Consider the following 112,303-nt stretch of genomic DNA (forward strand, 5'->3'; position numbering starts at 1 on the left):
GACAACACCGCGCGGATCCTCGACGTGAAATACCACCTGCTGCTGCCGTCGGTGTCGCACGTGGGCACGATCCTCGATACCAACCACTGGGAATCGATCCTGCGGTCGGTCGAGGCAAACAACTCGTACCGCTGGGTGTACGGTGTGCAGTACAAGCCGCTGAACATCGCGGACTACCTGGTCCTGAACGGCCGCATGCCGCGCTCGCTGCGCTATTGCTACGGACGCGTCATGTCGAGTCTCAACTTGCTCGTGAAAGAACATGGCATCGCTCACGCGTGCCACGGCACCGCCGCACAGACGCTCACGATGCTTTCCGACAGTACGATCGAACGAGTCTTCAAGAACGGCCTGCACGAGTTCCTGACCGGCTTCATTCGGCGCAACCAGCGACTGGGGCTCGAAATCGCCCAGGCCTACAACTTCGATTGAGCACTGCAATGCATATCGGGATCACCCATACCCTGCGTTATGCCCTCGACGAGCCGTTGCAGCAGGTATTGCAGCGCCTTCGACTGCGACCGTCGTCGAATCCCGGTCAGACGGTCGGGCACTGGGAATTGCTTGCAAACGACATGCAGCCGGCATTGTCGTACATCGACGGATTCGGCAACCATGTCGACCTTGTGTGTCACTCAAACGACCACAAGGAGATCGTCATCGTTTCACGCGGCGAAGTGACGACGCACAACAAGGATGGGGTGCTCGGTTCTGCAGACGATCGTACGAATCCGTGGCTGTTCCTGCGCGAGTCGCCTCTCACGCGTCCCGGAGACTCGCTGATGGAGCTTGCCTCTGCCCTGAAGAGCACGCAAAACCGTCTTCTGCAACTACACGAGTTGATGGACATCGTGCACGATCGCCTTGCATCCGGGGCGGAGAATTGCGACGACGCCACCGATGCAGAAGCTGCGTGGATCAGTTCCCACGGGACCTGTCGCGATCATGCTCATGTATTCATCGCCGTGGCGCGTCGGCTCGGCATTCCCGCGCGCTTCGCTTCGGGCTATCTGATAGGCGACGACGGAATCCAGGCAATCGATCATGCGTGGGCTGAAGTCTATGTCGACCATCTCGGTTGGATCGGCTTCGATCCGGCGAACAATCTCTGTCCCGACGAACACTACGTGAAACTGGCGACTGGCATCGACGCTTGCGGCGCCGCGCCGGTCACCTGCATCCAGTCGAACTCGGGCGCTGAAACGCTGACCGCGGAGATTGCGGTCACACTGTCGGCTCGCTGAGTCGATCTTCGCTATTCAGCGAGTGAGCGACGAAGCAAATGACGTCAGAACAAGAGCCCCAGCATTGCCGCCTTGACCGCGGCCTCGGTCTTGTTGGCCGAATTCAATTTGCGCATTGCATTGACGAGGTGAAATTTCACGGTCCGCTCGTCGACAGACATGATCTTGCCAATCTCGGAGTAGGTTTTCCCCGCGGCGGACCATTGCAACGCTTCGCGCTCGCGTGCCGTCAACTCGACGGCATATTCGGGCGCAAGCTGCGCAAGCAGATGCATGCTCATCGCGCAGTTGGCGGTGTTCGCGAGCCATGACATCTGGTATCCCTTTTCCGCGAGTTCACGCTCCTCGATCGGCTCGTCCGATCGCACCATGGTCACGAGTCCGATCGCCCCGGTGCGGCTGATGGATGGCATGCACCAGCCGTGGCGCAAGCCGAAGTGCTCCGCTTCGTCCCAGAATTCGACATTTTGTGTCTGGCTGTCGGCGCGCCAGATCAGGGGTGTCAGCCGACTGAGCCCATGCCGGACCGTCGGATCGACGGCAAAATAGTTTTGGCTCACATAGCGCTCGACCCAGGTCTCCGGATAGTTGGACTGCAGCATGAACCGCGGATGACTGACCGGCAACGGAACGCGCAGACCGAACGAACAGTACTCGAATCCAAGTGCTCGCACGTCTGCCGTGAACTCCAGAAACACGTCAGCCACGGATTTTGCCCCAGCGTATCCATTCAGATACTTCTCTGTCCAGGCCTGCATATCATTACCTTTTTGGTCAATCTTGTCCCTAAAGGGGCTGTATTTCGTGGTTGGTGCGCTGATCGATTTTTTATAAATTATTCAAGGATCGTCGTCAATATTTGAAATATCGATCGGCAAACATGGTGTCGGATACTGAATTGTTATCTGGCGGCGGGTGTTGAAGTGGCGTCCAGACGCCTGCCACCTGCCCATTCGGGCAGCTTTCTTGTCTTTTCAATTTCGGGTCCAATCGCGCCTAACAATTCTGAAGATAAGAGAGAGGGCATTCGCGATGCTGACTTTATTGTCGGGAAACAGCGCTGATTTGAGTCACGAGACGATGTATCGACTTGCGAAGTTTCGGCATAAGGTCTTCATACAGGAACTCGGCTGGTCATTGCCTACGGACGATGGCATCGAATTTGACGACTTCGATCACGCGGCCCCCCTTTATGTCGTCGCTTTCGACCGCAGCGGCGAAATCGTCGGTTGCGGCCGGTTGTTGCCGACCGACGAGCCTTATCTGCTGGGTGAAGTTTTTCCGGATTTGATGGGCGGTGCTTCCCTTCCCAGTACGCGCAATGTGTGGGAACTGTCCCGCTTCGCGATGAGCATGCGGAGCGGCGAGTCGTTGACGGCGGAAGAATCGTGGCAAAACACGCGCTCCCTGATGTCCGAAATCGTCCGTGTCGCGCACGCGCATGGCGCCGACCGTCTCATTGCATTCTCCGTGCTCGGCAACGAACGGCTTCTGAAGCGCATGGGGGTCAATGTGCATCGCGCTGCGCCGCCGCAAATGATCGAAGGCAAGCCGACCTTGCCGTTCTGGATCGAGATAGATCAACAAACGCGCGCAGCGCTGAACCTCGACGCGTTGGAGTACGGCGTGCCGCTCAACATGTCGCGCAGTGCGCATGTGTCGCACGCGTTCTGACGAGCGCAGCGAATTCGCGACGCGCATCGGGAAGGTCCAGGGTCCGCCGCGAGTCGGGCGGCTCCGGCTCTCTCCTGAAGTGGCTCGGCGCAATACAGCACTACTAAAGGTGTGCCTGAAGATGAACGGCTTTAACGATGTGGGTCAGCTGGTCCTGGTCCGTGAGGGGAAGGTGAAATGACGCTTCGAGTGGTGGTAACCGGTATTGGCATTGTGTCCCCGCTGGGTTGCGGTAAGGAATTGGTGTGGCAGCGCCTGATCGGAGGCGGCTCCGGGCTTCGCCGGCTCGGTGACGACATCGTCGGTGAACTGTCCGCCAAGGTCGGCGGGACCGTACAGGGGAAGGCCGACGATCCCGACGGCGGTTTCGATCCGGAACTCTCGGTGCCGAACAAGGAACTGAGGAAGATGGACCGCTTCATCCAGATGGCGATGGTTGCGGCAGACGAGGCGCTGACGGAAGCCGGATGGGCTCCGCAAGCCGAGCATCAACGCGAGCGGACAGCGACGGTCGTGGCGTCGGGCATCGGTGGGTTTCCCGGGCTGGCGGAGGCGGTCAGGATCGGCGAGACGCGTGGCGTGCGGCGGTTGTCGCCATTCACCATTCCGTTCTTTCTCTCGAATCTGGCGGCCGGCCAGATTTCGATCAAGCATCAGTTCCGTGGGCCCCTCGGCTGTCCGGTGACGGCCTGTGCGGCGAGCGTGCAGGCGATCGGCGACGCAATGCGCATGATCCGGACCGGTGAGGCCGATGTCGTGCTGGCGGGCGGCGCAGAAGCGGCATTCGACAAGGTCAGCCTGGGCGGATTCGCGGCGGCGCGAGCGTTGTCGACCGGCTTCGGCGATCAGCCGATTCGCGCTTCGCGCCCGTTCGACCGCGATCGTGACGGATTTGTCATGGGCGAGGGAGCGGCCATGCTCGTGGTCGAGTCTCTGGACCATGCCCTCGCACGCGGCGCCCGACCGATCGCGGAAATCATCGGGTACGGAACCACGGCGGACGCCTATCACATGACCGCCGGTCCCGACGACGGATCCGGCGCCATGCGGGCGATGAAGCTGGCCCTGGCGATGGGCGAAATCGCCCCGGAGCAAGTCGACTACGTCAATGCGCATGCGACATCGACGCCGGTCGGCGACGCTGGCGAAATCGAGGCGCTGAAGGCTGTCTTCGGCGTGGGCGCCGGCCCGGCGATTTCCTCGACCAAGTCGGCAACCGGGCATTTGCTCGGCGCGGCGGGCGCCATCGAAGCGGCGTTTTCCATTCTCGCACTCCGGGATGGCGTGCTGCCCGGAACGCTGAATCTCGAGAACCCCGACGAAGCCGCTGCCGGACTTGACCTGATCGGGCCTTCCGCACGGCGCGTTCCCGTCGAGATCGCACTGTCCAACGGGTTCGGGTTTGGCGGCGTCAATGCATCGGTGCTGTTTAAACGCTACCCGCCGGATAGATCGGCAGGGTCGCATTGACTGCACACCAACAGGGTTTGCGCACGCTTCTGATTTCGTAAGTATTGCGAATAGTTGGCGTTCGACGCCATGCCATGGCGCCGCCAGCGCTCCATCGGTTCGATGGTGAGTCGCGGGCCGATCCAGCCGTGCGCCAGACGTGCTGTCCGCCCCCTCAGCCTCGCGCACCACGCCTGGATCCGCCGCAGGCGCAAATGTCGGCACGCGCTCGTGCCGATCCGGTTGGCCTTGCGCAACGTCGTTGCCAAGTGGACAGGCTCCCGGCACGCCTGGAGAAGCGTGATGCCGCAGCTTGCATTGCTTTGCCCGGAACGACTCAGCATCGGAGTCTGAGTTTTAACCCGCCTCACACACGAAATTCCGGATACCTCCCATACCAAATCACCCCGGCCGCCGTGCTGGCCGTGGCCGAGCGCTCATCTGTTCGCCGTCCTGCTGGAACGGACGCCATTGGGGCAATTGGAGCGGCCCTGAAACACCGGGAATATGGCCGGCATGTGTGCAGCGAGTGTGCACACCAGCCGTCTCGCCGTCGCGCGTCGCGACAGCCGATCGCAGGTCGGCATGGCCGCGTCGGCGAGCGAATGGGACAGGAACTGAAATCAAAAAAGGCCCCGACAATGGCCGTGAAACTTGCCGGGGCTAACGAACCATGCAAATTGCATGGGACGAGGAAGTATCGCGTCCATCGTATAGCCGCCAATGATTGAGCAGCACCACCGAGTTCCGACGAATTCTCATCGGGTTCAGCCAAGATCCTGCTCAAGGAACGCGTACGTCCTCCACCGACAAGCTAAAAAAATGCCAAAGCGTTTTGACCGCTGCCCCGCTCGCCGTTTCGACGTATCAATTCGTGCGCTTGTGTTGCGGTAGGACCCACAGCATCCGACCGACCGCTTCAGCCTGATTCCGCGAGTGGGTCTTTTCATAGATCGCACGCAACTGGCTGCGAACCGTCGCAAGCGACACGCCGGCGCTCGCCGCACATTCGTCGGGCGTCTTGCCGCTGATCAACGCTTCCGCGACCGCGGCTTCGGCGCTCGACAAGCCGAACGATTGCCGCAGCTGTTGTGCGACGACGAGCGGGGCGCCGCTGCGTCGCCTGACCGTGATCAGTATCGTCGCATCGCCGAACGTGGCATGGAGCGCCTGTCCGGACAATGCCGCGATGCCGAGAAAAATCTCGTGCGCCGCGGCCAACGTGCCGGAAAGGGCAAGACTCTCGCTCTTGCGGGTCTTCGCGACGCGCGCCAGCGCCGCCTTGAGTGCCTCGTTCTGGGGCGCGCTCGTCGCGCTCAGGTGCCCGTTCTCGAGCTTGAGGCAGGTGGTGGCGCGCAGCATCGACTCGGCCGCCTGGTTGACGAACTGGACGCGCGCGTGCCGGTCGAGCGCAAAGACGGCAAGGCCCAGCTCCTCCATCAGTTCGGCGCCGAGCGTGGCGTCGCGATGCAGCACTCGTGCGTCTTGCCACAGGTTGATCGAGCGCTGCAGATGCCCGGCCATACCGGTCAGGGTCGCGCGTTCTTCTGAAGAATAGGGTGTGCGGCCGTGCGCGCGCAGTAACCCGAGCAGAATGTTGTCGCTGCCGGGGCGCGCGAAGCGAATCCCCATCAGGTAGCGAAATCCCGACGGAATCTGATAGTCCTGGAAGAACTCGCTGCGTTCGACGTCGCGCTCGGTCAGGTGATCCTGACAACAAACGAATTCGCCGAGCGGTGCGTTCTCGACGAAGCCGCGGCGCGGATCGAGCGCGCCGTAATACTGATCGTAGAGCGCGATGATCTCGTCGAATTCCGCGCGCGGCGAATAGATCGAGAATTTCGGGGCATTGCGCGCGACGTCCCAACTGAACATGTGAAATACGTCTGCGCCGAGCGATTCGGATACCCGGTGAAAAACTTCCAGAAAACCGTCCGGATGCAGCGCGGCCTCATAGAGGTCCCCGATGAGTTGGTCTCGTTGCATGTGTTCACCCCGTCGCTTCGCGATCTTCGTATTCTGATTTTGTCTGACGATATTGCTTCGAATACCGAATTTTTTTCAGGCTAACACAGGTTATTTGCATTTCATGCCCTGTTATTTCCCGATTTTCATCCACCTGAATGATGATCGAGAAAATCGTCTTTGCGAGAATCCTCGCCATTCAGCGTGCACGCGCAATGTATGTGACACGCATCAACCAGAAGGGGCTCGGGGGAAACGCAATGAAACTCACACCTGTCGTATCCGGTATTGCAGTGCTTGTCCTGTCGGCTTGTGGCGGCGGCAGCGATTCCTCCTCGCCACCCGCACCGCCCGCCGCGCAGACGGTCAGCGGGGTCGCGGCCGCCGGCGCCGCGATGCAGGCCGCCACCGTGAAACTGGTCGATGCGACCGGCAAAGCGGTCGACTGCCCGGCCGATGCGTCGACCGGCGCGTTTCAATGCACGGTGACCGGCCTGACCGCGCCTTTCGCGTTGTCCGCATACGGCAACGTCGCCGACTCGCAGGCCACGCTGATCGCACTCAGCGCCACGGCCGGCACGCAGACGATCAACATCACGCCGATCACGAACGCGATTGCCGCCACGATCGTCGGCGACAACCCGACCAAGCTGCTGGCCGACACCGGTTTGCTGCAAAGCAAGGTCACGGCCCAGGCCGTCGCCAGCACGGTGCAAGCCTATTCGTCGGCGCTGGCCGACCTGCTGGCCGCCACCGGCAATGCGGGCGTCGACCTGATTTCCGGCCCGTTGACGGCGGGCGCGCCGGGTCTCGACCGGCTGCTCGACCAGATCAAGATCAACGTCCTGCCGGATGGCGGCGTCCAGATCAGCTCGGTGGCGGGCGCGTCCAGCGATACGCCGGTGCAGCTTCAGCTCGCGCCCGGCGTCGCGCCGCAGGCGAGCGACAAGGCCAGCCTGCCGGCCGCCGCGACCATCAATGGCGCGGTGGTGTCGAACCTGCCGAGCGCCAGCGATCTGGCGGCATTGCAGAGCGCGCTCAACCAGTGCTTCGCCGGTTCGACCGGCGCTGCGCGCACGGGCGGCAGCGTATCGGCATGCGGCCGGATCTTCGTCGACGACGTCGCGTCCGGCGCGCTGAATGCAGGCGTGCCTTCCGCGTACCTCAACAACGGGATGTCGGTCGACCAGGAGTTCGGCGCGCCGGCAGGCGGCACGCCGGGCATCGTGGCCGACGATGCGATGAACAACGCGAGCTTCAGCTTGCCGGAAGTCATCCGCGTCGTTGCCAGCGACACGATGTGGGTCAAGCTCGCGTGGACGCGCAGCGACGGGATTCGCGACGGCATGCAGCAGCATGTACAGCTCGCGGTGCGGGCGGGCAGTCTCGCGAACGGCGATACCGGCTGGCGCGTGGTCGGCAATCAGCGCGCGGTGCTGAGCAAGGTCAATGCGAACGCACAGAAGTGGGACTGGCTGAATCCGGCCAATCCGTCGACGGGGACCAACGCGTTCGTCGATTCGCTCAACCTGCAGGTGGGTGCCGTCGACGCGGCCGGCACCGCGGTGGACTTCGCGATCGTCAACGGCCCCGGCTTGCGCAACGGCGTGTTTCTCCAGCCGTCGAGCGGGACCTGCGACACGCTGAACATCCGCGCGCAGATCGCAAGCGGGCAGACGCCGGCGCAACTCGCCGCACTGGCGAAGAACCCGCAGTGCCGCAACAACTTCCGTCTGGCCGGCGTCGCGCAGGATCCGGCCAACCAGGGCCTGTTCACGTGGCCCGGCGACGCGCCGCGCAACAATACCGCATGGGCGAAGCCGCAACTGAGCACCGCGGAGCTGGCCGACATCAAGCCGTTCAGCGCCTATACGATCGACATCTACCAGAACGGCAACACGTCGACGCCGGCCCGGCACTACACGGTCCGGCTGCGTACGCCGTCGCCGTCGCCCGACGCGCTGCGCCAGTACGCGTGGCACGATCTGGCGCAGTCCACGCGCGACAAGCTGACGCCGGGCTCCGCCAACACGTTCGCGGGCGGCGCGACCTTCCCGCTGGGCTGGACGTCGAAATCGGGTCTGCCGTTCGTCAAACGCGGCAACGTGCAGATTCGCGCAACCGCGGCCGGGCAGCCGGCGGCGACGTTCGTCAACGGTTCGGCATCGGCGTCGCCGGTCCAGCCGGGCGCCTCGGTCACGCTCAACGTGCCGGGCGACCAGGGCGTCGCGTTCCCGTCGGTGGCCGGCTGGACGGGCAGCGCGGACTTCTCGTTCGTGAACTTGAGCTGGTCCGATCCGGTCGACACGCTCTTCACCGAGGCCTTCGAGTACGACCGGTAACAGGCAGCCGGGTGAATGCGTCCGGCGAGCGCATGGCCGGCGGGGCGATTCGTCGTCCCGTCGGCGGGCAACGATCGACCTGGCCGAGCGCGACGTGTTTTCGTTCGACGGAGAACGCCGCGACCGGATCGTGGGCGGCGTGCCGGCGAGAATCGGTTCGGCCTGACGCGCGGCGGCGGCGCCGACAACCGACAGGCTGCCGATCGTGTCAAATCGAACCGGACGAGATACTGCGTGACGACGGATGCCGCCGATCATGCTCGCCCGTTACGTTCCTGCACCGGGCGGCACCGGGCCGGCCGGCTTTGCAGCGCTCGCGGCTTCCATCACGCGCAGCACCGGCCGGCCGCCGACATCCTTCAGCGGGAAATACGAGCGATGCGTGCCCGGATCGACAGCGACGACGTGCGCGTTCGGCCCGAGCCGGCCTTCGCCGATCTTGGCAACGCTCCGGCCCCGGACGCTGAACATCGAAACGATGCCGGCTTCACCCGCAACATAGAGCACGTCCGACGCCGAATCGAACGCCAGCACATCCGGGCCGCCGCCGAGGTCGAACGTGCGGACGATGCGCCGTGCGCGCATATCGAAGACGAGGAGCGCGTCGTTGTCCTCGCACGCGATGAAGGCGAGGCCGGCGCGCGGCTCGATCAGCAACCCGTGATTGCCTTTCGCACCCGGCAAGTCGAACCGGTCGACGACACGGTCCGTCGCCGGATCGATTTCGACGAGCTGGCGCCGCGTCTGAACGTTCACGAAGATGTGTCGGGAAACCGGGTCGTACTGCGTGTTGCCGGCCTCGCCGTCGAGCGGGATCGTCGCGACGCGCCGGTTGCTGCGGACATCGATGACCGTCTCCGTTTTTCCGTATTCGTCGGATACGTACAGCTTGTGCAGGTCGGCCGCATAGGCCATGCCGTCGGGATAATGCCCGCCCGGCATGCGTGCGACGATTTTCAGCGTCGCGGCGTCGATCGCGACGATCTCGTCGGAGCCGGTCGCAGACGCGTAGATGCGCGACAGCGCCGGCACGGCAAGCACGCCATGTACCGACGATACGTCCGCGATCCGGGCGGTCACGCGCGATGCATGCGTATCGAAAGCGATCACTTCGCCGTCGCCGAGGTGAGCGATGAAGAGCAGGTTGCGGCTCGGGTCCAGGCTTGCGTAGTCGAGTCGTGTCGCGCGGCCCGGCAACGCGATGTCCGCGACATGCTTCAGCGGCAGGGCGCCGGTCGAGGCGCCTTCGCCCGCGGCGAAGACCCGGTGAATCGGCAGGCCCGACGTGCCGAGCCCGCCTAATAGCGCGACGAGCAGCGGCAGGCCGTAGCGCCAGCGTCCAGGATCCTTCATGATTGCCTCCCGCGACGGCCGCCACCGCATTGGCACGGCGGCGGCATCGCTTTGCATGGTTCCCCCGCTCGTCTGCTGTTCGACCGTGGCCGCGATTACCGTGCCCGGCCGTCGTCCGGTTCGACGTGGCGAAACGCTGCCAGCAGCGAAAGGTCGTACGCGATCTTCAGCGCGCCGCATGCGACCAGCGGCGCACCGAGCCAGCCGAGGCCGAACAGGCCGCCGGCCAAGGTCGGCGCGACAGCGGCCGCGAGGCTGCGCGGGACGGATGTAAAGCTGGCCGCTGCCGGTCGCTCCGCTGGCGTGACGACCGCCATCACATAGGCGGTTCGGGTCGGGACATCCATTTGCGACAGCGCGCTTCGCATCAGCAACAGTGTCAACGTCAGCGGCAACGACGGCGCGAGCGCGGCGCCGATCAGGCAGACGCTCGACGGAATATGCGTGAACACCATCGTGTTCAGCAGGCCGATCCTGCGCGACAGCGGCGCGGCCGCGAGCTGCGAGCCGGCCGAGAGCAGGCCCGCCCAGAAGAAGAACTGGCCGGCCGCGGCGATCGAGAGCCCGAAGCGCTGCATCAACCACAGCGACAGCAGCGAGTTGACGACGAGACCGCCCGCGAATGCGTCGACGCTGAACAGCATCGCCAGCCGCACGACGATCGGGCGTGACGGGCCGAGCGGCGGCGCTGCCTGCGCCGCGCGAACTGCCTGGCGCGGCAGCCGCCGATACAGCATGCAGACGACGACACCGGTGGCCGCATAGACCAGAAACATGCCGCGCATCGCGCCCAGCGTCGAGATTCCGGTATGTGACGCAACCGCGATCGGCAGGCCGGCCGCGAGGGATCCGAGCGCTGCCGATACGGCGCCGACGAGGCTGTAGCGGGCGAACAGCGCCGTGCGAGCGTCGCCGTCGGCGGCTTGCGCCAGGCGCGACTGTTCGAGCGGCAGAAACAGGCTGACGTCGCCGGAACTCGGATTGAGCGTGCCGGCGAAGGCGATGACGAACAGCGGCCACAATGTGGAGACGCTCGCGAAGCCGATGCCCGTCGCCGCCATCAATGCCGCCGCGAGCGTCAGCATGCGGCGCTGCGTGAAGCGGCTCGCGAGCATGCCGACCGCGATCGTCGCGATGGCGGAACCCGTCAACGTCGTGGTACCGATCAGGCCGACATCCAGTTGCGACAGCCCGAGCGACAGCAGATACGCGGGCAGGAGCACGGCAATGAATCCATCGCAGAAACCGCGCATGCCGCGGCTGGCGAGGATGAGCCATGCGGCCTTGTCCGCGCCCGCCGGCAGCATCCGGCTGGCGAGCGTCGACGCGCGGCGGCTGCTAGGGACGTGCATCACGCCGGCACCACGCGTAGAGCGCGTCGTACATCACCATGCCGTGCCGCAGTTGCTCGTGATCGTCGGCGAAGTGTCCGGACAGGCCGATCGAGATCGCGTACAGCCCGGCCGATTCCGGCGCGAGATCGAGCCGTCCGGTATCGGCGCCGCGCACGATCGCGGCGAGCTTGAGCAGCGCCGGGGCGTCGAGCCGGTAGCGGTCGAGAAACGCATCGAAGCTGCAGCGTTCACCATGGTGGCCAAGCTCGACGCCCGGCACGTCGTAGGGCACCGCGCCCGTTTCGTCCGCCAGTCGCAGGACGTCCGGACCCGGGACGTAGAGAAATTCCGGCGCATCGTCGATGAACCGCGCAATCAGCCACGGACATGCGATGCGGTCGACCTTCGGCCGTTCGCGCGTAATCCATTTCACGGCACGCCTCCTGTATGGCGGACGAACGTCGTCCGATGCGTCACGGCCGCCTCCCGGCAATGCGGCTCAATGATGGAGCAGCGGGTAGGCCACGAGCCCGACGAGCGCGGCAGCCGTGACGACGACCGGCTCCTGCAACTTCTTGAAACGCCACAACAGCAGCACGGTCGCGACCGCGAGCAGCGCGGTCGGCAGGTCGACGATCGAGCGTTTCGCGATGACGAGGACGGAGCCGGTGATCGCCCCGACGGCTGCGGCGGTGATGCCGTCGACGAACGCCTTGACGCCCGGACGGTGCCCGTACTTCTTCACGTAAGGTGCGGGGATGACCGTGAACAGATAGCAAGGCAGGAACGTGCCGAGTGCGGCGACGAGTGCGCCCGGGAAGCCCGCCACGAGATACCCGATGAAGCCGACCGTGATCACGACCGGGCCGGGCGTGATCATCGCGACCGCCACGGCATCCACGAACTGCTTGTCGTTCAGCCAGTGATGTTCGGTGACGACGCCGCCATAAAGGAACGGCACGATCGCCAGCCCGGAGCCGAACACGAACGCGCCGGCCTTCATGAAGAACGCGCCGATCTGAACGAGCTGCGGCAGGTCGATGCCGCTCAATATTCCGCTGGCTGCCGGCAGGTTGGCGGCAGCAACCGCGTTCAGCCCGCCGCGCTGCAGCCACTTGGGCGGGGCACGCCACAGCCAGCCGACCAGGCCCGCGACCACGAACAGCCACGCGATTTCCGATTCCGTGATGAAGGTCACGGCGGCAAGCGTGACGAAGATCGCCCAGAGCAGCTTGTCGTGGCCGACGGTTTTCGTCGTGAGCTTGTAGGCGCTCATCGCGATGATGCCGACCACCGCGGCGCCGACGCCGTAGAAGACGGCCTGCATCCAGGACAGCCCGCCGAAATGTGAGTACGCGAAGCCGAGCGCGACCACCATCAGGAACGACGGCAGCACGAACGCGAAGCCGACGAGCGTCGCGCCGAGCAGGCGGTAGTGCACGAAGCCCAGATAGATCGCGAGCTGGGCCGCCATCGGCCCCGGTGCGAGCTGGGCCAGCGTGAGCCCTTCCTTGTAGTCGGCTTCCGTGATCCAGCCGCGACGTTCGACCAGGTCGCGACGCATGTAGCCTGCGAGCGCGACCGGCCCGCCGAAGCCGAACGTGCCGAGACGCAGCATGTAGGCGACCAGCTGGCCAAGTGAGTAGGTCGGTTCGGTGGTGGCGATGGAGGTGGTCATGATCTGGCCGCGGTTTGGTTTTTGCCGTTCGACGTGAAGTGTGCGTACAGGGCGTCGAGCACGGCGCCCATCTGCTCGAGCAACCGGTCGTCGTTCTCTGCCTGCTGGCGCGTGCCGGCCATCACGGCCTCGAAGCCGATCGCTTCGGGCGCCGTGGGGCCGCCCACGTCGAGCGCATGCACGATGTCGCCGAGCCGCATCAGCGCGGGGTCGTTGTCGAGCCCGAAACTCGCCAGCAGCACCTCGAACGTCACGCGCTCGCCGACATGCGTAAACGTCGCGCCGTCGAAATCGAAGCCCAGCGCGTCGGCCGGGCAATCCGCCGGCGACGCGAGCCAGACGAAGCGGGCGCGTGCGTCGATGAAGCGGCGGATCAGCCAGGCACTGGCGACGCGATCGATCCACATTCGCTGCCGCGTCGCCCAGGTGCGGCCCTGAAATTCGCCGATCGCCAGCGGCCGGATCGCGCGGTCCGCGGCGTGCGGTTCGCCCGGCGACAGCACGGTGTCGACCAGCGCGACGAAATCCTGCAGCGCGACTTCGGCGCGGGTGGCCGAGTCGCCCGGGAAATAGTCGATCGCACGGATGGCGTCGAAATCCTTGCGCATGCGGCGCAGCAAGCGCGTCAGTTCCGAGGCCGACTGTCCGGCGAGGGTCTTGCGGGCGTCCGCAAGGGCCTGGATAAAGGCGGCGTCGTCTTCCCCGCGATCGAAGAGCGCGCGGAATTCCCGCTCCTGCGACGCATCGAGACTCGGCGCGCGCAACAGGTGAGCGCTGCCGCCGCTGTCGGCAATCGCGTCCGCGAGCTCGCGCAGCATCCGTTCATGCGCTTCCGAGTGGGGCAGCAGGTAGACGCCGTCGCGCAGCACCGCGCAGCCTTTTGCCTTGAGCGCGCGCCAGAACCGCATGCGAGCCGTCGCGTTCTGCGTGGGAAGGGTCAGCACGAGGAGCGACCATGTCGTGAGTGAATTCATGTAGCAAATGCTACTCATACGTTACGAGTTCTACAAGTTAACTTTGGCGGCGGCTGCGGTGACTGGCGGCCGGGCGGCCTGCGAGGCGCGCGTCATTCGTCTGGTTTTTCCGGAAAATACCCCTCCCCCTATATGGAAACGCGATTTGATATATAGTCCCCCCCGGTATATGAAGGGACCACCATGAGCCACACCATCCAGGAAAAGCAGAAGCTGCTGAACCGTGTCCGCCGGATCAAAGGACAGGTCGAAGCGATCGAACGCGCGCTCGAGGACGAGCGCGGTTGCAACGAAATCCTCCGCCTCATCACGAGCGGTCGCGGCGCAATGAACGGCCTGCTCGCGGTCGTGCTCGAGGATCACATCCGCAGCCATCTGGTCGACGCCGAAGGTCACGACGACGAAGGCAGCGCGACCGAACAGCTGATCGAAGTCGTGCACAGCTACTTCAAGTAACCGGAGGCGGAATGAACAGCTTCAGCAACGACGCATTCGGCGCAGGGCACGACCACATCTTTCTCGGCGCCGCGCACGAGCAGAACGAACGCCGGACCTGGATGGTCATCGCGCTGTGCGCGGCGATGATGGTGGCGGAGATCGTCGGCGGGTCACTGTTCGGTTCGCTGGCACTGATCGCGGACGGCCTGCACATGTCGACGCACGCGGGCGCGATGCTGATCGCCGCGCTCGCCTATACCTATGCGCGCAAGCATGCGCGCGACCCGCGCTTCGTGTTCGGCACGGGCAAGCTCGGCGATCTCGCGGGTTTCACGAGCGCGATCGTGCTCGCGATGATCGCGCTGCTGATCGGGTACGAGGCGGTCGCACGCCTGCTCGCACCGGTCCCGATTCATTTCGGCGAGGCGATTCCGATCGCGGTTGCCGGCTTGCTCGTCAACATCGCGAGCGTGTGGCTGCTGAGCGGCGACCATCATGGCCACGGTCATGGTCATCATCACGGGCATCATCACGGGCATGGTCATGACGATCACGACGATCACGCGCACGACCACGAAGCGGAAGCGCGCCAGATCTTCGATCGGCAGGGCGTATTCGTCGTGTCGGTGTTCGAGGAAGGCGTCCCGCCGGTGTTCCGCGTCGCGCCTGCGACGCACGAGACGAAGCTCGTCGATGCGAGCGCGGTGTCGGTGACGACGATCCGCCCGGACGGCAGCCGTCAGGCGTTCGCGATGCAAAGTCGCGGCGGCTATCTGGAGTCGACCGAAGCCATTCCCGAGCCGCATGAATTCAACGCGATCGTCCGGCTGAACGGCCGCGAGCACGAACTGGCGTTCGAGGAGCACGACCACGGCACGTCCGCGGCGGCGGCGCGCGATCACAACATCCGCTCCGCGTACATCCACGTGATCGCCGACGCGGCCGTGTCCGTCCTGACGATCGTCGGGCTGCTGCTCGCGCGGGCGTTCGGCTGGGTCTGGATGGATCCGCTGGCCGGCATCATCGGCGCGCTGGTGATCGCGAACTGGTCGTACGGCCTGATGCGCGATACGGGCGGGATCCTGCTCGACATGAATTCGGATCGCCGCCTGACGGACAACGTGCGCGGTGCGATCGAAGGCACGGGCGACCGGGTCGGCGACCTGCATGTGTGGCGGCTCGGGCCGGGACACATGAGCGCGGTCGTGTCGGTGGTGACGGACGATCCGAAGCGCGATGCGCGCTTCTATCACGGCGTGCTGCAGCGGTTCAGGAACCTGTCGCACGTGACCGTCGAAGTCGTGCCCGCGACGCGAGGGCGATGAGCATGGCGGTCAAGTCCCCTTGCGTCGACGTGTGTTCGTTCGACGGTCGCACCGGCTATTGCGTGGCATGCCTGCGAACGCGCGACGAAGCGCGCGACTGGAAGAAGATGACGGATCACCGGCGCCATCAGATCGTGAACGACCGCGCGCGGCGGCATGCGAAGCTGACGCGGGCTTGAGGTCGAGGTATGCGCGAAGTCGCGCGTACGGCTGCAGCAGATCGAACGCGCGGCGGACGGGACGAAGGATCGGGGCGATGCGCGTGCCGACCGCGTCGCTTGCATCAACCGGTCCCGCCACGCCGGTGCATGCCCGACGAACACGTTCACCGGACGATGTGCGTCGTCCGCGTGCCGTCACGCGGATCAGGACGCTCGTGATCCGGTATTGCCGAGGCGGCGGTCGGTGACGGTCGTCGATCCGCCCGGCACGCCTCGTCGGGACTGCGCCGCTTCTACATCTCGTATCGCAACGTCGCCATGACGCTGCGCGGCGCCCCCGGCATGTTGAGGTTCGGGTTCGAGCCGTGGGCCGACACGATGTAGCCCTTGTTGAACAGGTTGTAGAGGTTCAACTGGAGCGACATCGGCCCGTGCGCATACCAGGCCATCATGTCGGCCGTCACGTAACCCGGCAGCGTCACCGTGTTCTGCGGATCGGCCATGCGCGCGCCGACGAGGTTCAGGCCGCCGCCAACGCCGAAGCCGCTGCCGAGATTCTTGGTGAGCCACAGGTTGCCGGAGTGGCGCGGGGTCAGGGTGGCGCGCTTGCCCTGCAACGCGGCCGTCGACTGGGTGACGGTGGCATCGAGGTAGGCATAGCCCGCGAGCACGCGCCAGCCGTGGCCGAGTTCCGCAGCCCCGCTGAGTTCCACGCCGTCGGTCCGCTGCTCGCCGATCGGAATCAGCGCCGTGTTGCTTGCATTGGCGACCTTGATGTTGCTGCGGTCGAGCCGGAACACCGAGATCGTCGTGGTGGCCTTGCCGCCGAGCCAGTCGTACTTCGCGCCGATCTCGGTGTTGGTCGTGGTTTCCGGAGCGAGTTCGGCATTGTTGGCCGCCAGCGAGAACGCTTCGCCGGAAGGCTGGAACGAGCGGCTCCACGACACGTAGTACGACTGCGTTCGGGTGGGCTGCCAGACGAGACCCACGCGCGGGCTCCACGCCGTATCGGTGCGCGACAGGCCCGGCTGCTTCGGACGGCGGTCGAGCGTCTCCTGCTCGAAGCGATCGTAGCGGATGCCGAGCAGCGCCTTCCACTGCTCGTTCAAGCTGATCAGGTCCTGCGTGTAGAACCCGAGGGTCTTGAAGATGCCGAGGTTGTTGGCCGTCGGCGTGGTCGACGTGTGCAGCGGCAGCGTCGGAAGGGCGGGCGCGAACAGGTCGAAATTCATCGGCTTGCCGTTCGCGCCGGTGACGGGCGCCGAGTAGCTGACGAGATCCTTGTTCTGCTGGCCGAATTCCATCCCGTACAGCAACTCGTGCTTCATGCCGAACAGCGTGGCCTTCTGCGTGAGATCGGTCTGGTTGAACCAGCCGTGTTCCTCGCGATAGACGTTGCCGTGATTCAGCGTGAACGTCCGGGCCGCCTCGTTGACGCTGCCGACCAGCGTGTTGTTCCGGTCGAGCGAGTAGTGATAGTAGCGGGTGGCGTTCCGGATCGACCATTGGTCGTTGAACTCGTGCTTGATCGTCGCGGTACTCGAATAGACCCGCGATCGCGTATAGTCCACGTCGCCGGCGTTCGCCGCGCCGTAATACGCGGATGCCGGCACGTCGACCGGTCGTCCGTGATAGGCCGGAATGCCGAAGTCCGTCACGCGACGATCTTCGAGGTAGTCCGCCTGCAGCAGGACCGTCGTCTTCGGCGCGATGCGAAACTCGAACGACGGCGCGACCGCCGTGCGATTCAGGAACTGTTGCGAGCGATAGCTCTTCGCTTCCTCGTGTGCCCCGGTGATCCGGAAGGCGGCCGCGCCGTTCGCGAGGACGCGCCCGACGTCGGCTTCAACTCGGCGATCGGCCCACGAACCGTAGCTGATCCCGAAGTTGGTCACGTCGACCCCGGGTTTTTTCGTCACGCGATTGATCAGTCCACCTGACGATCCGCGGCCGTAAAGAACGGCAGCCGGGCCCTTGACCACTTCCACCCGGTCGACGTTCGAGAGATCCCGGAAATACAGGGCATCGTCGCGAATGCCGTCGACGAACTGGTCGGCAATCGCGGAGAAGCCGCGAATGGTGACCTGGTCGCGCTGGCCGTCGCCGGTCGAGAACCCGACGCCCGCGACGTTCTTCAGCACGTCCTGCAGCGAGTTCGCATGCTGGTCGCGCATCACTTCGGCCGTGACCACGTTCACCGTCTGCGGGATATCGCGCAGCGGCGCGTCGATCCTGGTGGCGCTGACCGCGTTCGTCGGGTTGTAGCCTTCCCCCGGATCGCGGAGCGCGCTGGCGCTCACCGATACGGCCGGCAACACGTCGGTGGCCGTGCCGGTCGGCGCACTTGCGTTTTCCTGTGCGAAGGCCGCGCCGACCATGATCGGCTGGCACGCGATGGCGGCCAGAATGGCCCGTCGCGCCGGGTGCAACATGTGTTTCATTTCCCAACCTGCCATGTGTAATGATTCGTAATCTCGAAACGCGACGCATTATCATTTGAAAGGAAGTAAGGGTCAACAAGTGTTGCGCGATAACCGGGATTCTTGTTTTTGTCTGATGTTTGCTGACGCCGAAGGATGCGTTCGTGCCGGATCCGGACGAGCACGGCGTGCGGCCAGGCAATGACGGCGAGTGAAGCGCCAGCGGGGCGCGTCGCGCGGGGAGGTTCGTCGGGATTGATCCGGCACGGTCATTGAACCGTTCGGTGTTGCGAGTCTGTCGATCCGACTACGAGGTGGTGACCGGCGGGGCGGCGCGCGTGCCGGTCTGGCATGGCGCGCTGTATCCTGAAATCTTCCGGCGGCCGTGGCATCTCGTCACGGTCGGTGTCACGAAGCGGTCGGATACTGCCGGCGTGCGCGGCCTGACGGAACGGGCAGCGGCCGCGCCGCGTGTCGAGGTGGCGGACGGCCGGGCAATCGGCACAGTCACGCGAGTCCTGCCGCGCGGTGTGCCGATTACCGGCGCTGACGTGTTCCCGCGCCGCGGCGCGCCTGTCCTGTCGGGACAGGGAACCCCGTGGCAAGTCGCACCGCCCGCAACCTCGATGCAGGTCGATCATGAGCGCTCCAACCCCGATTGCCGGCAAGCCTGCGATTCCACGGACCGTGTGGGCCCTGGGCCTCGTGAGCCTCTTCATGGACCTGTCGTCCGAGCTGATCCATGCGCTGTTGCCGATCTATCTGGTGTCGACGATGGGCATGAGCGTCGCCGCGCTCGGCGTGCTCGAAGGGGCGGCCGAAGCGACGGCGATGATCGTCAAGGTGTTCTCCGGCGCGATCAGCGACTGGCTCGGGCGCCGCAAGGGGCTGCTGCTGATCGGCTATGGCCTCGCGGCGCTGACCAAGCCGTTGTTTCCGCTGGCGTCCACGCCGGCCGTGGTCGTGACGGCCCGTCTGCTCGACCGCGTCGGCAAGGGAATTCGCGGCGCGCCGCGCGACGCGCTGGTGGCCGACGTCGCGCCGCCCGAAATCCGCGGCGCCTGCTTCGGCCTGCGTCAGTCGATGGATACCGTGGGCGCGTTTCTCGGGCCGATGCTCGCGATCGTGCTGATGCTCTGGTTCGAGGACCGCATCCGGACCGTGCTGTGGTTCGCCGTGGTGCCGGCGTTCGTCGCGATCGCATTGATCGTCTTCGGCGTACGTGAGCCGGAGCAGTCGAAACCGGACCGGCGCTTTCGCTCGCCGTTGCGCTGGAACGCGCTGCGCGAGTTTCCCCGCGGTTACTGGTTCGTCGTCGCGGCCGGCGCGACGTTTACGCTCGCGCGCTTCAGCGAGGCATTCCTGGTGCTGCGTGCGCAGCAGACGGGGCTCGATGCGGCGTGGATTCCGGGCGTGATGGTCGCGATGAGCGTCGCTTATTCGGCGTCCGCCTGGCCGGTCGGCATCCTGTCGGACCGGCTCGATCGCCGCGTGCTGCTCGCGGCCGGCATGGTGCTGCTGATCGCGGCCGACCTGCTGCTCGGCATCGGCACGTCGACGCTCTCGATGTTCGCCGGCGTGGCCGTGTGGGGGCTGCACATGGGCTTCACGCAGGGCATCCTCGCCGCGATGGTGTCGGAAACCTCGCCGGCCACGCTGCGCGGGACCGCGTTCGGCGTGTTCAACCTGGTGAGCGGCATCTGCATGCTGCTCGCGAGCAGCATCGCCGGCGCGCTGTGGGCGCGTTTCGGCGCGTCGGCCACGTTTCTCGCCGGCGCGGCGCTGGTCGTGGTGCCGCTGTGCCTGTGCCGGTTCATGCCGCGACCCGGTACGTCGCCGGCGTGATGCGTCACGCCGCGGGCTCGCCGACGCCCCGCTCAAGGCCGAACGGGCGCGCAGGTGCCCGAAGCCTGACGCCCGAGGCTCGAGGCCCGAAGCCTGAAGCCTGAAGTCTGAAGCCTGAAGCCCGAGGCCCGAGGCCCGAGGCCCGAGGCCCGAGGCCCGAGGCCCGAGGCCCGAGGCCCGAAGCCCGAAGCCCGAAGCCCGAAGCCCGAAGCCCAAAGCCCGAAGCCCGAAGCCCAAAGCTCCAGACCGGCGAAGGCCCACTCCGCCTAGTTCCGCGCGTCGCATTCCGCCCTTAGCTTTCAGATTTGAAAGATTGTCCGGCGTTTGCGATAGAATGCCTCCCCTGTTCGCCGTGGCCATGCCCACGGACGGGCTCCGGCATTCGAAAACGGCGCGCCGCGCTCGCGGAATTCCATCCCCGTTTCAATGCCGGCGATCGACCTGCCGTTGGAAACACCCATTCTGTAATTTGGATTGCTAATGAAGAAGAAGCACAACATCACCAAGTACATCGTCATCGCGATGGTGCTTGGCATTGCCGTGGGCTACGCCTGTCATAGCGCGTTTCCCGACCCGAAAATGGCCAGGGAAGTCGCCGGCTATGTGTCGCTGCTGTCCGACGTGTTCCTGCGCCTGATCAAGATGATCATCGCGCCGCTGGTGTTCGCGACGCTGACCGTCGGCATCGCGCAGATGGGCGACAGCGGGTCGGTCGGCCGCGTCGGCGTGAAGGCGTTCGGCTGGTTCTTCATCGCGTCGTTCACGTCGCTGCTGCTCGGCCTGATCACCGCGACGATCCTGAAGCCGGGCAGTCACCTGAGCCTGCCGCTGCCGGCCGCCGATGCGGCGCTCAACCTGAAGACGGGCGCATTCACGCTGAAGGATTTCGTCGTCCACCTGGTGCCGAAATCGATCGCCGAGGCGATGGCGAACAACGAGATCCTGCAGATCGTCGTGTTCTCGATCTTCTTCGGCACCGCGCTGTCCGCGCTCGGCGACGCCGGCAAGCGCCTGACCGGCGTGATCGACGATCTCGCGCAGGTCATGCTCAAGGTGACGGGCGCGGTGATGTGGTTCGCGCCGGTCGCGGTGTTCGCGGCGCTGGCGTCGACGATCACGACGGAGGGGCTCGGCATCCTGCTCACGTTCGCGAAGTTCATGGCGAGCTTCTACCTGGCGCTGGCGCTGCTGTGGGGCGTGCTGACGCTCGCCGGCGTGGCGTTCCTCGGCAAGCGCGCGTTCACGCTGATCCGCCTGATCCGCGAGCCGTTCCTGCTGTCGTTCGCGACGGCGAGCTCCGAGGCCGCGTATCCGAAGCTGCTCGACGCGCTCGACCGGTTCGGCGTGAATCGCAGGATCTCGAGCTTCGTGCTGCCGATCGGGTACTCGTTCAACCTCGACGGCTCGATGATGTACTGCACGTTCGCGGTGCTGTTCATCTCGCAGGTGTACGGGATCGACCTGCCGCTCGGCACGCAGATCACGATGCTGTTGATGCTGATGGTGACGTCGAAGGGGATGGCGGGCGTGCCGCGCGCATCGCTGGTCGTGATCGCGGCGACGCTCGGCCAGTTCCATCTGCCGGAAGCCGGACTGCTGCTGATCATGGGCGTCGACATGTTCCTCGACATGGGGCGCTCGGCGACCAACGCGGTCGGCAACTCGATCGCGGCTGCGGTGGTCGCGAAGTGGGAAGGCCAGCTCGGCGATTCGCGCGACGACACGGATCCGGACGGCGGCGGCGAGATCAGGCAGGCGGAAGTGCGGGAGACGGCAACGTCCGCGTGATTTCCCCGTTTCAAATGAAATGATCTGCACCGGCCTGGATTCGACCTGGATACAGGCCGGTGCAATGTCTGCCGGCAATACCCGCCGGCAGTTGTTCCTTTACCTGCCTCCGGCGATTTTCCCGATCCGCCGAAAAACCTTCCCATTCCCGATACGCCGCATTCCGACCCGTGGTGATATTCCCGTCGGTGAACGCCGGATTTCCTCGATATCAAGGTACGCGCGTAAGTGGTCATTCACTCTCGCGCAATCGCGCGCGCCGTCTGCGCCAGCGGTCCACAATTTTTTTCGATTTATATAACGCTATTCTCGCTGCAGCCGATTATCGAATGCGCGCGCGATGTAATACCGACTGCACCGGATGATTTAGGCGGCAGTATTTACGCACTGCCGATTTCAAACCATCCGGCCGTCCCCCTCATGTGAATGACTCCACCATTCAGGAGAGCATCAGCCATGGTCGCCGGAAAACCGATTCAGGCCGTGCTGCTCGCCGCCGCGATCGCCACGATTGCGCCGGCCGGATACGCGGCCAACACCACCGACTGGCTGGCGAACACCTACGGCACGCTCGCCGCGCACGTCGGCAACGTCGCGCGTTCGATGTGGGTCGCGCCCGAAGGCGTGATCTACACCGCGTCGATGTGGGACGAGGACGAGGGCGGCGTCGCGATCTACCAGAACGGCAAGAGCGTCGGCTCGATCGGCACGCACTCGGAATTCCAGGGCAGCGCGATCACGGGCAACGCGACGTCGCTGTTCGTCGCGCTGCAGCCCGGCAACGGGTACGGCAGCGGCGCGGTCGGGCGCTACAACCGCGCGACGCGGTTCCGCGACAAGCTGATTCAGGTCACGGCGGCGACCGACCAGCCGCGCATCGACGTCGTCACCGGGCTCGCCACGGCCGGCTCGCTGCTCTATGCGAGCGACTTCTATGGCAATCGCGTGCGGGTGTTTACGACCGACGGCGTGTGGCAGCGCGACATCGGCGTATCGGCGCCGGGCGCGCTCGCCGTCGACGGTGCGGGCAACATCTGGGTCGCGCAGAAGAGCGCGGGCGCGGTCGTCGAATTCAGCCCGGCCGGTGCGCTGCTGAACACGATCCGGCTGGCCGCCGGGTCGCAGCCGTCTGCGCTCTGTTTCGATGCGGCGACGGGGCAGCTGATGGTCGGCGACGAAGGCCCCGACATGAACATCAAGCGCTATACCGTCGCGGGCCGGCCCGCGCTGGCCGGCACGTTCGGCGTGCGCGGCGGCTATCTCGACACGACGACGGGCACCAAGGGGCAAGTCGGCGCGCAGCGCTTCACCCGCGTGGCCGGCATCGGCAAGGACACGGCCGGCAACCTGTACGTGCTCAACAACCCGTGGGGCGGCAGCTGGGATCTCGGCCGCAACGGCGCGACCGACATTCACGCGTACGGCAGCACCGGCAGCCTGCGGTGGACGCTGCAGTCGCTGAACTTCGAAGGCATCGCCGCGCCGGACCCGGTCACCGACGGCGCGCTGTTCTACAGCGGCACGCACGTCTACAGCGGCACCGCGGGCGGCACCTTCGTCGCGAACACCGTCGATCCGTTCACGTATCCGTCGGACCCGCGCATCAATATGGGCGACACGCAGCGCGACGAGCACTTCGGGCTGCTGACGTCGGTCGGCGCGAACCGGATCCTCGTCGCGGCGGGGCAGAATCCGCCGGTCTATTATTTCTTCCACTTCAACGCGGCCAGCGGCTACGTCGCGATTCCGGACGGATCGATCCCCGGGCCCGCGTTCAACACGACCCGGCGCGTGTCGGCCGGCTTCAGCCTCGACAGCAACGGCGGCGTATGGGCCGGCCTCGACAAGACCGGCGCCATTTATCACTATCCGCTGACCGGTTTCGATGCGAGCGGCAAGCCGTCGTGGGGGCCCGGCGTGCCGACGCCGGTGCCGGCCAGCATCCAGCCGCTCACGCGCATCGTCTATCTCGCCGACAGCGACACGATGGTGCTCGCGCAGGGCGTCGTCGGCAGTACCGACTGGACGTCGATCGGCACGCGCATCGAGGTGTATCACGGCTGGCGCGCGGGCAACACGACGAAGCCGAACCCGGTGATCACGCTGCCGCACAGCGGCGCGAAGTCGATCGATGCGGCCGGCAACCACCTGTTCGTCGGCTACTGGTTCAGCAGCAGCGGGCCGCTGTGGCCGAACATCGACGCATTCAATCTCGACACCGGCAATCTCGACACGACGCTCGTCAACGCGAGCCCGGCGACCGTGGATACCAGCAGCGCGATCGATGCGATGTACAGCGTGCGTGCATACCGTCGTGCGAACGGCGAGTACGTGGTGACGAAGAACAACGTGAAGGGAAACAGCATCACCGTTTACCGGTGGACGCCTTGAGAGCGAGCCCTCACGGCCACGAAGACACCGCGATGGCTGTCATCGAAATGCCTTCGCTGTAACGATGTGTAAGAAGCCGGCCCGCAACGGAGCCGGTCATCCGCTTGACATTGGGCGGCGATGTAATGCCGGCACGTCGGCGATCGTCGACGCAATGCACTCGATCGACTGGCAAGGGCCCTCGCCGCCGTGCGACACGGGCAGACAACGCCAGGATCATGCCGGACACGTCAGACGGTAATCGCCCCATCAGTACAGAGGATTCCTATGAAAAATAGCCAGGTCAAGCGCGCGCTCCGACTCGGAGCCGTCATGTCGGCCGTGTTGCTTGCGTCGCACGCGCATGCGGACGGTTTCGACGCCGCCGATGCCGCCCGCGTGCCGAGCGGTCAGTTCGTCACGCCGCTCGCCGTGCGCGGTGCAGTCCAGCAATTCCTGAATCCCGGACTGCCGGCCTATCCGCATTTCGTCGCGGGAGAAGCCGTGCGCTCGCAACTGAGCCCGGACGGCAAGACGCTGGCGATCATCACCGCCGGCCAGAACTCGCTGTACAAGCCGGACGGTTCGGTCGACACCGCGGCCTCGACGCAATTCATCTTCCTGTACGACGTCGCGGGCGCGAACAAGACGCGCCCGGTGCTCAGGCAGGTGCTTCAGCAGACCAACGCGTTCGTCGGCCTGGCGTTTTCGCATGACGGGAGCACGCTCTATGCGACCGGCGGCAGCGACGATGCGGTCTACGTCTACGCGCAGCAGGGCGGCGCGTGGGCGCTGTCGACGACGATCGCGCTCGGCCATGCCGGCAAGGGCGTCGGCATCCGCGTGCAGCCGAACGCGGCCGGGCTCGCGCTGTCGGCCGACGGCAAGACGCTCGTCGTCGCGAACAACTACAACGACTCGATCAGCGTGATCGATACCGCGACCCGCAACGTGCGTTACGAGCACGACCTGCGGCCGTTCTTCTCCGGCAACGAAGGCCGCAGCGGCGATGCCGGCGGCACGTTCCCGTTCGCGGTCGCGATGAAGGGCAACGGCATCGCGTACGTGTCGTCGGATCGCGATCGCGAGATCGTCGCGATCGACGTGTCGTCGCCGTCCCGCGGCCGCCTGCTCAAGCGCATCAAGCTGGACGGCAATGCGCTCGGCATGACGCTCGACGCGTCGCAATCGAGGCTGTTCGTCGCGCAGGACAACGCCGACCAGGTCGCGGTGATCGACACGAACACCAACGCGGTCGTGACCCGGATCGACGCGCGCGCGCCGGCCGGCGTGCTGGCGCACGGCCAGGCGCACACGGGCGCGGCGACGTACGCGGTCACGCTGTCGCGCGATGGCCGCACGCTGTATGCGACCAATGCCGGCGCGAACGAAATCGCCGTGATCCCGCTCGTCGGGGAGCGCGCGTATCGCGTCACCGGCCTGATTCCGACCGCGTTCGAGCCGCACGACGTGACGTTCAGCGCCGACGGCACGTGGATGTACGTGGTGAACGGCAAGAGCACCACCGGCCCGAACCCGGACCACCTGTTCGGCGCGACGCCCGCGCAGGCCGCCGCGTCGCGCGCGTCGAACGAATACCAGTTCCAGCTCGAGCGCGCGTCGCTCGTGAGCGCGCCGGTGCCGGCGGCCCACGAGTTGCCGACGCTGACGCAGCAGGCCGCGCGCAACAACTTCTATCGCCCGGAAGACAACGACAGGGACAACGAAGTGATGGGCTTCCTGCGCCGCCACATCAAGCACGTGATCTACGTCGTGAAGGAAAACCGCACGTTCGACCAGGTGCTCGGCGACATCGGCAACGGCGCCAACGGCGATCCGAAGCTCGCCCAGTTCGGCCGGAACATCACGCCGAACTTCCATCGCCTGGCGAGCCAGTTCGTGACGCTCGACAACTTCATGAACCCGGGCGACGGCAGCATGGACGGCTGGTCGTGGGCGCTGCAGGGGCGCGTCACCAACACCGAGACGATCACCCAGCAGATCAACTACGCGGCGGTCAATCGCGGCCTGTCGTACGAGAGCGAGGGCACGAACCGCAACGTGCCGGTGAACTGGGAGACGGTGCAGCAGCGCGATGCGGCGGCCGGCCCTGCCGGCACCACGAACTACAGCAACGCGGCCGCCACCCTGCCGGGCGGCGCGGCGAACCTGCTTCCGGGCACCGGCAACCATGCGTCGTCCGATGCGCCGTTCGGCCGCCAGCGCGGCTACATCTTCGACGCGGTGCTGGCCGGCGGCGGCACGGTACGCAACTACGGTTTCCTCGTGAACAACGTCGGCAGCATCGGCACGGCCGCGAACCCGATCGTCGATCCGCACGCGGCCGGCGTCGTCCAGGCCGCGGCGCTCGACCCGCGGCTCGCGTCGATGACGGACGTGTATTTCCGCGGGTTCGACCAGAACTATCCGGACCAGTGGCGCCTCGACGAGTGGAAACGCGAGTTCGACCAGTACGTCGTGGGCGGCAACCTGCCGACGCTGTCGCTGGTGCGCCTGTCGCACGATCACATGGGGGCGTTCGGCACGGCGCTCGCCGGCGTGAACACGCCGGAGACGCAGCAGGCGGACAACGACCTGGCGGTCGGCCGGCTGGTCGAAGCCGTCGCGAAGAGCCCGTATGCGAACGACACGCTGATCGTCGTGACCGAGGACGACGTGCAGGACGGCCCCGACCACGTGGATTCGCATCGCGGGCCCGCGTACATCGTCGGGCCGTACGTGAAGCAGGGCGCGGTGATCCGGACGCGCTACAGCCAGGTCAATGCGCTGCGCACCATCGAGGACGTGCTCGGCACGCAGCACATGAACCTGAATACCGCGTACCAGCGGCCGATGACCGACGTGTTCGACGTGCACGGCCCGGCGTCGTGGACCTACACGGCCGTCGCGTCGACGGCGCTGAAGGGCACCGGGCTGCGCCTGGCCGACGGGGCGGGCGAGAATCTCCTGCATTACGCGGCCGGGCCGGACGTCACGCCGAAGCATGACGCGGCGTACTGGGCGAAGGTGACGGCGAAGTTCGACTTCGACGATGCCGACGAGGTGCCGGCGGATCAGTTCAACCGCGTGTTGTGGAAGGGCATGATGGGATCGCAGCCGTATCCGAAGCTCAGGGGCGTGACGCAGAAGGTGGCGAGCCGCGACGACGACTGATCGTCCGGCTGGACGGTCTGCAAGCGGGCCCTCCCGGCGGGAGGGCCCGTGTTTTTTTGCGAGGTGTGCGGCGGGGGGCTGCGTCGGCGGCATTCGGTGCGCCTCGTGTGCGGCCGGCCGGGCCGCGCGGCGTCATGCGTGCCATATCAGGTTCGCGCTGCTGTCCGTTTCGGAAAGGAGCCGGAACCCGAGCCGCTCGTAGAGGCGCCGCGCCGGGTTGCCGTGCAGAACGCTGAGCGATACGGGCACGGGCTCGCGCGCGGCTTCGCTCAGCAGTTCGCGCAGCACGGCTTCGCCGATGCCTCGGCCCTGTCGCGACGGGAGGATCTGGATCTGGTGGACGTGCCATTCCCCGGCGGCGCGCGTCACCTTCAGCAAGCCGATCGAGTCGGCATCGGCGTTCGTGCCTTCGCAGACGATCAACGCATCGTCGAAATGCGTCGCGATGCGCTGGTGGTGCGCTGCGTCGTCGGTGGGTGCGCCGACGCGTTGCAGATGCTCGGTCATCGTGAGCCGGCGGAGCCTCAGCAGGAACGGCAGGTCGGCGGCAGACGCCGGGCGCAGGCGGATCGCAGGGGGCATGGTCGGAGCGCGTTCGAGAGCGGGTTCGATGGCATGCAGCGCATGATTCACGAGCGCGGCATGCCGGTCAAAGGCCGGGCAACTGGATTTGCCGCGCGGCCGGACGATGCTCGAGGACGTTCGTGACCTCGTATTCGGTCTTGGCTCCGTCGGCGGTCTGCCACTGCTGTACGCGCACGCTGCAGACGAGTACGTCGCCCTTGCTGAAGCTGATCTGGTTGTTGTCCACGCGCGTCAGGAAATTCGCATCGGTGATCGCGGCGTGGATCGTGGCGGCACCGTCGTAGAGACGCCATTTGTTGTCGTCCTTGAACGCGAGCGGCACGATCGAAAACGCCATCTTGCGATGCTCGTCGAGGATCGGTACATCGGCTTGCTCGGGTACGCGGAACCAGTCGACCTCGTTCCGGGTGACGGTCTCGAACACGTCCGTGTCGGTGCCGGCCGAGAAAATCGTCACGCCGTCGCGCGAAAGCGGCATGAGCGCACGGGTGGTCGCCTCCCGGACACTCACGTCCCGCAGCAGCGTGAGGACGGACAGTTCGATCTCGAGCGTTTCGCCATCGACGTGCAGCACGGCGGTGCGTTCGTTCATCCGAACGCGCTGGATCGGGCGGCCGCGCAACCACTTGAGTACCGCGAACAGGCCCTTTCCGACTTTCGGACCGGCAATGCCGAGCGCGGTCAGAATCGTGACGGCATTGGCGAGTGCCGCGCCTTCGCTACCGCTCAGCATGTCGCGCATTCTGCCGAGGAGCGAGGTCGCGAGCGTGAAGTCGATGCCGAAGCTGCCGGTCTTGAAGCTGCCCCGGACGTTCACCTGTGGCCGAACCTGATCTCCGCAGAGCGCCTTGGCCGAGGCCTCGAGCAAGTCGCCGACGGCGAGAAGGGCGGGGGCGAGTTCCCGCACGTCCATTTCGGACGATTCGAGTGCCGGCCCGTCATAGGTAATGCGAAAGTGGCTCATGTCGCCAAGTGTACCGGCCGCGGCGAAGCCGGCCGTGTTTCCGTTGCGGTTGATCATGCCGGATGGGTTGACTCGAAAGGCCATCGACGCGCGAAGCGCAATGCTTTCGTATACCTTTCGAATCATCCTGCGGTCAACCGGATACGTACGATTCCGGCCATCCGGCCGATGCGTCAAGCGCGCTCACGCGATCCGGTACACACGCATCGCGTTGTCATGCCAGATCGCGCGGCGCGCCGCATCGTCGAGGTCCGCCATCGCGCGGGCGAACGTGCGCAGCAGCGCCGGATACGACACCCGCAACCCCGCCACCGGAAAATTGCTTGCGAACAGGCAGCGCGGCCAGCCGAATATCGCGATCGTGTCGCGGATGAGCCGCGCGTTGTCCGCGTCGTTCCACGCCGCATCGCGCAAGCCGAGTTCGGATATCTTGACGGTCACGCGCGGCGAGGCGGCGAGCGCCTCCATGCCGCTGCGCCAGCGCGCGAGCCCCGCGCGCGAGCGGTCCCACGGCAGCCCGGCATGTTCGAGCACGACGTCGACGCCGGGCGCATCGGCCAGCAGCGCGGCCGCGTCGCCGAGATGCCAGAACGGCACGCGCAGGTCCCAGCTCAGGCCATGCGCGGCCAGGCGTTCCAGCGCAGCCGGCCAGCGTGGGTCGCGCAGCGTGCCGGGCCCGTCGACGGCCGCGTCCGGCGACGCAGCGGTGCGCGGCTTGAACCGCACGCCGCGCACACGCGGCCACGCGGCCTGTTCGGCGAGCCGCTCGTGCGCGTCGTCGGCCAGCAGGTCGACCCACGCGACGACGGCCGACGGCAACCCGTGCGCGGCCGCGACCTCGTGCAGCCAGCGCGTCTCCGCGAGCGCCTCGTCGCGCGCCCGTTCGGCCTCGACGTGCACGCTCGCGACGAGCGGCGCGCGTTGCGCGGCGTGCCGGTAGTCGTCCACGCCGAAATCGCGGCACAGCGCCGCGTAGTCGCCGAACATGAAGTGCGCCGGATCGTACCGGTCCTGCAGCCACGGGTAGTGCGCACCCGCACCGAGCCGCCAAAGGTGGTGATGCGCGTCGACGAGCGCCGCCGGCATCGCGTCGGGCGGCGGTGCGTCGTCGCGCCGCTCAGCGCGTGCCGGCGAGCACATACGACGCATCCGGTTCGCGCAGCGTCGGCAATGCACCGACGAACCGCCACGCATCGAGATCGAGTTCGCGCACGTAGTCGTCCTGGAACGACACGTACGCGACGCGCCGCGACGGATGGAACGACAGCGCGGTCGGGTTCGCGGGCAGCGCGACGCGTTCGATTTCCTCCAGCTGCCGCGCATCGAACACCGAGATCGACCGCTCGCCGGAATTGGTCAGCAGCAGCAGGTCGCGGCCGTCCGGCGCGGTGGTGCGGTAGATGCGGTTGGGATCGCTGCGGGTCTTCACGCGGCGGCCGCAGGTCATCGTGTCGGTGTCGATCTCGACGAGCGTGTCGTCGCCGCGATTCGCGACGAACAGCGTGCGCTCGTCGCTCGACAGCGCATTGCCTTCGGGACGCGGGCCGGGCATTACCGCACGCGGCGCGACGGTCGCGTCGCGCGGATGGAATTGCGTGACCGTGTTCGACAGCAGGTGCACGCCGTAGGCGCGGCTCGCATCGCGCGTGAGCGTCACGAGGTGCGTCTTCACGCCGCCGGACGGTACGGCCATGTTCGGCACGGCCTGCCGGGTCGGCGCGTCGAACACGAGCAGCATGTCGTGCGCCTCGCTCATCGCGTACAGCCGGCCGTCGCGATCGGCCGCCATCCCGTGCGGCCGGTAGTACGGCCACAGGTCGAGCATGCGCGTGTGCGTGCGCTCGACGAGGTCGATCTCGGCGATCCGGTGATCGCCTTCATGGCCGCGCGACCACGCGGTCTCGATCCCGAAGATGCCGACGTACGCGAAGCGGTCGTTCACGTCGACGGTGAACTCGTGCGGGAAGTTCGGCAGCACGATGTGCTTGAGCGCGGCTTTCGTCTCGAGGTCGTAGAAGCTGAAGGTGTGGGCGCATTTCTGCACCAGCAACAGGATGTCGTTCATGGTGTGTCTCCGTTGATTCGTTCGCGTGTCCGGTCAGTCTTCGCAGCGCCTGGGCAGCGTCAGCGCGAGCAGGCCGGCCACCGCGAGCGTGACGGCGAGGCTGTACACGCCGGCGGCCGCGCTCACGTGCTGGGTCAGCACGCCGACCGCATACGGGCCGCAGAAGCCGCCGAGGTTGCCGAGCGCGTTGATCAGGCCGCGCGCGCTGCCGGCCGTCTCGACGCTGCACAGCTTCGGCGGAATCGCCCAGAACACGCCGGCCGCCGCCTGCAGGAAGAAGCCGCAGCCGATCAGGAACGCGAACGACACGATCATCGACGCATGCGTGAGCACCGACAGCGCGAGGCACGCGGCAAAGCCGACGAGCGGCAGCAGCACGAACAGGCGCCGCTTGCCGGTCCGGTCCGACAAATACGACGTGGCGAACATCCCGATCACCATCGCGACATACGGCAGCATCGCGAGCAGGCCGACCTTGCCCATCCCGCCGTGCGTGAGGTTTTTCAGCAGCGTCGGCAACCACATCGTATAGCCGTAGATGCCGACCTGATAGCAGAAGTTGATCGCGATCAGCAGCCAGATCGTCGGGTTGCGCAGTATCGCGCCGAACGACGCGGCGGCCGGCGTGCCGGCGGCCTGCTTGCGCGCCTGTTCGTCGCGCAGCGCGTCGAGGATGTACGCCTTCTCGCGCGGCGACACCCAGCGCGCGGTTTCCGGGCTGTCGTCGGCGAACATCAGCCACGCGAACAGGCAAAGCAGCGACAGCGCACCGGCGCTGTAGAACAGGTGACGCCAGTCGTATGCAGCGAGGATGAAGCCGGACAGCGGCGCGGTGATCATGCCGGCGAGCGGCACGAACATGATGACCATCGCGTTCGCGCGGCCGCGTTCGCGGTCGGGAAACCAGTGGCTGACCATCGTCAGCACGACCGGCAGCATCCCGCCTTCCGCCACGCCGAGCAGGAAGCGCAGCGTCAAAAGTTGCCACGTATGGGTGACGAGCCCGGTCAGCACCGACAGCACGGCCCAGCTCACGAGCGACCACGCGATGAACTTCTTGCCGCTGCCGAGCGCGGCGCGCCGGCCGCCCGGAATCTGCAGGAACAGGTAGCCGAAGAAGAAGATGCCGCCGGCGAGGCCGGCCATCGTCGCGTTCATGCCGAGTTCGGCGTTCATCCCGCCTGGCATCGCGAACGCGATGTTCACGCGGTCCATGTACGAAACGATGCACGCGAGCAGCAGCGGCGGAATCACGCGCAGCCAGCGGCGGCGCGGGATGGCATCGCCGGCTTCATAGGCCGGGGTGGCGGGGTTCAGCAGAGTCATGGTGTCTCCGATCCATGTGATGAGCGGCGGCGGCCTTCTGTCGGGCCGCCGTCACGCCGATGCGCAACGCAACGCGCGTTGCGGGTACGAAACGATGGCTAGCGGCCCCAGCGCAGCACGAGCGGATCGAGCCGCCTTGCCGCGTCGAGCAGGCCTGCACGCACCTGCGGATGCAGTTCGGGCCAGGGCGCGCGCGGCCGGTCGCACGCGATCACGCCGCCTTCCTTCAGCAGCGCCTTCGCGGTCAGGAAGCCCGACTGGCGGTTCTCGTAGTTGATCAGCGGCAGCCAGCGCGCGTATTGCTCGCACGCTTCGTCGCGGCGTCCGGCGAAATACGCGTCGGTGATGCGGCGGATGCCGTCCGGATAACCGCCGCCCGTCATCGCGCCGGTCGCGCCGGCATCGAGGTCGGCGAGCAGCGTGATGCCTTCCTCGCCGTCCCACGGCCCTTCGATCGCATCGCCGCCGAGCGCGATCAGCTCGCGCAGCTTCGACGCCGCGCCGGGCGTCTCGATCTTGAAGTACGACACGGCGTCGATCTCGCGTGCGAGCGTCGCGAGCAGCGACGCCGGCAGCGCGACGCCGCTCGCGGGCGCGTCCTGGATCATCAGCGGAATGTCGAGGCCGTCGGCGACTTCGCGGAAGAACGCGCGGATCGATGCGTCGGGCACGCGGAACGTCGCGCCGTGGTACGGCGGCATCACCATCACCATCGCGGCACCGAGTGCCTGCGCCCGACGGTTGCGTTCCGCGCAGATCCGCGCGCTGAAGTGCGACGTCGTGACGATCACCGGCACGCGGCCGGCGACGTGCTCGAGCGTCGTGCGCGTGATGAGGTCGCGTTCGTCGTCGCCGAGCGCGAACTGCTCCGAGTAGTTCGCGTGGATGCAGATGCCTTGCGAGCCGGCATCGATCATGAAGTCGAGGCAACGGCGCTGGCCGTCGAGGTCGAGCGCGCCGTGCGCGTCGAAGATCGTCGGCGCGACCGGAAAGACGCCCTGGTAGCGTGCGTGCATGGCCGGCCTCACTCGACGATGTCGAACTGGTCGAGGAATTCGGTCTTCAGCGTGAGACCGAGGCCCGGGACGTCGTCGCGCAGCTGCAGGAAGCCGTTCTCGGCCACCGGCTCGCCGTCGAAGATGTAATAGAACAGCTCGTTGCCGACTTCCACGTCGAACATCGGGAAGTACTCGCTCATCGGCGACGCGAGCGTGCTCATCGTCAGGTGATAGTTGTGCATCTGGCCCGCATGCGGAATCACCGGCACGCTGTACGCCTCGCACAGCGCGTTGATCTTGTGCGCCATCGTGATCCCGCCGACGCGGTTCGTGTCGTACTGCACGACCGACACGGCCTTGCGGTCGAGCAGCTGCTTGAAGCCGTACAGCGAGAACTCGTGCTCGCCGCCCGAGATTGGAATGCTCGTCAGCCGGTTCAGCTCCGCGTAGCCGTCGATGTCGTCGGCGATCACCGGCTCCTCGAGCCAGCGCGGCTGGTACTTCTCGAGCTTCGGCAGGATGCGCTTCGCATACTCGAGGTTCCAGCCCATGTAGCACTCGAGCATCAGGTCGTTGTCGTAGCCGATCACCTCGCGGATCGCCGCGACCGACTTCAGGTTCTCCGCCACGCCCTGCTGGCCGTGCGCGGGCCCGTAGCCGAAGCGCATCTTGAACGCGCGGAAGCCTTCCTTCAGGTATTGCTGCGCTTCCTCCTGCATCGCCTTCAGGTCGGTGCGGTAGAGCTTCGAGTAGTAGCAGGGGATCTTCTCCTTGGTGCGGCCGCCGAGCAGCTTGAACACCGGCTTGCCGACGCTCTTGCCGAGGATGTCCCAGATCGCGATGTCGACCGCCGAGATCGCCGCCATGCCGATGCCCTTGCGGCCCCATGCGTGGGTCGCGCGGTACATCCGCTGGTTCAGGTACTCGTAGTCCCACGGGTCCTGGCCGATCACGAGCGGCGCGAGGTACTGGTCGATGATCGCCTTCGCGACGTGCGGCGCGAGCGCGACGTTGCCGAGGCCGACGATGCCGTCGTCGGTCTCGACTTCCACGACCGTCCACGCATGGAAGCGGAACGTGCTCATGGTTTCCTGCGGCGCGTACAGCAGGTCCATCGCGTTCGAGCAGAAGTTGCCCTGCGGCGGAACGGTCTTGCCTTTCCACTGGAATACGCGGGCGCGCACGGAGCGGATCTTCATGTTGGTGTCTCCTGGAATCGATGTTGTCGTGTGTGTGTCGTGTGCGGCTGGCGCGCGAGCGTCACGCCGAAACGGTGCGGGTGCGGCGCGTGGCGCCCATGCGGCAGGCGATCTGCAGCGCCTGCCAGGTCGCGCCGACGTCGGCCGTGCCGCGGCCCGCGATGTCGTACGCGGTGCCGTGCGCGGGCGTCGTGATCGGCACGGGCAACCCGCCCTGCACGGTCACGCCGCGCGAGAAGCCGAGCAGCTTGATCGCGATCTGCCCCTGGTCGTGGTACATCGTGACGATCGCCTGGTAGTCGCCGGCCTGCGCCTTCAGGAAGATCGTGTCGGCGGGGAACGGGCCGTGGAACGGCGCTTCGGTCGGCCAGTCGCGCGACTGCAGCTTGCGCACGGCCGGCTCGATGATGTCGACTTCCTCGCGGCCGCAGCTGCCGCCGTCGCCGCCGTGCGGGTTGAACGCGGCGATCGCGATCTTCGGCGCCGCGACGCCGTTCGCGAGCAGCGACCGGTAGATCAGTTCGGATGCCTGTTCGATTCGCGCGACGCTCAGCTGGGCCGCCGCATCCTTCAGCGGAATATGCGACGAGATGCGCGCGGTCCACAGCTCGCCGAGCGTGTTGAATTCGCAGAAGTAGCCGGTCACGCCGAGCGCGGCGGCGAAGTGGTGCAGCTCGTCGTCGTGCCGGAGCCCGCCGAGCTTCATCGCGTACTTGTTCAGCGGCGCGAAGCAGATCGCGTCGATGTCGCCGGCGAGCGCGGCGTCGAGGCACCGGTCGAGCACGGTCAGCGTCGAGCGGCCGCCGGCCGCGCCGGGCTGGCCGACGGTGACCTGCGCGCGATCGATCGTGTCGAGCGCGACGAACGCGGCGCGCGCGGTGGACGGCCGGCCGCGCACGGCGGCGAGCGACGCGACGGGCTCGATGTCGACCGTCACGCCGGCGACGCGCTGGCCGGCTTCCCACAGCCAGCGGTCGCCGATCAGCACGAGGTTCGCGCGGGACGTCGCGTCGGGCCGCGCGAGCAGCTTCGCGATCAGTTCGGCGCCGATGCCGGCGGGGTCGCCGAGGGTCAGCGCGACGACGGGCAGTGAAGCGGCGGGCAGTGCAGCGGCGGGCACGGCGGCGGCGGTCGTCATGCGGCGTCTCCGTGGCGGGCGGCGGGCGATTGCATGTTCATGCGGTGTCTCCGGTGGCGGCGTGTGGCCGTTGGTGTATGGGGTTCATGCTAGGTAGACGGAATGAGTCGGTAAATTGAAAACTCTTGATGAATCGATAACCTGGAGTAATCGAAATGGGCTCGATCGATCGACGAGACTCGACTCCCCAATTGCTGAACCGGCTGCGGATGCGGCAGATCGCGCTGCTGCTCGCGGTGGATGAATGCTCGACGCTGCGCGCGGCGGCCGGGCAGCTCGGCCTCACGCAGCCGGCCGCGACGAAGATGCTGGCCGAACTGGAAAGCGCGCTCGGCCAGCGCCTCTTCGATCGTGTCGGGCGCGGGCTCGTGCTGAACCCGGCCGGCGAGCGCGTGCTCGGCTATTTCCGCGGGATTCGCGGCAGCATGGAGGCGCTCAATCGCGAGCTCGGCGAACTGCAGCTCGGCAGCGCGGGGCGGCTCGCGATCGGCAGCATCATGGCGGCGTCGCCGGGGCGGCTCACCGAGGCGCTGGTGCAGCTGAAGGCGCGCTATCCGCTGCTGGCGATCGACATCGCGGTCGATACCAGCGACCGGCTGATGCCGCAGTTGCGCGAGGGCGTGCTCGAGGTGGTGATCGGCCGCAACGTCGGCACCGATTGCGACTTCCGCGTGGTGGACGACGAGGCGCTCGCGATCATCGCGGGCCGCGACCATCCGCTCGCGGGCGCGGGGCCGGTCGAATTCGACGCGCTGCTCGATTACACGTGGATCTTGCAGCCGGCCGGCAGCCCGGCGCGCGAGGTGGTCGAGCGCGAGTTCCGCGCGCGTCACCAGCCGATGCCGCGCGGGCTCGTCGAAACGGGGTCGATCCTGACGACGATGAATCTCGTCGACCGTTCGCGGATGCTCGGCGTGATTCCGTTGACCGTCGCGCAGCGCAACGCGGCGCACGGGCTGGTTGCGATCATCGATTACGAACTCGACCAGAAGCTGCCGTCGTATGGCAGCCTCGTGCGGCGTGATCGGCCGCTGAGCATTCCGGCGCAGCAGTTTCTGGCGCTGTTCCATCGGGAAGGCGGGCAGGGCGCGGGCGATTGATGGAAGGCGGGGCGGCTACGTTGCGGCATCACGCACCGGCGAGCTTCGCTCGCGGTGCGTGATGACGGCGATCAGGGCAGGTCGGGACAATCCGCGCCGAGCAGGACCAAGCCCGATACCGCGCGGCGAACCGCCGCCACACCGCGTCAGCGTGCCGACGGCGCGGCCGGCGCTTCGGCGAGCGACGGCGTCGATGCCGACAGAGCGCGATCCGGCCGGATCCGCAGCGCGGCGACGATGCCGATCAGCAGCATCGCGACCGACCCGACGAACGGCACCGTCCAGCTTCCGGTGTGGTCGACGAGATAGCCGAACAGGATCGGCGACAGGATCCCCGCGATCGCGGAACCCGCATTCATCATCCCGCTCGCGATGCCCGCGTGCGTCGGCGCGATATCGCTCGGCACGGCCCAGATCGGCCCGATCGTCAGTTCGAGGCACAGGAACGACCCGGACAGGCACAGCGCGATGCCGGCCGTCGAATGCACGAACGCGAGCGGCAGCATGCAGGCGAGCGCGCCGGTGAAACTCGCGACGATCACGCTCTGGCGCGACAGCGCGAGGTTGCCGGTCTTGCGGTAGATGCGGTCGCACAGCCAGCCGCCGAGCGTGTCGCCGACGACGCCCGCGAAGAACACGCCGGATGCGAACAGCGCGGTGGACTTCAGGTCGAGGCCCTTGCCGTTCAGGAAGAACGTCGGCAGCCACGTGAAGAACAGCCAGGCGGTCCAGCCGTAGCAGAAGTACACGAAGATCGTCGGCGCCATCCGGCGGAACAGCGGGCCCCACGGCGTCGGGCCCGGCGCCGGTGCCGGCCGGGCGGCGGCAGCGGTGCGCGTACGGTTGTCGCCGCCGTCGCCGAGCGGGTACTCGCGAAAGCCGGCGATCCACCAGACGAGCCACACCAGCGTGACGGCGCCGATCACGAAGAACGCCGCGCGCCACGACAGCCACGTCATCAGCGCGGCGACGATCGGCGGCGTGACCGCGTTGCCGAGCCGCGAGAACGAATGCGTGAAGCCCTGCACGACGCCGCGCCGTTCGCGCGTGAACCAGTGCGTGATCGCGCGGGCCTGCGCGGGCAGCGTCGCGCCTTCGCCGATCCCGAGCAGCAGGCGCGCGGCGAACAGCAGCGCGAGGCTGTGCACGAGCCCGGTCATGAAGGTCGACGCAACCCAGATCAGCCCGCAGCCGATCAGCGTGATGCGGGCGCCGAAGCGGTCGGCGATCCAGCCGCCGAAGATCTGGCAGATCGCGTACGAATACGCGAACGCGGAGAACGCGATGCCGAGTTCGGTGTTCGACAGCCCGAGTTCGGCCTTGATCGCGCCGGCCGCGGTCGCGAGGTTCACGCGGTCGACGTAGAGGATGAACGAAAGCGCGCACAGCAGCCACAGCGTATGGCGTCGTTGACGGTGATCGGTCGGCATGTGTCTCACTCCATTCTCGTGCGCGTCGTTGCAATGACGCCGCGTTCACTGGCCGGGCCAGCATCGCGCGCCGGAGGAGGCATCGTCTACTGAATCTTTTCGATCAATTGATAACCTGCGGTGTTCGGTTTTGCCGCGTTCGGGTGCCGGCTCGGGGCGCCATGCGGGTTTTCCACGAACGGTTGCGGCATGATGCGGGATGGCCGCGCACGGACACGACGCACGGCATGGGTCGAACGTGTTTCGACGCCGGTGCCGTCATGATGCAGTGACGCGGCGCAATCGCACAGTCGGGAATGGACGGACATGGAACAACGGCCTTCACGCCACCGGGACAACCGCTTCTGGCAACTCCAGCCGGTGAAATGGTGGATCCAGGGGCACGGCCGCGACGGCTATTCGTTCCGGCTGCTGCTGATGCCGCTGGTTGCCGCGTTCGTGCTCGAGTTCGTGTGCGTGATGCTCGACGCGCCGTTCAGCGCGCTCATCGTGATTGGTGTGATGACGCTGTTCCTCGGAATCGCCGGGTATTACGGCGCGAAGCGCGAATGGCTGGTGCCGTCCGGCCGCCGCACGCGCTCGTGAAGGCGCGTACCAAGCAGGCGGCCGAGCGATCTATCGGCTCGCCATTGCCGGCTTGGCGTTCATCGCGGGCGTTTGTAAAGAAGCCACGGCGCGCGGACCGAACGACGCGTGCCCGCCCGGCAGGCACGCGTCGTCACACTCAGATGTGGCCCAGCAGCACGAGTATCACGACGATGACGACGATCAGCCCGAGGGAGCCCGATGGCCAGTAGCCCCAGCTTCGGCTGTGCGGCCACGCTGGAAATGCCCCGATCAGCAGCAGAATCAGAACGATGATAAGGATTGTACCGAGCATCGCACCCCTCCTGAATTTGTTCGACATGACGGTGCCTGCTTGCGCAATTCCCGTGCCGCGGTCAGGGCCATCGGCGCAAGCCGGCGAAAGCGCACTGTTTGGATACCGGGAATTCATGGGATGAATAGCGTCCGATTCAGAAAATAAATTTCAAAAATGCAGACCCGGTCGCTATGCTGACCCTTCGGTTTCCCCTCAGGCGGGCAGGCAATGGCTGAACTCTTTCTGGTACGGCACGGGCAGGCGTCGTTCGGCACGGACGACTACGACCGGCTATCCGCGGCCGGCGAGCAGCAGGGCGTCTGGCTCGGCGAATACTTCGCGGGGCAGGGCCTGACGTTCGATCGCGTGATCTGCGGCACGATGAACCGGCATGCGCAGACGGTCGCCGCGATCCTGCGCGGAATGGGCCGCGACGGCGTGGCGGTCGACCGCCATCCCGGCCTGAACGAATACGACTTCCACGGGCTGTTCGCGGCGGCGGCGAACGACTATCCCGAGATCGCGCGGCTCGCAGCCGGCTCGATGAAGGAGCACTTTCGCGCGCTGCGGCAGGTGCTGCACCTGTGGGCCGACGACAGGCTCGGCGACACCGCCCCCGAAACCTGGGCGCATTTCCAGCAGCGCGTCGCCGACGCGCGCGCTGCGATCCGCGGCGGCGGCAGCCAGCGCGTGCTCGCGGTGAGCTCCGGCGGCCCGATCGCGGTGACCGTGCAGCAGGTGCTTGCCGCACCGCCGTCGAGCGCGATCGCGCTGAACCTGCAGATCCGCAACAGCAGTCTTTCGCAGTTTTTCTTCAACGCCGAAGCGTTCCACCTCGCGTCGTTCAACGGCATCCCGCATCTCGAGGATCCCGAACGGCATGCGTGGCGCACCTACGGCTGACCCCACGAACGATCGCGACGATGACGAATCCTTCCCAGCCCCTCGACGTAGCCCGCCTCACGCGCTATCTGGAAGCGCACGTGCCGGGTTTCGAAGGCCCGCTCGACATGGAGAAGTTTGCCGGCGGCCAGTCGAACCCGACCTTCCTGCTGCATGCGAAGAGCGGCCGTTACGTGCTGCGCCGCCAGCCGCCCGGCGAGCTGCTGAAATCCGCGCATGCGGTCGACCGCGAATTCCGCGTGCTGAGTGCGCTGTCGGGCACCGCGGTGCCGGTCGCGCATCCATATCACCTCTGCGAAGACCGCGACGTGTTCGGCAGCCTGTTCTACGTGATGAGCTTCGAGGACGGCCGGATCTTCTGGGATCCGGCGCTGCCGGAGCTGCCGAAGGCCGAGCGCGCGACCTGCTACGACGCGCTGCTGCGCACGATGGCCGCGCTGCACGACGTGGACGTCGACGCGGTGGGCCTCGCCGACTACGGCCGCCCCGGAAACTACTTCGAGCGCCAGATCGGCGTCTGGACGAAGCAGTATCGCGCGGCGGAAACCGAGCGCCTCGACGCGATGGAGACGCTGATCGACTGGCTGCCGAAGGCGTGCCCGGCGGACACCGGCCGGCCCGCGCTGGTGCACGGCGATTTCCGGATCGACAACCTGATGTTCGCGCGCGACGGCTATCGCGTGCAGGCCGTGCTCGACTGGGAACTGTCGACGCTCGGCAACCCGCTCGCCGATCTCGCGTATTTCTGCATGTGCCTGCGCCTGCCGTCGGGCGGCCAGGTGCGCGGGCTCGCTGGCCAGGATCGTGCGGAACTCGGCATTCCTGACGAAGCGGCGATCGTCGCGCGCTATTGCGAGCTGCGCGGCATCGAGCCGATCCGCGACTGGCATTTCTATCTCGCGTTCAGTTTCTTCCGGCTCGCGGCGATCGCGCAGGGCGTGAAGGCGCGCGCGCTGCAGGGCAACGCGTCGAGCGAGCAGGCGCTGCGCGTCGGCGCGATGGCCGGCCGGCTGGCCGAGATGGCCGTCGACTTGATCGACGCGCAGCGCTGACCGCGACGGAAGCGCCGCGCGGCGGCACGACAACACATCAATGGAGGAGCACAGCAACATGGCAACGAATCTGTTCGACCTGACGGGCAAGATCGCGCTGGTGACGGGCGCGAGCCGCGGCATCGGCGAGGAAATCGCGAAGCTGCTCGCGCAGCAGGGCGCGCACGTGATCGTGTCGAGCCGCAAGCTCGACGACTGCCAGGCGGTGGCGGACGAAATCGTCGCGGCGGGCGGCCGCGCGGAAGCGCTGGCGTGCCACGTCGGGCGGCTGGAGGACATCGCCGCGACGTTCGAGACGATCCGCGGCAAGCACGGCCGGCTCGACATCCTCGTGAACAACGCGGCCGCGAATCCGTATTTCGGGCACATCCTCGACACCGATCTCGCCGCGTACGAAAAGACGGTCGACGTGAACATCCGCGGCTACTTCTTCATGTCGGTCGAGGCCGGCAAGCTGATGAAGGCGCAGGGCGGCGGCGCGATCGTCAACACCGCGTCGGTGAATGCGCTGCAGCCGGGCGACCGGCAAGGCATCTACTCGATCACGAAGGCCGCGGTCGTCAACATGACGAAGGCGTTCGCGAAGGAGTGCGGGCCGTTCGGCATCCGCGTGAACGCGCTGCTGCCGGGCCTCACCAAGACGAAGTTCGCGGGCGCGCTGTTCGCCGACAAGGACATCTACGAAACCTGGATGACGAAGATCCCGCTGCGCCGCCACGCGGAGCCGCGCGAGATGGCCGGCACCGTGCTGTATCTCGTGTCCGATGCGGCGAGCTACACGAACGGCGAATGCATCGTCGTCGACGGCGGCCTGACGATCTGAGCGCGCGATGAAAATCGACAGCTATGCCGGGCAGGCCGTGATGATCACCGGCGCCGCGAGCGGCTTCGGTGCGCTGCTCGCGAGCGAACTGGCCGCGATGGGCGCGCGGCTCGCGCTCGGCGACCTGAACGAAGCGGCGCTCGAGCGCGTGGCCGCGGGGCTGCGCGCAGCCGGCGCCGACGTGATCGCGCAGCGCTGCGACGTGCGCGTCGAAGCCGACGTCGCGTTGCTGGTCCAGGCGGCGGTCGCGGGCTTCGAACGGCTCGACGTCGGCATCAACAATGCCGGCATCGCCCCGCCGATGAAGGCGCTGATCGATACCGACGAAGCCGATCTCGACCTGAGCTTCGCGGTGAACGCGAAGGGCGTGTTCTTCGCGATGAAGCACCAGATTCGCCAGATGCTCGCGCAGCGCGAAGGCGTGATCCTGAACGTCGCGTCGATGGCCGGGCTCGGCGGCGCGCCGAAGCTGGCCGCCTATGCGGCGTCGAAGCACGCGGTGGTCGGGCTCACGAAGACGGCCGCGCTCGAATACGCGCGCCACGGCATTCGCGTGAACGCGGTGTGCCCGTTCTACAGCGCGACGCCGATGGTCACCGACAGCGACCTCGGCGAGCGCCAGGACTTTCTCGCGCAGGGCTCGCCGATGAAGCGGCTCGGCCGGCCCGAGGAAATCGTCGCGACGATGCTCACGCTGTGCGCGAAGGAAAACAGCTATCTGACCGGGCAGGCCGTCGCCGTCGACGGCGGTGTCTCGGCCTTCTGAACCGAACGAACGGAAACCGGAATCTCGAGGAGTCGATCATGGACTTTGGCTACACCCCGAAAGTGGAAGAACTGCGCGAACGCGTGCGCGCGTTCATGGACGCGCACATCGTGCCGCGCATTCGTCAGTGGAACGAAGAAGTGCATGCGGGGCAGTATCCCGTGTCGTTCATGGAGGCGCTGAAGGAGCGCGCGAAGGCCGAAGGCCTGTGGAACCTGTTCCTGCCGCACCTGAAGGCCGACGAGCCGGGCACGGCCCTGACGAACCTCGAATACGCGCCGCTCGCCGAGATCATGGGGCGCGTGAGCTGGGCGTCGGAGGTGTTCAACTGCAACGCGCCGGACACCGGCAACATGGAATTGCTGCACATGTTCGCGACGCCCGAGCAGCGCGAACAGTGGCTGCTGCCGCTCTTGCGCGGCGAGATCCGTTCGGCGTTCGCGATGACGGAGCCCGACGTCGCATCGTCGGACGCGACCAACATCACGACACGCATCGAGCGCGTGGGCGACGAGTACGTGATCAACGGCCGCAAGTGGTTCATCACGAACGCCGCGCACCCGAACTGCAAGATCTTCATCGTGATGGGCAAGACCGATCCCGAAGCGGAATCGCACCAGCAGCAGAGCATGATCCTCGTGCCGCGCGACACGCCGGGCGTGACGATCGTGCGCAACATCACGGTGGTCAATCACTACGCGCCCGAAGGGCACTGCGAGATCACGTTCGACAACGTGCGCGTGCCGGCGCGCAACCTGCTCGGCGAGGAAGGCAGCGGCTTCGCGCTCGCGCAGGCGCGCCTCGGGCCGGGCCGCATCCACCACTGCATGCGTTCGATCGGCGCGGCCGAGCTCGCGCTGGAACTGATGATCGACCGCGCGCAGTCGCGCGAGGCGTTCGGCAAGCCGCTGAACCGGCACGGCACGATCGGCGAATGGATCGCGCGTTCGCGCATCGAGATCGACCAGGCGCGCCTCCTGGTGCTGAAGGCCGCGTGGATGATCGACAAGGTCGGCGCGAAGGCGGCGCGCAAGGAAATCTCGATGATCAAGGCGCTCGTGCCGACCGTCTACACGAACGTGTGCGACCGCGCGATGCAGGTGTTCGGCGCGGCGGGCCTGAGCCCCGACACGCCGCTCGCCGACCTGTGGACCTGGGGCCGCGCGCTGCGCTTCGCCGACGGTCCGGACGAGGTGCACCTGCAGGCGATCGCGCGCATGGAGATCAAGGACGCCGTGCGCGGCTCGACCGAACCGTACCTGACGCGGCCGCCGCGCGGCTGAGCGGCGCACCGCGCGAGCCAGCGACGTGGGCGAACGGGAGACGCACGCCGTATTAAGATGCCGGCAAGGAGATCCGGCGATGCGCCTTTCGAAGATTGATCTGAACCTGTTCGTCGTATTCGAGGCGATCTACAACAAGCGCAACCTGACGCGCGCGGCCGAGGTGCTGAACCTCACGCAGCCGGCCGTCAGCAACGCGCTGGCGCGGCTGCGCAAGACGCTGAACGATCCGCTGTTCGTCAGCACGCCGGCCGGGATGATGCCGACGCCGCTGGCCGAGAACATCGTCGGCCGCGTGCGCGAAGCGCTGCAGCTGCTCGATTCGAGCGCGCACGAAGGCGACGTGTTCGACGCCGCTTCGTCCGCGCGCGTGTTCCGGTTGAGCATGAGCGACCTGACCGAAGCGCTGCTGCTGCCGGCCCTCGGCGAACTGCTGCAGACGCATGCGCCCGGCATGCACGTGCGCAGCTACACGATGGACCGCCGCGAAGTGGCGACCGCGCTCGCGAACGGCTCCGTCGACATCGCGATCGACGCGCCGCTGATCGGCGACCCGCACCTGCACCAGGCGCTGCTCGTGCGCGACCGCTACGCGTGCATGATCCGCGACGACCACCCGTTCAAGGGCGACACGCTGACCCTGGACGACTACCTGTCGATGGGGCACATCCACGTGTCGAGCCGCCGCAAGGGCAGCGGGCACGTCGATGCCGAACTGACGCGGCTCGGGCTGCGCCGCAACATCCAGATGCGCGTGCAGCACTACATGGTCGCGCCGCTGATCGCGATGCGCGGCGACCTCGCGCTGACGGCGCCGCTGCGGCTGCTGCAGCGCTACCCCGCGCGGATTCTCGAACTGCCGTTCGAGATGCCGGGGCTCGAATATTTCTGCTACTGGCATCGCAGCGCCGATCAGGATCAGGGCAGCCAGTGGCTGCGAGAGCAGCTGATGACGCTGATGGGCGGGATCGGCGAGTCGCCGTGATGTGACGGCGCGTGCGCGCCGCGCGCCGGCCCACGCCGGCTTCGCTCAAAACGAATCGTCGTCGAAGCGCGACGATACCGGCCGGCGTTTCATGTCCTTCAACCAGTCCCTGACGTAGTCCGGATCCTCGAACTCGCGCAGCGCGATGGTCAGGTCCTGGTTGCCGCGCTGCATGGCGGCGATGTCGCGCGCGAGCATGCGGATCACGGTATCGGGCGCGATCTTGACGGACGACGCGATGCCGTAAGTACGCCGGAAATCGTTCTCGACGTGCCGGATCTCCTGATCGAGCTCGCGCAGCTGTTCCTCGAGGATGCCGTTGTAGCGCGTGAGCCGTGCTTCGCTCAGGCCGTCGATCGCGCGTCGGTCGATCTGTTCGATCTCCAGCTGCAGTTCCAGCAGTTGCAGCAGATTGCCCTTCGCATACGCGTGGTTGACCCGCTGCATCAGCACGGTCTTGCGCTGCTGTTCCTGCGGATCGGTTTCGCGATCGGGATGCAGCGCGCTGGCCAGCTTGCGATAGATCTCACGGATCGACTTGCTCGATTCGGCCTGCTCGGCCTCGCGCTTCGCCTGCGCGGCCGACTGCTTCGGCGCCTTCTTGCGCTTCGCGCGCTGGGCCTCGCGGGCCGCGTGAGCGGCCATGTCGCGCTCGAACTGGGCGTCGAGTTCGGCCTGCATCCGCTCGGCGAGCTCGTCGGGTGACAGCGTGTCGAGATCGTCGGCCGGCTCCGTGGCGGGCATCGGCTGCGGCTCCCGCTTCATCGGCTCGGGATCGGCCACGGCATTGCCGGCGTCGTCGGATGCGCGATGGCGGTTGTAAATGATCTTCAGCGCCGCGTCGTCGCTGACGTTCAGCAAGTCGCGCGCCATGTCGGCGATCAGGTCGGACAGCATGCGCTGCTCGGCCTTGCTCAGGCCCTTCTGCAGGAACGCATCGTCGAGCAGATGGATCAGCCTGATCCGCAGCGCGGTCGCTTCCTGTTCGAGCGGCAGCAGCCCGTCGACGAATTTCTTCTGGAAGGCCGGCGTGACGGCTTCCCATGCGCCCAGACGCTCGCGCCGCTTTTCGATGTGCTTGACGAGCGTATTGAAGGTTTGCTGGGCTTTGGACAGGCTGGCTGTCTCGTGACCGGGCGCGATGGCGACCGCGGCACCGCGACGTGCGGTCATGATGAAGGTCCTCCGGCCGCGGCGGGAGGCGCGGCAGGCCGGTATTTTAGCCGGCATCGCCGGGTCCGGTGGCGAGACGGTCGGCGCGGGCAGCCGCGCTCGCCGCGCATCGCGCTCAGAACAATTGCCCCTGCCCGGAAATCACGCGTTCGAAATCGTCGCGCAGGAACGGCAGGATCGCATCGGCGACCGGCTGCAGCTGGCGGCTCACGTAGAACGCGTAGTCGATCGGCGAGCGCATCGTTTCGAGCGGTTCGGGGCCGGCCGTCGTCATCACGTAGCTGATCCAGCCGCCGCGCTGATACTGCAGCGGCCTGCCGCGCGCCTGGTTGAATTCGTCGGCGATCCGCGCGGCACGCACGTGCGGCGGCACGTTGCGCTGATATTCGCTCAACGGCCGGCGCACGCGCTTGCGATAGATCAGTTGCGCATCGTATTCGCCGGCGAGCGTGCGCCGCACGTAGTCGCGAATGAAATCCTGGTACGGCTCGCGCTTGAACACCCGCCGGTACAGTTCGCGCTGGAATGCCTGCGCGAGCGGCGTCCAGTCGGTGCGCACCGTTTCGAGCCCCTTGAACACGAGGTCCTCGCCGCCGTCCGCCGCGCGCGCGAGGCCCGCATAGCGCTTCTTGCTGCCTTCTTCCGCGCCGCGCACGGTCGGCATCAGGAAGCGCCGGTAATGCCGCTCGTACTGCAGTTCGAGCGCGCTTTCGAGCCCGAAGCGGTCGCGCAGGTGCGCCTGCCACCAGCGGTTCACGTGCTCGACGAGCGCGCGACCCTTCGCCCCGGCCGCGTCGTCGTCGTGTTCGCGCCCGAGCCACACGAAGGTCGAATCGGTATCGCCGTAGATGACTTCGTAACCCTGCGCCTCGATCAGCTCGCGCGTGCGGTGCATGATCTCGTGGCCGCGCATCGTGATCGACGACGCGAGGCGCGGATCGAAGAACCGGCAGCCCGTCGAGCCGAGCACGCCGTAGAACGAATTCATGATGATCTTCAGCGCCTGCGACAACGGCGCGTTGCGCTGGCGTTTCGCTTCGTCGCGGCCTTCCGACACGCGCCGCACGATGTCGGGCAGGCAATGCGCGGTGCGCGAGAAGCGCGCGCCGAGAAAGCCGGGCACCGACGTGTCGTCGCCCGGATGCGCGAGCCCTTCGATCAGCCCGGCCGGATCGATCAGGAACGTGCGGATGATCGACGGATAAAGGCTCTTGTAGTCGAACACGAGCACCGAGTCGTACAGGCCGGGTCGCGAATCCATCACGAAGCCGCCGGGGCTGTTCTGGCCGGTCACGTCGCCGAGGTTCGGTGCGACGTAGCCGAGCCGGTGCATGCGCGGCAGGTACAGGTGCGTGAACGCGGCGACCGAGCCGCCGGTGCGATCGGCCGCGAGGCCCGTGACGGTCGCGCGTTCGAGCGCGAAGGACAGCAGGTCGGCCTTGTCGAAGATGCGCGTGACGAGTTCGCAGTCCTTCAGGTTGTAGTGCGCGAGCGCGGGCTTGTCGTGGTCGAAGCGGCGCTGGATCTCGTCCATCCGCTGATACGGATTGTCGATCGACTTGCCTTCGCCGAGCAGCGACTGCGATACGTATTCGAGGCTGAACGACGGGAACGTCCACGTCGCCGATTTCAGCATGTCGATGCCGTCGAGGATCAGGCGGCCGGCCGCGCCCGCGAAGAAATGGTCGGGCTGCTGCCCGTGCGCGCGCCACTCGAGCACGCTGCCGCCGCGCCCGAGCTTCAGCGGCACGCCGTATTGCTCCGCGTGCGCATGCAGGATGCGCAGGTCGAACTGCACGAGGTTCCAGCCGATTACCGCATCGGGATCGTGTTCGTCGAACCAGTCGTTGAGCCGCGCGAGCATGTCGGGCCGGCTGTCGCAGTAGTCGAGCTTGAAGTCCGCGGCGCGCGCGTCGCCGTTCGGCGGGCCGAGCATGTAGACCTGCCGCTGCCCGCAGCCTTCGAGCGCGATCGAATACAGCTCGCCGTGGACGCTCGTCTCGATGTCGAGCGATACGCAGCGCAGCGCGGGACGATAGCCGGTCGCGGGCTTCAGTTCGCCGTCGGTCAGCGTGCCGTCGCGGCCGGCCGTGCCGCGAAACTGCACGGGCGCCGTGATGAAGCGCTCCATCGTATAGCGGTCGGGCGGCTGCACGTCGGCTTCGTAGACGTCGACGCCGGCCGCGGCGAGGCGTTTCTGGAGTCCGGACAAATGGCGGTAGCGGCGGCAGTAGAGGCCGGCCACCGCGCGCTGGCGGAAGTCGCGCAGCGCGAGCGGGCGCAGTTCGGCATCGCGCTCGCCGGCCAGCGTGCGTTCGGCGAGCGCACGCTGCTCGGCCGGCACGAACGCGACGGCTTCCTGCGGGCGCAGCCGCACGCGGCGCGGACCGTGTTCGGTTGCCAGCCAGAACTCGATCTCGATGCCGGACGCGGTGTCCCGCCAGTGGCGGGTGAGGATGAAACCCTGCTCGAACGCAGTCAAGACACTTGCTCGTCGTGGATGCCCAGGCGGCGGATTTTAGCGCTTCTCGCGCGGTTCCCGCCGAAGCGGCGCCGCTGGCATCGGGTGGCAGGACGCGGCGCCGGATCCGCCACGTGGTGCGCGTTGCATCGACCGCGTGAAGCAGTCGGCGTCGCGCGCAGGCCGGATGACGTTCGGGCGGCACGCATTCGTCTGTCGAGTGCGCGAGCGCGTCGGCCGGCAGCTGCGGCAGCGTTGCCGCGGCGCAGGCCCTAGGCCGGCATCGGCGCGAATTCCCGTTTCAGGTCTTCCGGTCGCTGCGGTCGCTGGTACAGATAGCCCTGCGCAAACTGAATCCCGACGGCATGCAGCGCGCGATGCTGCTCCTCCGTCTCCACGCCCTCCGCAATGATCTTCAGGCCGTAGTGGTGCGCGACGGCGGCGATCCCTTCGATCAGTTTCGCGTTGCCCGTCGTCAGCCGGGAGATGAACTGTCGATCGATCTTCACGTAGTCGAACGGAAAGCGCGACAGCATGTCGAGGTTGCTGTGGTGCGTGCCGAAGTCGTCGATCGCGAACTTCGCGCCTTTCGCGCGCAGCGTGGCGAACATCTCGGTGGTGCGCGGATTCTTCTCGAGCAGGATGCGCTCGGTGACTTCGAGCACCAGCGTGCAGCCCGGCGGAAGCCGGCGGATCGCGTCTTCGACGACGGACACGAAGCGCGCGCGTTCGAGATCCTTCGGCGCGACGTTGATCGCGACATGCAGCGGCATCGACGGCGCGAGCGCGGACAGTTCCGAGATGGCCGTGCGCAGCACGAATTCGGTCACCTTCGGCAGGATCGTGCTCGATTCCACCTGCGGGACGAACACCGCCGGACTGATGGGCCCCCATTTCGGATGCTGCCAGCGCAGCAGTGCCTCGACGCCGACGGTCCTGCGCGTTTCGACATCGACGATAGTCTGATAGACGACATGAAACTCGTTGCGCTTCAGCGCATTGCGAACGGCCTTCAGCAACAGCCGGCGCGGCGCCATCGCGAGCAGGTACGCGGCCGCGACGAGGCCGTTGACCAGCAGCGCGATCGTCACGCAGATCAGTCCGTAGCGCCGCTGCACCTGCGAAACGTAGGGTTCCGACGAGGTGACGGAGACCGTGAACGGCCAGGCGCCGGACGCGATCGTGCTGCCGGTGGGCGGCGCCGCGCCGAACGGCGGCACGAACGCGCCATGCTGATCGATGCTTCCGGCGCCTTCGATCGACAGCGTGGCCGTTTCCGCCCCGAAGCGGGTGCCGTGCGCGAGCATGTCCGCCAGATAGTCGCCTTCGACCACATAGAGGACGCCGGATTCGGGCGCGGTCGCACGAAACGCCGCCAGCACCGGAACGCGATGCTGAAACGGCGTTTGCCGAAGCAGCGTGATGGCCGTCATCCCCGGCTCGGGCGCGTGAATGTATGCGGCGAGCGGGACGTCGATCGCGCCCAGTGCCGACGAGCATGTGACGCGACCGTCGTTCGCCAGCCCGACGGCCCGAAGATAGCGCAGGTGAGTGCCTACTTCGGCGAGCGTCCTGAAGATCGTCATGCAGGGTCGCCCGACCAGCGCGTCCAGCTCGGCCGGGTGCCGCGAGCGAATCCCGTCGAGAATGCGGTCGACCGATATCACGATGTCGTTCGCGACGACGCGTTCGTGCTGCGCGATCGCGTCGCGCGCCAGGCGCCCGGCAACGACGAGCGCGACCACGAACACGAGGATGCAGACGATCAGGGCAAGCGGGAAAACGACGTGCGGCCACGCGCCGCTGCGCTGGAATGCGGGCTTCGGGGGCAGTGCGGGCGCGGCAGGTCCTCGGGTCGTACTTGTTGTTGTGCGCATGAGAATGCAGATCGAACCGGTCGATGGATAGACGCGATGCGTTCGCGGTGCCTGGCCGAGGCACCGCGGCTCGCGCCGATATCGGGACGCAAAGCGATTCTACGCTCGCGAAACGCACGAAGCGGCATCGCGGCGGGGCGCTGGATTCGAGGCGCTTCTCCGTAACATACCCCGACCACGCATGTATATCGGTATCGCACACGAAAAAAAACCGGCCGCATCGATGAGCGGCCGGGACAGAAGACACCGTCTCTTGGCACGAGGATGGTGCGCGGCAAGTATAAGGCGTGCAGCCCTCGATTACGAAATATTGATATTCAAAAATCGCGTAATTTCTTGATTGATGCTTGTGGGGAAATATTTGCATCGCGCGTCACTTCCGGAGATCCAGGCATCGGCGCGCCTTGAACGAGGCCCAACCCGCTTGCTGCGGGTTGTTCCAGCGCGTGCATCGGCGACAGCAGCGCTTCAGAAATCGTCGCGCATCTTGTGGAGCAGGTCGCGGGGAGATTGATGCGTGTCCACGGCGGTGAGGACGTCGGTCAGGAACCACGGCAAGTTCAGCTGCGTGTCGGGATCGCCGACGCACACGCGAATCGGCGGCGCTTTTGATGCAGCGCGGGAGCCGGGCGCCGTGCCAGCGGACGTGGAGGACGGTACGCAGTTTTTCGCTTGCTGCGGGACCGGCGACGCGGCACTGCCGGCGAGTGCCGGCAAGCTGGTGGCGGCGAGCAGGATCAGGAGGGCGAACGGGGTGGCGCGTTTCATGTGACTCTCCGGCGATGCACGTTCGACACCGTCGGCGAATCCGAGTTCGGCGTCGTCGGGGGCGATTGGATTTCAGCGTTCCGGCCCCGTGCGCGACGACATGTGCATACCGAAGCGACCGCGCGGCTGCCGCGCCGGTTCGAGCTCGCCCGCACCGGATCGATCGTTCAAACGTCAAGAATCGTTTGGATCTCCGGCAGACGCTTGCGGTGCGGAATGCGCTCCTTTATCGTGCCGCCACGACGGCGCCGATACAGGGCGTCGAGTCAGTTCCCAAAGGAGCATTCGTCATTACCGCATTCAATCGTCGCACGCATGTTCGTGCCTTTCTCGTCGCATCGGTCGCGTATCTCAACCTGGCTCATCCCGCGTCGGCGGCCTACACGGAATCGTGGATGAGCGATCACGACGTCAACGCGTACGCGCAGCAGGTCAAGCATCCGCCCGTGGCGGCGAGCAGTGCGGCGGCCGTGAAGCCGGGGCGGCAAACCGTTCGTTCGCAATCACAGTCGCAGTCGAAGGCGCCGGTCGCGGCGCATGCCGGCGCGAAACCTGCGCCGAACGCACACGCGGCCCCCGCGAAGACCGGCAAGGTTCGACATGCGGCCGGCACCGAGCCGAAGGCGCATGTCGCCGCGAAGCCGAAGGCCGCGCCGGCACACAAGAGCACAGCCGCCCGGCATTGACGCGGCGCGCACACCGGCGATAACCGTAGCATTCGACGATCGGGGAGAACTTCATGTCGCTGATGGATCGCCTGTTGTCACGCGGTGTGCAGACTCCCGCGTCGAGAAGGCGCGTGATCGTGCGGGTCTGGCTCGACGAGCAGGGGCGCGTCCGCGATCTCAAGGTCAGGCGCAGTTGCGGCGACGCCGCGCTCGACGCGAAAGCGCTGCACGCAATTGCGGTGATGCGCTTCCCCGGCGGTCACCTCGGCTCCGGCGGGAAATCGGCGAAGCGCTGGCACGATCTCGATTACCCGGTGGACTGACGGCGCGTCACGGACACCCGTAACGGCGCTTCAATCCCGCGTACCGCGTAGTCGTAGAAGTGACTGCCCGCGGCGATCTTCGCGCCGTCGCACGCCGCCTGGAATTCCATCTCGCGCTCGTTGTACAAGCATCATCTTCACGATGAGCCGCGAGCCATTGCGATACACGTCCCATCGCATGTTCGCGGCCATCGCCGACATCCGGTCGCCGGGCAGGATCGGTCGAGCCTGGAAGTGTTGCGGGCCGCCTTGACGGCGGAATGTCGGAATTCGGTCGGGCAATCGTCGGCATCGCGCCGGATCGCGACCGGCCGGCGCGAGCCGGCCCGTATGCGGTGCTCGGCTCAGTGCACGCCTGCCGATGCGATCGAGCGCATCGTGTCGGTGATGCGCACGCAACGCGACAGGCCGAACGTCTCGGCTTCGCGGCGTTCCGGTTCGCTGCTCGCGACGGCCACCGCGCGCTCGGGCGGCACGCCCAGCGCTTGCAGCGCGACGTCGAACGGATGCTGATTTGCTACGGAGTCCTGCTGATTGGCATCGGTCACGACGACCGAGAAGCGGTCGAGGTTCGCGCGGCCGAACTGGCCTTCGAACATGTCGCTGAGGCGGGCGGCCGGCAGCGTCGTGACGAGACCGAGTCGATATCCTTGCTCCGACGCGCTGTCGAGCCACTGGATGATCGCATCGCGCTGGTTGCGCGATTCGTGCGAATCTGGTGTCGCTTCGATCTGCGCGAATGCGGCGTCGAGACGGGTGACGATGGCTTCGATGACCACGGTGATTCCTCTCCTGAGACGTGACGGTCCGTTCGCGGACGGGAATGCCCGACACCTTAGCGTCGATCCGGAAATTGCAACCAATTAATATTTATAGCCGACTCATAGGGTTTGACTGATGAATCGGGCCGCGAGCCAGTACCGGCGCGGGATGCACGCGATCCATGCGTTCGGGACGAATGGCATCGTATCGATGGCGTTCGATGTGACGCACCCGACGCATGTGCGATATGAATGCACCGGATGTGTGCACATGAAAAAACGGCGTATCGGGCGAGGTGCGCCCGATACGCCGTCTTGCGATGCCGCGTGGCCGTCGACGCTCAGTGCAGCTTGATCGACGGCTGGTTGCGGCTTTGCAGCCAGTGGCTCAGCGACTGGAATAGCGCGCGCTTCAGTCCGTACACGCTGAACAGGTGCTTGCGGTACAGGAACTTGTACAGCCCGATCGCGGCGAGCCCGTCGACGATCAGCGAGCGCGAACGCACGCCGAGGTCGGCCTGATAGACGGCACCGGCCTGGCCGAGCGACACGACGGTGCCCGCGTCGCGGAACGTGAAGCCGGCCACCGGCTTGCCGGCGAGGCGCCGCGCGAGCGCTTCGCCCAGGTACACGGCCTGCTGGTGCGCGACCTGCGCGCGCGGCGGCAGGAAGCCGCCCGCGTCGGCCGACGGGCACGCGGCGCAGTCGCCGAACGCGTACACGTGCGGATCGTCGGGCGTCTGCAGCGTCTCGGTCACGATCACCTGGTTCGACCGGTTGAGCGCGATGTCGCCGAGTTCCCGCAGCATCGCGGGGCCCGCGACGCCGGCCGCCCAGATCGTGATGTCGCTCGCGAGCCGCTCGCCGGCCGCGGTCGTGACCGCGTCCGCGCCGACTTCCGCGACGCGCGTGTCCGTCAGCACGTCGACGTTCAGCGTGCGCAGTTGCGCGTGCATCTTGGCCGACAGCCTTGCGTCGAGCGCCGGCAGGATGCGCGGGCCGCCTTCGATCAGCCGGATGTGCACGTCGCGTGCGGACACCAGCGCCTTGAAGCGATACGTCGTCAGCTGCTGGATCGCATGGCGCAGCGCGGCGGCCAGTTCGACGCCCGTCGCGCCCGCGCCGATCACGTTGATGCAGATCGGCGCGGCGCGCCGCGCCGGCTGCTGCTCGGCCAGGTGGTTCGCCTTCGTGCACGCGGCGAGGAACTTGCGGCGGAAGTCCTCGGCCTGGTCGAGGTTTTCGAGCGGCAACGCGTGGCGCGCGGCGCCCGGCACGTTGAAGAAATTCGTCACGCTGCCGACGGCCAGCACCAGGTCGTCGTAGCCGAGCTCGCGCTGCGGCAGGATCTCCGTGCCGTCCGCGTCCTGCACCGCGGCGATCGTCGCCGTGCGTGCCGCGCGGTCGACCCGCTGCAGCGCGCCCTGCACGAAGCGGAAGCCGTGGCGCTTCGCCTGCGCCGCGTATTCGATCGTGTGCGAGGCCGGATCGCGATGGCCGGACGCGGCTTCGTGCAGCAGCGGCTTCCAGAAGTGCGTCGGATAGCGGTCGACGAGCACGACGTCGGCTTGCCCGCGGCGGCCGACCGTGTCGCCGAGGCGCGTGGCGAGCTGCAGGCCGCCGGCGCCGCCGCCGACGATCACGATGCGCGGCACGCGCGGTGCGCGATCCGTTGCAAGGGTAGGCGTGATGGTGTCCATGTTGTGGCTCCCGCTGATGACGATTCGGATGACATTGCTCAAGAACCGACGATATAGTTTTGAACCTACGCGAACAATTTAATGTTTATAAGCGACTCATATGTATTCACTTATAGGAAAGACCGCGACGTTCCGGCAGCTGAAGGCGCTGGACATGATCGCGCGCCTCGGCAGCGTGTCGCGCGCGGCCGAGGAGTTGAACCTGACGCAGCCGGCCGTGTCGCTGCAGGTGCGCCTGCTCGAGGAGGCGGTGGGCGCCGCGCTGCTGCAGCGGGTGGGGCGCGGCGTGCAGCTGACCGCCGCCGGTGAAATCGTGTCGCGCTATGCGCGCGAGATCCTGCATCTGTGGAGCGAGGCCGGCGACGAAGTGGCCGCGCTGACGGGCGATCTCGGCGGCACGCTGCGGATCGGCGCGATCACGACGGCCGAGTACCTGATCCCGCCGCTGCTCGTGAAATTCACCGCGACGCGGCCGCACGTGAAGACCTATTTCAAGGTCGGCAATCGCGACGACATCATCCGCATGCTCGCGACGCATGAAATCGATCTCGCGGTGATGGGCAGCGCGCCGAAGGAGCTGCGCACGCACGCGGTCGAGTTCGCGAAGCATCCGATGGTGTTCGTCGCGGCGCCCGGCCATCCGCTGATGCAGCGCAAGCGTGTCGCGCTGAAGGATCTCGAATCCGCGCACCTGCTCGTGCGCGAACGCGGCGCGGGCACGCGTTCCACGGTCGAGAGCCTGTTCAAGACGGCCGGCTACCGCTTCCACGTGGGCTCCGAGCTGTCGAGCAACGAGGCGATCAAGCAGATGGCCGAAGCGGGGCTCGGCGTCGCGTTCCTGTCGTTGCACGCGTGTGCACTCGAGTTGCGCACCGGGCTGCTCGGGCAGTTGCCGTTTCCGGGCAACCCGATCGAGCGCGAATGGTATGTGGTCACGCTCGCCGATCGGCGGATCTCGCAGGTGACGGGGCTGTTTCGCGACTTCCTGATCAAGCAGGGCGCGCCGGTGATCGATGGCGCGACCGTCGCGCCGCACGAGCGGCGGCGCAAGTAGGCCGACGCGGGCGGCGCGTGTGCCCTGTGTCGCGGCGGTTATACGATCCCGAAGTCGTCGTTGCTGTCGGGAATCGACGCGAGCAGCCGCTCGAGCCGGTACCAGCCGATCATGCGCAGGCAGCGTTCGGCGAGTGTCGCGCGGATACTGCCGGAACGAGGACGGGAAACAGCGCGGGAAGCGCGGCGGGAAGCAACGCGGGTGGCCCCGGACGGCGGCGGCGCGGCGAACGTCGCGCGAAACGGGCGGCAATCGGGCATGACGGGCTCCGTAGGTGTCGGATGAGGCGATCGTAGGCGTGTCGGCGCTTGCTGGCGCGCAGGCACGGATCGGCTGGAGCAGAAACGGATGATCTTTTTCCGCGCGCTGCGGGAACGGGCGTTCAGGCCCGGCAAGCACCGCGGAAAAGCGTCACAATGCGCGTTCGACACCCGATCTGGTGGAGGGGAACCATGAGCGATCCGATTGTTGCCGCGCCGACCGACAACGGCGTGCCGGTCAGCCTGCGCTCCAGCCGCGGGCTTGGCTGGCGCGGCTTCGGCGCGTCGCTGCTGGAGATTCGCGCGGGCACGTACCGGATTCCGGCCGCCGAGCATCACCGCATCGGCGTGCATATCGGTTCACCCGTGCGCGCGGATTGCGTGTGCGACGGCGAACGCGTGTCGCGCATCCAGGCGCACGGCGACGTCGACGTGATTCCCGCCGGCCTGCCGGGCCGGTGGACCGACAGCGCCGACTGCCGGATCCTGCACATCGCGCTCAGCGACACGTTCGTGCGGCGCACGTTCGAGCAACTCGAGCTGAAGCCATCGCAGGCGCAGATCCGCCGGCGGCTGCAGGTGCGCGATCCGCGCCTGCAGCACATCGCGTGGGCGATGGCCGCCGAACTCGAGGCGGAAGACGCGTCGGACCCGCTCTATGCGGAGAGTCTGTGCACGGCGCTCGTCGCGCGGCTGGTCGACAGCCAGCCGGCGTTCCGCGAGCGCCGGCGTACGCTTGCGCCGAAGGCGGCGGCCCGCGTGATCGACTATGTCGAGGCGAATCTCGAGCGGCGCATGACGCTCGCCGAACTCGCGGCGCTCGTGTCGATCAGCGTGCCGCATTTCAAGGTGCTGTTTCGCGAGACGCTCGGGATGCCGGTGCATCAGTACGTGGTGCGGCGCCGGGTCGAGCGTGCGAAGGCGTTGCTGCTCGAAGGCCGGCTCAGCATCAGCCAGATCGCGCTCGAAGCCGGGTTTGCGCATCAGAGCCACATGGCGAACTGGATGAATCGCGTGCTGGGCGCGACGCCGACGGAGATTGCGCGGTCAGGGGCGCGGGGCGGGCTGAGGCTCGCTTATGACGGCGACGACCGTTGATCGGCTGCCGCACGGGACTGGTGCTCCGCGCGGGCCGACGATGGGCGAGTCCACTATCCGTCGTGCGTAGGCAATGTATTGTTCCCGATGCTGCAGTTTGGTCAGCGAAATCTGGTTAGGCTCCCCGGCAATCGTCCAACAACCTGCTGGACAATTGCCGGGTGCGGCCACGCAGCGGAAAAACTCGGCAACCGCCTGATCGGTCATCCATTCCTGCTCGCGTCATCCGTCCGTGCGCGTCACGTTGGCGATGCGCACCGACAATCACATCACCTTCATCCCCCAGGAGCGGATCGTGTTCGTGATTTTCGGAGCATCAGGCAACGTCGGCTTGTCGACCGTGACGACCCTGCGCCACGCAGGCCATCCCGTGCGCGCGGTGCTGCGCGACGCACGCCATCGCGAACGCTTCGCGCAACTCGGCTGCGAAGTGGCGATCGCCGACCTGACGGACGCACGTGCGATCGCCATGGCGATCGACGGCGCGCAAGCCGTGCAGATGCTGTGTCCGGTGCCCGTCGCCGACAGCGATCCGGCCGCGACGATGGAGCGGACGATCGACATCGTGACCGGCGCACTCGCCGCGAATCCGCCGCCGGCGCTGCTCGCGTTGTCGGACTACGGTGCGGAGCGTGAGGGCAACACGGGCATCACGCGGCTCTTTCATCGTCTGGAAGAAGCGCTGAAGACGGTCCCGACGCAACTCACGCTGCTGCGCTCGGCCGAGCATCTGCAGAACTGGACACGCGTGTTGCCCGTCGCGCTCGCAACCGGTGTGCTGCCGAGCTTTCACCATCCCGTCGACAAGGTGTTTCCGACGGTGTGGGCGCCCGATGTGGGTGTCGCGGCGGCGCGGTTGCTGCTCGATGCCGTCGAATCCGGCAACGGGCCGCGTATCGTCAGCATCGAGGGGCCGCAGCGTGTGAGCGTGCGGGACATCGCGGATACGCTCGGCGCGGCGGCCGACCGCGAGATCGTCGCGCGCGAACTGCCGCGCGATGCATGGACCGCGACGCTGTTGCGCGCAGGGCTCAGCGAACGGCATGCGCAATTGATCGTCGATCTGTACGACGTGCATAACGCAGGACAGATCGATGTCGAGGCCGGCGTGTCGGAGCGGGTGTATGGCACGACGACACTGGCGGACGCGCTCGCGACCCTGGTGCGCGCGCACGCGCGGTGAGCGGGGTGGCGGCAGAAAGGATGCGCGTTACGCCTGCCGCCGCGCCCTGCCGGACACCGCATACGCGACCGACCCGATCACGATCCCCCAGAACGCCGATCCGAGCCCGAGCCACGTCATCCCCGAAGCGGTCGCGAGGAACGTGATCACCGATGCTTCGCGATGCGCCTCATCCTCGAAGATCCCGTGCACGTTCGCGCCGATCGCACCGATCAGCGCGAGCCCCGCGAGGATCGCGACGAACGCCTTCGGCAGCGCGAAGAACAGCGTGACGATGGTGCCGGCAAAGAGCCCGCCGATCAGGTAGATCACGCCGTTCGCGATGCCCGCGATATAACGCCGGTCCGGATCCTCGTGCGCGTCCTTGCCGGTGCATAGCGCCGCGGTGATCGCCGCGACCACGATCGTGATCCCGCCGAAGCACGCGACCGCGAGCGACATCACGCTGGTCGCCGTGATGATCGGCCGCGCGCTCGTGTGGTAGCCCGACACGCGCAGGATCGTCATCCCCGGCAGGAACTGGCCGGTGAGACTGACGACGACGAGCGGCAGCGCGAGGCTGAGCGTCGTGCCGAGCGTCCATTCGGGGGCGATGAAGACCGGCCGCGCGATGCTCGGCGACACGTTGCCGAGATGCGCCATCCCGAGCAGCGTCGCGAGCGCGGCGCCCGTCAGCAGCACGAGCACGATGCTGTAGCGCGGCAGCAGGCGCTTGAAGATCACGTACGCGGCGATCATCCCGAAGCCGAGCACCGGCTGCGCGGTCGCGGCGGAGAACGCGTGCATGCCGAACGGCAGCAGGATGCCGGCCATCATCCCGCACGCGATGCCGCGCGGAATATGGCGCACGAGCCGGTCGAAATAGCCGGTGATGCCGATCACGAGGATGATCAGCGCGGCCGTGATGTACGCGCCGACGGCCTGGTTCAGCGTCAGTTGCGGAAAGAGGCCGACGAGCAGCGCGGTGCCGGGCGCCGACCATGCGGTCACGACCGGCACTTTCAGTTTCCAGCTCGCGAACAGCCCCGACAGGCCCGCGCCGATCGAGATCGCCCAGACCCACGAAGCCACCATCTCGTTGGACGCATGCGCGGCCTGCGACGCCTGGAAGAAGATCGCGAGCGGGCCCGCGTAGGAAATCAGCACCGCGAGAAAGCCCGCGGTGACCGCGGAGACGGACCAGTCGTTGCCGATCGAGCGGATCGCGCCCGGCGAGGTGTTCGGTTGCATCGTCGTAGGGGAGTGCGGCGCGCGGCCGGGAGGCTGAGCCAGGGCGAATGATTGTTGGAACCCCGGACGAGCCGTCATTCTGGACATTGCCGGTGGAATTGGCAATTCGCCGATGAAGCTCGGCGTTGTCGGCATTTTGTAATGAATGCGCGCCGGGGCGGCCTTGCGCGCGTGTCGTCGCGTCGTCGGATCGGGCGGCTTCACGGCGAAGCGCGGCCCCGCTCGCGCGTTACGTACTGATCTGAAGATATCCGGCGACGGCGGCGACCTTCGCACCGCCGCCCGTCGACAGCGACGCCGTGCCCTGGTCGAACGGGTGCACGGGCGTGTCGGTGGGCGTCCACGCATGGCGCGCCAGCAGTTCGCGATACCCGCCGCGGATCACGAAGCCGCCGCATTTCTCCGCATAGGCGTCGCGCCGCATCCGGTACGCGCGCGGCAGGTCGTACCACGGCAGCCTCGGCAGGTCGTGATGCACGAGGTGGTAGTTGTTGTTCAGGTATAGCAGCCGCATCGCGAAACCGGCCTCGTTGATCGCGATGCGCGCCTTCGGATGCCGTGCGGCGCGGTGCTCGAACAGCGAACGGATCATCGCGAGCGACAGCGCGGGCCACGTGACCGCCAGCAGGTAGTACCACCACGGCACGCCGATCGACCACTGCAGCCAGGCGAGCAGCGCGACCACGCAGGCGGCGTGCGTCGCCCACATCGGCAGATAGCGGAAGTCGCCGCGCCGGAACGCGGCGAACGCGTCGGCGAACATCGCGGCGATGCTCGTCGGCGGCCCGAACACGAGACGCCCGACGAAGGTGGTGCGCGCAACTGTCAGTGCGCGACGCCAGCGCGGCAGACGCGCCCACTGCTCGCGCGACACGTAGTTCGTTTCCGGGTCGACGCCCGGCACGGTCAGGTCCTCGTCGCGGTGATGGTCGAGGTGCGTGTCGCGATAGAGCGTGTACGGGTACCAGATCGTCAGCGGCGGATAGCCGAGCAGCCGGTTCACGAATGCGGAGCGCGTCGGATGGCCGTGCAGCAGCTCGTGCTGCAGCGACATGTGCCACGCGCCGAGCAGGATCAGCGGCGGCGTCGCGGCCGCGAGCGACAGGCGCTCGGCACGCACGAGCAGCAGCACGGCGAGCCAGCCGCCGTAGATCGCGACGACCAGCAGCCAGGTCGGCCACTCGGTACGGGCAGTGAAGCGGGCGTGGAGCGCGGCGATCGCGCGCGCGTGGTCGACGTCGAAGTATTCGGCCATGGTGCTGGGGCGGATGAAGCGGGTGAAGCCGGTGAAGCGGGCGATATACGGATAACCGGTAGCGGACGATCGCGCCGGTGCGGGCTGCGATGCGGTTGGCCGATAGGCGGCGCGGCTCGCGCTCAGCCGCTGAAGCGGCATGCGACGGCGTCGCGACACTGGAACGCTAACCGGGCCGCGTAGTCAGGCCAACCAAGCAATTCGGATTTGCTTATCGCTGCGCGGCCGATAAGCATTGCCGGCCCCGGCCCCGGCCCCGGCCCCGGCCCCGGCCCCGGCCCCGGCCCCGGCCGCGTGCCGCGTGCCGGACCCCGGCGACGCCCGGGCGGACGGGCTTTCTCCAGGGCGCCGCCAATGCGTAGAATGCCCGCATGAGCCAATGGATCGCCGGACTGCCGATGTACAACGTGACGCCGCGCCACGCCGCGCTGTGGCGCGCGCTGCTGCATGACGCGCTCGATGCGTTCGCGCGCGCCGGCGGGCCGGCCGGCGTCGCGTTGCTCGACGAGCCGTTCGGGGATCTGCACGCGCTGTGGCGCCGCAACGACCTGCTGTTGTCGCAGACGTGCGGTTATCCGTACCGGATGCTCGGATTGCGCGATACCGCGCACCTGATTGCGACACCGGCCTTCGATGCCCCCGGCTGCGACGGCGCGCGCTACAGCAGCGTGCTGGTCGCGTCGGCGCGCGTGCATGCGGGCGGCGCGACGACGCTGGCCGCGTGTCGAGGATTGCGAGCCGCCTTCAACGGTGTGGATTCGCATAGCGGGATGAACGCATTCCGGCACGCGGTCGCGCCGCATGCGCATGACGGACGTTTCTTCGGTTCGGTCGTGCCGTTCGGCTCGCACCTGAACGTGCTGCGCGCGCTGGCGGCAGGCGTTGCCGATTGCGCGGCGATCGATTGCGTGACCTTCGCGTACGTGCGTGACGCGCTGCCCGAGTTGTTGAAAGAGATCCGGACCATCGGCATGACGGCGTCGGCGCCGGGGTTGCCGTTGATCGCGTCGAAAGCGCTGGAAGGGCGGCTCGTGGAGGCGTTGCAGGATGCGCTCGATCACGCGGTCGCGCTCGATCCGGCGCGGGCGAACGCACTGCGGCTGAAGGGATTCGAGCGCCTGACGCCGGGCGCGTACGACACGATTGCCGGGTTCGCGCGGGACGCGGCCGCGCACGGGTATCCCGAGCTGGCGTGACCGCGTCGTCCGCGCGGCGGCACGCTAGAACGGCAACGTACCGGGCGGCGCGTTGCGCACCACCGCGAGTGTCGTGCCGATATGGTCTTCGAGCGCGAGCGCGGCGCGCGCATCGGCGCGGCGCATCGCGGCCTCGAACAGGCACGTGTGTTCCGCATGCACGTCGCGCTTCGAATCGCCGAGTCCGATGCACACGCGCCGGTAGCGCTCGCTTTGCTGCGACAGCATGCGCAGGATCAGATAGGTCCACGGCGTCGCGGCCGCCGAGATCAGCGATTCGTGAAAGCGCCGGTTACACGCTTCCCATGCGGCGCGGTGCTCGATCGACACCGGCTGCTCCCACGCCGACAACTGCTCGAAGCTCTGCCGAACACGCTGCGCCCAGGCATCGTCGCCATGCCGCACGGAGTCGCGCAGCGCATCGACCTCGATATGAATGCGCAGGCGCGTGATCGCTTCCAGATCGTCGACCGACATCGGCGTCACGCGAAACCCGCGCTGCCCTTCCGCGACGACCAGCGCATCGCTGACGAGCCGCGTGAGCGCCTCGCGCAGCGTGCCCGCGCCGACGCCGTACACGTCTTTCAGGTGCTCGACGCGCAGCTTCGCGCCGGGCGGGTAATGCCCTTCGATGATGTGTTGCCGGAGCTGGTGATACGCGTGCTCGCTGAGCGTGCGGGCATGCGGTTCGGCGGCGTCGGCGGCGTCGGCGGCGGCCGGTTCGAGCGCCGGCGGCGGATCGTCGAACGGATCGGCGGGCAGGATGCTGTTCATGTCACGCGTCCTCCTGGTCCTGTCTGCGGTTGAGCCGATAGCTGAGCTGCGCGCGGGTCAGGCCGAGCAGGCGTGCGGCGGCCGACAGGTTGCCGTTCGCGCGGTCGACGGCTTCATGCAGCAGCGCCCGCTCGAGGCCGTCGAGCCCGCCGCCGCCTTGCAACTGGTCGAGGATCGACCCGCAGTCGATCGACATCGCGGCCGCCGGCCGGATCTGCCCGGCCCGGTCGACCGTCGCGCCGCCGGGTGAGCCGACGCCGGGGAACAGGTCCTTCGCGTCGACCGGACGGTTCGGCCGCGACAGGATCACCGCGCGCTCGATCAGGTTCTCGAGCTCGCGCACGTTGCCGGGCCAGCGATAGCCGCGCAGCGCGTCGTACGCGTAATCGGTCAGCGTGGGCGTCGGCTTGCCGTGCAGCGCCGCGAAGCGGTCGAGCATCGCGTCGGCGAGCGGTGCGATGTCGTCCTGCCGGTCGCGCAGCGGCGGGATCAGCACCGGATAAACGTTGATCCGGTAGTAGAGATCCGCGCGAAAGGTGCCGTCGCGCACGGCCTGTTCGAGATCGCGGTTGGTCGCCGCGACGACGCGCACGTCCACCTTCCGGCCGTCGGTCGCGCCGAGCCGCTCGACCTCGCCCTCCTGGAGCACGCGCAGCAGCTTCGCCTGCACGTCGAGCGGCAGCTCGCCGATCTCGTCGAGAAACAACGTGCCGCCGTCCGCGCGCTCGAAGCGCCCGGCGCGCGCGGTTTGCGAGCCCGTAAATGCGCCTTTCTCCGCACCGAACAGTTCCGACTCGATCAGCGCATGCGGAATCGCCGCGCAGTTGATCGCGACGAACGGCTTCGCCGCGCGCGGGCTGAGGCCGTGCAGCGCACGCGCGAAGCGTTCCTTGCCGACGCCCGTCTCGCCGGTGAGCAGCACGGCGACCTTGGTCGGCGCGGCCGTCTCCAGCAGCGCGTAGGCCGCGCGAAATGCGTCGGAGCGCCCGACGAGCCGCGTGCGGCCGTCGTCGGGCGTCATCTCGAGGCGCAGCGATTCGACTTCGGTCTGCAGGTCGCGGATCGTGTTGATCAGCGAGTCGGCCTTGAACCACGACGTGATTTCCTCCGCGTCGGGCCATTCGTCGGCCGGCTTGCCGACGATCGTGCAGTGCGGGTCGTTCATGCCGACACAGCCCGTTTCCTTGAACAGGATCGTGCGGCCGATGAACGCGCTGGTATAACCGGTCGCATAACCGATCAGCATCCAGCACACCGGTTCGGGCTGCGGCCCGAACGTGCGGCGGTGCACGTCGGCTTCCCATGAATGTTCCCAGCGGTATTCGCAGTAGAACGCACCCGTCGCGGGGTCGGCCTCGAACCGCAACGGGGTGACCTGCACGGCACCTTCGAGCATGTGCAGTTGCGGGCCGACGTGGAACATGTCGAACAGCGACGCGCCGCTGCGGATCTCGCGCGCGAGCGCGGCGTCGCGTTCGCCGGCCGCGAAGCCGACCCGCGTGAAGAAACGCCGCGTCTGCGCGGGGCCGACGCTTTCCATCAGTTCCTGGCGCAGCGTCGCCAGCGCGCCGGCATGCAGCAGCACCATCCGCTGTCCGGCCAGCCAGATGCGACCGTCGCTCGCCGAAAAATGGATCAGCTTGCGCAGGTCGGTGTCCGGCGGCAAAGGGGGCAGGCTGGGCCGCGTCATGTCTCCTCCGTCGAGATTTCTCGTGATTTTCAAAGTTTTCGCCAGCAGCGCCGCGGTGAGCGGATCGATTTGATCATTTCATCAAATGCGCTCGACCGAGTTGCTCAAATGATGAAAAAGGCCGCCGGATATAGGTTCCGGCAGGGTCGCCGGCGTGCGTTTGCCGTTCTGGTTAACCGCCATTGTGGATCGCGAATTCGAACTTTGCGTCAGGGCTTTCCCTGAATTATCGAGATTTTTTGAAGGTCGATCCGAACGTGGCACGGATGCTGCATTGAAGTCCGGCATGGAGGCGACACCGATCATGAATCAGCATCCGACCGATCTTTCCCCGCTCGATCCCGGCCGCAAGTGCGTCCGCGTGACGGGCACGAACGTGCGCGGCTTCGTCGAATTCGAGCTGTCGATCGGCGGTGCGCCGGAGCTGTGCGTCGAGCTGACGTTGCCTCCTGCCGCCTTCGATGCGTTCTGCCGCGAACAGCAGGTCACGCGGCTCGACGTCGAAGCGAACCCATGACATTGAGGAGCAAGAAGTGACCATCGAGCTGAAGACAGTCGACATCAAGCCGCTCCGGCACACCTTCGCGCACGTCGCGCAGCACATCGGCGGCGACAAGACGGCGACGCGTTACCAGGAAGGCATGATGGGCGCGCAGCCCCAGGCGAACTTCCATTACCGGCCGACCTGGGATCCGGACCACGAGATCTTCGATCCGTCGCGTTCGGCGATCCGGATGGCGAGCTGGTACGCGCTGAAGGATCCGCGCCAGTTCTACTACGCGTCGTGGGCGACCACGCGGGCGCGCCAGCAGGACGCGATGGAGTCGAACTTCGAGTTCGTCGAGTCGCGCCGGATGATCGGCCTGATGCGCGACGACGTGGCCGCGCACGCGCTCGACGTGCTGGTGCCGCTGCGCCACGTCGCGTGGGGCGCGAACATGAACAACGCGCAGATCTGCGCGCTCGGCTACGGCACCGCGTTCACGGCGCCCGCGATGTTCCATGCGATGGACAACCTCGGCGTCGCGCAGTACCTGACGCGCCTCGCGCTCGCGATGGCCGAGCCCGACGTGCTCGACGCGGCCAAGGCGGCCTGGACGAACGACGCCGCCTGGCAGCCGCTGCGCCGCTACGTCGAGGACACGCTGGTGGTGGCCGACCCGGTCGAGCTGTTCGTCGCGCAGAACCTCGCGCTCGACGGCCTGCTGTATCCGCTCGTCTACGACCGTTTCGTCGACGAACGGATCGCGCTCGCGGGCGGCTCGGCGGTCGCGATGCTGACTGCGTTCATGCCCGAATGGCACGCCGAATCGAACCGCTGGATCGACGCGGTCGTAAAGACGATGGCCGCCGAATCCGACGACAACCGTGCGCTGCTCGCCCGCTGGACCCGCGACTGGTCGGCCCGGGCCGACGCGGCGCTCGCGCCGGTCGCCGCACGCGCGCTGCAGGACGCCGGCCAGGCCGCGCTCGACGAAGTGCGCGAGCAGTTTCAGGCGCGCGTCGCGAAGCTCGGCATCGCGCTCTGACGACGGGCATTCACCTCACATCCCAAGGATAACCAGCATGTCCAACGTATTCATCGCCTTTCAGGCCAATGAGGACTCCAGATCGATCGTCGACGCGATCGTCGCCGACAACCCGCGCGCGGTGGTGGTCGAGTCGCCCGGGATGGTCAAGATCGACGCGCCGGACCGGCTGACGATCCGCCGCGACACGATCGAGGAGCTGACCGGCACGCGCTTCGACCTGCAGCAGCTGCAGGTGAACCTGATCACGCTGTCCGGCCACATCGACGAGGACGACGACCAGTTCACGCTGAGCTGGTCGCACTGAACGCCGCGCTACGCGCACCGACAACACGGAGACACGCATGGACACGCCAACGCTCAAGAAAAAGCTCGGCCTGAAGGACCGCTACGCGGCAATGACGCGCGGCCTCGGCTGGGAGACGACCTACCAGCCGATGGAGAAGGTCTTCCCGTACGACCGCTATGAAGGCATCAAGATCCATGACTGGGACAAGTGGGTCGACCCGTTCCGCCTGACGATGGATGCGTACTGGAAATACCAGGGCGAGAAGGAGAAGAAGCTGTACGCGGTGATCGACGCGTTCACGCAGAACAACGCGTTCCTCGGCGTGACCGACGCCCGCTACATCAACGCGCTGAAGCTGTTCATCCAGGGTGTGACGCCGCTCGAATATCTCGCGCACCGCGGCTTCGCGCACGTCGGCCGGCACTTCACCGGCGAGGGCGCGCGCATCGCATGCCAGATGCAGTCGATCGACGAACTGCGGCACTACCAGACCGAAACGCACGCGATGTCGACGTACAACAAGTTCTTCAACGGATTCCATCACTCGAACCACTGGTTCGATCGCGTCTGGTATCTGTCGGTGCCGAAGTCGTTCTTCGAGGATGCGTATTCGTCGGGCCCGTTCGAGTTCCTGACCGCGGTCAGCTTCTCGTTCGAATACGTGCTGACGAACCTGCTGTTCGTGCCGTTCATGTCGGGCGCCGCGTACAACGGCGACATGTCGACCGTCACGTTCGGCTTCTCCGCGCAGTCGGACGAATCGCGTCACATGACGCTCGGCATCGAGTGCATCAAGTTCCTGCTCGAACAGGACCCGGACAACGTGCCGATCGTGCAGCGCTGGATCGACAAGTGGTTCTGGCGCGGCTACCGGCTGCTCACGCTGGTCGCGATGATGATGGACTACATGCAGCCGAAGCGCGTGATGAGCTGGCGCGAATCGTGGGAGATGTACGCGGAGCAGAACGGTGGCGCGCTGTTCAAGGATCTCGCGCGCTACGGGATTCGCGAGCCGAAGGGCTGGCAGGACGCGTGCGAAGGCAAGGACCACATCAGCCACCAGGCGTGGTCGACGTTCTACGGCTTCAACGCGGCCTCCGCGTTCCACACCTGGGTGCCGACCGAAGACGAGATGGCGTGGCTGTCCGCGAAGTATCCCGATTCGTTCGACCGTTACTACCGCCCGCGTTTCGACTACTGGGGCGAGCAGGCGAAAGCCGGCAACCGCTTCTACATGAAGACGCTGCCGATGCTGTGCCAGACCTGCCAGATCCCGATGCTGTTCACCGAGCCCGGCAACCCGAAGAAGATCGGCGCGCGCGAGTCGAACTATCTCGGCAACAGGTTCCATTTCTGCAGCGATCACTGCAAGGAAATCTTCGACCACGAGCCGCAGAAATACGTGCAGGCGTGGCTGCCGGTGCACCAGATCTATCAGGGCAACTGCTTCCCGCCCGATGCCGACCCGAGCGCGGAAGGCTTCGATCCGCTCGCCGCGGTGCTCGACTACTACGAAGTGCAGATGGGCCGCGACAACCTCGATTTCGACGGCTCGGAAGACCAGAAGAACTTCGCGGCCTGGCGTGGCCAGGCCACCCGCAACTGACCCGCAATCGATACGCAACCTTGAACAGGACCCGCGCGCGCCACGGCGCGAACGCGGGCCGACAGGAGACAAACATGGCCGTCATCGCGCTCAAACCCTACGACTTCCCGATCAAGGATGCCGTCGGGAAGTTTCCGGCGCCGCTGCTCTACGTGTGCTGGGAAGACCACCTGATGTTCCCGGCGCCGTTCTGCCTGCCGCTGCCGCCCGACCTGCCGTTCGGCGCGTTGGCCGACAAGGTGCTGCCGCCCGTCTATGGCTATCACCCCGACTTCGCGAAGATCGACTGGGATCGCGTCGCGTGGTTTCGCTCCGGCGAGCCGTGGATGCCCGACGCAGCGAAGAGCCTGGCCGACAACGGCCTCGGGCACAAGGACCTGATCAGCTTCCGCGCGCCGGGCCTCGACGGCCTCGGCGGCGCGAGCTTCTGACCGCCACGCGGACGAGCGAACCATCATGAGCCATCAACTTACCATCGAGCCGCTCGGCGTGACGATCGAGGTCGAGGAAGGACAGACGATGCTCGACGCCGCGCTGCGCCAGGGCATCTACATTCCGCACGCGTGCTGTCACGGCCTCTGCGGCACCTGCAAGGTCGCCGTGCTCGACGGCGAAACCGATCTCGGCGACGCGAACCCGTTCGCGCTGATGGATTTCGAGCGCGAGGAAGGCAAGGCGCTCGCGTGCTGCGCGACGCTGCAGGCCGACACCGTGATCGAGGCCGACGTCGACGAGGAGCCCGACGCGGAGATCATCCCGGTCAAGGACTTCGCGGCCGACGTCACGCGTATCGAGCAGCTCACGCCGACCATCAAGTCGATCCGCCTGAAGCTGTCGCAGCCGATCCATTTCCAGGCGGGCCAGTACGTGCAGCTCGAGATTCCCGGCCTCGGGCAGAGCCGTGCGTTCTCGATCGCGAACGCGCCGGCCGACGTCGCGGCCACCGGCGAGATCGAGCTGAACGTGCGGCAGGTGCCGGGCGGGCTCGGCACCGGTTATCTGCACGAGCAGCTCGCGACGGGTGACCGCGTGCGGCTGTCGGGTCCGTACGGCCGCTTCTTCGTGCGCCGCTCGGCCGCGCGGCCGATGATCTTCATGGCGGGCGGATCGGGGCTGTCGAGCCCGCGCTCGATGATCGCCGATCTGCTCGCGAGCGGCGTCACCGCGCCGATCACGCTGGTCTACGGCCAGCGCAACGCGAAGGAGCTGTACTACCACGACGAATTCTGCGCGCTCGCCGCACGCCATCCGAACTTCACGTACGTGCCGGCGCTGTCCGAAGGCGCGCCGGATGCGGGCGGCGACGTCGCGCAAGGGTTCGTGCACGACGTCGCGAAGGCGCATTTCGACGGCGACTTCTCGGGGCACCAGGCGTACCTGTGCGGACCGCCCGCGATGATCGACGCGTGCATCACGACGCTGATGCAGGGGCGCCTGTTCGAGCGCGACATCTATCACGAGAAGTTCATCTCGGCGGCGGACGCGCAACAGACGCGCAGCCCGCTGTTCCGGCGGGTGTGACGTGGACGCGGGCCGCGTATGCGGGACGGTCCGGATCGCGCAGACCGACGAGCGCTATGCGTGCGTGTCCGGCGAGTCGCTGCTGGCCGGCATGGCGAAGCTCGGCCGGCGCGGCATTCCGGTCGGCTGCCTGAACGGTGGGTGTGGCGTTTGCAAGGTGCGTGTGCTGCGCGGCGCGGTGCGCAAGCTCGGGCCGATCAGCCGAGCGCACGTGAGCGCGGAGGAGGAAAGCGACGGCTATGCGCTGGCGTGCCGCGTCGTGCCGGACGGCGACGTCGAACTCGAAGTGGCCGGCCGGTTGAAAAAGCCGTTCTTCTGCGGCGCGTCCTGTGCAGGCGCGCCGGCGATCGACAAGTAATCAGGAAACCAGGAGGAGACACATCATGGGTGTGATGCGTATTGGTCATGTCAGTCTGAAGGTGATGGACATGGAAGCGGCGCTGCGTCATTACGTGCGCGTGCTCGGCATGCAGGAGACGATGCGCGACGCGGCAGACAACGTCTACCTGAAATGCTGGGACGAATGGGACAAGTATTCGCTGATCCTGTCGCCGTCCGATCAGGCGGGGCTCAAGCATGCCGCGTACAAGGTCGAGCACGATGCCGATCTGGACGCGCTGCAGCAGCGTATCGAAGCATACGGAATCGCGACCGAGATGCTGCCCGAAGGCGCGCTGCCGGCGGTCGGGCGTCAATTGCGGTTCCTGCTGCCGAGCGGGCACGAGCTGCGCCTGTTCGCGAAGAAGGAGCTGGTGGGCACCGCGGTCGGCTCGCTGAACCCCGATCCGTGGCCCGACGACGTGCCGGGCTCGGCCGTGCACTGGCTCGACCACTGCCTGCTGATGTGCGAGCTGAATCCGGAGGCCGGCGTGAACCGCGTCGAGGAGAACACGCGCTTCATGGCCGAGTGTCTCGACTTCCACCTGGCGGAACAGGTGATGGTCGGCCCGGGCAACTCGATCCAGGCCGCGACGTGGATGTTCCGCAGCACGACGCCGCACGACATCGCGTTCGTCGGCGGCCCGCGCAACGGGCTGCATCACATCGCGTTCTTCCTCGACGACTGGGCCGACGTGCTGAAGTCGGCCGACGTGATGGCGAAGAACAAGGTGAAGATCGACGTCGCGCCGACGCGGCACGGGATCACGCGCGGCACCACGATCTACTTCTTCGATCCGAGCGGCAACCGCAACGAGACGTTCGCGGGGCTCGGCTATCTCGCGCAACCCGATCGCCCTGTCACCACGTGGACCGAGGAGGAACTCGGGCGCGGGATCTTCTTCCACTCCGGCGAGCTGAACGAAGCGTTCACGACCGTCTATACCTGACCCGCGAAGGAGCCCAGCGCCATGAACCGAAACGATACGACCCGCAGCGTCGAGCTGCGCACGATCGACTGGCCTGCCGCCGCGCGTGCCGCGCAGGCGGCGGCCGAGGCCGCCGGGCGGCTCGGCGTGCGCGTGAACGTCGCGGTCGTCGATGCGGCCGGGCTGCTCGCGGCGTTCGTGCGCATGCCCGGCGCGCCGCTGCATTCGATCGACATCGCGATCGACAAGGCGTACACGGCCGCGAGCTTCGGTCTGCCGACCGGCGCGTGGCACGCCGCCCTGGCGTCGCACTCGGACGCCGTGCGGCAGGGCCTCGTGCTGCGACCACGCTTCGTCGCGTTCGGCGGCGGGCTGCCGATCGTCGACGACGGTGCATTGATCGGCGGCATCGGCGTGTCGGGCGGCAGCGAGGCACAGGACGCGCAATGCGCGCAGGCGGGGCTCGATGCGGCCGGCCTTGGCGGGTCGTGACGCGCGGCATGCGACACGGCAAGACACGGCACGACATCGCACGCTGACACGCTTCACGAACCCACGGATCACGGATTCACGACTATCGGTAACTCCATCATGTACGACACCGAACCCAACGCCGCGAAACGCGGCCCCGCCGGCGGGCAGCCGGAACCGCGGCGCGTCCACAACTTCATCGACGGCGACTATCGCGCGGGCAAGCGCTGGTTCGACAAGCGCTCGCCGCTCGACAACGCGGTGATCGCGCGCGTGGCCGAAGCGAGCCGTGCCGACGTCGACGCGGCGGTGCAGGCCGCCCGCGCGGCGCTGGCCGGCCCGTGGGGCGGGCTGACGGTCGCGCAGCGCGTCGAGCTGCTGTATGCGGTGGCCGACGGCATCACGCGCCGCTTCGACGATTTCCTCGAAGCGGAAGTGGCCGACACCGGCAAGCCGGTGAGCCTCGCGAGCCATATCGACATTCCGCGCGGCGCCGCGAACTTCAAGGTATTCGCCGACGTCGTGAAGAACGTGCCCGGCGAAACCTTCGAGATGGCGACGCCGGACGGCGCGGGCGCGCTCAACTACGCGATCCGCCGGCCGGTCGGCGTGGTCGGCGTGATCTGCCCGTGGAACCTGCCGCTGCTGCTGATGACGTGGAAGGTCGGGCCCGCGCTCGCGTGCGGCAACACGGTGGTCGTGAAGCCGTCGGAGGAGACGCCGCAGACGGCCGCGCTGCTCGGCGAAGTGATGAACGCGGCGGGCGTGCCGCGCGGCGTCTACAACGTCGTGCACGGCTTCGGGCCGGCTTCGGCCGGCGAATTCCTGACGACCCATCCGGGCGTGAACGCGATCACGTTCACCGGCGAGACGCGCACCGGCGCGGCCATCATGAAGGCGGCGGCCGACGGCGCGCGGCCCGTCAGTCTCGAGATGGGCGGCAAGAACGCGGCGATCGTGTTCGCCGACTGCGACTTCGACGCGGCCGTCGAAGGCACGTTGCGCTCGTGCTTCGCGAACGCGGGGCAGGTTTGCCTCGGTACCGAGCGCGTGTACGTCGAGCGTCCGCTGTTCGAGCGCTTCGTCGCGGCGCTGAAGGCCGGCGCCGAGCGGTTGCAACCCGGCCGCCCGGAAGCGGCGTCGACCGGCCTCGGCCCGCTGATCAGCCAGGAGCATCGCGACAAGGTGCTGTCGTACTACCGCAAGGCGGCCGAACTCGGCGCGACGATCGTGACGGGCGGCGGCGTGCCCGACATGCCCGACGACCTGCGCGGCGGCGCGTGGGTGCAGCCGACGATCTGGACCGGCCTCGGCGACGATTCGCCGATCGCGCGCGACGAGATCTTCGGGCCGTGCACGCTCGTGATGCCGTTCGATTCGGAAGCCGAAGTGATCGGCCGCGCGAACGCGAATGCGTACGGGCTGTCGACCGCGATCTGGACGACCAGCCTGTCGCGCGCGCATCGCGTCGCGGCGTCGATCGACGTCGGCATCGCGTGGGTCAATTCGTGGTTCCTGCGCGACCTGCGCACCGCGTTCGGCGGCGCGAAGCAATCGGGCATCGGCCGCGAGGGCGGCGTGCATTCGCTCGAGTTCTACACGGAGCTGCGCAACGTCTGCGTGAAGCTCTGACCCAACCGTTACTGACCGGAACACTCTTATGGACTCCACGTTGATTACCACGCTGGGCGACCGGCTGTACGACGCGATGACGTCGCGCGAACCGATCGCGCCGCTGACGTCGCAGCACGAGGACCTGTCGGTCGACGACGCGTACCGCATCCAGCAGCGCTTCGTGCAGCGCCGCCTCGACGCGGGCGAGACCGTGATCGGCAAGAAGATCGGCGTCACGTCGAAGGCGGTGATGGACATGCTCGGCGTGTACCAGCCCGACTTCGGCTACCTGCTGTCGGGCATGGTGTATGGCGACGGCGAGTGCATCGCGCTCGACACGCTGATCCAGCCGAAGGCCGAAGGCGAGATCGCGTTCGTGCTGAAGCGCGACCTGCTCGGCCCCGGCGTGACGAACGCGATGGTGCTGGCGGCGACCGAATGCGTGATGCCGTGCTTCGAGATCGTCGATTCGCGCATTCGCGACTGGAAGATCCGCATCGGCGACACGGTCGCCGACAACGCGTCGTGCGGCGTGTTCGTGCTCGGCGACAAGGCCGTGAGCACGCGCAGCGTCGACCTGTCGACCTGCGGGATGGTGCTCGAGAAGAACGGCGACGTGATCGGCACCGGTGCCGGCGCGGCCGCGCTCGGCTCGCCGGTGAACGCGGTCGCGTGGCTCGCCAACACGCTCGGCCGCCTCGGCATTTCGCTGAAGGCCGGCGAAGTGATCCTGTCCGGCGCGCTCGCCGCGATGGCGCCGGCCGCGCGCGGCGACAACTTCCGCGTGTCGATCGGCGGGATCGGCGCGTGTTCGGTGCGGTTCGCGTGAGCGCCGCCCGTTCTCCTTTCCACGCTAACGAGGCATTCCCCATGACCCGAAAGATCCGTTGCGCGCTGATCGGTCCCGGCAACATCGGCACCGACCTGCTCGCCAAGCTGATGCGCAGCCCCGTGCTCGAACCCGTGTGGATGGTCGGCATCGATCCCGATTCCGACGGCCTGAAACGCGCGCGCGAACTCGGCCTCAAGACCACCGCGGACGGCGTCGACGGCCTGCTGCCGCACGTGCAGGCGGACGGCGTGCAGATCGCGTTCGATGCGACGAGCGCGTACGTCCACGCGGAGAACAGCCGCAAGCTCAATGCGCTCGGCGTGCTGATGATCGACCTGACGCCGGCCGCGATCGGTCCGTACTGCGTGCCGCCGGTCAACCTGAAGGACCACATCGGCTCCGGCGAGATGAACGTCAACATGGTCACCTGCGGCGGCCAGGCGACGATCCCGATGGTGCGCGCGATCTCGCGCGTGCAGCCGGTCGCGTACGGCGAGATCGTCGCGACCGTGTCGTCGCGCTCGGTCGGCCCCGGCACGCGCAAGAACATCGACGAATTCACGCGCACGACGGCCGCGGCGGTCGCGCAGGTCGGCGGCGCGAAGGCGGGCAAGGCGATCATCGTGATCAACCCGGCCGACCCGCCGCTGATCATGCGCGACACCGTGCACTGCCTGACGGAGAGCGCGCCCGAAGAAGCGCGCATCGTCGAATCGGTGCACGCGATGATCGCCGACGTGCAGCGCTACGTGCCCGGCTACCGGCTCGTCAACGGGCCGGTGTTCGACGGCAATCGCGTGTCGGTCTATCTCGAGGTCGAAGGCCTCGGCGACTACCTGCCGAAATACGCGGGCAACCTCGACATCATGACGGCCGCCGCCGCGCGCACCGCCGAAATGTTCGCCGAGGAACTGCTGGCCGGCCGCCTCACGCTGGCATCGGCCGCGCAGGCGGCCTGATGCCCGCGGACGCGACTTCCACGACCGGACGAAAAGGAACGGAAATGAATCTCAAAGGCAAGCGAATCACCGTCCACGACATGACGCTGCGTGACGGCATGCACCCGAAGCGTCACCAGATGACGCTCGACCAGATGCGCTCGATCGCGAGCGGGCTCGACGCGGCCGGCGTGCCGCTGATCGAAGTCACGCACGGCGACGGCCTCGGCGGCTCGTCGGTGAACTACGGCTTTCCCGCGCATACCGACGCGGAATACCTTGGCGCGGTCATCCCGCTGCTGAAGCGCGCGAAGGTGTCGGCGCTGCTGCTGCCGGGCATCGGCACCGTCGACCATCTGAAGGAAGCGCACGCGCTCGGCGTGCATACGATCCGCGTCGCGACGCACTGCACCGAGGCGGACGTCTCCGAGCAGCACATCGCGATGGCGCGCAAGCTCGACATGGATACCGTCGGCTTCCTGATGATGAGCCACATGAACAGCCCGGACGGGCTGGTGAAGCAGGCGAAGCTGATGGAGTCGTACGGCGCGAACTGCATCTACATCACCGACTCGGCGGGCTACATGCTGCCCGACGACGTGAAGGCGCGCCTCGGCGCGGTGCGCGACGCGCTGCAGCCCGACACGGAGCTGGGCTTTCACGGTCACCACAACCTCGCGATGGGCGTCGCGAACTCGATCGCCGCGATCGAGGCCGGCGCGAACCGGATCGACGGCGCGGCGGCGGGGCTCGGCGCCGGCGCCGGCAACACGCCGCTCGAAGTGTTCGTCGCCGTGTGCGAGCGGATGGGCATCGAAACCGGCGTCGACGTGTGGAAGATCCAGGACGTCGCCGAGGATCTCGTCGTGCCGATGATGGATTTCCCGATCCGGATCGACCGCGACGCGCTGACGCTCGGCTATGCGGGCGTGTACGGGTCGTTCCTGCTGTTCGCGAAGCGGGCGGGCGACAAATACGGGATTCCGGCGCGCGACATCCTCGTCGAGCTCGGCCGGCGCGGGATGGTCGGCGGCCAGGAGGACATGATCGAGGACACCGCGCTGACGCTCGCGAAGGCGCGCGCGGCGCAAGCGAAGCGGGAGGCCGCATGAACCTGTCGACCGACACGATCGAGGCGCTCGCCGCGCATCTCGACGACTGCACGCGTGAAGCATGCGACACGCCGAAGATCACCGATCGTCATCCGGAGATGGACTGGGACGACGCCTACGCGGTGCAGGATGCGATCCGCCGCCGGCAGCTCGCGCGCGGCGCGCGGATCGTCGGCTACAAGGCCGGCCTGACGTCGCACGCGAAGATGCGGCAGATGGGCGTCGACACGCCCGTGTTCGGTTTCCTCACCGACGTCTACGACCTGCCCGACGGCGGCGAGTGCGACACGTCCGCACTGATCCATCCGAAGGTCGAGCCGGAAATCGCGTTCGTGACGAAGGCGGAACTGAAGGGGCCCGGCTGCCACGTCGGCGCGGTGCTCGCCGCGACCGATTTCGTCGTCGCCGGGATCGAGGTGATCGACAGCCGCTACCGCGATTTCAAGTTCGACCTGAAGAGCGTGGTGGCCGACAACACGTCGGCCGCGCGCTTCGTCGCGGGCGGCCGCCCGCTGCCGGTGGACGGCGTCGACCTGCGCACGCTCGGCATCGTGCTCGAGAAGAACGGGCTGCCGGTCGCATTCGGCGCCGGCGCGGCCGTGCTCGGGCATCCGGCCGCGGCGATCGCGATGCTCGCGAACCATCTCGGCGCGCGCGGCGAATCGATCCCGGCGGGCAGCCTGATCCTGTCGGGCGGCATCACGGAGGCGGTGGCCGTCGCGGCCGGCGACAACGTGACGCTGCGCGTGCAGGACATCGGCTCGGTCGGCCTGCGCTTCATCTGAACGTTCCGAACGCAACGGGAGGCCATCGTGCCGGTAGCTCATCTGTACATCCTGGAAGGCCGCGACGACGACAAGAAGGAACGTCTGATCGCGGAAGTCACCGAAGCCATCCATCGCTCGCTCGACGCACCGCTCGAATCGGTGCGCGTGATCATCACCGAGATGCCGAAGGCGCATTTCGGGATCGGCGGGCAGAGCGCGAAGAAACGCGGGCGCTGACGCGCCGCGCGCCATCGAAACCGACTGGAGAAGCATCATGTCAAGCAATCCCGAACTGGGCCGCCGGATCGTCGCGGCCGGTCTCGACACCAACTATCACGACCTCGGCGACGGGCCGCCGGTGCTGCTGATCCACGGCTCGGGGCCGGGCGTCACGGCCTATGCGAACTGGCGGCTCACGATGCCCGCGCTTGCCGCGCGGTTTCGCGTGATCGCGCCGGACATGGCCGGCTTCGGCGAAACCGAGCGGCCGCGCGATTACGTGTATTCGATGGACCACTGGGTCGACCACGCACTCGGCCTGCTCGATGCGCTCGACGTCGAGCGCGCGCACGTGATCGGCAACTCGTTCGGCGGCGCGCTCGCGCTCGCGCTGGCGATCCGCGCGCCCGAACGGGTCGGCCGGCTCGTGCTGATGGGCGCGGCCGGCACGCGCTTCACGCTCACCGAAGGGCTCGACGCCGTGTGGGGCTATACGCCGTCGATCGGGAACATGCGCGGCCTGCTGGACATCTTCGCGTTCGATCGCACGCTCGTGAACGACGAGCTCGCGAAGCTGCGCTACGCCGCGAGCGTGCGGCCCGGCTACCAGGAGGCGTTCGCGAACATGTTTCCCGCGCCGCGTCAGCGCTGGGTCGATGCGCTCGCGAGCGACGAGGCGAAACTGCGCACGCTGCCGCACGAGACGCTGATCGTGCACGGCCGCGAGGACCGCGTGATTCCGCTCGACAGCTCGACGCGGCTGCTGGAACTGCTGCCGAATGCGCAGCTGCACGTGTTCGGCCGCTGCGGACACTGGACGCAGATCGAGCACGCGGCGCGCTTCAACCGGCTCGTGATCGAGCACTTCAACGAATAGCCGGCGGGGGCGGCGCGCGGGACGACCATAAAAAATCAATTCAGTAGAACGAATATTGGAGACATCGATGAAACGAAAGGCTGCATTCGGACTGGTTTCGCTCGCCGCGTGCGCGGGCATGGCGCTGAGCACCGGCGCGTTTGCAACGGAGGGCGGCGGCGACACGATCGGCGAGGGCGCGGAAGCGTTCTTCGCCGGCGCGCTGCCGCCGGCCGGGCTGTACGCGCTGCTGTACTACACGCACTACCATGCATCGCGCTTCAACGATTCGCACGGCAACGGTTCGGTGCCCGGTTTCAAGCTCGATGCCGACGTGCTGATTCCGCGCGTCGTGTGGATGTCGAACCTGTCGGTGCTCGGCGGGCGCTACGGTGCGTATGCGGTGCTGCCGATGGAGCATCTGGCGCTGGATGCGGGCGGCGCGTCGTTCGACCGCACCAATCTCGGCGACCTGATCGTCAGCCCCGCGCTGATCGCGTGGGGATCGGGCGCGTTGCGCACCGTCGCGGCGATCGAATTCGTGTTCCCGACCGGCCAGTACGACATGCGTGCGGCGCTGAACACCGGCAAGAACTACTACACCGCGCGGCCGGTGTTCGGCGTGACGTGGCTGCCGAACGACAAGGTCGAGGTGTCCGCGAAGATCACGTACAGCTTCAACTCGCCGAACAACGACACCCATTACCACTCGGGCAACCTGTTCCACATCGATTACTCGGCGAGCTACGCGGTCACGCCGAAGGCGCGCGTCGGGCTGTCGGGCTACTTCGTCAAGCAGACCACCGACGACATGCAGAACGGCCAGCCGGTCGCGGGCGACGGCTTTCGCGGACAGACGTTCGCGATCGGCCCCGGTGTCCGTTACCAGTTCGGCAAGGTCAGCCTGGAAGCGCGCGTCGTGAAGGAATTCTTCGTGCGCAACCGTCCGGCCGGCGAGGCCGTTTGGGCGAAGGCCGTCATTCCGTTCTGACGGTGCCGCGCGGCGCGGACGGCCGCGGGCGGTTGCGCGCGTGACGCCGCCGCGATGGGGCGTCACGCGGCACTGCGTCGCGCGTTATCGCGCGAGTGCGGCGAGGCGCGGGAACAGCGGCAGCGCGTTCGCGCGATTGAGCGCGGCGTGCCGGTCGGCGCCCAGCGCGGCATACGCGTCCTGCGCCGCGGTGAACGACGTGCCGACGGCCGGCGGCGCATACGGGAAGTCGCTGCCGTACAGCACGCGATCCGGTTGCGCGAACGCGGTGAGGCTCGGCAGCGCGGACGGCGACGACAGCGCGGTGTCGAAGTAGAACGTGCGCAGCAGGTCGAGCAGCCCGTCGCGATCCGGCGCGTCGTTGCGCACGCCCGGCGCGAGTTCGGCAAAGCGGTACGCGGTGTACGGCAGGAAGCCGCCGGCGTGCGACAGGATGATGCTCACGTTCGGGTAGCGCGCGATCACGCCGTTGAGCACGAGCTGCAGCGCGGTGCGCGTCGTATCGAACGGGTAGTCGAGCAGCGGGCCGGGCATGCCGGGCAGCACGTCGATCGCGGGCTTGGCCGGATGAATGAACACCACCGCGTGGCGGCGATCCAGCGCGGCCCACACGGCGTCGAATGCCGCATCGCCGAGATAGGTGCCGCCGTAGTTGCTGAGCAGCACGACGCCGTCGGCCTTCAGCGTGTCGAACGCGTGATCGATCTCGGCGAGCGTGCCGTCGACGTCGGGCAGCGGCAGCGTCGCGAAGTTGCCGAAGCGGGTCGGCCGTTGCGCGACGAGGCCGGCCACGTATTCGTTGACCTGGCGCGCCATGTCGCGCTTGGCCTGGCCGTTCCAGCCCTGCACGCCGGGCGCCGTCAGCGACAGCACGCCGGTCTGGATCTCCAGCGAGTCCATGAACGCAAGCGCGGCTTCCGGGCTCCAGGTCGGGCTGCCCCAGCCGGACGGATCGCCGCCGTGCGACGGGAGGGCTGCGGCCCAGAACGGCGGGACGACATGCTGGTGAACATCGATGCGGTTGCGGTCGGACACGACGGGGCTCCTTGCAGGTGGGCTGCGACGCAGCGGATCACCATCAGGATGCGCGCGCTTGATTTTTCATTCCAATAGATTAAATTTCGAGATTAATCGTTTCGGGTGATCAATCGACCGTATGGACCTTCGCCATTTGCGCTACTTTCTCGCGGTTGCCGAAGAAGGGCATTTCGGCCGCGCGGCGGAGCGGCTCCATATCGTGCAGCCCGCGTTGAGCGCGCAGATCCGCGCGCTCGAGGAGGAACTCGGCGCGACGCTGTTCGAGCGCAGCACCCGCAAGGTGCTGCTGACCGACGCGGGCCGCTTGCTCGTGGCCGAAGCGCGGCACACGCTCGAGCAGGCCGCGCGCGCGAAGACGGTCGTGCAGCGCGCGGCGCGCGGCGAGACGGGCATGGTGCGGATCGGCTTCGTCGGCAATGCGGTCGCGACGGGGCGGCTGTCCGACGACCTGAGCGCGTTTCACGCGGCGTGGCCGGAAGTGGCGCTCGACCTGCACGAAATGGCGCCGGCCGCGCAGCAGGACGCGATCCTGGCGGGCCGGCTCGACATCGGCTATTGCCCGGCCTTCGGCACGGCGTTCGATCCGAAGCTGGCCGTGCGCACGATCGGCAGCTGGGCGTGGGACGTGATGATGAGCGACCGGCATGCGCTCGCGAAGCGGCGCTCGGTGAGCGTCGCGGCGCTCGCGGACGAACCGTTCATTTTCTATGCCGCCGACGGCGACGACGAAGGGCAGCTGGCGATCCTGCGGCGGGTGCTCGGCAAGACGCCGCACATCGCGCACAAGGTGAGCAGCACGCTGTCGGTGCTGGCGCTGACGGGCGCCGGTCTCGGCGTGGCGCTGGTGCCGGCGCCGCTCAGCCGGATCGCGGCGCCGAACATCGTGTACCGGAAACTCGCCGGCAGCGTGCCGGGGTCCGAACTCGTCGCGCTCAGCCGCAGCGGCGGGGAATGGGGCGCGGTACGGCAGTATCTGGCGATGCTGGGCGGGCGCGCCGCATGAGCGTCGCGGCGCGCGCCGGCGTCACCGCGTCACTCTTCGTCCATCAACCGGACCTTGACCCGCTTGCCCTTGATCTTCCCCGCATTGAGCTTGCGCAGCGCGTCGCGCGCGACGCCGCGCTCGACCGCGACATAGGTCGAGAACTCGGTCACGTTGATCTTGCCGATCTGCTTGCCGTCGAACCCCGCGTCGCCGGTCAGCGCGCCGAGCACGTCGCCCGGGCGGATCTTGTCCTTGCGTCCGCCGAGGATCTGCAGCGTTTCCATCGGCGGCAGCAGCGTGTCGTTGCCGGCCGGCTTCAGTTCCGCGAGCGGATGCCATTCGACGTCGCGCTTCTGCGCCTGCTCGATCGCGCCGACGCGGCCCATCTCGTCCATGCTGGCGAGGCTCAGCGCCCAGCCTTCCTGGTCCGCGCGGCCGGTGCGGCCGATGCGGTGCACGTGCACTTCGGGGTCGGGCGTCACGTCGACGTTGATCACGGCCTCGAGCTGCGCGATGTCGAGCCCGCGCGCGGCCACGTCGGTCGCGACCAGCACCGAGCAGCTGCGGTTCGCGAACTGGATCAGCACCTGGTCGCGCTCGCGCTGTTCGAGCTCGCCGTGCAGCGCGAGCGCGTGGAAGCCCTGCGCGTGCAGCACGTCGAGCAGGTCGCGGCATTGCTGCTTGGTGTTGCAGAACGCGATCGTGCTCACCGGCCGGTAGTGGTTCAGCAACTGGCCGACCGCGTGCAGCCGCTCGGTTTCCGTCACTTCGTAGAAGCGCTGGCGGATCTTGCTGTCATCGTGGCGCTCCTCTAGCTTCACTTCCTTCGGATTGCGCAGGAACTGCTGGCTCAGCTTCGCGATGCCGTCCGGGTAGGTCGCCGAGAACAGCAGCGTCTGGCGCGTCGTCGGGCACATGCGCGCGACTTTCGCGATGTCGTCGAAGAAGCCCATGTCGAGCATCCGGTCAGCTTCGTCGAGCACGAGCGTGTTCAGCGCGTCGAGCTTCAGGTTGCCGCGGTCGAGGTGATCCATGATGCGGCCCGGCGTGCCGACGACGATGTGCGCGCCGTGCTCGAGGCTCTGCGCCTGCGGGCGCATCGGCGTGCCGCCGCACAGCGTCAGCACCTTCACGTTTTCCTCGGCGCGCGCGAGGCGGCGCACTTCCTGCGCGACCTGGTCGGCGAGCTCGCGGGTCGGGCACAGGATCATCGCCTGCACGTCGAAGCGGCGCGCGTCGAGGCGCGCCAGCAGCGCGAGCGAGAACGCGGCGGTCTTGCCGCTGCCCGTCTTCGCCTGCGCGATCAGGTCCTGGCCGGCCAGCGCGATCGGCAGGCTCGCGGCCTGGATCGGCGTCATGTCGACATAGCCGAGCTGCGCGAGGTTCGCGAGCGTGGCGGGCGTCAGCGGCAGCGCGCTGAAGGGCGTGGCGGTCGGCTGGGTCATTCGAGGTCTCCGAGGTAAGGCTTGCCTTCCATCTGTTCGTAGGCGACGTTGCCTTCATCGTCCTCGAAGCGTTCGAGATAGTTGCGCGCGCCGCACAGCGGGCAGCGGAACAGCAGCCCCTGGCCTTCGTCCTTGATGACGACGTCGGACGTTTCCCACTGCGTGCCGCAGCTCTGGTTTCGGCAAGTAAACACGGTCTTTCTCCAGCTGAATTCGGTTGGTGGCGCGCCCGGGCGGGCGCGGCAACGAAGTGCGGCGCTCGCGCGGCTCGGGCGCGGGCCGCACCGGCGGTCGCGTGGACCGCGTCGATGCGGATGGTGGATCGGTGGCGACGGTGTCGCGCGTGCCCGCAATTCTAGCGGATGCGGGACGGTGGCTGGGGCGACCGGCCCCGCGCGGCCCGCAGCGGGGTCATCGGCAGCGGGTCGGCTGGCGGCGGAGGGCCGGTGGCGGACGACCGGTGGCGGACGGCCCCGGCAGCGGGCGATCGGCCGTGGTGTGGTCGGCGGTATGGCAGCCGGTGAAGCCTACGCAGGACGCAGCACGCTGCGCCGTCCGCATTCGCGATGAAAAACGGCCGCCCCGAAGGGCGGCCGTGCGATGCGGCGAAACGGGACCGGACGCGTTACAGCGCCATGTCGGCCGCCGCCTTCGCGGGACGCGCCGGAGCCGTGCCCGTCGCCTGCGACGGCGCCGTCAGGTCGATCTTCGGCGGCGGCGACAGCTGCAGCACGCCGCTCGTATAGGTCCATTCCTCGACGACCTTCGCCGGGCTGTCGTTCAGCTTCGTGCCGTAGCTCGGCACGATCTGGCGGAGCTTCTGCTGCCACTCGGGCGTCGCGACCTTGTCCTTGAACACCTTCTGCATCAGGCTCAGCATGATCGGCGCGGCCGTCGACGCGCCCGGCGATGCGCCGAGCAGGCCCGCGATGCTGCCGTCCTGCGAGCTGACGATCTCGGTGCCGAGCTTCAGCACGCCGCCCTTCTTCGGGTCGCGCTTGATGATCTGCACGCGCTGGCCGGCCTGCCACAGGCGCCAGTCTTCCTTCTTCGCGTCCGGGAAGTATTCCTTCAGCGCGTTGAAGCGGTCGTCGTCGGACAGCATCAGCTGGCCGGCGAGATACTCGACGAGCGGGAATTCGTCGACGCCCACGCGCATCATCGGCGCGACGTTGTGCAGGTTGGTGCTCTTCGCGAGGTCGAAGTACGACCCGTTCTTCAGGAACTTGGTCGAGAACGTCGCGAACGGCCCGAACAGGATGATCTTCTTGCCGTCGATGATGCGCGTGTCGAGGTGCGGCACCGACATCGGCGGCGAGCCGACCGACGCCTTGCCGTACGCCTTCGCGAGGTGGCGCTTCACGACCTCGGGGTTGTCGGTCACGAGGAACGAGCCGCCCACGGGAAACGCGCCGTAGTCCTTCGCCTCGGGGATGCCCGACGCCTGCAGCAGGTGCAGCGCACCGCCGCCCGCGCCGATGAACACGAACTTCGCGTCGACGGCCTGCGGCGGTTCATCCGAATGCAGCTTGACCCACGACACGTGCCACGTGCCGTCCGCGTTGCGCGAGATCTCGCGCACTTCGCTCGACAGCGACAGCGTGAAGTTCGGCTGCGTCTTCAGGTAGCCGACGAACTGGCGCGTGATCTCGCCGAAGTTCACGTCGGTGCCGATCGGCGTCCACGTTGCCGCGACCTTCTGGTTGCGGTCGCGGCCTTCCATCATCAGCGGCACCCACTGCTTGATCTGGTCGTAGTCTTCCGAATACTGCATGCCGCGGAACAGCGGGCTCGCCTGCAGCGCGTCGTAGCGCTTCTTCAGGAAGCGGACGTTGTCGTCGCCCCACACGAAGCTCATGTGCGGCGTCGAGTTGATGAACGAGTGCGGGTTCTTCAGCACGCCCTGCCGGACCTGCCAGGCCCAGAACTGGCGCGAGATCTGGAACGACTCGTTGATCTCGATCGCCTTCGAGATGTCGATCTTGCCGTCCGCCTTCTCCGGCGTGTAGTTCAGCTCGGCGAGCGCCGAGTGGCCGGTGCCCGCGTTGTTCCAGCCGTTCGAGCTTTCCAGTGCGACGCCGTCGAGGCGCTCGACCATCGTCATCGACCAGTCGGGCTGCAGCTCGTGCAGCCACACGCCGAGCGTCGAGCTCATGATGCCGCCGCCCACCAGCAGGACGTCGACCTTCTTCGTATCGGCGGCATGCGCGGACGACGTCGCGACGCACAGCGCGAGCGCCGACAGTATTACCCGTAACGTTTTGATCACAGCAGATCCCTTTTTCAACTTGGATGCATCGGTTTGCCATGCCGCCCGGCCGATGCGGATTCGCAACCGGATCGCGCATCCGGAGATCCGGATCGCGAATCCGGAATTCCGGACCGACCGCGTTCACCGTTGCATTTGCGCACGCGAAGCCGTTGCGAAGGACACCTTCGGATCGGCTTCATGTACGCGTGCAATCGGCTGCTTCGCAGTCGTGCGACGGGCGCGCAGGCCCTTGCTGCGGGCCTCGCCGGAAGGCGTTTCAGACCGCGTCGAAAGCGGCCGCGCGCAATGCGTTCCGCGGGGCGGGATGGCAAGGGGCGCGTAATATAACCGAACTCGATTGCCGTGTCGCTCGCGCGGAATATCCCTGATTTCGTGGGGTTTTTTGTGTGTCCGGGTTTCCGGAATGACGGTGCGCGGAACGGGAAAAACGGCGGGATCAGCGGGGCGAAACGCGCGCGACGGGCATGGCGCGCATCGCGCTTGCACTTCATCGGGGCGCGACGTTGCATCGCGACCCGGTCACATCGCATTACTTCACTTCGCTGCGCCGTTCCGGCAGAACTGCTCGTATCCCTGCGCCGAGTTCGCGAAGCCATGCGCCTTCGCAAGTTCCCACGGGCGCTCGCATTGTCGGGTCGTGTCGCACCAGGCATAACCGGCCGAGCCGATGCAGCCGTGCGCGTCGCGATCGCCGCCGACCATCGGCGGGGCGGCTTCGGTAGCCTGGGCGGTCTGCGCGCCTTGCGTGTCCTGCCCGGCGACATTGGGCGGAAGCGGGGCAGGCGGTTGCGTCGCGCACGCGCCCAATGCAAACGCGAGAGCGATCGCGGCGGCAAGCGGCGCGGAAGGAATGCAATGTTTCATGCGGTAGCGCTCCATGGGATGAAGGTCGACAGCGGATGCCCGTGCACGGGCGCTTGATCGATCACGCGTCCGGCACCGGCACGCGCGACGAGAACTTGACCTCGCGCAGCGCGAGGCTCGACTGGATCGACGACACGCCGGCCTGCTTTCTCAGCACGCGTTCGACGAATTCCGCATACGTGTCGAGATCGGCGGCGACGACCTGCAGGATGTAGTCGGCCGCGCCGGTGATCTTGTGGCACGACGTCACTTCGTCGTGACGCCGCATCACGTCCTCGAAGTGATCCGAATCCTGGTCCGAATGCATGTTGAACGTGACCTGCACAAACGCGAACACGTTCATGCCGAGCGCGCGGCGGTCGAGGTTCGCCTGGTAGCCGGTGATCACGCCTTCGTCTTCTAGCCGCTTGCGCCGCCGCCAGCACGGCGTGACGCTCAGCGCCAACCGTTCGCCGAGCGTCGCGTTGGACAGCGCGCCGTCTTCCTGCAGCAGGCGCAGCATCGCGCGATCGACACCGTCCAGCTCCACCGAAGCGCGATTTTTGCTCATTTCAGGGTCTCCGTAGACGGTTTTCTCAAAATTGTACGAAACGAAGAGTTGAAAAGCAAAGTTATTGCCGGCTGGCCTCAATAGACTGTTGCCACCCCTCACAGCCTTTCACTGCAACGGTCAACCATGCTCACGGTCTACAGCAGCGATCACCATCTGCACCGCGGCGTCGAACTGAAGGACGGCGCGATCACCGATTCGTTCGAGAACCCCCTTCGTGCCGAAACGGTGCTCGCGCAGGTCCGCGCGGCCGGCCTCGGCGACGTGATCGCGCCGCGCGCGTTCGACCGCTCGAGCTATGCCGGCGCGCACAGCGCGCGCTATGTCGACTTTCTCGCCGGCGCATGGGACGAATGGGCCGCGACCGGCCGCACCTGCCAGGCGCTGCCGCTCGTGTGGCCGGTGCGCGCGATGCCGTCGGCGGCGACGCTGCCCGACTTCATCGACGGCAAGCTCGGCTTCTTCGCGATGGATGCCGGTGCGCCGATCAACGCCGGCACGTGGGACGCGGTGAGCGCGAGCGCGAACTCGGCGCTCACCGGCGCCGACCTGCTGGCGAACGGCAGCGCGCGCGCGGCGTTCGCGCTGTGCCGTCCGCCCGGCCACCATGCGGGCCGCGAGTACATGGGCGGCTACTGCTACCTGAACAACGCGGCGATCGCCGCGCAGCACGGCATCGCGAGCGGTGCGGCGCGCGTCGCGGTGCTGGACGTCGACTTCCATCATGGCAACGGCACGCAAGACATCTTCTACGAGCGTTCGGACGTGTTGTTCGCGTCGCTGCACGGCGAGCCGGCGGTGTCGTATCCGTACTTCTCGGGCCATGCCGACGAGCGCGGCGCGGGCGCGGGCGAAGGCTTCAACCTGAACCTGCCGCTGCCGAAGGGCACGCAGTGGGACACCTACTCGGCGGCGCTCGGCCAGGCCACTGCGGCGATCGCGAAGCACGCGCCCGACCTGCTCGTCGTGTCGCTCGGCGTCGACACGTTCGAGCACGATCCGATCAGCCATTTCAAGCTGCGCTCGCCCGACTACCTGCGGATCGGCGCCGCGCTCGCGCGCCTGAACCTGCCGACGCTGTTCGTGATGGAAGGCGGCTACATGGTCGAGGAAATCGGTATCAACGCGGTGAACGTGCTGCTCGGCTTCGAAGGGCGCGCGTGAGCGCATCGCTTTGCCTGCAATCGACGATGGTACGAATCACGAACCAACAGCGACAAGGAAGGAGACGAACATGAATCGGAATCGGCATCGGAACAAGGCGGCATGCGCGGTCGCGCTGGCGTGTGCACTATTCACGCTGTCCGCGCACGCGGACGAGATCGTGCGCATCGGGCACGTCGCGCCGCTGACTGGCGCGATTGCGCACCTCGGCAAGGACAGCGAGAACGGCGCGCGGCTCGCGGTCGAGGAAATCAACGCGAAGGGGCTCGCGATCGGCGGCAGGAAGGTCACGCTGCAGCTCGACGCGCAGGACGACGCGGGCGACCCGCGCACCGCGACGCAGGTCGCGCAGCGGCTCGTCGACGACAAGGTGGTCGGCGTCGTCGGCCATCACAACTCGGGTACGTCGATTCCCGCATCGCGCGTCTATCGCGACGGCGGCGTCGTGCAGATCTCGCAGGCCGCGACCAACCCGACCTACACGCAGCAGGGCTTCAAGACGACCTATCGCGTCGTCGCGACCGATGCGCAGCAAGGGCCCGCGCTCGCGATGTACGCGGCGAAGCACCTGGGCATCAGGACGGTCGCCGTGGTCGACGATTCGACCGCGTACGGGCAGGGCCTCGCGACCGAATTCGAAAAGGCGGCGAAAGCGGCCGGGATGAAGATCGTCTCGCGCGATGCGACCAACGACAAGGCGATCGACTTCCGCGCGATCCTCACGAAGATCAAGGGCGAGAACCCCGACGCGATCATGTACGGCGGGATGGACGCGACGGGCGGTCCGCTCGCGAAGCAGGCACGCCAGCTCGGCATGCGCGCGAAGATCCTCGCCGGCGACGGCGTGTGCTCGACCGACCTGCCGAAGCTCGCGGGTCCGGCATCGGACAACGTCGTGTGCTCGGAAGCCGGCATCGCGCTCGAGAAGATGCCGGGCGGCGCGGCGTTCGTGAAACGTTACGAGGCGCGCTATCGCCAGCCGATGCAGGTGTACGCGCCGTTCTCGTACGACGCGGTGTACATCATCGTCGACGCGATGAAGCGCGCGAACTCGACGGACCCGGCGAAGGTGCTCGCCGCGATGCCGGCGACCGACTATCGCGGCGTGATCGGCGAAACGAGCTTCACGCCGCAGGGCGACCTGAAGCACGGTGCGATCTCGGTATTCACTTACAAGAGCGGCAGGAAGGCGCTGCTCGATATCGTCAGGATGTGATGCGAGCGGGGCGCACGGCGCAGCGCGCCATGCGCGGTCGTGCGCCCCGACGTCTTACGACGCCTGTACGCGGCGCGGGTCGGCCCGGCGCTGCTGTTCGGCGTCATGCACGATGTGCAGTTCGCGCGTGCGGATCGGCAACGCGCAGTCCGCATCGGCGAGCGTCTTGCGCACCTGGCGCGCGAGGCGCCAGCGCATCGCCCAGAACTTGTCGGTGTGCGTCCACACGCGCATGTTCGCGATCGCCGTGCTGTCGTCGAAGCGCATCACCATCACGTCCGGTGCCGGTTCCGTCAGCACGTCGGGATCGGCTTCGGCCAGCGCGCGTAGCGCGTCGAGCGCGCGATCGATGTCGTCGTGCACCGACACTTCCACCTCGAGATCGAGACGGCGCGTCGGATTGCGCGTGTAATTGCGGATCGCGCTGCCCCACAGCGCGCTGTTCGGCACGTATTCGCAGATGCCGTCCGGCTTCGTCAGCCGCGTCATGAAGAGGCCGACTTCGTCCACCGTCCCCGCGACGCTCGAGCCGCCGTCGATGTAGTCGCCCACCTTGAACGGCCGCAGCAGCAACAGCATGATGCCGGCCGCGATGTTCTGCATCGTGCCCTGCAGTGCGAGCCCGATCGCGAGGCCGGCCGCGCCGAGCACCGCGACGATGCTCGCGGTTTCGATGCCCAGCTGCGACAGCGCGCCGACGATCGCGACGATGCGGATGCCCCACACGGCGACGTCGCAGAGGATCGGCCGCAGCGTGTCGTCGACGCGCTCCTTGTTCGCGAGCAGCCGGCTCAGCCAGTTGCCGATGCGTTTCGACAGCCACCAGCCCGCAACGAGCAGCGCGAGGGCGGCGCAGAGCCTGAGCGACAGCGTGGACAACGCGTTCCACAGGAACGTCCAGCGTTCCGGATGAAGATGATCGAGAAACATGACGGGATTCCGGGTTGAGGACAGAAGGCGCGACGGGCGGCGCACCCGCCGTGGCCCGGCGGGCATGCGCGCGTGCGCGGGCAACCCTCGACTGTACAGCCATGCGGGGTGTCACGCGACCGAAGGGGCGCATCCCGCGCATTTTTACGGCGACTTTTGTCTTTCGTTCATGTACTAAGACAACTTCTGAACAAATCGGATTGGTCCTATTCGGCGATGTTGGTCGCGCCAGTACACTCGCCTCCAGGCTACCGGATCGCGACGCTCTTTCCTCCGCGATACCCGGTTCATTTCAAATTTTCATGGATAGCGAGTGACGACGCGATGCGGTTCGACCTGTGTTTACGTCTCGCACGCGAACAAGGTCGATCCGCGCAACGCGGCGCCATCCGCTTTCCCGTTCGCCGCGCGCTGCTGCGCGGTGTCATCGCGGCGGCGTGGCTTGCCGGCACACAGGGCGCGATGGCGCTGGCATCCTCCGGTGCCGTGCCGTCCGCGCCCGTGGCGGCGCAAGCGGCCGACCTTGTCGACGTGCCTTTCTTCAATTCCGCCCGCACCGTCTGGGGCGGCTTGCTTGCGTCGACGGTGGTTCCGCGCATCGTGGCGGATGCGCAGGCGGTGCGTGTGCGTGCGGAGGCCTATCCCGGCATGTTCGTCGTGCGTGCCGGCGCCTGTGCGCCGTACGTTGTCCTTTGCGATGCGGCACGGGGTGCGATCGAGCGGGGTTACGCAGGGCGTTTCGATTATGGTTTTGCATCGCATCTTCCCGCGATCGGCACGCCTTCGGCATTCGCATCGCGTCGGGTCGAGCTGGCGTCCGCGCAACCGTTCGTGCTCGCGGAGCGGGAGAGCGGCGCGCGGGCCGGTGCGATCACCGGCAGCCTGCATGCGTCGCTGGCGCGCGCCGAATTGCCCGACGGTGTCGTGGCGCAGCTGACGCGCATGTTGGCCGGTCGTATCGACCCGAAGCTGCACGGCGCGACCGGCGACACCTTCCGTGTCGCATTCGAATCCGATGACGATGCGGCACTGCCGGACGGCGTGCGCGTGACGGCGCTCGACATCCGCTTTCGCGGCCGGCGCGTCGCGGCCGTGTGGTTCGCCCCCGGAGCGGGGGTGCCGGGCGCCTACTACGATCTCGACGGCATGCCGTTCGACGGCACCCGGTTCGCGATGCCGGTCCGGTCGACTCGCACCAGTTCGCGCTTCGGCGCGCGCGTGCATCCGGTGACCGGCGCGCGCCACGTGCATTCGGGCGTCGATCTCGCCGCGCCGACAGGGCGCGCCGTCCATGCCTCCGAGCGCGGCGTCGTGACGTTCATCGGCACCGAGCCGCGCGGTTACGGCAAGTATGTGGTGATCCGTCATGACGGTGGCTATGCGTCGTACTACGCGCACTTGTCGGCGTTCGAGCCCACGCTGCGAACCGGTGCGCGGGTCGCCCGAGGTCAACGGGTGGGCGCGGTCGGCAGTACCGGGACCGCGACCGGCCCGCATCTGCACTTCGAGGTCCGGCGACACGGCCGTCTTGTCGATCCGATCGGCCTCGTGCAGGCGGCGAAGGCAGCGAAACTGAAGGGCGAGCAGCGTGTCGCGTTCAACCGCGTGGCCTACGCCGCGCGCACGCAGTTGGCCGCGGCCAGCTTGACGTCGCCGCTCGCGACGTCACAACGTGGCGCCCGGCGTGACGGCTGATGTCGCGACGTCGCGCGTGCTCGCCCGGCGTACCGTGTGCAGGCGCGACCACGTCATGTTTCAGGCTATCCATCTGGTGCTCGTCATGCCCGTATGCGATGTTCCCGGCGGGCATCGGAAGCAATAAAGGCAAGCGCCTGGCGAATCGGCGCCCGGCGCTTGCCTTCCGTTTGACGGTCAGCCCGTCAACCCAGCGGCCAGTTCAGGATCGCGATGCCGTCGTTGTAGTCGCCGTCCGTACCGTCTTCGGAGCCGACCAGCCCGAAATAGGTCTTCTTGAAGATGTCGACCTGGCGCGAACCGATCTTCGACGGCTTGCCGTTCGCCGTCACGACCACGCGCACCTTCCCCTTGCCCGAGTTCACGATCTGCGTGTTCAGGTTCGCGTCCTGCGTGCCGGCGCCCTGGAACGTTGCGGCCGGTTTCGGGTTGTCGTCGACGAAGACTTCGATCGTCTGCTGCGCGGACGAATTGACGAGCGCCGTCACGCCGAATGCAATGTTCGGCGGCAGGTTGAAGATGCCGTCGCGTTCGCCGCCGCCGGTCGTCGTGGTGTCCGGCTGCGTGGGTTGCGGTTGCGGCGTCGCCTTCGAGAAGTAATTGACCACCGCACCGACGCCGAACTTCGCCGCCGCGCCGGGCAGCACGCCGGGTGCGCCGGCCCACGTCACCGTGCAGGCGATCACCTGCCCGGCCGCATCGGCCTTCACCTTGTTCTGCCAGCTGCCGACATCGAAGCTGTACGGGATCGTTGCGATGTCGACGAACACATCGTATTGCGGCAGCTTCTCCACGAGCTGCGCGGTCATGAACTGACGCATCCGGTCGAGCACGGCCTGATCGCCGTTCGATTGCACGGCGGTTGCATCGTTGCCGGCAAGTTGCAGCAGGGCGTAGAGATCGTCATGGGTAAACGGTTGTGACATGTCTTCCTCGTCTTGATGGAATGTCTCGCATCGCGCGGCCGGTGAGCGGATCTCGCCGTCGTCTCGCGCGGAGCGCGGCGTGGGACTGCAAATGACTGCTCGAATGAATCGCTTCACAACGGGTGGCCGGGGCGGTTGGCCCCGTCGCCATTGCGGCTTCGACGGCGGCGCGCACGCGTTGCCGCGCCGCGCATCGCCGGGTTCAGCCCAGCGGCCAGTTCAGGAACACGATGCCGTCGTTGTAGTCGTCGTCGGTGCCGTCTTCCGAGCCGACGATTCCGAAGTACGACTTCTTGAAGAGATCGATTTGCCGCGAGCCGATGCGCGACGGCTTGCCGTTCGCCGTCACGATCACGCGTACGCGCCCCTTGCCGGAGTCGAGCACTTTCGTGCCGAGGTTCTGGTCCTGCACGCCCGCGCCCTTGAACGTGGCGGCCGGTTTCGGGTTGTCGTCGATGTAGATGTCGATCGTCTGGTCGTTCGCCGCGTTGGTGAGTGCGGTCACGCCGAACTTGATGTTCGGCGGCAGGTTGAACGTGCCGTCGCGTTCGCCGCCGCCGCCGATGTTGCCGGCACCGCCGCCGGTTTCGGTGCCCTGATTCCCGCCGCCTTGCGACGACGATTGCGCGGCCGTGTCACCGATCGCGGAAATGCTCGCGTACGAATCGATATGCATCGCGCTGCCGCGCACGCTTTTCCACTGCCCTTTCACGAACGTGACGCCGCTCCCGACGTCGATCGTCGCGACGAGCGTGAACGGCATGCGCCCAGTGCTTTCGGGCACCTTCGACGAATAGGTGAAGCAGCCGTCCGCGACGACGCCTTTGTCGGTCGCGATCGCGAAATAGATGCCGGGGAAATTGTTGCCGGTCGCGTACGGCGTCGGCACGTTGAGGATGACCTGCAGTTTCCCGTCGCGAATCTCTGCCTTGGCGATGTCGATATGCAGGCCGGGGATGTCGACGTACGTCTCGGACGTGACGACGGGTGCGCTGTTGATCGAAGCCGAAAGAAGCGGCATGGAAGTCTCCTGTGATAACGCTGTTCTGGATTGGGGGGCTGCGTGAGGCCCGCTTGATGGGCGCGAACCGCTGGCCGGCCAGACGACGGTGGGCCGGCACGGCGCGGCCGCCGATCGTGCGTCAGGTCAGCCGATCGGCCACTGCAGCACGACGATGCCGTCGTTGTAGTCGCTGTCGTGACCGTCTTCCGACACGACGATCCCGAAGTTGACCGTGAACGGCGAACCGTCCGATTTCTTGCCGCTGATCGGCGCGAGGCGCGCATCGGTGGCCGACGTCTTGCCGTTTACCGTCACTTCGAAGCGCAGCTTGCCGTTGCCCGAATTCAGCGTGGCTTCGCGCGGGCCGTCGCGCGTGGTCAGCTTGTGATAAGCGGCCGGTTCCTTGCTGTCGCCGATGAAGAGCTTGATGTGCTGCTGCTCGGCAGCATTCGCGAAGAAAATCGCGCGGAAGTCGGTGTTCGGCGGAATCGAAAACTCGCCGGCGCGATTCGAGGACGTTTGAGTTTCGGCCATGCTTTCCTCCTGGAAGTCGATGGATAAGGCACTTCACCGTGTCTCGCAAACGCTTGCAGTTTCAAACACGGTTCAGTCAGCATGGCGAAAAATAAATGAAAAAATATTCGACCGGGAATGGGAATTGTTCAGAAAATCGGAAACTGAAACAGTTCGATTTAATGGTGAATATTCAATGGAGCGTCGTTCGATATATCTCGGAAATTATATCGATGCGTGTCACGCTTTTTTGAATAATGGCGGGGTGTGCAGGCGGGAATGAAGGGAATGGCGGGAGGGATCCGGCTTCGGCGCAGACGCTCGGCGTTCGCATATGGCAGCGTGTTGTTTCAACATCGTCTTTCCCTGTCGTGGCCGCGTCCACCGGCCACCATCGAGCGCCCGCGCCGAAGCCGGCTCGCAACGAAGCGGGGTGCGGCGCCGATGAAGCTCGATGACCGGCTCACTCCGAACTTGAACAGGGCATTTCACCGGCACCGCACCCGACGAAGCATATCGGCCTGCTGTCGCGACGCCTATCGGACGAGGCTGATTTTTGCGCGCGATATTACCGGGCGCCGGCCTGATATACCTGACAGGCGATCAATTTTGAGATTAGCGGTATCGTGCAAGACGCGCGTGCGCTCGCTATTCGGCGGCATTATTCATTCAATCGGCCCGTTACCGGGCCCTCACGAGGACAGTGCGATGACGAAACCCGATAGTCTGAAAGGCGAGATCAAGGGACAGGCACAGGACGCAGACCGTCACAACCTGGCGCGGCCCGCCGTGAACGGCGCGTTGTGGGCGCGCGGCCTGACGACGCAGCGCGTGGCCGACCTGTTCAGGACCCTGCCCGGCCTCCCGGGGCACTGGATGCAGCTGCAGAACGAAGTCAACGCAGGGAACCGCTATTTCTATGGTGTCCAGAACGGTCACCAGACGACCGACGAAGGAAAGGAACTGATTCGCTGGATCGCCGATGCGGTGGTCAGCGCCGCGCAGAAGGCGGGATTCGATTTCCCGTTGCAGCAGCTCAGGTTTACCGCCGACACGGGGTGGCTGAAGCTTCAGCGCGTGTCGGGGCGGGTGATGGTGTTGTCGAGGCCGTGAGCGTCGCCGATGGTAGTCGAAGTGCCGGCGTGTCGGCGGTCGAGTCGGTCGCGGCTGCGGGAACGCGCGCTGCCATCGACGATCGATCGTGGCCTCGAGCAGGCTGCCGACGACATCACTGACCGAAACGCTGCGCCACCGCATCCTTCAAGCGCGCGGCGGTGAGCTCGCCCATGTGCGATTCGACGAGCTCGCCTTTCGCATCGAAGAACAGCGTCGTGGGCAGCCCGCGCGATCCGTACGCATGCATCGCATGCAACGACGGATCGAGCAGCACGTTGTCGAAGCGCAACCCCTGCTGTTCGAGGAACGCGCGCACGGCCTGCGCGTTTTCCCCCTGGTTGAGCATCAGCACCGTAATGCCCGGATGATCGCGTTGCGCCTGTTCGAGGAGCGGCATCTCGCGCCGGCACGGTGCGCACCACGTCGCCCACAGGTTCACCACGACCGGCTTGCCTGCAAAGCGTTGCGGCAGGACGGGCGTCGCATCGAGCGCTTCGAGCTGCAGCGCGGCGAACGGCGGCGCGGTGCGCTGCAGTGTCGCCAGCGTGCCTTGCGCGATGCCCCACGCGGCGAGGCCTGCGACGATGCCGGCCGCCACGGGTTTGCGCAGCGCGGGCAGGCGACGCAGCCGCCAGACGGCGAACGCCAGTGCGGCGGCGATGCCGATGCGCCAGTCGAAGCCGCCGTCACCGAGCGCGACGATGGCGCGCGGCGTCGTCGCGTAGTCGCGCCACCATTGCGCGACATAGCCGATACGCGCGGCGACCAGCCCGAGCAGCAGCACGTCGAGGATCAGGCTCGACGCGCTCTTGTGATGTCCGTCGGGAGGGCGGCGCTGGATGAAGCGGGCTACGAGCCACGCCAGCAGCGCGGCGGCGGCTACCGCGACGACGCGGATCGAGAAGGGACCGATGCTCAACATGGGGAGAAGAGGGTGCGGGGATCGTGGATCGACCGGCGAACGCGATGCCGTCGACGGTCATGTGACGTTTCGACCCTACGGGACGCACACGGGTTCCCTTGGCGACCGCGCGCCATGCACCGCCCGACGCGTGCGAATCGCATGCCGGGCACCGGCATTCAGGACGACGTCGTTTTCGTCGAAGTCTTGCGACGCATCAGGCCGCCGACGTTCGCGCAGGTCAGGTAATTACTGCCTGCTTCCGCTCGAGCCGGAAGGCGCACCGCCAAGCCGGTACGCGGTAAAGAATTCGTACCACGGCGAACCCTGTCCGGCCGGCACGCCGAGTGCCGACGTCCGCTGCTTCAAGGCCGTGAACACATCGTTGATGCGCGCGGCCTGTTCGGCATCACTGAACGGACGCGGCTTCGCCCTGCCGGCCGCGAATGCGCCGTAGGCGATCGCGAGCAGGCGCGCGCCGTCGTCGATCGAGGTGACGGACCCGTTGATCGCCTCGACGAAGCGCGGCCGGTCCGCTTCTCGCGATGCGGCGATGCACTGAAACACGATCGCCGACACTTCGTGCAGGTCGCTCGCGCGCAGCAATGCCGGCAGGCGCGCAGCGATCCGGTCGGCCGGTTCCTCGTGCAGCGCGGCGGCGAAGTCGAGCACGGCGGCCATCGGATTGCCGTCCTGCTGCACGCGATCGAGCGCCGATGCGGGCGCCGCCGCCGCTTGCGCGACGTCGCCGGGCGCGGCGCGCAGCACGTCCGCGACCTGCTGTTGCCACGCCGGAAAGATCATCCGCACGTTGCCGAACTGCTCGCCGCCTTGCGCGGCCGGATTCCACCGATAGACGATCGTGCCGCCGCGAATGAACGGCGAATACAGATGCTCGGGCGTCTGCGGCAGCGGCCGCCCGTTGATCGGCAGCCATGCGAGCGTGAGCCAGTCGTAGCGGCCGGTGGCGGGCACCGACGGGCTGGAACTCGCGACGACCTGCCAGGTGCCGCGGTTCGCGTAACGCCGACGCGCATCGGGCACTGCGACGGTTTGCCGTTTCGCGGTATCGAAGTAGGTATTGCCGGTCACGTTTTCGCCGCTGTCCGGGGCCGGCGTGAGGGTGGCGATGACCCAGGATGCCCCGTCGGCCGAACGATAGTCCGACGGCTGCAGCGTGGCGACGTCGTGCACCATCCGCGTTTCGGCGGCGACGGGGCTCGGCGGCAGACCGGCGGGGCCGGCGACGATACTCGGCATGGACGTTCCTCGGAATGGGGGGTGTATCGGCACGCGCGCCGAACGCGAACGATGTCCGGCGGCGCATGTCGTCCGTCGTAACCACTGTAGAACGCCGCCGCCGGAAACGGAAACCGGCCGCGGCGGCCTCGAGCCGCGCAACGCGCTCACGCGCACCGCCGCTTCGGCTTACCATGCGCATCCTGGGCCCGCACGACGAACACCGATCGGGAGCGAACATGACCGACAGCAAAACCATCACGGAACACTGGACGCACGTTGCCGACCAATGGATCGACTGGGCCGGCAGGCCGGGCCACGATGCGTTCTGGAAGTATCGCGACGGGCTGGCAGCCTACCTCGGCCGCGGCACCGGCCGCGCACTGGAGATCGGCTGCGGCGAGGGACGCGTGAGCCGCGAACTGAAGGCGCTCGGCTACGACGTGACCGCGAGCGACGCGGTGCCCGCGATGCTCGACGCCGCGCGTCGCGCGGCATCGGCGCACCGCTACGCGCTCGCCGATGCCGCCTCGCTGCCGTTCGATCCGGCCAGCTTCGACATCGTGATGGCATACAACGTGCTGATGGACCTCGACGACATGGCGGCCGCGTTGCGCGAGGCACGTCGCGTGCTGAAGCCGGGCGGGCTGCTGTTCGTGTCGCTCGTGCATCCGTTCCGCGATCGCGGCCGTTTCGCGGGGCCGCAGCCCGACGCGCCGTTCGTGCTCGAAGGCACGTATTTCGGCAGCGAGCATTTCGAGGGCGTGGAAACGCGCGACGGGCTGTCGATGCACTTCGCGGGCTGGTCGCTGCCGCTCCAGGCCTACATGGATGCGCTGGAGGCGGCCGGCTTCGCGATCGTGTCGCTGCGCGAGCCGCTGCCAGATCGCGCCGACACGGACACGCTGAAGCAGTGGTCGCGCGTGCCGCTGTTCCTGTGGATCAAGGCGCGGCCGCTGGATTGAAACCGTCGCGGCCGCGCGGCGTGCGGCACGCCGCATGATCAGCGCGGCAAGACCTTCCGGTAGATCACGAATCCGGTTTTTTCCGCGACGGTGTCGTAGAGCCGCATCGCCGTGCGATTCGTCTCGTGCGTCTGCCAGTACACGCGTTCGGCGCGCTGCGCCTGCGCGGCGTCGTACACGGCTTCGATCAACGCGCGGCCCACGCCCTTGCCGCGTTCGCGCTCGAGCGTGAAGAGATCCTGCAGATAGCAGGTCGGCCCGGCCAGCGTCGTGCTCCGGTGATACAGGAAATGCACGAGCCCGACGAGCCGGCCGTCGCGTTCCGCGACACGCGCATGCACGGGCTCGTAGCCGTCGAAGAAGCGCGACCACGTGAGCTGCGTGATCTCGCGCGGCAGCGCGGTATCGCCGAAGCGGCCGTAGAAGCGGTTGTAGCCGTCCCACAGCGGCAGCCAGTCGTCGAAATCGTCTTCGCGCACGGGGCGCACGGTCAGGCCGGTGTCGGTAGCGTTCATGGTCGCGAACCTTTCGAGGATGGATGGAATGAAGCGTTGCCGGCACGACCGGAAACGCGCGCAGACCTCTACGATAGAAAGTTCGTGGCACCATGTGTAGACCCATGACATCCACACATTCTGGAGCCACGATGGATTACGCGTTGCTGCTGTCGACCTTCGAGCGCGAAGCGGGGCCGCACGCGGCCACGCGGATGTCGCAGCAGCAGCGGCTGTACGCGTGCCTGCGCGACGCGATCCTGAGCGGCCGGATCGCCGAGGGAACGCGGCTTGCCGCATCGCGCACGCTGGCCGACGAGCTCGGCATCGCACGCAATTCGGTGCTGTACGCGTACGAGCGGCTCGCATCGGAAGGGTTCGTGACCGGCACGCGGCAGGGCACGGTGGTCGCCCGGATGGGGTTGCGCGGGTCGCAGGTCGCCGCCGCGGCGTCCGCCGGCGCTACGGCGGCGCTGTCGCGGCGCGTCGCGCAGGCCGAGCGCGCGACGAGCGGCCTCGACGAATCGCTGCCGTTCATGCCGGGCGTGCCGGCCGTCGACGCCTTCCCGCTCGCGCAGTGGCGGCGCTGCGTCGAGCGCGCATGGCGCTCGGCGGGGCCGGCGCAGCTCGGCTATCAGTCCGCGGAAGGCGACGCGGTGCTGCGCGACGCGATCGCCGGCTATCTGCGCGCGTCGCGCGGTGTGCGCTGCGACGCCGCGCAGGTGATCGTCACCGACGGCACGCAGGGCGCGCTCGACCTGTGCGCCCGCGCGCTGGCCGACGCGGGCGATGTCGCATGGATCGAGAATCCCGGCTACCACGGCGCGCGCAACGCGTTTCTCGCGGCCGACCTGCGCGTCGAGCCGATCGGTGTCGATGCGCAGGGGCTCGCGCCGCATCCGGACGACTGGCGCGATCGTCCGCCGAAGCTCGTCTACATCACGCCGTCGCACCAATATCCGCTCGGCGCGGTGATGAGCCTCGAACGGCGGCTCGCGCTCGTCGCGCAGGCGCGCGCTGCCGGCGCATGGATCGTCGAGGACGACTACGACAGCGAGTTCCGTCACCACGGCACGCCGCACGCGGCCGTGCAGGGGCTCGCCGACGACGCGCCGGTGATCTACCTCGGTACCTTCAGCAAGGTGATGTTTCCGGCGTTGCGGCTCGGCTTCATGGTCGTGCCGCCCGCGCTTGCGCAGCCGCTGCGCGACGCGGCGGGCGCACTGATGCTGCAGGGCCGCGCCGTCGAGCAGCGCGCGCTCGCGGATTTCATCGACGCCGGGCATTTCACGCGCCATCTGCGGCGCATGCGCCGCGTGTATGCCGAGCGGCGCGATGCACTGCACGACGCACTGGCGCGGCGGCTGAATACGCGGCTGACGGTGTCGGGCGGCGCGGGCGGCATGCATCTGTCCGCGCGGCTCGACGTGCCGGTGGCCGACACGGAACTGAGCCGCGTCGCGCAGGCGCACGGGCTGATCCTGCGGCCGCTGTCGTCGTTCTGCCTGCCGGGCACCGCGGCGGGTTACAACGGGCTCGTGCTCGGCTACGGCGGCGTGCCGGCCGAGCGGATGGACGGGCTCGCGCGGCGGATCGGCGAGATGATCGACTGTGTGCTGGCCGCGCGGTGACGGCCGTCGCGCCGTGTCGTCGCTACGTCGTTATGCCGTTACGCCGCTATGTCGCTAGGCCGTTACGCCGTTACGACGCTGTGTCTCCACGCCGCTACGTCGCTATGTCGCTATGTCGCTATGTCGCTATGTCGCCACGTCGCCACGTCGCCACGTCGCCACGTCGTTGCATCATTGCATCGGAGCGCGACGGTCCGCTGCTCCGCCTACCCGCGCATCGGCGGATTGAGCCGCGCGAACGCGTCCTGCCGGCGATACGGGAAGTGCGGATACGGCGCTTCGATCGCACTCGCCGCATCGAGCTTCGCGACTTGCGCATCGGTCAGCGACCAGCCGAGCGCACCGAGGTTCTGGCGCAACTGTTCCTCGTTGCGCGCGCCGATGATCACCGACGACACGGTCGGGCGTTGCAGCAGCCAGTTCAGCGCGATCTGCGGCACGGTCCTGCCGGTTTCCTCGGCGATCGCGTCGAGCGCGTCGACCACGTCGTACAGCCGTTCGTCGTCGACCGGCGGCCCGAAGCCGGCCGTATCGTGCAGGCGGCTGCGTTCGGGCAGCGGCGCGTGGCGGCGGATCTTGCCGGTGAGCCGGCCCCAGCCGAGCGGGCTCCACACCAGCGCGCCGAGGCCCTGGTCCGCGCCGAGCGGCATCAGGTCCCACTCGTAGTCGCGGCCGACGAGCGAGTAGTAGACCTGGTTCGCGACGTAGCGCGACCAGCCGTGCCGGTCGGCTAGCGCGAGCGATTTCATGATCTGCCAGCCCGCGAAATTCGACACGCCGATGTAGCGCAGCTTGCCCGCGCGCACCAGGTCGTCCAGCGTCGACATCACTTCCTCGACCGGCGTGGCCGCGTCGAACGCATGGAGCTGCAGCAGATCGATGTAGTCGGTATCGAGGCGGCGCAGCGCGTCGTCGACCGCGCGGATCAGCCGTGAGCGCGACGTGCCGGCGTCGTTCGGGCCATCGCCGGTCGGCAGGCCCGTCTTGGTCGAGATCAGCACCTGGTCGCGCCGGCCGTGGATCGCGGCGCCGAGCACGCGCTCGGATGCGCCGTCCGAGTACACGTCGGCGGTGTCGAACAGGTTGACACCGGCTTCGAGGCAGATGTCGACCAGGCGGCGCGCTTCGTCGACGTCCGTGTTGCCCCAGGCGCCGAACAACGGGCCGGTGCCGCCGAACGTGCCTGCGCCGAAGCTCAGCGCGGGAACCTTGAGGCCGGAGCGGCCGAGCGTGCGGTATTCCATGGCGGGTGTCCTTTCGTCGTCGAGGCCGGCGCGAGCGGGCGTCGGCAAGGTGAGCGTTCACTCTAGCGCTTGCGGTTCATCCGGATAATTGGGCAGACTTCGAAAATATCCTTCGGAGGAAGCGAAGAATGCTGCTCGACAACCTCGCGCTGTTCCTGCGCATCGTGGAGAAGGGCGGGCTGGCCGCGGCCGGCCGCGAGGTCGGCCTGTCGCCTGCCACGGTTTCCGAGCGGCTGACGGCGCTCGAGCGCCACTACGGCGCGGCGCTGCTCACGCGCACGACCCGCGCGATCAGCCTGACCGACGAGGGCCGCACGCTGGTCGCGGGCGCGCGGCGCCTGCTCGCCGAGGCCGACGAACTCGAAAGCCGCGTGCGGCTCGGCGCGCAGACGCTGTCGGGGCCCGTGCGGCTGAGCGCGCCGGCCGATCTCGGGCAGGCGCGCGTCGTGCCGGTGGTCGACGCGTTCCTGGCCGAGCACCCGGGCGTCACGGTCGACCTGCATCTCGGCGACGGCTACGTCGATCTCGTCGGGCAGGGGCTCGACTTCGCGATCCGTCGCGGCCAGCTCGCGGACAGCGCGCTGCGCAGCCGCTCGCTCGGCCGCTCGCGCCGCGTGGTGTGCGCCGCGCCTGCGTATCTCGCCGCGCACGGCACGCCGCGGCATCCGGCCGAGCTTGCCGCGCACGACTGCATCGTGATGCGCTTCGGCCAGGAGCTGTATGCCGAGTGGCCGTTCCGTATCGACGACGAACCGAAGCGCGTGACGGTGCGTGGCCGGCGCGTCGCCAACGACGGCGCGCTCGTGCGCGCGTGGTGCGTCGCGGGGCACGGGATTGCGCTGAAGTCGCTGCTCGACGTCGAGCAGGATCTGGCGTCCGGCGCGCTGGTCGAGATCCTTCGCGAATTCTCGCCGGGCGAAGTCGACCTGCAGATCGTCTATCCGGGCGGTGCGGTGCAGCCGCGGCGCGTGCGGGCGCTGATCGAACGACTGGCGCAGGCGTTGGCGGCGGGGTGAGCGCAACCGGATCGCGCCGCGGCGGACGCGGTTGCGCGTCAGCGTCCGACGCGATGACGCCAAATACGGCGTAGTAGCGGAACGGGGCCGCTTCCCCCGCGACAGCGAACGCAAGATCGCCCGCGAAGCGGGTTGTCCACGTTTCGTCATTTAGCTAATATTCAAAACGTCAAACGAGACCGGAACCATGGACGACGTCACCCGCATCAGCGCACTGGCCAATGAAAGCCGTCTGGCCGTGATGCGCTGGCTCAAGCAGCCGCGCAAGCATTTCCCGCCGCAGCCGCACGGCGACTTCGACGAGCTCGGCGTGTGCTGCACGTACATCACCGAGAAGCTCGGCATCGCGCCGGCGACGACCACGCGCCACATGCGGATCCTCGCGGATGCCGGGCTCGTGCGGGCGACGCGCGTCGGCAAGTTCACGTACTACAAGCGGATCGACGATGCGCTGCATCGGTTGGGCCGCGACCTCCTGCAACTCTGATCTTCACAGAGGCAATCGACATGGATGAACTCGCCCTGCTGGCCGATGCCGACCGGCGCGCGCAAGCGTATCTCGCCGCGACCGACGAACGGCGCGCCTATCCCGACGCCGCGGCGCTCGCGGGTCTTGCGGCCTTCGACGAGCCGCTGCCCGATGCGGGCCGCCCGGCCGACGACATGCTGCGCCTGCTCGACGACAAGGGCACGCCCGCGACCGTCGCATCGAACGGCCCGAACTACTTCGGCTTCGTGATCGGCGCGACGCTGCCGGCCGCGGCGGCCGCCGAGCGGCTGATGCTCGCGTGGGACCAGTGCGCGTCGTCGTTCGCGAATTCGCCGGTGGCCGCGACGATCGAGCGGCAGGCCGCGCGCTGGGTCGTCGACGTGCTCGGGCTGCCGGAAGGCAGCGCGGTCGGCTTCGGCACGAGCGCGACGGCCTGCACGCTGGTCGCGCTGGTGGCCGCGCGGCGTGCGCTGCTCGCGCGCAAGGGCTGGGACGTCGACGCGGACGGCCTGATCGGTGCACCCGAGGTGAAGGTCGTGCTCTCGGAGCTCGCGCATATCACGGTGAAGAAGGCGCTGCGCGTGCTCGGCTTCGGGATGAAGCGCCTGATCGTCGCGCCGGTCGACGCGCACGGCCGCATCGACCCCGCGCAATTGCCGCCGCTCGACGACATGACGATCCTCTGCGTGCAGGCCGGCGAAGTGAACACCGGCGAATTCGATCCGTTCGCGGCGCTGATTCCGCGCGCGAAGGCCGCCGGCGCGTGGGTGCACGTGGACGGCGCGTTCGGGCTGTGGGCGCGCGCGTCGTCGAAGCGCGCGCTGACCGACGGCATCGACGGCGCGGACAGCTGGACCACCGACGGCCACAAGTGGCTCAACACGCCGTACGACGGCGCGATGGTGATCTGCCGCGACGCGGCCGCGCTCGCGACCGCGATGAACAGCGATGCCGTCTACCTGAGCGGCGCGCAGGATGCGCAGAAGAACCTGAACCTCGAATTCTCGCGGCGTGCGCGCGGCATTCCGGTGTGGGCCGCGCTGCGTGCGCTCGGCCGCGCCGGCGTGGCGACGATGGTCGAGCGGCATTGCGCACAGGCCCAGCGCGTCGCGGACGGCCTGCGCGCGGCCGGCTACGACGTGCTGAACCGTGTCGTGCTGAACCAGGTGCTCGTGCGCGCCGGCACCGACGACGAGACGATCGCGATCCTTCAGGCCGCGCAGGATTCGGGCGACGTATGGTTCGGGCAGACCGTATGGCAGGGGCGGCCGGCGTTCCGGATCAGCGTGTCGTCGTGGCGCACGGAGGACGAGCACGTCGACCGTCTCGTCGCGTTGCTGACGACGCTGCGCGGCGTGCATGTGGGTTGAGCGGCGGCGGCGAATGCGTCGCGCGCGTGCCGCCGCCGCCGGCTATCCGTATCTGGAGATGTGCAGCTCGTCTGCGTGAAAATGTCGGACAATAACGCGGCATGCGCGCCGTGCCGGCCCGGGCGGCGCGCTCAACCGCAGCATTCACGCCGACGAGATCCCCATGTCCACGACACCTCCCCGGGAGCTGCTGAAAGCCGCCGACATCGCGAAGATGGAACCGACGCGCGCGGTGCATTCGCTCAATCCCAATGCCGTTCGCCTCAAACGACAGCTCAGCGACCTGACCGGCCTCACGCAGATCGGCGCGCACCTGCTCACCCTGATGCCCGGGCACGAATCGGCCGAGTATCACCGCCACCTGTACGAGGAAGAATGCGTGTACGTGCTGTCCGGCACCGGCTCGGTCACGATCGGCGAACGCACGTGCGAAATCGGGCCGGGCGATTTCCTCGGTTTTCCGCGCGGCGGCGACGCACACACGTTGCAGAACACCGGCGAGGTGCCGCTGGAACTGTTCATCCTCGGCCAGCGCCTCGAACACGACGTCTGCGAATACCCGAGAATCGGCAAGCGGCTTTATATCGCCGGCGAGCTCGAGGATTTCGTCGACCTGCCGAAACGGCCGTAGACGGCACGCATCCGCATCGGCCGTCGTCATGCTTATGATGCGGGAACGCCACTGACAGGATTCCACGCCATGGACGCGCCGCATCCGCCGATCAACGCCCCGATTTCCGAAACGGAACCTGAAACCGAAACCGTCGCCGAGCCGCGCGCGTCGCGCGTGCATCGGCCTGTCGCGCTCGTCACCGGATCGACGTCGGGAATCGGCGCGGCCATCGCGCGACGCCTGGCGGCGGACGGCTACGCGGTGATCCTCCATTCGCGCAGTTCCGCCGACACCGGTCGTGCGATGGCGCGCGAACTCGGCGCGACCTACGTGCAGGCCGATCTCGCCGACGATGCGGAGCGCGTGCGGTTGATTCGCGACGCGCTGGCGGTGCATGGCCGCCTCGACGTGCTGGTCAACAATGCGGGCGTCAGCCGCGTGATTCCGCACGACGATCTCGCCGCCGCGACGCCCGACGTGTGGCGCGAGATGCACGAGATCAACGTGATCGCGCCGTTTCGGCTCGTCGCCGAAGCGCAGCCCGCGCTGCTCGAGGCGGCGTCGGGCGGGCGTGCCGGGTGCGTCGTCAACGTCAGCTCGCACGCCGGCGTGCGGCCGAAGGGGGCGTCGATTCCCTATGCGGCGGCGAAGGCCGCGCTGAATCACACGACTCGCTTGCTGGCGCGTACGCTCGCGCCGGCGATTCGCGTCAATGCGGTGGCGCCGGGGCTCGTCGATACGCCGCTGACCGCGGACTGGACCGACGCGCAGCAGCTCTGGCGCGAGCGCGCGCCGATGCGCCGTGCGGCGACGCCGGACGACGTCGCGCAGATGGTTGCGATGCTCGTCGCGTCCGATTATGTGACGGGCGAGATCGTGATGCTCGACGGGGGAATGAACCTGACGTGACCGGTAAAGGCTCTCCAGGTCAGCCGAGGTTCGACCGCAGCCGCGCGAGCGCCTGATCGTGCGTGCGTTCGAACTTCAGCGGCGTGACCGCGATATAGCCTTCGCCGAGCGCGGCCGTTTCCGAATCCGCATCGTCGTCGCGCGGTGCGCGCGCCAGTTTCAGCCAGTGGTATTCGATGTCGCGCGGATCGCGCCCCGACACGATGTCGACGCCTTGCAGCGTGCCGGCGCCCTGGTTCGTCACCTTCAGGCCGCGCACGTCGTCGGCCGGCCGCGCCGGGAAATTCACGTTGAGGCAGGCGTCGCTGTCCCAGCCGGCCGCGACGAGCCGGCGAATCACGTCCGGTGCGTGCGTGAGCGCCGTATGCCACGGCACCGCGTTGCGATCGACGAACGCCTGGCTCAGCGCGATCGCCGGTACGCCGACCAGCATGCTCGTCATCGCGGCGCCGACCGTGCCGGAGAACACCGTTTCGGTGCCGAGGTTCGCGCCGCGATTGACGCCGGACAGCACGAAGTCGGGCCGCGCGTCCTTCATCAGGTGGCTGACCGCGATCGCGACGCAATCGCCCGGCGTGCCGCGCACTGCAAAACGGCGCTCGCCCTTGCGATGCACGCGCAGCGGTTCGTGCAGGCTCAGCGAATGCGACGTGCCGCTCTGGTCCTCCGCCGGCGCGACGATCCAGACTTCGCGCGCCAGTTGCGTGGCGACCTGTTCGAGCACTTCAAGGCCGGGGGCGTCGAATCCGTCGTCGTTGGTGAGCAGGACGCGGTCGAACAGCGGGCGGGTTTCTTGCATCGGGACGATCCTCGCAGGTAGGCAATGAGAGGGGAAAGGCATCGCGGGTACACCCGCAAGGCTAGCATCCCGTTGCGGCGCATGTTGTGTCGTGTCATGCCGCACCTCAGCGCACCGCACCCCGCACGCGGATGCGAAAACGGGCGCATCGCGCGCCCGTCTTCCGGTTCGATGTGCCGCCCGCGTGATCCGATTACCCGAGCAGATGCCGCAGCAGGCCGGCCGACACGACGCCGACGATCACGGTCGGCAGGATCGACAGGCGGGTCGCCGCGATCAGCGTGACGGCGAGCGCGAGCAGGTCGGCCGGGCGCGTCGACACGAAGGCCGGCGCGATTACCGAGATCAGCACGCAACCCGGCACGTTTTCCATCACCGATGCCATTCGCGGGCTCAGCGTGCGGTTGCGCAGCAGCACGTAGCCGAGCACGCGCGACAGGTAGGTGGTCGACGCCATCAGCACGATGGTCGCGACCGTCGCGAAATCAGGCAGCATCGCGCGGCTCCCACAGCAGCGCGGCGATCAGCCCCGCGCACGCCCCGGCCGCGACGTACCACGCGCCGGGCACGGCCAGGTGCGTGCCGGCTGCGACGACAAGGCTCACGAACCACGGGCGGCCCGCTCGCATGCCCTTCCACATTCCGCGCAGCAGCACCAGAAACACGGCCGTAAATGCCATGTCGAAGCCGTACTGCTCGACGTTGCCGATCGTCGGGCCGACCGCCGCGCCGAGCGTCGTCATCGAGATCCACGTCAGGTACAGCCCGGAACAGATGCCCGCGTAATAGGGGACACTGATGTGCGAGGCCGAGCGCGAGCGCGCGTCGGCGAGCGACATCGCCCAGCTTTCGTCGCACATGAAGAACAGCGCCGCGAACGCGCGGCGGCGCGGCAGGCGCCGGATGTATGGCGCGAACGCGGCACCCATCAGGATGTGCCGCGAATTCACGAGGAACGACATCGCGACGATCAGCGCGATATGCGGTGGCGACGTCCACAGATGGATCGCCGCGAATTCGGAGCCGCCGCCGAAGTTCAGGCCCGTCATCATCGGGACCTCGAGCAGGCTCAGCCCTTTTTGCGCGGCCTGTGCGCCGAGCACCAGCGCGAACGGCACGAAACCCAGCATGACGGGCAGCGCCGCGCGCAATCCGCGGCCCATCTCGGCGACATAGGCGGGCTTGTCGCGAAGCCCGGACGACGTTGAAACGCTACTGCTCATTACTCCTCCTTCGGGGGAGTAGGATTGTCTGCTTTTTTGACTCGAATCGGGTTGCGTTGCGGACCAATATTCCTGAGAATTTGGCATTGAACGAGTGATTTGCGATTTTTTTGGAATTTGATGCCAATGAAGCTGGATGCTATCGACCGGCGGATCCTGAGCGCGCTGCAGCGTGACGGCCGCATGCAGAACGTGGAACTCGCGCACGAGGTCGGGCTGTCGCCGTCGCCGTGCCTGCGGCGCGTGCGGCTGCTCGAGGAAGCGGGCGTGATCGAGAAATACGTGGCCGTGCTGAACCCGGCGAAGGTCGGCAAGGGGCTGACGATCTTCACTCGCGTGTGGCTGAAAGGGCAGGACGCGGAATCCGTGAACCGCTTCGCCGAGGCTGTCCAGCAGATGCCGGAAGTGGTCGAATGCCACCTGATGGCCGGCGACTGCGATTTCCTGCTGCGCGTGGTGGCCGCCGACATCGACGACTACCGGCGCTTCCAGATGGAATACCTGACGCGCATCCCGGGCGTGCTGAGCGTCAAGACCGACATTCCGATGCAGAAGGTCAAGCTCACGTCGGCGCTGCCGACGTAACGCGGGCGGTTGCATGACGACGATTCGGCAAATCGTCACCGGTCGGTGACATTCGGCCGATACACTGGCGGGACGAGCCGCATCGCCGCGCACCGGCTGCATCACGGTGCGGCTTCGATGCGCAAGCAACTAACGGTCAACCGCGAGGCAATCGACGAACACGCGCGCCGTGCGCGATGCGATCCGCCGGGCGGTGCGTCTTTCTTGTCGAGCCATTCATGCAGCCATTCAACAATCCGTGGAATTCGCTGGAAATCGTCAAGCTCGTGCTCGGCGTGCTGACGCCGCGTGTGATACAGGTCGTCGTGTTCGAGCGCGTGCGGACGCGGGCCGACGACGGACATCTCGCCGCGCAGCACGTTGATGAACTGCGGCATTTCGTCGAGGCTCGTGCGGCGCAGGAACGCGCCGATGCGGGTCACGCGTGGATCGTTGGGCGTCGCTTGCCGCACGCCGCCGTCCGTGTCGACATGCATGTGCATCGTGCGGAACTTGTAGATCGCGAACGCCTTGCCGTTCGCGCCCTTGCGCAGCTGGCGGAACAGCACGGGGCCGGGCGAAGACAGCCGGACGGCCAGCGCGATCGCGAGCAGCAGCGGCGCCGTGCCGACCAGCACCGCCGCCGCGAACAACCGATCGAAAATCGCTTTCTGAAGCAGCGCGCGGGGCGACAGCGGAGAGGCGACAAGGTTGATCGCCGGTGCACCGACCAGGTCGACCATCGCGCCGTCGAACATCGCGAGCTGGCTGACGTCGGGTACGAGGCGGACGTCGACGAGGTCGTGCCGGAATGTATCGAGCACGCGAACGATGGCGCTGGTTTCAGTGATCGGCAGCGCGATCCAGACTTCCGGGATCGCATGCGCCCGCACGTGCGCGGCGAACGCGTCGAGCGTGGAAAAGGCTTCGATGCCGTTCGCGCCGGGTTGTGCGGAGCGGTCCGGATCGAGCACGGCTGCCGCGCGATAGCGCGCCGACGGCGATTGCGCGATCCGTTCGAGCACGGCGACGCAATGTGCACCGCCGCCGACGATCGCGACTGGCCTGGTGCGTTCGCCCACGTGGACGATCCGTTCGACTGTCGCGCATACGGCGAGCCGAAACGCGACGAGTGCGATGCCGCTTGCCGCCGCCCAGAGCAGGAATCCGCTCGGCGGCACCGGCAACGCGCCGCGCATCGCGAACATGACGATTGCCGAGCCGGCGAGCGCGAGCAGCCATGCCACGACGGTAAGGAATACGATGCGATGGGTCGCGCGATCGCGCGGTATGCGCGCCACGCCGAACGCCGGGAACAGGATCATCGCGAATACCGCCGTGCTCGCGACGATCGCCACGTTGTCGGACGGATCGATGCCGTCGCCGGGAGAAAACCAGGCTGCCGCCGCGGCGCCGAGCGCGATCAGCGTGATGTCGACGATGCGCGTGAGGAAGCCATGGATCGCCGACGGAGCGGCGGCGCGTTGCTGTTCGAGTGCCGTGTGCATATACCTTCGCTACCGATGTATTCGATGCGGCGTCCGTCGCCTCGCGCAGGACGCAACGAGCCGTACCGCGCCGGGATAAATCCGGGCGGTGCCGTTGCTTCCGTTTCACGGGAGTGGTTGACGAGGGGAAGGGACGCTGCCTGCCTTAGAGGTCGATCGCGTGCATCGCATTGGCCGGATTCTTGATACGGACGGGTCCGTGCCGGGGAGGGCGATGCGTTGGATTCGACTCAACCCATGGCAATTTTGGGTAACCTGGGATGCGATTTAAATGGGACGTGTATTAAATGCGGTCGGCAGCAATTGATACATGTACTAATGCGATGTGAGGGCGTTTCGCGATGCGTGCATTGCGAACGACCGGGCATCGATCGCACGGGTTGTCGGCGCCGTGTTTGCGCGAGCATGCCGGCATGCTCGATGCATGGACGATATGCGGTGCCGCGATGGGCCTACATGCTTGGCGGGCGGTGGGATGTGTCGCGAGCGCTTCGGCGTCTTCGAATGACGGACGACGTGATTTGCCGTCGAGATGGCCGGCGATTTTCGCGGAGGAGGGTTTGAGTCAGGACATCAAATCGTGAAAATGACGGGGGGCGAGGCCGTCATCGATCGCGTTGAACGCGGGCACGGGTGTCCCGGCCGGTGCGGGCGGGACGGCGATCCTGCATACACCCGCGCTCATTGGCGAGATGCATGTGCGTGCCGCGCATCGACGCGCGGCATCATTGCCCCGGCCGTCGCTCAGCCCTTCGCGACGACGTCGATGCGCAGCGCTTCGCCGCCGGCGACGATCGCGAGCAGGCGATCGACGTTCGGGTGTGCGCCGGGGCGGTTGCGCGCATCGGCGGTGTGCTCGGCGAACACGGCCAGGCCATGCTCGGCAGCCTTCGCGTCAAGCGTGCCGAATGCCTGCTTCAGGTAGTGGTACACGGCGAGCGAACCCTGTTTGCCGGGCTGGTTCTCGATGGTGGCGACCACGTCGCCGTTCGCGCCGACGAGATCGATGCGTGCGATGCCGTCGATGGCCGGCAATTGCGCGAGGTTGTCCTTGAATACTGGGGTAGCTTGAATCACTGAAAACACTCCGTCGGTTCGGTCATGGGCCAATGAGGGTGGCCGGCCGTATCTTATCCGATCGGCTGTGGCGTACCGGCCGGCGCGGCCGCGTCGCGCGAGCGCTCGATGTCGGGGCTGCGATACGCGCGCTCGGGAATCTCGGCGAGCCGCGACGCGTGTACCTGATGCGGCGCGAGTCCATAGAACTTCTGGAAGCTCATGATCAGCGGCGACCATTTGTCGGGATCGATGCGGTCCGGATGGCCGTCCATCAGCAGGTCGGGGTGCACGTGCACGCGCTGGATGCGCAGCTCGAACAGCGTGATCTTGCCGCGCAGGTCGGGTGTTTCGTCTGCGAGGCCGTGCGCGGCCGCGACGACCGCTTCCAGGTGAACCGGGCATTCGAGCGCGCGCGGCGGCGACACGGTTTGCGATGCCGCCTCGGTAAGCCCGGCCGTGCCGAACTTGTCGGGTTCGTAAACATAACCCTTGGCCCGTTTCCCGTCGGGCACCGGACAGGAGCCTGTCGTGCGCGCGATCCGGTCCACCGCGTGCGCCTGCGCCGGCGACGGCAGGTTCAGCACGCATTCGCCGGTGTGCAGCAGGTTGCGGGTGGTCTGCGAGCTGGCGGCGATGCCGATCACGGCGCGCCAGCCGAGCCAGAATGCAGACGAGATCGGCGCGAGATTGGCCGTGCCGTCCAGGTTCAGCGTGCTGACCAGCACGACGGGCGTGCCGAAATAGAGGATGTTCGGTTCGGTGACGCGATGCGGAGCGTTCATGGTCGGGGTCTTCGTTTCGTTGACGGATCAGTCCGCATGCTGATCCCGTCGCGGCCGCGCGGCGCTCCGATTCTTGTCGTGTCATCCGGAGGGGCGGCGCGACGGAGGAACGGGAATTGCGCGTCGTGCGCAGGCGGCGCACGGAAGGCGTCGGCCATTGCGACGGCGGGTTTGCGCGTCCGCGCGCCGGCATCCCGCCGGCTTTTCCGCTACAGTAGGACATCGCCGATCGCACCCGCCGACCCGGCGCGATCACGTTCCAGAATCGCACATGAGGGCACCGATGCACACCCCGCAACGCTATTCCGAAGAAGCGCCCACGCGCGCGGAAGTCGACGCACTCGCCGGCGCGACCGTCATCGAATTCGGCGCGAACTGGTGCGGGATCTGCGCGGGCGCGCAACCCGCGATCGTGGCGTCGTTCGCGGCGCACCCCGCCGTGCGCCACCTGAAGATCGAGGACGGCCCGGGCCGCCCGCTCGGCCGTTCGTTCCGCGTGAAGCTGTGGCCGACCCTGGTGTTCCTGCGCGACGGCGTCGAGGTCGCACGCGTCGTGCGCCCCGCCGATGCACGGCAGATCGAAGCCGACGGCTTCGCCGCGCTGGCCTGAAGGCATCGCCATGCAACAGGCCATCACGCACATCGCCATCGACACGCGCGGCAGCGGCCTCGTCGAATTCACGCCGCAGGTGCGCGCGTTCGTCGACCAGCAGTCGATTCGCACCGGCCTGCTCACCGTGTTCTGCCGCCATACGTCCGCATCGCTGCTGATCCAGGAGAACGCGGATCCGTCGGTGCAGCGCGATCTCGAACGCTACTTCGCGACGCTCGCGCCCGAGGACGACACGCGTTACGAGCACGACACCGAAGGCGCCGACGACATGCCCGCCCATTTGCGTACGGCACTCACGCAGGTGCAGCTGTCGATCCCGGTCGAGCACGGACGCATGGTGCTCGGCACGTGGCAGGGCATCTATCTGTTCGAGCATCGTCGCGCCCCGCATCGTCGCGATATCGTGCTGCATCTGATCGGCGAGTAGGCGCGGAACCGCGCCACGGGCGGTCAGAGGGTCCGCCCGTCACGCGTCGCGGCCACGCTCAGCCGAGCAGCTTCTCGACGAGCGCGCCAAGTTCGCGCAGGTGAACAGGCTTCGGCAGGAATTCGTCGAACACCCGCTGGTTCTCGCGCAGCGCGGCCGATTCATATGCGCTGACACCGACAATGGACGGAAACTTTCCGTCG

Annotated in this window: 110 protein-coding genes and 2 pseudogenes (1 of these 112 cut by a window edge); 59 read left to right on the plus strand and 53 right to left on the minus strand. The window is 67.2% G+C overall.

Features of this window, described 5'->3' with window-relative positions; all coding sequences use genetic code 11:
* A partial coding sequence (locus tag DIE17_RS19605) for an alpha-E domain-containing protein (protein ID WP_148092729.1) occupies window positions 1–432 on the plus strand: 432 nt, incomplete at its 5' end.
* An 8-nt stretch (window positions 433–440) separates the two neighbouring features.
* Window positions 441–1,244: a transglutaminase domain-containing protein gene (locus DIE17_RS19610; protein ID WP_124487140.1), complete on the plus strand. Its 804-nt coding sequence runs from the start codon at window positions 441–443 to the stop codon at window positions 1,242–1,244.
* A gap of 44 nt (window positions 1,245–1,288) precedes the next feature.
* Here DIE17_RS19610 and DIE17_RS19615 read toward each other — a convergent pair whose 3' ends face one another.
* Window positions 1,289–1,951 (minus strand): LuxR family transcriptional regulator, encoded by a 663-nt coding sequence (locus DIE17_RS19615; RefSeq protein WP_260427288.1) that lies wholly within the window; start codon window positions 1,949–1,951, stop codon window positions 1,289–1,291.
* A gap of 325 nt (window positions 1,952–2,276) precedes the next feature.
* Between DIE17_RS19615 and DIE17_RS19620 the strand changes: the two genes are divergently transcribed.
* A complete protein-coding gene (locus DIE17_RS19620; RefSeq protein ID WP_124487138.1) occupies window positions 2,277–2,918 on the plus strand; it encodes an acyl-homoserine-lactone synthase in 642 nt (213 codons plus the stop codon).
* 177 nt (window positions 2,919–3,095) lie between these two features.
* A complete protein-coding gene (fabF, locus tag DIE17_RS19625) occupies window positions 3,096–4,388 on the plus strand; it encodes a beta-ketoacyl-ACP synthase II (RefSeq protein WP_124487137.1) in 1,293 nt (430 codons plus the stop codon).
* Window positions 4,389–5,234: 846 nt separating this feature from the next.
* Here fabF and DIE17_RS19635 read toward each other — a convergent pair.
* Complete coding sequence (locus tag DIE17_RS19635; protein WP_124487136.1) at window positions 5,235–6,353, minus strand: helix-turn-helix transcriptional regulator; 1,119 nt, start codon at window positions 6,351–6,353, stop codon at window positions 5,235–5,237.
* A gap of 239 nt (window positions 6,354–6,592) precedes the next feature.
* Here DIE17_RS19635 and DIE17_RS19640 point away from each other — a divergent pair, with 239 nt between their 5' ends.
* The gene (locus DIE17_RS19640; protein ID WP_124487135.1) at window positions 6,593–8,674 is read left to right on the plus strand and encodes a hypothetical protein; all 2,082 of its coding nucleotides are present in this window, start codon (window positions 6,593–6,595) and stop codon (window positions 8,672–8,674) included.
* 267 nt (window positions 8,675–8,941) lie between these two features.
* On the opposite strand, the gene DIE17_RS19650 is transcribed toward DIE17_RS19640, so the two are convergent.
* From DIE17_RS19650 to DIE17_RS19670, 5 genes are all read right to left on the minus strand, one after another.
* Window positions 8,942–10,027 carry a YncE family protein gene (locus DIE17_RS19650; protein ID WP_124487134.1) on the minus strand — a complete coding sequence of 362 codons (1,086 nt, stop codon included), beginning with the start codon at window positions 10,025–10,027 and terminating at the stop codon, window positions 8,942–8,944.
* A gap of 95 nt (window positions 10,028–10,122) precedes the next feature.
* On the minus strand, window positions 10,123–11,379 hold the full coding sequence (locus DIE17_RS19655) for an MFS transporter (RefSeq protein ID WP_124487133.1): 1,257 nt from the start codon (window positions 11,377–11,379) through the stop codon (window positions 10,123–10,125).
* Window positions 11,366–11,794 (minus strand): chromate resistance protein ChrB domain-containing protein, encoded by a 429-nt coding sequence (locus DIE17_RS19660; protein WP_044847518.1) that lies wholly within the window; start codon window positions 11,792–11,794, stop codon window positions 11,366–11,368. The genes DIE17_RS19655 and DIE17_RS19660 overlap by 14 nt, the downstream gene beginning before the upstream one ends.
* Window positions 11,795–11,860: 66 nt before the next feature.
* Window positions 11,861–13,039, minus strand: a complete 1,179-nt coding sequence (locus DIE17_RS19665) for a chromate transporter (protein ID WP_044847517.1) — start codon at window positions 13,037–13,039, stop codon at window positions 11,861–11,863.
* Window positions 13,036–14,013 (minus strand): chromate resistance protein ChrB domain-containing protein, encoded by a 978-nt coding sequence (locus DIE17_RS19670; RefSeq protein WP_185641038.1) that lies wholly within the window; start codon window positions 14,011–14,013, stop codon window positions 13,036–13,038. Before DIE17_RS19670 ends, DIE17_RS19665 begins: the two co-directional genes overlap by 4 nt.
* Before the next feature lie 183 nt (window positions 14,014–14,196).
* Here DIE17_RS19670 and DIE17_RS19675 point away from each other — a divergent pair, with 183 nt between their 5' ends.
* From DIE17_RS19675 to DIE17_RS19685, 3 genes are read left to right on the plus strand one after another with little or no spacing between them, the layout of a single operon-like run.
* Window positions 14,197–14,469 carry a metal/formaldehyde-sensitive transcriptional repressor gene (locus DIE17_RS19675; protein WP_044847515.1) on the plus strand — a complete coding sequence of 91 codons (273 nt, stop codon included), beginning with the start codon at window positions 14,197–14,199 and terminating at the stop codon, window positions 14,467–14,469.
* A gap of 11 nt (window positions 14,470–14,480) precedes the next feature.
* Complete coding sequence (gene dmeF, locus DIE17_RS19680) at window positions 14,481–15,776, plus strand: CDF family Co(II)/Ni(II) efflux transporter DmeF (RefSeq protein WP_124487131.1); 1,296 nt, start codon at window positions 14,481–14,483, stop codon at window positions 15,774–15,776.
* 2 nt (window positions 15,777–15,778) lie between these two features.
* On the plus strand, window positions 15,779–15,955 hold the full coding sequence (locus DIE17_RS19685; RefSeq protein ID WP_185500436.1) for a DUF1289 domain-containing protein: 177 nt from the start codon (window positions 15,779–15,781) through the stop codon (window positions 15,953–15,955).
* Between the two features lie 275 nt (window positions 15,956–16,230).
* On the opposite strand, the gene DIE17_RS19690 is transcribed toward DIE17_RS19685, so the two are convergent.
* Window positions 16,231–18,378: a TonB-dependent siderophore receptor gene (locus DIE17_RS19690; protein ID WP_185641039.1), complete on the minus strand. Its 2,148-nt coding sequence runs from the start codon at window positions 18,376–18,378 to the stop codon at window positions 16,231–16,233.
* A 618-nt stretch (window positions 18,379–18,996) separates the two neighbouring features.
* On the opposite strand from DIE17_RS19690, the gene DIE17_RS19695 reads away from it, so the two are divergent.
* The 4 genes from DIE17_RS19695 (at window position 18,997) to DIE17_RS19710 (ending at window position 27,534) form a co-directional block, all read left to right on the plus strand.
* Window positions 18,997–20,202 (plus strand): MFS transporter, encoded by a 1,206-nt coding sequence (locus DIE17_RS19695; protein WP_044847510.1) that lies wholly within the window; start codon window positions 18,997–18,999, stop codon window positions 20,200–20,202.
* 480 nt (window positions 20,203–20,682) lie between these two features.
* The gene (locus tag DIE17_RS19700) at window positions 20,683–21,990 is read left to right on the plus strand and encodes a dicarboxylate/amino acid:cation symporter (protein WP_124487130.1); all 1,308 of its coding nucleotides are present in this window, start codon (window positions 20,683–20,685) and stop codon (window positions 21,988–21,990) included.
* 456 nt (window positions 21,991–22,446) lie between these two features.
* Entirely contained in the window at window positions 22,447–24,381 is a 1,935-nt protein-coding gene (locus DIE17_RS19705; RefSeq protein ID WP_124487129.1) for an SMP-30/gluconolactonase/LRE family protein, read from the plus strand.
* 267 nt (window positions 24,382–24,648) lie between these two features.
* Entirely contained in the window at window positions 24,649–27,534 is a 2,886-nt protein-coding gene (locus DIE17_RS19710; protein ID WP_124487128.1) for a bifunctional YncE family protein/alkaline phosphatase family protein, read from the plus strand.
* 132 nt (window positions 27,535–27,666) lie between these two features.
* Here the strand turns inward: DIE17_RS19710 and DIE17_RS19715 are convergent, their stop codons facing one another.
* The 8 genes from DIE17_RS19715 to DIE17_RS19750 form a co-directional block, all read right to left on the minus strand.
* Complete coding sequence (locus tag DIE17_RS19715; protein WP_124487151.1) at window positions 27,667–28,116, minus strand: GNAT family N-acetyltransferase; 450 nt, start codon at window positions 28,114–28,116, stop codon at window positions 27,667–27,669.
* A gap of 67 nt (window positions 28,117–28,183) precedes the next feature.
* Window positions 28,184–29,140 carry a hypothetical protein gene (locus tag DIE17_RS19720; RefSeq protein ID WP_124921224.1) on the minus strand — a complete coding sequence of 319 codons (957 nt, stop codon included), beginning with the start codon at window positions 29,138–29,140 and terminating at the stop codon, window positions 28,184–28,186.
* A 126-nt stretch (window positions 29,141–29,266) separates the two neighbouring features.
* Window positions 29,267–30,223 carry an amidohydrolase family protein gene (locus DIE17_RS19725; RefSeq protein ID WP_124921225.1) on the minus strand — a complete coding sequence of 319 codons (957 nt, stop codon included), beginning with the start codon at window positions 30,221–30,223 and terminating at the stop codon, window positions 29,267–29,269.
* Window positions 30,201–31,148, minus strand: a complete 948-nt coding sequence (locus tag DIE17_RS19730) for a YncE family protein (protein ID WP_044847506.1) — start codon at window positions 31,146–31,148, stop codon at window positions 30,201–30,203. The genes DIE17_RS19725 and DIE17_RS19730 overlap by 23 nt, the downstream gene beginning before the upstream one ends.
* A 33-nt stretch (window positions 31,149–31,181) precedes the next feature.
* A complete protein-coding gene (locus DIE17_RS19735; protein ID WP_124487125.1) occupies window positions 31,182–32,474 on the minus strand; it encodes an MFS transporter in 1,293 nt (430 codons plus the stop codon).
* 98 nt (window positions 32,475–32,572) lie between these two features.
* Entirely contained in the window at window positions 32,573–33,490 is a 918-nt protein-coding gene (locus tag DIE17_RS19740; RefSeq protein WP_124487124.1) for a dihydrodipicolinate synthase family protein, read from the minus strand.
* 8 nt (window positions 33,491–33,498) lie between these two features.
* Window positions 33,499–34,671: an L-rhamnonate dehydratase gene (locus DIE17_RS19745; protein WP_124921226.1), complete on the minus strand. Its 1,173-nt coding sequence runs from the start codon at window positions 34,669–34,671 to the stop codon at window positions 33,499–33,501.
* Between the two features lie 61 nt (window positions 34,672–34,732).
* A complete protein-coding gene (locus tag DIE17_RS19750) occupies window positions 34,733–35,809 on the minus strand; it encodes a 4-hydroxythreonine-4-phosphate dehydrogenase PdxA (RefSeq protein WP_124921227.1) in 1,077 nt (358 codons plus the stop codon).
* A gap of 155 nt (window positions 35,810–35,964) precedes the next feature.
* Here DIE17_RS19750 and DIE17_RS19755 point away from each other — a divergent pair, with 155 nt between their 5' ends.
* Complete coding sequence (locus DIE17_RS19755) at window positions 35,965–36,909, plus strand: LysR family transcriptional regulator (protein ID WP_124487121.1); 945 nt, start codon at window positions 35,965–35,967, stop codon at window positions 36,907–36,909.
* Window positions 36,910–37,055: 146 nt separating this feature from the next.
* On the opposite strand, the gene DIE17_RS19760 is transcribed toward DIE17_RS19755, so the two are convergent.
* Window positions 37,056–38,339 carry an MFS transporter gene (locus tag DIE17_RS19760; RefSeq protein ID WP_124520976.1) on the minus strand — a complete coding sequence of 428 codons (1,284 nt, stop codon included), beginning with the start codon at window positions 38,337–38,339 and terminating at the stop codon, window positions 37,056–37,058.
* Window positions 38,340–38,425: 86 nt separating this feature from the next.
* On the minus strand, window positions 38,426–38,647 hold the full coding sequence (locus DIE17_RS19765) for a hypothetical protein (protein ID WP_124520974.1): 222 nt from the start codon (window positions 38,645–38,647) through the stop codon (window positions 38,426–38,428).
* Between DIE17_RS19765 and DIE17_RS19770 the strand changes: the two are divergent.
* Window positions 38,646–38,953 (plus strand): annotated as a pseudogene (locus DIE17_RS19770) (hypothetical protein); the annotation flags it as partial. The gene DIE17_RS19765 and the pseudogene DIE17_RS19770 overlap by 2 nt on opposite strands.
* A 110-nt stretch (window positions 38,954–39,063) precedes the next feature.
* Here DIE17_RS19770 and DIE17_RS19775 read toward each other — a convergent pair.
* Entirely contained in the window at window positions 39,064–39,219 is a 156-nt protein-coding gene (locus tag DIE17_RS19775) for a DUF3309 family protein (protein WP_124487150.1), read from the minus strand.
* Window positions 39,220–39,429: 210 nt separating this feature from the next.
* Here DIE17_RS19775 and DIE17_RS19780 point away from each other — a divergent pair, with 210 nt between their 5' ends.
* The 6 genes from DIE17_RS19780 to DIE17_RS19805 all read left to right on the plus strand — a co-directional run bounded on the left by DIE17_RS19780 (window position 39,430) and on the right by DIE17_RS19805 (window position 45,013).
* Complete coding sequence (locus DIE17_RS19780; RefSeq protein ID WP_124523746.1) at window positions 39,430–40,104, plus strand: histidine phosphatase family protein; 675 nt, start codon at window positions 39,430–39,432, stop codon at window positions 40,102–40,104.
* A 20-nt stretch (window positions 40,105–40,124) separates the two neighbouring features.
* Entirely contained in the window at window positions 40,125–41,156 is a 1,032-nt protein-coding gene (locus DIE17_RS19785) for a phosphotransferase (protein ID WP_124523748.1), read from the plus strand.
* A 58-nt stretch (window positions 41,157–41,214) separates the two neighbouring features.
* The gene (locus tag DIE17_RS19790) at window positions 41,215–41,979 is read left to right on the plus strand and encodes an SDR family oxidoreductase (protein WP_044848813.1); all 765 of its coding nucleotides are present in this window, start codon (window positions 41,215–41,217) and stop codon (window positions 41,977–41,979) included.
* Window positions 41,980–41,986: 7 nt separating this feature from the next.
* Window positions 41,987–42,745: an SDR family NAD(P)-dependent oxidoreductase gene (locus DIE17_RS19795; protein WP_124487117.1), complete on the plus strand. Its 759-nt coding sequence runs from the start codon at window positions 41,987–41,989 to the stop codon at window positions 42,743–42,745.
* A 38-nt stretch (window positions 42,746–42,783) separates the two neighbouring features.
* Window positions 42,784–44,028 carry an acyl-CoA dehydrogenase family protein gene (locus DIE17_RS19800; RefSeq protein WP_044848815.1) on the plus strand — a complete coding sequence of 415 codons (1,245 nt, stop codon included), beginning with the start codon at window positions 42,784–42,786 and terminating at the stop codon, window positions 44,026–44,028.
* A gap of 79 nt (window positions 44,029–44,107) precedes the next feature.
* Window positions 44,108–45,013 (plus strand): LysR family transcriptional regulator, encoded by a 906-nt coding sequence (locus DIE17_RS19805; RefSeq protein ID WP_124921228.1) that lies wholly within the window; start codon window positions 44,108–44,110, stop codon window positions 45,011–45,013.
* Between the two features lie 45 nt (window positions 45,014–45,058).
* On the opposite strand, the gene DIE17_RS19810 is transcribed toward DIE17_RS19805, so the two are convergent.
* The 4 genes from DIE17_RS19810 to DIE17_RS19825 form a co-directional block, all read right to left on the minus strand.
* Window positions 45,059–46,186, minus strand: a complete 1,128-nt coding sequence (locus DIE17_RS19810) for a molecular chaperone DnaJ (protein ID WP_124487116.1) — start codon at window positions 46,184–46,186, stop codon at window positions 45,059–45,061.
* 115 nt (window positions 46,187–46,301) lie between these two features.
* Complete coding sequence (locus DIE17_RS19815; protein WP_124487115.1) at window positions 46,302–48,668, minus strand: DNA polymerase II; 2,367 nt, start codon at window positions 48,666–48,668, stop codon at window positions 46,302–46,304.
* Between the two features lie 251 nt (window positions 48,669–48,919).
* The gene (locus DIE17_RS19820) at window positions 48,920–50,524 is read right to left on the minus strand and encodes an EAL domain-containing protein (protein WP_124487114.1); all 1,605 of its coding nucleotides are present in this window, start codon (window positions 50,522–50,524) and stop codon (window positions 48,920–48,922) included.
* A 468-nt stretch (window positions 50,525–50,992) separates the two neighbouring features.
* Entirely contained in the window at window positions 50,993–51,292 is a 300-nt protein-coding gene (locus tag DIE17_RS19825) for a hypothetical protein (RefSeq protein ID WP_124487113.1), read from the minus strand.
* A gap of 395 nt (window positions 51,293–51,687) precedes the next feature.
* Between DIE17_RS19825 and DIE17_RS19830 the strand changes: the two genes are divergently transcribed.
* Together DIE17_RS19830 and DIE17_RS19835 are read left to right on the plus strand one after the other, a co-directional pair.
* Window positions 51,688–51,978 carry a transcriptional regulator gene (locus DIE17_RS19830; protein ID WP_124921229.1) on the plus strand — a complete coding sequence of 97 codons (291 nt, stop codon included), beginning with the start codon at window positions 51,688–51,690 and terminating at the stop codon, window positions 51,976–51,978.
* Window positions 51,979–52,031: 53 nt separating this feature from the next.
* Window positions 52,032–52,283 carry an energy transducer TonB gene (locus tag DIE17_RS19835; protein WP_124529356.1) on the plus strand — a complete coding sequence of 84 codons (252 nt, stop codon included), beginning with the start codon at window positions 52,032–52,034 and terminating at the stop codon, window positions 52,281–52,283.
* Here the strand turns inward: DIE17_RS19835 and DIE17_RS19840 are convergent.
* The 3 genes and pseudogenes from DIE17_RS19840 to DIE17_RS19850 form a co-directional block, all read right to left on the minus strand.
* A pseudogene (locus DIE17_RS19840) lies at window positions 52,268–52,478 on the minus strand (hypothetical protein); the annotation flags it as partial. The gene DIE17_RS19835 and the pseudogene DIE17_RS19840 sit on opposite strands and share 16 nt — an antisense overlap.
* 149 nt (window positions 52,479–52,627) lie before the next feature.
* Window positions 52,628–53,062: a hypothetical protein gene (locus tag DIE17_RS19845; RefSeq protein ID WP_044845476.1), complete on the minus strand. Its 435-nt coding sequence runs from the start codon at window positions 53,060–53,062 to the stop codon at window positions 52,628–52,630.
* 323 nt (window positions 53,063–53,385) lie between these two features.
* Window positions 53,386–54,744: an NAD(P)/FAD-dependent oxidoreductase gene (locus DIE17_RS19850; protein ID WP_124487109.1), complete on the minus strand. Its 1,359-nt coding sequence runs from the start codon at window positions 54,742–54,744 to the stop codon at window positions 53,386–53,388.
* A gap of 100 nt (window positions 54,745–54,844) precedes the next feature.
* Here DIE17_RS19850 and DIE17_RS19855 point away from each other — a divergent pair, with 100 nt between their 5' ends.
* Window positions 54,845–55,798: a LysR family transcriptional regulator gene (locus DIE17_RS19855; protein ID WP_124487108.1), complete on the plus strand. Its 954-nt coding sequence runs from the start codon at window positions 54,845–54,847 to the stop codon at window positions 55,796–55,798.
* A 38-nt stretch (window positions 55,799–55,836) separates the two neighbouring features.
* On the opposite strand, the gene DIE17_RS19860 is transcribed toward DIE17_RS19855, so the two are convergent.
* Window positions 55,837–56,058, minus strand: coding sequence for a hypothetical protein (locus DIE17_RS19860; RefSeq protein ID WP_260427290.1), 222 nt, complete (start codon window positions 56,056–56,058; stop codon window positions 55,837–55,839).
* A 192-nt stretch (window positions 56,059–56,250) separates the two neighbouring features.
* Between DIE17_RS19860 and DIE17_RS19865 the strand changes: the two genes are divergently transcribed.
* Window positions 56,251–57,156, plus strand: a complete 906-nt coding sequence (locus DIE17_RS19865) for an AraC family transcriptional regulator (protein WP_124487107.1) — start codon at window positions 56,251–56,253, stop codon at window positions 57,154–57,156.
* Between the two features lie 295 nt (window positions 57,157–57,451).
* The gene (locus DIE17_RS19870) at window positions 57,452–58,339 is read left to right on the plus strand and encodes an NAD(P)H-binding protein (RefSeq protein ID WP_124487106.1); all 888 of its coding nucleotides are present in this window, start codon (window positions 57,452–57,454) and stop codon (window positions 58,337–58,339) included.
* 27 nt (window positions 58,340–58,366) lie between these two features.
* On the opposite strand, the gene DIE17_RS19875 is transcribed toward DIE17_RS19870, so the two are convergent.
* Together DIE17_RS19875 and DIE17_RS19880 are read right to left on the minus strand one after the other, a co-directional pair.
* Window positions 58,367–59,569: a benzoate/H(+) symporter BenE family transporter gene (locus DIE17_RS19875; RefSeq protein WP_124487105.1), complete on the minus strand. Its 1,203-nt coding sequence runs from the start codon at window positions 59,567–59,569 to the stop codon at window positions 58,367–58,369.
* A gap of 229 nt (window positions 59,570–59,798) precedes the next feature.
* Entirely contained in the window at window positions 59,799–60,824 is a 1,026-nt protein-coding gene (locus DIE17_RS19880) for a fatty acid desaturase (protein WP_124487148.1), read from the minus strand.
* A 371-nt stretch (window positions 60,825–61,195) separates the two neighbouring features.
* On the opposite strand from DIE17_RS19880, the gene DIE17_RS19885 reads away from it, so the two are divergent.
* Window positions 61,196–62,020, plus strand: coding sequence for a phosphate/phosphite/phosphonate ABC transporter substrate-binding protein (locus DIE17_RS19885; RefSeq protein ID WP_124487104.1), 825 nt, complete (start codon window positions 61,196–61,198; stop codon window positions 62,018–62,020).
* A gap of 24 nt (window positions 62,021–62,044) precedes the next feature.
* On the opposite strand, the gene DIE17_RS19890 is transcribed toward DIE17_RS19885, so the two are convergent.
* The 3 genes from DIE17_RS19890 to DIE17_RS37490 all read right to left on the minus strand — a co-directional run bounded on the left by DIE17_RS19890 (window position 62,045) and on the right by DIE17_RS37490 (window position 64,790).
* Entirely contained in the window at window positions 62,045–62,794 is a 750-nt protein-coding gene (locus DIE17_RS19890; protein ID WP_124487103.1) for a GntR family transcriptional regulator, read from the minus strand.
* Between the two features lies 1 nt (window position 62,795).
* Window positions 62,796–64,484, minus strand: a complete 1,689-nt coding sequence (locus tag DIE17_RS19895; RefSeq protein WP_124487102.1) for a sigma-54-dependent Fis family transcriptional regulator — start codon at window positions 64,482–64,484, stop codon at window positions 62,796–62,798.
* 81 nt (window positions 64,485–64,565) lie between these two features.
* Window positions 64,566–64,790 (minus strand): hypothetical protein, encoded by a 225-nt coding sequence (locus tag DIE17_RS37490; protein ID WP_185500417.1) that lies wholly within the window; start codon window positions 64,788–64,790, stop codon window positions 64,566–64,568.
* Here DIE17_RS37490 and DIE17_RS19900 point away from each other — a divergent pair.
* The 17 genes from DIE17_RS19900 (at window position 64,789) to DIE17_RS19980 (ending at window position 78,536) form a co-directional block, all read left to right on the plus strand.
* Complete coding sequence (locus tag DIE17_RS19900) at window positions 64,789–65,001, plus strand: phenol hydroxylase subunit (RefSeq protein ID WP_311766337.1); 213 nt, start codon at window positions 64,789–64,791, stop codon at window positions 64,999–65,001. The two genes, DIE17_RS37490 and DIE17_RS19900, sit on opposite strands and share 2 nt — an antisense overlap.
* Window positions 65,002–65,017: 16 nt before the next feature.
* Window positions 65,018–66,013, plus strand: coding sequence for a phenol hydroxylase (locus tag DIE17_RS19905; protein WP_124487101.1), 996 nt, complete (start codon window positions 65,018–65,020; stop codon window positions 66,011–66,013).
* Between the two features lie 37 nt (window positions 66,014–66,050).
* Window positions 66,051–66,320, plus strand: coding sequence for an MmoB/DmpM family protein (locus DIE17_RS19910; protein ID WP_124487100.1), 270 nt, complete (start codon window positions 66,051–66,053; stop codon window positions 66,318–66,320).
* A 37-nt stretch (window positions 66,321–66,357) separates the two neighbouring features.
* Window positions 66,358–67,908: an aromatic/alkene/methane monooxygenase hydroxylase/oxygenase subunit alpha gene (locus DIE17_RS19915; protein WP_124487099.1), complete on the plus strand. Its 1,551-nt coding sequence runs from the start codon at window positions 66,358–66,360 to the stop codon at window positions 67,906–67,908.
* Window positions 67,909–67,982: 74 nt separating this feature from the next.
* Entirely contained in the window at window positions 67,983–68,339 is a 357-nt protein-coding gene (locus DIE17_RS19920) for a phenol hydroxylase subunit P4 (protein ID WP_124487098.1), read from the plus strand.
* A 25-nt stretch (window positions 68,340–68,364) separates the two neighbouring features.
* Complete coding sequence (locus tag DIE17_RS19925) at window positions 68,365–69,429, plus strand: NADH:ubiquinone reductase (Na(+)-transporting) subunit F (protein ID WP_124487097.1); 1,065 nt, start codon at window positions 68,365–68,367, stop codon at window positions 69,427–69,429.
* Window position 69,430: 1 nt separating this feature from the next.
* The gene (locus DIE17_RS19930; protein ID WP_044845461.1) at window positions 69,431–69,787 is read left to right on the plus strand and encodes a 2Fe-2S iron-sulfur cluster-binding protein; all 357 of its coding nucleotides are present in this window, start codon (window positions 69,431–69,433) and stop codon (window positions 69,785–69,787) included.
* 25 nt (window positions 69,788–69,812) lie between these two features.
* Window positions 69,813–70,757, plus strand: coding sequence for a catechol 2,3-dioxygenase (locus DIE17_RS19935; protein ID WP_124487096.1), 945 nt, complete (start codon window positions 69,813–69,815; stop codon window positions 70,755–70,757).
* 21 nt (window positions 70,758–70,778) lie between these two features.
* The gene (locus tag DIE17_RS19940; protein WP_124487095.1) at window positions 70,779–71,228 is read left to right on the plus strand and encodes a GlcG/HbpS family heme-binding protein; all 450 of its coding nucleotides are present in this window, start codon (window positions 70,779–70,781) and stop codon (window positions 71,226–71,228) included.
* Between the two features lie 99 nt (window positions 71,229–71,327).
* The gene (locus DIE17_RS19945; RefSeq protein ID WP_124487094.1) at window positions 71,328–72,839 is read left to right on the plus strand and encodes a 2-hydroxymuconic semialdehyde dehydrogenase; all 1,512 of its coding nucleotides are present in this window, start codon (window positions 71,328–71,330) and stop codon (window positions 72,837–72,839) included.
* Between the two features lie 28 nt (window positions 72,840–72,867).
* Window positions 72,868–73,650, plus strand: a complete 783-nt coding sequence (gene dmpE / locus DIE17_RS19950) for a 2-oxopent-4-enoate hydratase (RefSeq protein WP_124487093.1) — start codon at window positions 72,868–72,870, stop codon at window positions 73,648–73,650.
* Window positions 73,651–73,691: 41 nt separating this feature from the next.
* Complete coding sequence (locus tag DIE17_RS19955; RefSeq protein WP_124487092.1) at window positions 73,692–74,612, plus strand: acetaldehyde dehydrogenase (acetylating); 921 nt, start codon at window positions 73,692–73,694, stop codon at window positions 74,610–74,612.
* Window positions 74,613–74,656: 44 nt separating this feature from the next.
* Window positions 74,657–75,703: a 4-hydroxy-2-oxovalerate aldolase gene (gene dmpG / locus DIE17_RS19960; RefSeq protein WP_124487091.1), complete on the plus strand. Its 1,047-nt coding sequence runs from the start codon at window positions 74,657–74,659 to the stop codon at window positions 75,701–75,703.
* Window positions 75,700–76,488, plus strand: coding sequence for a 2-oxo-3-hexenedioate decarboxylase (gene dmpH / locus DIE17_RS19965; protein WP_124487090.1), 789 nt, complete (start codon window positions 75,700–75,702; stop codon window positions 76,486–76,488). Before dmpG ends, dmpH begins: the two co-directional genes overlap by 4 nt.
* Before the next feature lie 24 nt (window positions 76,489–76,512).
* A complete protein-coding gene (locus tag DIE17_RS19970; protein WP_257129466.1) occupies window positions 76,513–76,707 on the plus strand; it encodes a 2-hydroxymuconate tautomerase in 195 nt (64 codons plus the stop codon).
* Between the two features lie 37 nt (window positions 76,708–76,744).
* Window positions 76,745–77,566 carry an alpha/beta fold hydrolase gene (locus DIE17_RS19975; RefSeq protein ID WP_124487089.1) on the plus strand — a complete coding sequence of 274 codons (822 nt, stop codon included), beginning with the start codon at window positions 76,745–76,747 and terminating at the stop codon, window positions 77,564–77,566.
* 67 nt (window positions 77,567–77,633) lie between these two features.
* Complete coding sequence (locus DIE17_RS19980) at window positions 77,634–78,536, plus strand: transporter (RefSeq protein WP_124487088.1); 903 nt, start codon at window positions 77,634–77,636, stop codon at window positions 78,534–78,536.
* 84 nt (window positions 78,537–78,620) lie between these two features.
* Here the strand turns inward: DIE17_RS19980 and hndA are convergent, their stop codons facing one another.
* Window positions 78,621–79,571 carry a 2-hydroxy-1-naphthoic acid nonoxidative decarboxylase gene (hndA, locus tag DIE17_RS19985; protein WP_124487087.1) on the minus strand — a complete coding sequence of 317 codons (951 nt, stop codon included), beginning with the start codon at window positions 79,569–79,571 and terminating at the stop codon, window positions 78,621–78,623.
* Window positions 79,572–79,692: 121 nt separating this feature from the next.
* Between hndA and DIE17_RS19990 the strand changes: the two genes are divergently transcribed.
* Window positions 79,693–80,577, plus strand: coding sequence for a LysR substrate-binding domain-containing protein (locus DIE17_RS19990; RefSeq protein ID WP_124487086.1), 885 nt, complete (start codon window positions 79,693–79,695; stop codon window positions 80,575–80,577).
* 29 nt (window positions 80,578–80,606) lie between these two features.
* Here DIE17_RS19990 and dbpA read toward each other — a convergent pair whose 3' ends face one another.
* From dbpA to DIE17_RS20015, 5 genes are all read right to left on the minus strand, one after another.
* Window positions 80,607–82,004: an ATP-dependent RNA helicase DbpA gene (gene dbpA, locus DIE17_RS19995; RefSeq protein WP_044845449.1), complete on the minus strand. Its 1,398-nt coding sequence runs from the start codon at window positions 82,002–82,004 to the stop codon at window positions 80,607–80,609.
* On the minus strand, window positions 82,001–82,198 hold the full coding sequence (locus tag DIE17_RS20000) for a hypothetical protein (RefSeq protein WP_044845448.1): 198 nt from the start codon (window positions 82,196–82,198) through the stop codon (window positions 82,001–82,003). Before DIE17_RS20000 ends, dbpA begins: the two co-directional genes overlap by 4 nt.
* Window positions 82,199–82,629: 431 nt before the next feature.
* Window positions 82,630–84,273 (minus strand): malate dehydrogenase (quinone), encoded by a 1,644-nt coding sequence (gene mqo, locus DIE17_RS20005; protein WP_124487085.1) that lies wholly within the window; start codon window positions 84,271–84,273, stop codon window positions 82,630–82,632.
* A gap of 537 nt (window positions 84,274–84,810) precedes the next feature.
* Window positions 84,811–85,140 (minus strand): hypothetical protein, encoded by a 330-nt coding sequence (locus DIE17_RS20010; protein ID WP_124487084.1) that lies wholly within the window; start codon window positions 85,138–85,140, stop codon window positions 84,811–84,813.
* A gap of 61 nt (window positions 85,141–85,201) precedes the next feature.
* The gene (locus tag DIE17_RS20015; protein WP_124487083.1) at window positions 85,202–85,690 is read right to left on the minus strand and encodes an Lrp/AsnC family transcriptional regulator; all 489 of its coding nucleotides are present in this window, start codon (window positions 85,688–85,690) and stop codon (window positions 85,202–85,204) included.
* Window positions 85,691–85,816: 126 nt separating this feature from the next.
* Here DIE17_RS20015 and DIE17_RS20020 point away from each other — a divergent pair, with 126 nt between their 5' ends.
* Window positions 85,817–86,854, plus strand: coding sequence for a histone deacetylase family protein (locus DIE17_RS20020; protein ID WP_124487082.1), 1,038 nt, complete (start codon window positions 85,817–85,819; stop codon window positions 86,852–86,854).
* A 70-nt stretch (window positions 86,855–86,924) separates the two neighbouring features.
* Complete coding sequence (locus DIE17_RS20025; protein ID WP_124487081.1) at window positions 86,925–88,070, plus strand: branched-chain amino acid ABC transporter substrate-binding protein; 1,146 nt, start codon at window positions 86,925–86,927, stop codon at window positions 88,068–88,070.
* A gap of 54 nt (window positions 88,071–88,124) precedes the next feature.
* Here DIE17_RS20025 and DIE17_RS20030 read toward each other — a convergent pair whose 3' ends face one another.
* Window positions 88,125–89,000 (minus strand): mechanosensitive ion channel family protein, encoded by an 876-nt coding sequence (locus DIE17_RS20030; protein WP_124487080.1) that lies wholly within the window; start codon window positions 88,998–89,000, stop codon window positions 88,125–88,127.
* 324 nt (window positions 89,001–89,324) lie between these two features.
* On the opposite strand from DIE17_RS20030, the gene DIE17_RS20035 reads away from it, so the two are divergent.
* A complete protein-coding gene (locus DIE17_RS20035) occupies window positions 89,325–90,695 on the plus strand; it encodes a M23 family metallopeptidase (protein WP_124487147.1) in 1,371 nt (456 codons plus the stop codon).
* A gap of 185 nt (window positions 90,696–90,880) precedes the next feature.
* Here DIE17_RS20035 and DIE17_RS20040 read toward each other — a convergent pair whose 3' ends face one another.
* The 3 genes from DIE17_RS20040 to DIE17_RS20050 all read right to left on the minus strand — a co-directional run bounded on the left by DIE17_RS20040 (window position 90,881) and on the right by DIE17_RS20050 (window position 93,158).
* Window positions 90,881–91,621 carry a fucose-binding lectin II gene (locus tag DIE17_RS20040; RefSeq protein WP_124487079.1) on the minus strand — a complete coding sequence of 247 codons (741 nt, stop codon included), beginning with the start codon at window positions 91,619–91,621 and terminating at the stop codon, window positions 90,881–90,883.
* Window positions 91,622–91,823: 202 nt separating this feature from the next.
* Window positions 91,824–92,642, minus strand: coding sequence for a fucose-binding lectin II (locus DIE17_RS20045; protein WP_044845440.1), 819 nt, complete (start codon window positions 92,640–92,642; stop codon window positions 91,824–91,826).
* Between the two features lie 126 nt (window positions 92,643–92,768).
* Window positions 92,769–93,158 carry a fucose-binding lectin II gene (locus DIE17_RS20050; RefSeq protein WP_124487078.1) on the minus strand — a complete coding sequence of 130 codons (390 nt, stop codon included), beginning with the start codon at window positions 93,156–93,158 and terminating at the stop codon, window positions 92,769–92,771.
* 19 nt (window positions 93,159–93,177) lie between these two features.
* Here DIE17_RS20050 and DIE17_RS20055 point away from each other — a divergent pair, with 19 nt between their 5' ends.
* Complete coding sequence (locus tag DIE17_RS20055; protein WP_124487077.1) at window positions 93,178–93,420, plus strand: hypothetical protein; 243 nt, start codon at window positions 93,178–93,180, stop codon at window positions 93,418–93,420.
* 425 nt (window positions 93,421–93,845) lie between these two features.
* Window positions 93,846–94,250, plus strand: coding sequence for a hypothetical protein (locus DIE17_RS20060; RefSeq protein ID WP_044845438.1), 405 nt, complete (start codon window positions 93,846–93,848; stop codon window positions 94,248–94,250).
* Window positions 94,251–94,365: 115 nt separating this feature from the next.
* On the opposite strand, the gene DIE17_RS20065 is transcribed toward DIE17_RS20060, so the two are convergent.
* Both DIE17_RS20065 and DIE17_RS20070 read right to left on the minus strand, forming a co-directional pair.
* Window positions 94,366–95,175: a TlpA disulfide reductase family protein gene (locus DIE17_RS20065; protein ID WP_124487076.1), complete on the minus strand. Its 810-nt coding sequence runs from the start codon at window positions 95,173–95,175 to the stop codon at window positions 94,366–94,368.
* 228 nt (window positions 95,176–95,403) lie between these two features.
* Window positions 95,404–96,414: a hypothetical protein gene (locus DIE17_RS20070; RefSeq protein ID WP_124487075.1), complete on the minus strand. Its 1,011-nt coding sequence runs from the start codon at window positions 96,412–96,414 to the stop codon at window positions 95,404–95,406.
* A 218-nt stretch (window positions 96,415–96,632) separates the two neighbouring features.
* Between DIE17_RS20070 and DIE17_RS20075 the strand changes: the two genes are divergently transcribed.
* On the plus strand, window positions 96,633–97,358 hold the full coding sequence (locus DIE17_RS20075; protein WP_124487074.1) for a class I SAM-dependent methyltransferase: 726 nt from the start codon (window positions 96,633–96,635) through the stop codon (window positions 97,356–97,358).
* 38 nt (window positions 97,359–97,396) lie between these two features.
* Here the strand turns inward: DIE17_RS20075 and DIE17_RS20080 are convergent, their stop codons facing one another.
* Window positions 97,397–97,873, minus strand: a complete 477-nt coding sequence (locus DIE17_RS20080) for a GNAT family N-acetyltransferase (RefSeq protein ID WP_124487073.1) — start codon at window positions 97,871–97,873, stop codon at window positions 97,397–97,399.
* A 131-nt stretch (window positions 97,874–98,004) separates the two neighbouring features.
* On the opposite strand from DIE17_RS20080, the gene DIE17_RS20085 reads away from it, so the two are divergent.
* Entirely contained in the window at window positions 98,005–99,483 is a 1,479-nt protein-coding gene (locus DIE17_RS20085; protein ID WP_124487072.1) for a PLP-dependent aminotransferase family protein, read from the plus strand.
* Window positions 99,484–99,689: 206 nt separating this feature from the next.
* Here DIE17_RS20085 and DIE17_RS20090 read toward each other — a convergent pair whose 3' ends face one another.
* Window positions 99,690–100,727, minus strand: a complete 1,038-nt coding sequence (locus DIE17_RS20090; RefSeq protein WP_124487071.1) for an aldo/keto reductase — start codon at window positions 100,725–100,727, stop codon at window positions 99,690–99,692.
* A 128-nt stretch (window positions 100,728–100,855) separates the two neighbouring features.
* Between DIE17_RS20090 and DIE17_RS20095 the strand changes: the two genes are divergently transcribed.
* The 5 genes from DIE17_RS20095 to DIE17_RS20115 all read left to right on the plus strand — a co-directional run bounded on the left by DIE17_RS20095 (window position 100,856) and on the right by DIE17_RS20115 (window position 105,125).
* Window positions 100,856–101,743: a LysR family transcriptional regulator gene (locus DIE17_RS20095; RefSeq protein WP_124487070.1), complete on the plus strand. Its 888-nt coding sequence runs from the start codon at window positions 100,856–100,858 to the stop codon at window positions 101,741–101,743.
* Window positions 101,744–101,930: 187 nt separating this feature from the next.
* Window positions 101,931–102,230, plus strand: a complete 300-nt coding sequence (locus DIE17_RS20100; RefSeq protein ID WP_040139054.1) for an ArsR/SmtB family transcription factor — start codon at window positions 101,931–101,933, stop codon at window positions 102,228–102,230.
* 20 nt (window positions 102,231–102,250) lie between these two features.
* A complete protein-coding gene (locus tag DIE17_RS20105) occupies window positions 102,251–103,603 on the plus strand; it encodes a pyridoxal-dependent decarboxylase (RefSeq protein WP_124487069.1) in 1,353 nt (450 codons plus the stop codon).
* A 163-nt stretch (window positions 103,604–103,766) separates the two neighbouring features.
* Window positions 103,767–104,234, plus strand: coding sequence for a cupin domain-containing protein (locus DIE17_RS20110; protein ID WP_044845430.1), 468 nt, complete (start codon window positions 103,767–103,769; stop codon window positions 104,232–104,234).
* A gap of 69 nt (window positions 104,235–104,303) precedes the next feature.
* Window positions 104,304–105,125: an SDR family NAD(P)-dependent oxidoreductase gene (locus DIE17_RS20115; protein WP_124487068.1), complete on the plus strand. Its 822-nt coding sequence runs from the start codon at window positions 104,304–104,306 to the stop codon at window positions 105,123–105,125.
* 19 nt (window positions 105,126–105,144) lie between these two features.
* On the opposite strand, the gene surE is transcribed toward DIE17_RS20115, so the two are convergent.
* The 3 genes from surE to DIE17_RS20130 all read right to left on the minus strand — a co-directional run bounded on the left by surE (window position 105,145) and on the right by DIE17_RS20130 (window position 107,147).
* Complete coding sequence (gene surE, locus DIE17_RS20120) at window positions 105,145–105,924, minus strand: 5'/3'-nucleotidase SurE (RefSeq protein WP_124487067.1); 780 nt, start codon at window positions 105,922–105,924, stop codon at window positions 105,145–105,147.
* A 193-nt stretch (window positions 105,925–106,117) separates the two neighbouring features.
* Window positions 106,118–106,420: an AzlD family protein gene (locus DIE17_RS20125; RefSeq protein ID WP_162999222.1), complete on the minus strand. Its 303-nt coding sequence runs from the start codon at window positions 106,418–106,420 to the stop codon at window positions 106,118–106,120.
* Window positions 106,410–107,147 carry an AzlC family ABC transporter permease gene (locus DIE17_RS20130; protein ID WP_124487066.1) on the minus strand — a complete coding sequence of 246 codons (738 nt, stop codon included), beginning with the start codon at window positions 107,145–107,147 and terminating at the stop codon, window positions 106,410–106,412. The genes DIE17_RS20125 and DIE17_RS20130 overlap by 11 nt, the downstream gene beginning before the upstream one ends.
* Before the next feature lie 126 nt (window positions 107,148–107,273).
* Here DIE17_RS20130 and DIE17_RS20135 point away from each other — a divergent pair, with 126 nt between their 5' ends.
* Window positions 107,274–107,732, plus strand: coding sequence for an Lrp/AsnC family transcriptional regulator (locus DIE17_RS20135; RefSeq protein ID WP_006486309.1), 459 nt, complete (start codon window positions 107,274–107,276; stop codon window positions 107,730–107,732).
* Between the two features lie 101 nt (window positions 107,733–107,833).
* Here DIE17_RS20135 and DIE17_RS20140 read toward each other — a convergent pair whose 3' ends face one another.
* The 3 genes from DIE17_RS20140 to DIE17_RS20150 form a co-directional block, all read right to left on the minus strand.
* Complete coding sequence (locus DIE17_RS20140) at window positions 107,834–109,219, minus strand: exopolysaccharide biosynthesis polyprenyl glycosylphosphotransferase (protein ID WP_260427291.1); 1,386 nt, start codon at window positions 109,217–109,219, stop codon at window positions 107,834–107,836.
* Between the two features lie 744 nt (window positions 109,220–109,963).
* Window positions 109,964–110,296, minus strand: coding sequence for a DUF2322 family protein (locus DIE17_RS20145; RefSeq protein WP_124487065.1), 333 nt, complete (start codon window positions 110,294–110,296; stop codon window positions 109,964–109,966).
* A gap of 53 nt (window positions 110,297–110,349) precedes the next feature.
* Window positions 110,350–111,060 carry a flavin reductase family protein gene (locus tag DIE17_RS20150; RefSeq protein ID WP_124487064.1) on the minus strand — a complete coding sequence of 237 codons (711 nt, stop codon included), beginning with the start codon at window positions 111,058–111,060 and terminating at the stop codon, window positions 110,350–110,352.
* Window positions 111,061–111,343: 283 nt separating this feature from the next.
* Here DIE17_RS20150 and DIE17_RS20155 point away from each other — a divergent pair, with 283 nt between their 5' ends.
* Window positions 111,344–111,670, plus strand: coding sequence for a thioredoxin family protein (locus tag DIE17_RS20155; RefSeq protein WP_124487063.1), 327 nt, complete (start codon window positions 111,344–111,346; stop codon window positions 111,668–111,670).
* 10 nt (window positions 111,671–111,680) lie between these two features.
* Window positions 111,681–112,100 (plus strand): secondary thiamine-phosphate synthase enzyme YjbQ, encoded by a 420-nt coding sequence (locus DIE17_RS20160; protein WP_124487062.1) that lies wholly within the window; start codon window positions 111,681–111,683, stop codon window positions 112,098–112,100.
* A gap of 58 nt (window positions 112,101–112,158) precedes the next feature.
* Here DIE17_RS20160 and atsR read toward each other — a convergent pair whose 3' ends face one another.
* A protein-coding gene (gene atsR / locus DIE17_RS20165; protein ID WP_124487061.1) for a hybrid sensor histidine kinase/response regulator AtsR crosses the window boundary here: on the minus strand, window positions 112,159–112,303 show its 3' portion. 1,667 nt of this gene lie beyond the right edge of the window; the window shows 145 of its 1,812 coding nt (coding positions 1,668–1,812); the start codon falls outside the window, past its right edge — the gene reads right to left on this strand; its stop codon occupies window positions 112,159–112,161.

The sequence above is a fragment of the Burkholderia sp. Bp9099 genome, from assembly GCF_003857805.1.
Taxonomy (GTDB): Bacteria; Pseudomonadota; Gammaproteobacteria; order Burkholderiales; family Burkholderiaceae; genus Burkholderia.

Bases quoted from the DNA above. Each gene is read 5' to 3' on its own strand.
- DIE17_RS19875 (WP_124487105.1), bottom strand. From the start codon at position 59,569: ATGCAACCGAACACCTCGCCGGGCGCGATCCGCTCGATCGGCAACGAC.
- DIE17_RS19640 (WP_124487135.1), top strand. From the start codon at position 6,593: ATGAAACTCACACCTGTCGTATCCGGTATTGCAGTGCTTGTCCTGTCG.
- DIE17_RS20140 (WP_260427291.1), bottom strand. From the start codon at position 109,219: ATGCACACGGCACTCGAACAGCAACGCGCCGCCGCTCCGTCGGCGATC.
- DIE17_RS19675 (WP_044847515.1), top strand. From the start codon at position 14,197: ATGAGCCACACCATCCAGGAAAAGCAGAAGCTGCTGAACCGTGTCCGC.
- DIE17_RS19730 (WP_044847506.1), bottom strand. From the start codon at position 31,148: ATGAACGACATCCTGTTGCTGGTGCAGAAATGCGCCCACACCTTCAGC.
- DIE17_RS19825 (WP_124487113.1), bottom strand. From the start codon at position 51,292: ATGAAACGCGCCACCCCGTTCGCCCTCCTGATCCTGCTCGCCGCCACC.
- DIE17_RS20030 (WP_124487080.1), bottom strand. From the start codon at position 89,000: ATGTTTCTCGATCATCTTCATCCGGAACGCTGGACGTTCCTGTGGAAC.
- DIE17_RS20090 (WP_124487071.1), bottom strand. From the start codon at position 100,727: ATGGAATACCGCACGCTCGGCCGCTCCGGCCTCAAGGTTCCCGCGCTG.
- DIE17_RS19990 (WP_124487086.1), top strand. From the start codon at position 79,693: ATGGACCTTCGCCATTTGCGCTACTTTCTCGCGGTTGCCGAAGAAGGG.
- DIE17_RS20035 (WP_124487147.1), top strand. From the start codon at position 89,325: ATGCGGTTCGACCTGTGTTTACGTCTCGCACGCGAACAAGGTCGATCC.
- DIE17_RS19900 (WP_311766337.1), top strand. From the start codon at position 64,789: ATGAATCAGCATCCGACCGATCTTTCCCCGCTCGATCCCGGCCGCAAG.
- fabF (WP_124487137.1), top strand. From the start codon at position 3,096: ATGACGCTTCGAGTGGTGGTAACCGGTATTGGCATTGTGTCCCCGCTG.
- dbpA (WP_044845449.1), bottom strand. From the start codon at position 82,004: ATGACCCAGCCGACCGCCACGCCCTTCAGCGCGCTGCCGCTGACGCCC.
- DIE17_RS20125 (WP_162999222.1), bottom strand. From the start codon at position 106,420: ATGCTGCCTGATTTCGCGACGGTCGCGACCATCGTGCTGATGGCGTCG.
- DIE17_RS19785 (WP_124523748.1), top strand. From the start codon at position 40,125: ATGACGAATCCTTCCCAGCCCCTCGACGTAGCCCGCCTCACGCGCTAT.
- DIE17_RS19720 (WP_124921224.1), bottom strand. From the start codon at position 29,140: ATGATCAACCGCAACGGAAACACGGCCGGCTTCGCCGCGGCCGGTACA.
- DIE17_RS20025 (WP_124487081.1), top strand. From the start codon at position 86,925: ATGAATCGGAATCGGCATCGGAACAAGGCGGCATGCGCGGTCGCGCTG.
- DIE17_RS19850 (WP_124487109.1), bottom strand. From the start codon at position 54,744: ATGGACACCATCACGCCTACCCTTGCAACGGATCGCGCACCGCGCGTG.
- DIE17_RS20050 (WP_124487078.1), bottom strand. From the start codon at position 93,158: ATGGCCGAAACTCAAACGTCCTCGAATCGCGCCGGCGAGTTTTCGATT.
- DIE17_RS20040 (WP_124487079.1), bottom strand. From the start codon at position 91,621: ATGTCACAACCGTTTACCCATGACGATCTCTACGCCCTGCTGCAACTT.
- DIE17_RS19760 (WP_124520976.1), bottom strand. From the start codon at position 38,339: ATGCCGACCGATCACCGTCAACGACGCCATACGCTGTGGCTGCTGTGC.
- DIE17_RS19940 (WP_124487095.1), top strand. From the start codon at position 70,779: ATGAACCGAAACGATACGACCCGCAGCGTCGAGCTGCGCACGATCGAC.
- DIE17_RS20065 (WP_124487076.1), bottom strand. From the start codon at position 95,175: ATGTTGAGCATCGGTCCCTTCTCGATCCGCGTCGTCGCGGTAGCCGCC.
- DIE17_RS19880 (WP_124487148.1), bottom strand. From the start codon at position 60,824: ATGGCCGAATACTTCGACGTCGACCACGCGCGCGCGATCGCCGCGCTC.
- DIE17_RS19885 (WP_124487104.1), top strand. From the start codon at position 61,196: ATGAGCCAATGGATCGCCGGACTGCCGATGTACAACGTGACGCCGCGC.
- DIE17_RS19655 (WP_124487133.1), bottom strand. From the start codon at position 11,379: ATGCACGTCCCTAGCAGCCGCCGCGCGTCGACGCTCGCCAGCCGGATG.
- DIE17_RS19750 (WP_124921227.1), bottom strand. From the start codon at position 35,809: ATGACGACCGCCGCCGCCGTGCCCGCCGCTGCACTGCCCGCCGCTTCA.
- DIE17_RS19695 (WP_044847510.1), top strand. From the start codon at position 18,997: ATGAGCGCTCCAACCCCGATTGCCGGCAAGCCTGCGATTCCACGGACC.
- DIE17_RS20105 (WP_124487069.1), top strand. From the start codon at position 102,251: ATGGATGAACTCGCCCTGCTGGCCGATGCCGACCGGCGCGCGCAAGCG.
- DIE17_RS20080 (WP_124487073.1), bottom strand. From the start codon at position 97,873: ATGAACGCTACCGACACCGGCCTGACCGTGCGCCCCGTGCGCGAAGAC.
- DIE17_RS19890 (WP_124487103.1), bottom strand. From the start codon at position 62,794: ATGAACAGCATCCTGCCCGCCGATCCGTTCGACGATCCGCCGCCGGCG.
- DIE17_RS20150 (WP_124487064.1), bottom strand. From the start codon at position 111,060: ATGAACGCTCCGCATCGCGTCACCGAACCGAACATCCTCTATTTCGGC.
- DIE17_RS19980 (WP_124487088.1), top strand. From the start codon at position 77,634: ATGAAACGAAAGGCTGCATTCGGACTGGTTTCGCTCGCCGCGTGCGCG.
- DIE17_RS19860 (WP_260427290.1), bottom strand. From the start codon at position 56,058: ATGCCCGATTGCCGCCCGTTTCGCGCGACGTTCGCCGCGCCGCCGCCG.
- DIE17_RS20160 (WP_124487062.1), top strand. From the start codon at position 111,681: ATGCAACAGGCCATCACGCACATCGCCATCGACACGCGCGGCAGCGGC.
- DIE17_RS19700 (WP_124487130.1), top strand. From the start codon at position 20,683: ATGAAGAAGAAGCACAACATCACCAAGTACATCGTCATCGCGATGGTG.
- surE (WP_124487067.1), bottom strand. From the start codon at position 105,924: ATGCAAGAAACCCGCCCGCTGTTCGACCGCGTCCTGCTCACCAACGAC.
- DIE17_RS20060 (WP_044845438.1), top strand. From the start codon at position 93,846: ATGACGAAACCCGATAGTCTGAAAGGCGAGATCAAGGGACAGGCACAG.
- DIE17_RS19665 (WP_044847517.1), bottom strand. From the start codon at position 13,039: ATGACCACCTCCATCGCCACCACCGAACCGACCTACTCACTTGGCCAG.
- DIE17_RS20110 (WP_044845430.1), top strand. From the start codon at position 103,767: ATGTCCACGACACCTCCCCGGGAGCTGCTGAAAGCCGCCGACATCGCG.
- dmeF (WP_124487131.1), top strand. From the start codon at position 14,481: ATGAACAGCTTCAGCAACGACGCATTCGGCGCAGGGCACGACCACATC.
- dmpE (WP_124487093.1), top strand. From the start codon at position 72,868: ATGGACTCCACGTTGATTACCACGCTGGGCGACCGGCTGTACGACGCG.
- DIE17_RS19765 (WP_124520974.1), bottom strand. From the start codon at position 38,647: ATGTCCGTCCATTCCCGACTGTGCGATTGCGCCGCGTCACTGCATCAT.
- DIE17_RS20010 (WP_124487084.1), bottom strand. From the start codon at position 85,140: ATGAAACATTGCATTCCTTCCGCGCCGCTTGCCGCCGCGATCGCTCTC.
- DIE17_RS19705 (WP_124487129.1), top strand. From the start codon at position 22,447: ATGGTCGCCGGAAAACCGATTCAGGCCGTGCTGCTCGCCGCCGCGATC.
- DIE17_RS19710 (WP_124487128.1), top strand. From the start codon at position 24,649: ATGAAAAATAGCCAGGTCAAGCGCGCGCTCCGACTCGGAGCCGTCATG.
- DIE17_RS19805 (WP_124921228.1), top strand. From the start codon at position 44,108: ATGCGCCTTTCGAAGATTGATCTGAACCTGTTCGTCGTATTCGAGGCG.
- DIE17_RS37490 (WP_185500417.1), bottom strand. From the start codon at position 64,790: ATGATCGGTGTCGCCTCCATGCCGGACTTCAATGCAGCATCCGTGCCA.
- DIE17_RS19915 (WP_124487099.1), top strand. From the start codon at position 66,358: ATGGACACGCCAACGCTCAAGAAAAAGCTCGGCCTGAAGGACCGCTAC.
- DIE17_RS20020 (WP_124487082.1), top strand. From the start codon at position 85,817: ATGCTCACGGTCTACAGCAGCGATCACCATCTGCACCGCGGCGTCGAA.
- dmpG (WP_124487091.1), top strand. From the start codon at position 74,657: ATGAATCTCAAAGGCAAGCGAATCACCGTCCACGACATGACGCTGCGT.
- DIE17_RS19820 (WP_124487114.1), bottom strand. From the start codon at position 50,524: ATGCGCACAACAACAAGTACGACCCGAGGACCTGCCGCGCCCGCACTG.
- DIE17_RS20055 (WP_124487077.1), top strand. From the start codon at position 93,178: ATGGATAAGGCACTTCACCGTGTCTCGCAAACGCTTGCAGTTTCAAAC.
- DIE17_RS19610 (WP_124487140.1), top strand. From the start codon at position 441: ATGCATATCGGGATCACCCATACCCTGCGTTATGCCCTCGACGAGCCG.
- DIE17_RS19865 (WP_124487107.1), top strand. From the start codon at position 56,251: ATGAGCGATCCGATTGTTGCCGCGCCGACCGACAACGGCGTGCCGGTC.
- DIE17_RS20100 (WP_040139054.1), top strand. From the start codon at position 101,931: ATGGACGACGTCACCCGCATCAGCGCACTGGCCAATGAAAGCCGTCTG.
- DIE17_RS19955 (WP_124487092.1), top strand. From the start codon at position 73,692: ATGACCCGAAAGATCCGTTGCGCGCTGATCGGTCCCGGCAACATCGGC.
- DIE17_RS20135 (WP_006486309.1), top strand. From the start codon at position 107,274: ATGAAGCTGGATGCTATCGACCGGCGGATCCTGAGCGCGCTGCAGCGT.
- DIE17_RS19740 (WP_124487124.1), bottom strand. From the start codon at position 33,490: ATGCACGCACGCTACCAGGGCGTCTTTCCGGTCGCGCCGACGATCTTC.
- DIE17_RS19810 (WP_124487116.1), bottom strand. From the start codon at position 46,186: ATGACCGCACGTCGCGGTGCCGCGGTCGCCATCGCGCCCGGTCACGAG.
- DIE17_RS20085 (WP_124487072.1), top strand. From the start codon at position 98,005: ATGGATTACGCGTTGCTGCTGTCGACCTTCGAGCGCGAAGCGGGGCCG.
- DIE17_RS19775 (WP_124487150.1), bottom strand. From the start codon at position 39,219: ATGCTCGGTACAATCCTTATCATCGTTCTGATTCTGCTGCTGATCGGG.
- DIE17_RS20075 (WP_124487074.1), top strand. From the start codon at position 96,633: ATGACCGACAGCAAAACCATCACGGAACACTGGACGCACGTTGCCGAC.
- DIE17_RS19715 (WP_124487151.1), bottom strand. From the start codon at position 28,116: ATGCCCCCTGCGATCCGCCTGCGCCCGGCGTCTGCCGCCGACCTGCCG.
- DIE17_RS19735 (WP_124487125.1), bottom strand. From the start codon at position 32,474: ATGACTCTGCTGAACCCCGCCACCCCGGCCTATGAAGCCGGCGATGCC.
- DIE17_RS19795 (WP_124487117.1), top strand. From the start codon at position 41,987: ATGAAAATCGACAGCTATGCCGGGCAGGCCGTGATGATCACCGGCGCC.
- DIE17_RS20155 (WP_124487063.1), top strand. From the start codon at position 111,344: ATGCACACCCCGCAACGCTATTCCGAAGAAGCGCCCACGCGCGCGGAA.
- DIE17_RS20015 (WP_124487083.1), bottom strand. From the start codon at position 85,690: ATGAGCAAAAATCGCGCTTCGGTGGAGCTGGACGGTGTCGATCGCGCG.
- DIE17_RS19670 (WP_185641038.1), bottom strand. From the start codon at position 14,013: ATGAATTCACTCACGACATGGTCGCTCCTCGTGCTGACCCTTCCCACG.
- DIE17_RS19895 (WP_124487102.1), bottom strand. From the start codon at position 64,484: ATGACGCGGCCCAGCCTGCCCCCTTTGCCGCCGGACACCGACCTGCGC.
- DIE17_RS19925 (WP_124487097.1), top strand. From the start codon at position 68,365: ATGAGCCATCAACTTACCATCGAGCCGCTCGGCGTGACGATCGAGGTC.
- DIE17_RS19855 (WP_124487108.1), top strand. From the start codon at position 54,845: ATGTATTCACTTATAGGAAAGACCGCGACGTTCCGGCAGCTGAAGGCG.
- DIE17_RS19975 (WP_124487089.1), top strand. From the start codon at position 76,745: ATGTCAAGCAATCCCGAACTGGGCCGCCGGATCGTCGCGGCCGGTCTC.
- DIE17_RS19620 (WP_124487138.1), top strand. From the start codon at position 2,277: ATGCTGACTTTATTGTCGGGAAACAGCGCTGATTTGAGTCACGAGACG.
- DIE17_RS19830 (WP_124921229.1), top strand. From the start codon at position 51,688: ATGAGCGATCACGACGTCAACGCGTACGCGCAGCAGGTCAAGCATCCG.
- DIE17_RS19635 (WP_124487136.1), bottom strand. From the start codon at position 6,353: ATGCAACGAGACCAACTCATCGGGGACCTCTATGAGGCCGCGCTGCAT.
- DIE17_RS19755 (WP_124487121.1), top strand. From the start codon at position 35,965: ATGGGCTCGATCGATCGACGAGACTCGACTCCCCAATTGCTGAACCGG.
- DIE17_RS19685 (WP_185500436.1), top strand. From the start codon at position 15,779: ATGGCGGTCAAGTCCCCTTGCGTCGACGTGTGTTCGTTCGACGGTCGC.
- DIE17_RS19690 (WP_185641039.1), bottom strand. From the start codon at position 18,378: ATGAAACACATGTTGCACCCGGCGCGACGGGCCATTCTGGCCGCCATC.
- DIE17_RS19780 (WP_124523746.1), top strand. From the start codon at position 39,430: ATGGCTGAACTCTTTCTGGTACGGCACGGGCAGGCGTCGTTCGGCACG.
- DIE17_RS20115 (WP_124487068.1), top strand. From the start codon at position 104,304: ATGGACGCGCCGCATCCGCCGATCAACGCCCCGATTTCCGAAACGGAA.
- DIE17_RS20095 (WP_124487070.1), top strand. From the start codon at position 100,856: ATGCTGCTCGACAACCTCGCGCTGTTCCTGCGCATCGTGGAGAAGGGC.
- DIE17_RS19650 (WP_124487134.1), bottom strand. From the start codon at position 10,027: ATGAAGGATCCTGGACGCTGGCGCTACGGCCTGCCGCTGCTCGTCGCG.
- DIE17_RS19725 (WP_124921225.1), bottom strand. From the start codon at position 30,223: ATGTGCTCGCCGGCACGCGCTGAGCGGCGCGACGACGCACCGCCGCCC.
- DIE17_RS19945 (WP_124487094.1), top strand. From the start codon at position 71,328: ATGTACGACACCGAACCCAACGCCGCGAAACGCGGCCCCGCCGGCGGG.
- dmpH (WP_124487090.1), top strand. From the start codon at position 75,700: ATGAACCTGTCGACCGACACGATCGAGGCGCTCGCCGCGCATCTCGAC.
- DIE17_RS19910 (WP_124487100.1), top strand. From the start codon at position 66,051: ATGTCCAACGTATTCATCGCCTTTCAGGCCAATGAGGACTCCAGATCG.
- DIE17_RS19790 (WP_044848813.1), top strand. From the start codon at position 41,215: ATGGCAACGAATCTGTTCGACCTGACGGGCAAGATCGCGCTGGTGACG.
- DIE17_RS20070 (WP_124487075.1), bottom strand. From the start codon at position 96,414: ATGCCGAGTATCGTCGCCGGCCCCGCCGGTCTGCCGCCGAGCCCCGTC.
- DIE17_RS20130 (WP_124487066.1), bottom strand. From the start codon at position 107,147: ATGAGCAGTAGCGTTTCAACGTCGTCCGGGCTTCGCGACAAGCCCGCC.
- DIE17_RS19800 (WP_044848815.1), top strand. From the start codon at position 42,784: ATGGACTTTGGCTACACCCCGAAAGTGGAAGAACTGCGCGAACGCGTG.
- DIE17_RS19745 (WP_124921226.1), bottom strand. From the start codon at position 34,671: ATGAAGATCCGCTCCGTGCGCGCCCGCGTATTCCAGTGGAAAGGCAAG.
- DIE17_RS20045 (WP_044845440.1), bottom strand. From the start codon at position 92,642: ATGCCGCTTCTTTCGGCTTCGATCAACAGCGCACCCGTCGTCACGTCC.
- DIE17_RS19920 (WP_124487098.1), top strand. From the start codon at position 67,983: ATGGCCGTCATCGCGCTCAAACCCTACGACTTCCCGATCAAGGATGCC.
- DIE17_RS19935 (WP_124487096.1), top strand. From the start codon at position 69,813: ATGGGTGTGATGCGTATTGGTCATGTCAGTCTGAAGGTGATGGACATG.
- DIE17_RS19835 (WP_124529356.1), top strand. From the start codon at position 52,032: ATGTCGCTGATGGATCGCCTGTTGTCACGCGGTGTGCAGACTCCCGCG.